This window comes from Bradyrhizobium sp. USDA 4341 (assembly GCF_054063755.1).
In genome coordinates this window covers 6184058-6299400 of record NZ_JBSSGO010000002.1, presented here as the reverse complement: position 1 = coordinate 6299400, position 115343 = coordinate 6184058, and the positions used below count along the sequence as shown (strand labels likewise).

Here is a 115343-nt window from a genome sequence, read left to right as displayed (position 1 = left end):
CCCGGCTCGGTGACCGGCTTCATCAGCGAGGCGATGAAGTCGCCGTCCGCGGTCGACGGCAGCCAGTCGTTCTTGCGCTTCGCCCAGGTGGCATCGTCGATCAGGAGGCCATCGGGCGTCGCATGGATGTCCTTGAACTCGCCGATCTGGCGGTGGAAGGCGGTGTTAGGCACCGCGAGCTTAAAGTCGATGCCGGCGGTGGAGATCACCTTGTTCCAGCGCAGCATGCCCTTGACGCAATCCTGCGTGTAGTCGTCGCGCAGCCGCATGTTGAGCGCGGTCAGCGCCGGCTCGTCGACCATCTTGATCTGGCCGTCCACCATCTTCATGACCGGATAGGTCGAGCTCTTGAGCTGGTGATCGTCCTCGATCGTGGTCTCCTTGTAGCGGCCCTTGATGCCGGCGTTGAAGGCATTGGCCGCATTGGTCGACACTTCGGAGCCGAACAAATCGAGCGACAGCGAATAATGCAGGTTCAGCTTCTTCTGGATGGTCGGAAGATCGATGACGCCGAGCGCGCGGATCCTGGCGATGTCGTTCGGATCGGTGATGCCGGCTTCCGTCATCGCATCGCAGGTGCGCTGCACGACGCGGGTGATGCCGGTCTCGCCGACGAACATGTGATGGGCTTCCTCGGTCAGCATGAAGCGGCAGGTGCGCGACAGCGGATCGAAGCCCGACTGCGCCAGCGAGTGCAGCTGCATCTTGCCGTCGCGGTCGGTGAAGTAGGTGAACATGAAGAACGACAGCCAGTCCGGCGTCGCCTCGTTGAAGGCCCCTAACATGCGTGGGCTATCCGCATCGCCCGAGCGGCGGCGCAACAAATCGTCGGCTTCCTCGCGGCCGTCGCGGCCGAAATACTTCTGCAAGAGGTAGACCATCGCCCAGAGATGGCGGCCTTCCTCGACATTGACCTGGAACAGATTGCGCATGTCGTAGAGCGAGGGCGCGGTCTTGCCGAGATGGCGCTGCTGCTCGACCGAGGCCGGCTCGGTGTCGCCCTGGATCACGATTAGGCGGCGCAGCATCGCGCGATGCTCGCCGGGGACCTCCTGCCAGGCCGGCTTGCCGTAGTCCTCTCCGAACGGAATGACGCGATTCTCCTCCTGTGGAGCAAGGAGAATGCCCCAGCGATATTCGGGCATCCGTACGTAGTCGAACTTGGCCCAGCCGCGCGGATCGACCGAGTAGGCGGTGCGCAGATAGACCAGCGATTCCTGGAATCCTTCCGGACCCATGTCGCTCCACCAGTCCATGTAGCCGGGGTGCCAGCCCTCCAGCGCCTTCAGCACCTGGCGGTCTTCGGCGAGATTCACATTGTTCGGAATCTTGGTCGAGTAATCGACGTTCATGATGTTCATGGCCGTGCTCCCTTAAACTCGCGTCATGTCGAATTGCGCCTTCTGGCCGGTGCCGTAGCGGCGCAGTGCGCCCTCTTCGCCGACCGCATTCGGCCGCTGGAAGATCCAGTTCTGCCACGCCGTGAGGCGCGAGAAGATCTTCGATTCCATGGTCTCGGGACCGACGAAGCGCAGATTGGCTTCCATGCCGGTGAGACCGTCGGGCGAGAACGAGGTGCGCTCCTCGAAGAACACGCGGACCTCGTCGTCCCAGTCGATGTCGTCGAGCGCGAAGGTGACGAGACCCAGTTCCTCGGCCTCCTCCGCGTCGAGCGCCTTGCCGATCGAGCCTTGTGCCCGCTCCAGATCCATTGGATCGGCCTGGAAGCGCGATTGCAGCCGGGTCAGGCCATGGCTCATCGGATAGGGCCCGAAATTCATCGCCGTCAGCTCGATCGCCGGCGGCGGCCGGTTGTCGCCCTGCTTCTGGCCGATCAGCATGTAGGAGCGGTCGGCGGCGAACACGAGCTCGGCCAGGGTGCCGACGAAGCAGGAGCCGGGCTCGACCAGCGTCACCAGCGTGCGCGAGGTGACGTCGATGCGCTTGAGCACGCGCTTCCAGTAATGCCTGACCTCGTTGACCAGCCAGTGCGCCTTGTTGGCCTCCAGGAACGCGTCATAGGACACGACATTGGCGCGGTCGCCGTGGCTCTTGAACACCAGCATCGCGGTCTCGAGTTCGTTGATCCGCAGATGCAGGATCGCATCGTCGAGCTCGCGGGCGACCTGCAGCGGCCAGAACGAAGCGCCCTGCGCGATCATGCCGTCGATGTCGGCGGGCGCCGCAGTTTCCGGCGCCTTGATCGAGATGGTGGCGATGCGCGCGGCGCGATCGATGTCGACGCTGACGAAGCCGTAGCGGATCGCGCTGTCGTCGATGGTCCGCGTCAGCGGCGCCAGTGCGATGCCTTTGCCTGCGCCGTTGCGCTTCGACCTGGCGGCGAATTCCTTGACGCGCTCGGCAAGCTTGCCCTCGAGCTTGGAGTTCGGCGCGATCTCGTCGACCAGCCGCCACTGCAACGCGCGCTTGCCCTTGATGCCTTCCTCGATGGTGCAGAAGAAGTCTGCGTGGTCGCGGCGCACCTTGCGCTTGTCGACGACGCGGGTCAGGCCGCCGGTGCCCGGCAGCACCGCGAGCAGCGGCACTTCCGGCAGCGCGACGGCGGCGGCGCCGTCATCAGCCATCATGATGTGGTCGGTCGCGAGCGCCAGCTCGTAGCCGCCGCCGGCCGCGGTGCCGTTGACGACGGTGATGAAGCTCTGGCCGGAATTCTCGCTGGAATCCTCCAGGCCGTTGCGAGTCTCGTTGGTGAACTTGCAGAAGTTGACCTTGTGGGCGTGGGTCGAGCCCGCCAGCATCCGGATATTGGCGCCGGCGCAGAACACCCGGTTCTTGCCCGAGCGTATCACCACGACCTTCACCTCGGGATGCTCGAAGCGCAGCCGCTGCACGGCGTCGGCGAGCTCGATGTCGACGCCGAGGTCGTAGGAGTTCAGCTTGAGCTGATAGCCCTCGAACAGGCCGGCGTTCTCGTCGACGTCCATAATCAGAGTCGCGACGTCGCCCGCCACGTCGAGCTTCCAGTGCCGGTAGCGCGACGGGTTGGTCTGGAAGTCGATGTACTTCGCCCCGCCTGCAAGGACGCGATCGTCACCAGCCATGGGCCACCCTTATCTGTTGTTCGTTTGAAGGTTCGTCGTCGAAGTCTTCATGCACAATAATGCATGTTTTTGGTCTCGTCTAGTTCAAAACTCAAAAACATGCATTTTGTTTCATGTTCGGGAAATTCGCCCGCTCAGCCAATGGCCTGGCACCGGCACCAAAAGTCAGGCCACCAGTGCCGGGTCGTCGCGCAGCGCTGCCCTGGCGAATTCGGTGACCGCTTCGAGCGTGACAGAGGGCGCCTCGCGATGCGGCGAGTGGCCGGCGCCTGCGATCGCGGCGACATCGACCGGGCAGTAACACTCGTCCTGGGCGATCTCGACCTGGCGCATCGTGCCATATTGATCATCGGCACCCTGCACGATCAGCAAGGGCACGCGGATATAGGCGAGATACTCGGAGATATCCCAGTCGCGGAAAGCCGGGTCGAGCCAGGCGTCGTTCCAGCCACGGAAGGTGTTGTCGACGTCCTTGTGCCAGCGCGCGAGCTTCTCCTTCAGATTGGTGGTCTCATACGCCGTCTTGATCTCGGCGATCGACTTCACCGAGATGTCCTCGACGACGAAGTGCGGCGCGATCAGCGCAAGACCCTGCAGACGATGATCCTGATGCGCGCCGGCATAGATCGCCGCGATCGAAGCGCCGTCGGAGTGGCCGACCAGCAGGCCGCGGCGGAAGCCGATCCGGTCGAGCAGCTTCGGCAGCACGTCGAGCGCCTCGCGATGCATGTAGTCGACCGGGCGCGGCAGCTTCGCCGGCGACGACGCGCCATAGCCCGCACGCGAATAGGCGAACACGCCGGCGCCGGTCGCCGCCTGCAACTTGTCGGGGAAATCGCCCCACAGCCCGACGCAGCCGAGACCTTCATGCAGCATCACGAGGGTCGGCGCCGTCTCGGGTGACGGGCCGATCATCCGGTATTCGAGATCGGCGCCGTCGATGGTGAGGAAGCCTGTGGGGTTCAAGTTCGTCATGATCGTCGTCCCGGCGAAAGCCGGGACCCATACGCCGCGGCCGCTGTTTTGAGAAATGGTGTCCGACGGCTTTTGCGCAACAACTAAAGCCTGTGGTTATGGGTCCCGGCTTTCGCCGGGACGACGTGGGGAGTTAGTGCTCGTGTTCCCGCAACTTGAATCGCTGTATTTTCCCGGTCGCCGTCTTCGGCAGATTGTCGACCACATCGATCCAGCGCGGATATTTCCACGACCCGATCTTCTGCTTGACGTGTTCCTTCAGTGCCTCGTGCAGGCCTTCGGCCGAACTCTCGGGCCGCAGCACCACATAGGCCTTCGGCTTCAGCAGCCCTTCCGGATCGGCCTCCGGCACGACCGCCGCCTCCAGCACCGCGGGATGGGTGATCAGCGCGCTCTCGACCTCGAACGGCGAGACCCAGATGCCGGAAACCTTGAACATGTCGTCGGCGCGGCCGCAGAAGGTGTAACGGCCGTCGGCATCGCGCGTATATTTGTCGCCGGTGCGGGTCCACGCGCCTTCGAAGGTGGCGCGGCTCTTGGCGCGCTGATTCCAGTAGCTCTCGCCGGCCGAGGGCGCATCGACCAGGAGCTCGCCGACCTCGCCGTCAGCGACATCGGCCCCCAGCTCGTTGACCAGCCGCACCTTGTAGCCGGGCACCGGACGCCCCGAGGAGCCGTATTTGATGTCGCCGGGCGCGTTCGACAGGAAGATGTGCAAGAGCTCGGTCGAGCCGACGCCGTCGAGGATGTCGACGCCGAACCGCGCGCGCCACGCATTGCCGACCGATTCCGGCAATGCCTCGCCGGCCGAGGTGCAGACCCGCAGGCGATTGCCCGCGGCTTGCGCCTTGGTCGCCTCGTCGTTCAGCATCGCCGCGAACAGGGTCGGCACGCCGAAGAAGATGCTGGGATGATAGTTGTTCAGCAGTGCGAACATCACCGCCGGCGTCGGACGCTCCGAGTTGAGCACCGTGGTGGCGCCGACCGACATCGGGAAGGTCAGCGCATTGCCGAGCCCATAGGCGAAGAACAGCTTTGCCGCCGACAGCCCGACATCATCCTCGCGGATGCCAAGCACCTGTTTCGCATAGGTCTCCGCCGTCGCCGCAAGATTGGAATGCAGATGCCGCACGCCCTTCGGCATGCCGGTCGAGCCGGACGAATAGAGCCAGAACGCCGGCTCGTCGGCATGCGTCGGCGCGGTCGCGAACACGTCGCTCTCGCGCGCGATCTCGTCCGACAGTTTCTTGTGGCCGTGCGCGTCCTTGCCGGAGACCACGACATGCTCGAGGTCGGGCATGCGCGCGATGATGTCCTTCACGACCGGCAGCAGCGCCTCGGAGACGAACAGCACGCGCGCGCGGCAATCGCCGAGGATGTAGGCGTATTGCTCCGCGGTCAGCAGCGTGTTGAGCGGCACCGGCACCACGCCGGCGCGGATCGCGCCGAGGAACACGATCGGGAAATCGACCGTATCCAGCATGATCATGGCGACCCGCTCCTCGCGGCGGACGCCGAGCCGGCGCAGCATGTTGCCGAGGCGGCGGCTCTGCTGCTGCAACTCGCCATAGGTGATTTGCGACACCGTATCGTCGAACACGACCTTGTCGCCGCGGCCCTCATCGACATTGCGGTCGAGCAGCCAGGAGACTGCGTTGTAGGTCATGGCCCGCTCCTCAGGCACAGGCGCACTGCGCCTGCCCTCTCCCGTCAAGATTTAAGAATTATAATTCATACAAAGCCACCACATTGGCTTGCTGTCAATCCTCGTCGGCATTATGTTTCCTAGACCATTGGACCTGATTCAGTCAGGACCGCGCGTCGCACGGGGATCATGACCGAAGCCAACGATCCGGAAACCGACTTCCTCGAACAGCTCGGCCAGCGGGTGCGCACCATGCGCGCGCTCCGCGGCATGTCGCGCAAGGTGCTCGCCAAGGTCTCCGGCATTTCCGAACGCTACATCGCCCAGCTCGAAAGCGGCAAAGGCAATGTCTCGATCGTGCTGCTGCGCCGTGTCGCAGGCGCGATGGGCGCCCATCTCGAGGACCTGATCCCCTCGAGCGAGCCGGTTCCGGACTGGGCCGTGATCCGCGATCTGCTGCGCAAGGCTTCGCCGAACCAGATCGCGCAGGCCAAGGACATGCTCGCCGGCAGCAGCCCGCTGGCGCCGCGCGGCGCCTCGTTCTCCGGCATCGCGCTGATCGGCCTGCGCGGCGCCGGCAAGACCACGCTCGGGCGGATGCTGGCGAAGAAGATCGGCTGGAGCTTCGTCGAGCTCAACAAGGAGATCGAGGCGCAGAACGGCCTGTCGGTTGCCGAGATCATCGCGCTGTACGGCCAGGAAGGCTTTCGCCGCATGGAGCAGGCCGCGCTGACGCAGCTGCTCGCGCGCAAGGAATTGATGGTGCTGGCGACCGGCGGCGGCATCGTCTCCGAGGCGCTGACCTTCGACCTGATCCTGTCGTCGTTCTACACGATCTGGCTGAAGGCCGAGCCAGAAGAGCACATGGCCCGCGTCCGCCGCCAGGGTGATCTGCGGCCGATGGCCGACGATCGCTCGGCGATGGCCGAATTGCGCAACATTTTGGTCAGCCGCGAACCGCTTTACGCCCGCGCATCGGCGGTGGTCGACACCGCAGGCCTCTCGGTCGATGCCGCCGCGGCGCGGCTGATCGATTCCGTGCGGCCGGTGCTGCAGAACGAAGCGCGCTCGTTCGGGCTACGCAGCGCGGCGCTGTAGCTTTCGGCCTTACCCCGTCATTGCGAGCGAAGCGAAGCAATCCATCCTTCCGCGTATGGTCGGAGCATGGATTGCTTCGTCGCTTCAGCGCAAAATTGCTTCGCAATTTTGTCGCGAGCTCCTCGTAGTGACGAAAATCGTCAGCGAAGTTGGACTACCTTAAAGCAACCGGCTCTTCACATCATCCGCGCCGTCGCGCAGCAGCGGCAGGAAACGGTCGATCAATTCCTTGGCCGGAACACGATCGACATGCGCGCCCATGTTGATGGCGGCAACGATCGTGCCGTCGTAGCGGCGCACCGGCACCGAGATCGAACGGAAATGCGGCTCGGCTTCGCGATCGACCAGTGAGTAGCCCTGCGCACGATCGGCGATGATGGTGGCGAGCAGCTTTTTCGGATCGGTCGTGGTCTGCGGCGTCACGGGATCGCGGCGCATCGCCTTGAGGCGTGCCGCAAGCTCGGCATCGCCGAGCCGGCCGAGCATGGCGCGGCCCACTGACGTGCAGAACGCCGGCAGCCGATAGCCGATATCGAGACCGGCGGAGAACACCCGCGTCGGGCTCGAACGCGCGACGAACACGACGTCGTCGCCGTCGAGCAGCGCGAGCGAGGCGATCTCCTGCGCTGCGGTGGCGATGCGATCGAGCACCGGCTGCAGCACCGTCACCACCTGGTTGGATTGCAGGAACGAGCCCGCCAGCGTCAGCACATGCGGCGTCAATGTGAACAGCTTGCCGTCGGTCGAAACGAAGCCGCCATGCGCGAGCGTGAACAGGATGCGGCGCGCGGTGGCGCGCGGCAAATCGGCGGCACGCGCCAGATCGCTCAAGGTCGCAGGACCCGAGACGGTGCCGAACACCTGCAACAGACGCAGGCCACGATCGAGCGCCTCGACGAAGTCGGTGGCGCGCTCGTCCTGATCGGTCCGCTTCAGCTTGGGCATGGGGGCTCGCGGATTTGAACGGTTCAAAAATTGCGCTTGCTGTCCAAAACAGACATGGCATAATTCGCACATTAGTTCAATAGACGAACAAATCCAAATTCGGGAGACGCCGCCATGATGAGCCAGGAAGCGAACGATCTGATCACCCGCACGAGGGCTAAGGACCCCTGCGGAAAGCTGATGCGGATGTACTGGCAGCCGGCGGCGCTGGTCGACGAGCTGGAAGGGCCGCGCCCGGTTCGGGCGGTGCGGCTGCTCGGCGAAAACCTGGTGCTGTTCCGCGGCGAGGACGGAAGCTACGGGCTGATCGATCGCCACTGCGCGCATCGCGGCGCCGACCTCGCCTTCGGCCGGCTAGAGCATGGCGGGCTGCGCTGCGCCTTCCACGGCTGGCTGTTCGACACCAGTGGCCAATGCATCGAGACGCCGGCCGAGCCGGTTGGATCGCAGCTCTGCAAAGGCATCAAGCAGCGCTCGTATCCGGTGGTGGAGAAGAGCGGCATCCTGTGGGCCTGGCTCGGCGAAGGCACCCCGCCGGCATTTCCGGAGCTCGACTGCTTCGTCGCGCCCGACAGCCATACGTTCGCGTTCAAGGGCCACATGAACTGCAACTGGCTGCAGGCGCTCGAGGTCGGCATCGACCCGGCGCACGCCTCCTTTCTGCATCGCTTCTTCGAGGACGAGGACACCTCGGCCGCCTACGGCAAGCAATTCCGCGGCGCCTCCGCCGGCAGCGACATGCCGATGACGAAAATCCTGCGCGAATATGATCGGCCGATCATCAATGTCGAGCACACCGAATACGGCCTGCGCCTGATCGCGCTGCGCGAGCTCGACAGCGAGCGCACCCATGTGCGCGTCACCAATCAGCTATTCCCGCACGGCTTCGTCATCCCGATGTCGACCGAGATGACGATCACGCAGTGGCACGTGCCGGTCGATGACGAAAACTGCTACTGGTATGCGATCTTCACCAGCTACGCGGCGCCGGTCGACAAGCAGAAGATGCGCGACCAGCGGCTCGAGCTCTATACGCTGCCCGACTACAAGTCGCGCAAGAACCGCAGCAACGATTACGGCTTCGATCCGCACGAGCAGGCGACCGAGACCTATACCGGCATGGGCACCGACATCAACGTCCACGACCAATGGGCGGTGGAATCGATGGGCGCGATCCAGGATCGCACCAACGAGCATCTCGGCCAGAGCGACAAGGCGATCGTGCAGTACCGCCGCCTGCTGCGGCAGGAGATCGAGAAGGTCTGCGGCGGCGAGAAGCCGATGCTGTTCCTCGACGACGCCTCCGCGCGCAGCATCCAGGGCCCGGCCACGATGGACGGCATCGGGCCGACCCAGGGCTGGGAGCTCTACTGGATGGAGGTCGACGTCAAGCGCCGCCGCGGCGCGCCGTGGGCCGCTCCCGTGCCGCGCGAGATCGCCGGCAAGGTGCATCACCTGACGGCGGCGGAGTGAAGATGGTTTCGATGGCGCAGCACGGTATCCTTCACCTCGTCCCGCTTGCGGGGAGAGGTCGGATTGCATCGCCAGATGCAATCCGGGTGAGGGGGTACAGGTCTATCGATAAATCGAATCGGCGGAGAGAGCCCCTCACCCCGACCCTCTCCCCGCGTAGAGCGGGGCGAGGGAATAGTGAAGGAGTGACGCGGTGAGCTTCGTGGAGCGTCACGGCCTGTGGTCGGATGAGCAGAAGGAGGCCGCGAACCGCCTCCGCCGCGTCGTCGAGGAGAAGAACCTCGAAGTCATCCGCCTGTCATTCCCGGACCAGCACGGCATCCTCCGCGGCAAGACGCTGATCGCCAGCGAAGCGATGCGCTCGCTGGAGGGCGGCTGCTCCATCACCACGACGATGCTCGCCAAGGACACCTCGCACAAGACGGTGTTTCCGGTGTTCACATCAGGCGGCGGCTTCGGCATGAAGGAGATGGAGGGCGCGGCCGACGTGCTGATGGTCGCCGACCCCACCACGTTCCGCGTGCTGCCCTGGGCGGAGAACACCGGCTGGCTGCTGTGCGACCTCTATTTCAGCGACGGACGGCCGGTGCCGTTCGCGACCCGCAACCTCTATCGCAAGGTGCTCGATCAGCTCGCAAGCCGCGGCTACGATTTCGTCGCCGGCCTCGAGGTCGAATTCCATCTGTTCAAGCTCGACGACGCCCACATGGCGCCGGAGGACGCCGGCCAGCCCGGCCGGCCGCCGTCGGTCAGCCTGCTGTCGCACGGCTATCAGTATCTCACCGAGCAGCGCTACGATCAGATGGAGCCGGCGCTCGAGATCATCCGCCGCGACATCATCGCGCTCGACCTGCCCTTGCGCACGGTCGAGGTCGAATTCGGCCCGAGCCAGTGCGAATTCACCTTCGCGCCCACTGTGGGTCTTGCGCCCGCCGACATCATGGTGCTGTTTCGTTCTGCGGTGAAGCAGATCGCGCGCCGCCACGGCTATCACGCGACCTTCATGTGCCGGCCGAAGCTGCCGAACGTGTTCGCGAGCGGCTGGCACCTGCACCAGTCGCTGGTGTCGCGCGCCAATGGCGAGAACGTCTTCATGGCGAAGGAGACCGGCGAGCCGTTGAGCCCGCTCGGCCGCGCCTGGCTCGCCGGCCTGATCGAGCACGCACGGGCCTCGACCGTGTTCACGACGCCGACCATCAACGGCTACAAGCGCTACCGTTCCTATTCGCTGGCGCCTGACCGCGCGATATGGGGCCGCGACAACCGCGGCGTGATGATCCGCGTGCTCGGCGGCACGAATGATCCGGCAACGCGGCTGGAGAACCGGATCGGCGAGCCGGCCGCCAATCCCTATCTCTACATGGCCTCGCAAATCCTCTCCGGCCTCGACGGCGTCGACCGCAAGCTCGATCCCGGCCCGTCCGCCGACACGCCCTACGAGACCAAGGCCGCGCTCTTGCCGAAATCGCTGCGCGAAGCCGTGTTCGCGCTTCAAGACGATCCGTTCTTCCGCCAGGCGCTGGGGCCTGAGTTCGTCGACTATTACGTCTTCATCAAGAACGCGGAGATCGAGCGTTTCCAGGCCGAGGTGTCGGACTGGGAGCAGCGCGAATATTTCGAGATGTTTTGAGGCCCGCTTTTCTCGTCGTCCCGGCGAAGGCCGGGACCCATAACCACCTCTGATCATTAGCTTGCACAGCGGCTTCCCTCGGAGCCAAATGAAGGGCCGCGGCGTATGGGTCCCGGCCTTCGCCGGGACGACGTCGAGTATGGTGCCAGAGCGGGGTCTCCTAAAATCAGATCCCCAGATACTTGTGCTGCAGCTCCGGCTCGGCGATCAGCTGCTCGCTCGTCCCACTCCACACCGTCTTGCCGCGCTCGATGATGTAATGGCGGTCGGCGATGCGGGTGAGGTTTCCGACGTTCTTGTCGATCACCAGCACCGATTGCCCGCGTCCCTTCAGCATCGACAGGCAGCTCCAGATCTCGTCGCGGATCAGCGGCGCAAGGCCTTCGGTGGCCTCATCGAGGATCAGGAGCTTCGGATTGGTCATCAGCGCGCGGCCGATCGCGAGCATCTGCTGCTCGCCGCCGGACAGCGTCACGCCCATATTGCTGGTGCGTTCGGCGAGCCGCGGGAACAGCGCATGGATCTTGTCGATCGTCCAGGGATCGGAGGCGTTGAGGCGATTGCCCGATGCCGCGACGAGATTTTCGCGCACCGTCAGGTTCGGAAAGATCTGGCGGCCCTCGGGCACCAAGCCGATCCCGAGCTTTGCGATCTTGTACGACGGCAAGCCGCGCACCGCCTCGCCGGCGAAACGGATGGCGCCTGATCGCGCGGGCGTCAGGCCCATGATGGAACGGATGGTCGTGGTCTTGCCCATGCCGTTGCGGCCCATCAGCGCGACCATCTCTCCCGCTTTGATCTGGAGCGACAGGCCGTACAGCACCTGGCTCAACCCGTAGCAGGTCTCGATCGCGTCGACTTCGAGCAGTGGTTCAGCGGTTTTGGTGTCAACCATGGCGCGTCACCGCATGCTGATCGCCGAGATAGGCGCGCTTGACCTCTTCGTCCTTGCGGATCGCATCCGGCACGCCGCAGGCGATGACGCGGCCATAGACCAAGACCGTGATGCGGTCGGCCAGCGCGAACACCGCCTCCATGTCGTGCTCGACCAGCACGATGGTCACTTCCTTTCGCAGCTCCTTCAGCAGCGCGACCATCCGCGCGGATTCGGTGACGCCGAGCCCGGCCATCGGCTCGTCGAGCAGCAGAAGCTGCGGCTTGGTGGCGAGCGCGACCGCAAGCTCGAGCTCGCGCTGCTCGCCATGGCTCAATTGCGAGACCACGATATCGGCGCGCTTGCCGAGGCCGACGCGCTCCAGCGCCGCGCGCGCGGTGGCGCGCAGGTACCGCTCCTTGCGCGCATTGCCCCAGAAGCGGAACGAATGGCCGTCATGTGCTTGCGCGGCGAGCGCGACATTGTCGATCGCGGAGAAATCCTTCAGCAACGAGGTGATCTGGAACGAGCGCGCGAGCCCAAGCCGGCTGCGCTTGTAGGATGGCAGGTGCGTGACATCGCGGCCTGCGAAGTAGATGGTGCCGGAATTCGGCATCACCTGCCCGGTGAGCTGGCTGATCAGCGTGGTTTTGCCGGCGCCGTTGGGACCGATGATGGCGTGCAGTTCGCCCGGAATAACCTCCATCGAAAGGTTGTCGGTCGCGGTGATGCCGCCATAGCGGCGCACCAGATTGTCGACGCGGAGCAAGGGATCTGGCAAGGAATCAGCCACGGCTCATCCTCCCGAGCAGGCCCATGATGCCGCCGCGCGCGAACAGCACGATCAACAGCAGCACCGGGCCCAGGATCAGTCCCGAATATTCGGTGAACTGCGACAGCACCTCCTCGAGCAGCAGATAGACGATCGCGCCGACGACAGGGCCGAACAGCGAGCCCATGCCGCCGAGGATCACCATCACCATCAGGTCGCCGGAGCGGGTCCAGTACATCACGGCGGGGCTGACGAAATCGGTGTTGTTGGCGAGCAGCGCGCCGGCCAGGCCGCAGATAGTGCCGGCAATCACGAAACAGACCAGGCGGTAGCGGTTGGCATGGAAGCCGATCGCCTGCATGCGCTGCTCGTTGGAGCGGACGCCCTGTACCACCAGGCCAAAGCGCGAATTGACGATGCGCCAGATCAGATAGAGGCCGCCGAACAGGCAGGCGAGGCAGAGGTAGTAGAACTGGTTGCGGTCGGACAGATTGATCAGGCCGGCGAAATCGCTGCGCTTGTAGACGGTGAGCCCGTCATCGCCGCCGTAGCGCGACAGGGCCGAGGCGACGTAATAGGCCATCTGCGCGAAGGCCAGCGTGATCATGATGAAATAGACGCCGCGGGTGCGCAAGCTGAGCGCGCCGATCAGCAGCGCAAACAGCGCCGAGACCGCGAGCGCCACCGGCCACTGAATGAAGCCGGAGCCAATGCCCTCGGCGGCGAGGATGCCGACGGCATAGCCCCCGATGCCGAGATAGGCGGCATGGCCAAAGCTCATCATGCCGCCATAGCCCATGATCAGATTGAGGCTCGCAGCCGCCAGCGCATAGATCGCGATGCGGGTGAACAGCGTGAGGATGAAGATATTGCCGGTGACAGCCGAATAGACCGGCAGCAGGACCAGCGCGGCGCACAGCAGCGCCGCAACCGCATTGGAGACGTTGAGCTTGGGCATCATCGTTTGGCCGCCGGGAACAGCCCCTCGGGCCGCAGCACAAGGATGATCGCCATCAGGAGATAGATCAGCATCGAGGACAGTGCCGGCGCCGCGGTCGAGGCCGCCGCCCCGCTCAACACCTTGCGCAGCAGGTCGGGCAGGAACGCGCGGCCCATCGTGTCGATGATGCCGACGAAGACCGCGGCCATGAAGGCGCCGCGGATCGAGCCGATGCCGCCGATCACGATGATGACGAAGGCGAGGATCAGGATGTTCTCGCCCATCCCGATCTGCACGGTGAGGATCGGCGCCTGCATCAGCCCGGCGAGACCGGCGAGCGCGGCGCCAAGGCCAAACACCAGCGTGAACAGCAGCTTGATGTTGATGCCGAGCGCCCCGATCATCTCGCGGTTGGAGGCGCCGGCGCGGATCAGCATGCCGACGCGGGTGCGCATCACGACAAGATAGAGCATCGCGGCGACCGCCAGCGCGACCACGATGATCATCAGCCGGTAGGCCGGGTAATACACACCGGGAATGATCTGCACCGGCACGGTGAGCCAGGCCGGCAGCGGCAGCGCGAGGCCGGCCGGGCCCCAGATCAGCCGGACGGCGTCGTTAAAGAACAGGATCAGGCCGAACGTCGCCAGCACCTGGTCGAGATGGTCGCGGCCGTAGAGATGCCGGAGCGCGACATATTCGAGCACGATACCGAGCAAGAGCGTGGCGCCCAGCGCCATCAGCGCGCCGAGAACAAAACTGCCGGTCCAGGCCACGAAGGTCGCCGCGAAATAGGCGCCCATCATGTAGAGCGAGCCGTGCGCCAGGTTGACGAAATCCATGATGCCGAACACCAGCGTCAGTCCGGCCGCCAGCAGGAACAGCAGCAGGCCGAATTGCAGGCCGTTCAGCAGTTGTTCGACGACGAGATACATGGATCCTTCAATGGGCTGAAACAAAACAGCGGCAGCGCGCGCAGTCGCGTTGCACGCTGCGCGTTCTCCCTCGCCCCGCTCTTGCGGGGAGAGGGTTGGGGTGAGGGGCTGCCTCCGCAGACCGGACTCGTGGAGAGTCCCCCTCACCCGATTGCTTCGCGCATAGCCGAAGCTGCGCTTCGGCGTCCTTCTTCAAGAACGGCCGCCGGAGGCGGCCTATGCTCTCCCCGCAAGAGCGGGGCGAGGTGAAGAAAGCAAGCCGCGCGCCAAAAGGCGCCCGCCCCTCACTTCATCGCGCACTTGTCGTGGAATTTATCCTGGTCGTCCTTGACGATGGTCGCGACCGTCTTCAGCGAGAGCTGGCCGTCGGCATCCTTGACCACGTCCTGCAGGTAGAAGTTCTGGATCGGGATGTGGTTGTTGCCATACTTGAACGGGCCGCGCAGCGACTTGAAGTTGGCCTTCTCCATCTCCGCCTTCATGGCGTCCTTCTTGGTGAGGTCGCCCTTCACCGCGACCACGGCGCTGTTGATCAGCTGGGCGGCGTCATAGGCCTGGGCGCCGTAATAGGTCGGACGCAGGCCGGGATACTTCTTGCGATAGTCCTCGACGAACTTCTTGTTCTCGGCGTTCGGCAGGTCGTTGACCCATTCCTGCGCGCCGGGAATGCCGATCGCGTTGTCCTTCTGCAGCGGCAGAGACAATTCGTCGACGGTGAAGGCGGTATAGAGCGGAATCTGCGCCTTGATGCCGGCCTGGGCGTACTGGTTCAGGAACTGGACGCCGGCCGCACCCGGATAGAACACGAAGATCGACTCGGCCTTGGAGTTGCGCGCCTTGGTCAACTCGGCGGAGAAGTCGAGCTGGCTCGGCCACACCGTGTATTCCTCGCCGACCACCTCGCCCTTGAAGGTGCTCTTCACGCCCGCGAGCATGTCCTTGCCGGCGGCATAGTTCGGGCCAATCAGGAACACCGACTTGACGCCCTTCTGGTTCATGTAGAGGCCCATCGCGGCGGGCGTCTGGTCGTTCTGCCAGGAGGTCGAGAACACGTAAGGCGAGCACAATTCGCCGGCGAGCTGCGACGGACCGGCATTGGCCGAGATCAGGAAGGTCTTCGAATCGACCGCGGTCTTCAGCGACGCCAGCAGCACGTTCGACCAGATGTAGCCGACGATGAAGTCGACCTTGTCGGACTGCACCAGCTTCTCGGTCTTCTGCTTGCCGACGTCAGGCTTCTGCTGGTCGTCCTCGTAGATCACTTCGACCGGCTTGCCGTCGATCTTGCGGCCAAGGTGGTCGAGTGCGAGCTCGAACGAATTGCGCATGTCGTTGCCGATCACGGCGGTCGGACCGCTGAAAGTCGAGACAAAGCCGATCTTCACGCTGTCAGCCGCCGTCGCGGGCTGCGCGAGCGCCAGAGCCATGGCGCCTGCCAGCCAAAATGCTTTTTTCATATTCACTCCCCTCCTCAACCAAAGATCCCGCCAGGCTTGATCACGAGGGCCCGGGGGTCACGCTTTGCGCGCGCCGTTCTGTGACGTGTTTTGTGCGCGATATCGCAAGTGTGCAGCAAGCATGAACCGACGGCACTCGATTAGAACCTTCGGCGCATACTCCAGCACCTTGCATCATAATTCGTCCAAATCGGCGATGGCAAGAACTATAATGCCGGTTGCGTGGGCAACGATTGTCGCAGAGCCCGGCCTTGAGGAGGTCGCAACGCAGCAGGCTTTAACGATCCGGTAAAGCAGGCGGAAACCACAGGCCGGCACGCGCTCGCAGGCTTCATGGTCCGGAAAGCATCACTGGGCGACGCTGCCGCCAAAGGGGTGCGTCACATGCTGAATTACATCTTCGGCTTCAATGCCCGGATGGGCCGGCTGGCCTTCTTCTTCTGCAGCTTCGTGACCGGCATCGGCTTCTTGATGCTGGTCTACGGCATCACCGGCAACGCACCGGCGAGCGGCAGGATGGACGTGCTGCTGGCGCAGGCTGCGAACAGCCCTGCCTTGATCTTTTCCTTCTATGGCATGCTCGTCGTCTGCTTCATGCTGCAGTCGATGCGCGTGCGTGACATCGGATGGGATCCGGTCTGCGTGATGGCGGCATGGATCGCCCTCATGGTGCTCGACCGGGCCATTGCCGGACGATTTCCCGAATATGCGTTGACCTATCAGCACAGTGCAACGGTGGTCGGCACGGCCGTCAATGGCGTGATGAACCTGGTCCTGACGTTCTGGCCGGGCAGCGGCCATGTCGATGAAGCCTCGTCCTTGCCGCGCGAGGGCGGCGGCGATGGCATGTTTGAACGAAACAGCGCACCGACCGCCGGCGGCAGCCGCGTGGCGCGGATCGCGAGCGGCGAATTCGGCGGCAAGACGCGGTAGCGGCCTCATCGTCGTCCTTGCGAAAGCAGGGACCCATAACCACAGGGTTAGATTGTTGAAGCGGGCTGGGGCCCCAGCATCGCAAACCAATTGCCATTCGTGGTTATGGGTCCCGGCTCGGAGGCCGGGACGACACTGAGTTTGTGGCGCGGTCACTGCGTTACGGAGGCTGAGCCGCTACCCCTGATCCACCGCCCATTCGGCGCCGTCGATCGCATAGGGCGCGTGGCGGAAATCCCGGATCGTCGCGACCTTGTCGGCCGACCAGTCGAGCAGCATGAACGATCGCGGCGGCCCACCCTGTGCGTTCGGATCGAACACCAGGATCGCGGGACGTCCCTCAACTTGTCCGGTCACCAGGTGCCAGTCGTCGATCTTCGAATAATTGCCGAAGTAGCGTGACACCTCGGCCTTGCCGTTCAGACGTGTCTTGTTGACGAGCTCGAGCCTGATGTCGTCGGCGATCATGGCGCGGATGGCATCGAAGTCGCGGTCATTGAAGCGGCCGACATAGGCGTTCAGCCTGAGACGATCAGCCGGCGCCAGGCCAGGCCGCGGCGCGTCGTCGGGCTCGCGGGAGAACGCGCGCAGTTGCGTGCGTCCGCGGTGCAGCGCGGCCTTCACCGCGGGCAGGCTGAAATCCATGATGCCGCAGACTTCCTGCAACGAGCAGCCGAGCACATCCATCAGGATCACGCTGGAGCGCTGCGCCACCGGCAGCCGCATGAAGGTGCGCAGGCTGCTTGCCGCGATCTCGCGGCGGCTGACGTCGTCAAGCTCTCCGGCCATCATGTCCACCTCCTCCGGCGCGTGGAGCGCTTCCTGGCGGTTGCGCCGCCTGAGGAAATCGAGCGCGGTGTTGTGCGCGATCCGGAACAGCCAGGCTTCCGGGTGCTGGATCGGGGCTGCGGGCGCGAAGGCTTCCATCGCCTTGATCAGCGCGTCCTGCAGCACATCCTCGCCGTCGATGACCGATCCGACCATGCGGGCGCAATAGCGATGCAGCCTTGGCCGCATCGCCGCCAGCAGCGCCTCGACATCGGTCGCGGCTGGCGCTTGGGGTGGTGGCGTCATGATGGCTCCGGCAGATCGCTTCAAGGCAAGTCGGTTCAAGGCCCGTCGGTTCACGGCGCATCCAGCATACGATAGTTTCCGACAATCACAGCACTGCGAACCAGCGGCGGCTCGGCGCAACGATCGCGGATGCCGTCCTGGAAGGTCTGGAAGGCCGCCAGCTTCGGGATCGGGCTCGAGCCGTCATCGGCCGCGGTCTCGACCATATGGATGAAGGTGTCGTCCTCCAGCCGCAGGGTCAAATAGCGCACGCCATCCGGGTTTGCCGCCTTCAGCTCGGCGAACACGGCCGCAACCAGCGCCGCATTCTTCTCCGCCATTTCCGGCTTGGTCTTGTACCTGATCAGGGTCCGTCTCATCGCAGCCTCCTTGGCCTGGTTCTGCGGCTCGAACAGGCCGCGTCATACCCAAGGACGTTTGCCGGCGGTCAAAGGATGCGGTCCGGCAAAAATAATTCGAAAATAATTCTTTGCCGCATCCTTTGCCCATCCCGGATCGTCTTGTCGACGAGCGCGCCGCGACCCAGCGGCACGCCAACGGAGAACGACCATGCAGACCCCTCGAGAGCGCAACGAGCAGCGCTGGGTGCTCGGCCTCACCGCGCTGGCATCCTTCATGATGGCGCTGGACGCCATGATCATGACCACTGCCTTCGCCACCATCCGCGCCGATTTCGGCAGCGCCGTGGAGACGCTGCAATGGACCGTGAACGCCTTCAACCTGACCTTCGCGGTGCTGCTCTTGACCGGCGCGGCGCTCGGCGACCGTTTTGGTCGGCGCAGGATGTTTGCAGCCGGGATCGGCCTGTTCGTCGTGGCCTCCGCGGCCTGCGCGCTGGCCGGCGATGCCGCAGCATTGATCGCCGCGCGCGCTTTGCAGGGCGCAGGTGCGGCGCTGGTGATGCCGCTGGCGATGGCGATCCTGAGCGGCGCGTTCGGCCGCGAGGAGCGCGCCCGCGCGCTCGGCATTTTCAGCGGCATCACCGGATGCGCGCTGATCATCGGACCCGCGATCGGCGGCTTCATCACCGAACATCTCGGCTGGCGCTGGATCTTCTGGATCAACCTGCCGATCGGCCTCGTCGCAATTGCCCTCGTGCTGGCACGCCTGCGCGAAAGTTTTGGTCCGGCTGCGCCGCTCGACATCACCGGACTGTCGCTGGTCGCGCTCGCGGCGCTGGCGCTGGTCTGGGGCCTGTTGCGCGGCAACAGCGCCGGATGGGCGAGCGCGGAAGTGACGGGCGCGCTGATCGCCGGCGCCGCGCTGGCAGCGATGTTCGTGCTGTGGGAGCTGCGTGCGGCCAGCCCGATGGTGCCGATGCGGCTGTTCGCGGCCAGACCGTTCGCGGCCGGCATCGCCGCAAGCGTGCTGTTCTACGCCGCGATGTATGGCGTGCTGTTCCTGCTGCCGCAGTTCCTGCAGATCGCGCTCGGCTTCGACGCCTTCGGTGCCGGGCTGCGGCTGTTGCCGTGGACGGCGACGCTGTTCGTCACGGCACCGATCGCCGGCGCCGTGGTCAACCGGCTCGGCGAACGCACGCTCGTGGTGACCGGACTTCTGATGCAGGCGATCGGGCTCGGCTGGATCAGCGAGATCGTCACCCCGTCGATGCCCTACTCCGCGCTGGTCGCACCACTGATGCTCGCCGGCGTCGGCGTATCGATGGCGATGCCGGCTGCGCAGAACGCGGTCTTGAGCGCGGTCGCGGTCAGCGAGATGGGCAAGGCGTCGGGCGTGTTCAACATGGGCCGTTTCCTCGGCGGGATGTTCGGCATCGCGGCGCTGGTCGCGAGCCTCGTAGCCAATGGCACGGCCGATTCGTCCGGACATTTCACCAATGGATTTGCTGCAGCGATGAGCCTCGCGGCAACGCTGTCATTCGCGGGAGCCGTCGCGGGGCTGTTCCTGCCGATGCGGCGACGAGTTGTCGCCACGGCCGCGCGGCAGGATGCGTGAGGCTTGCCGCGATTGGGTTTCGCTATCGGGCGATCGGGCATTTCGTGTTGGAATGAGGCCGCGAATGACTACATAATCAAGCGACGAAGCCGTTCGGAACCGAGGGCGACATCAGATGACGCAAGCGCCGGCCAAACCTCATCGCGTGGTGATCGTCGGCGCCGGCTTCGGCGGGCTGGAAGCCGCCTTCGGTCTCGCAGGCGCGCCGGTCGAGATCACGCTGATCGACCGCCGCAATCACCATCTGTTCCAGCCGCTGCTCTACCAGGTCGCGACCGCATCGCTTGCGACCAGCGAGATCGCCTGGCCGATCCGTTATCTCCTGCGCGACCGGCCCGAAGTGACGACGCTGTTCGCCAATGTCTGCGGCGTCGACGCGGCAGCAAAGCAGGTGCAGCTCGATGACGGCGGCAGCATCCCCTATGACACACTGATCCTCGCCACCGGGGCGCGCCACGCCTATTTCGGCCATGACGAATGGGAGCCGTTCGCGCCAGGCCTGAAGACGCTGGAGGACGCCACCACGCTGCGGCGGCGTATCCTGGTCGCCTTCGAGCGCGCCGAGCGCGAGACCGATCCGGATGCACGCGCGGCGCTGCTCACCTTCGTCGTCATCGGCGCCGGCCCAACCGGCGTCGAGATGGCCGGCACCATCGCCGACCTCGCAAGGGACACGTTGCCGCGCGACTTCCGCCACATCGACACGCGAATGGCGCGCGTGGTGCTGATCGAGGCCGGCTCGCGCGTGCTCGCGGGCTTCCCCGACGATCTCTCGGCCTACGCGCAGCGCGCGCTGGAGAGCCTCGGCGTCGAGGTGGTGCTTGGCGAGCCCGTCACCGAATGCACCGCAGACGGCGTCGTCTATGGCGGCAAGGCACTCGCGGCGCGCACCATCGTGTGGGCGGCCGGCGTGCGCGCCTCGCGCGCCGCCGAATGGCTTGGGGCGCCGGCGGACCGCGCGCAGCGGCTGCAGGTGGAGCCTGACCTGACGGTGCCCGGCCATCCCGACATTTTCGCCGTCGGCGACACCGTCACCATCAAGGGGCCGGACGGCAATCCGGTGCCCGGCATCGCGCCGGCCGCCAAGCAGGAAGGACGCTATGCCGCCGCGCTGATCAAGGCGCGGCTGAACGGCGAAACGTTACCGCCATTCCGCTACAAGCATGCCGGCAACCTCGCCCAGATCGGCAAGCGGCTCGCCGTGATCGATTTCGGCAAGGTCAAGCTGCGCGGCGCTCTCGCGTGGTGGATCTGGGGCATCGCCCACATCTATTTCCTGATCGGCCTGCGCAACCGCATCAGCGTCGCGCTGAGCTGGCTGTGGGTCCACGCCCGCAATCAACGCGCCGCGCGGCTGATCACGCAGGGCAGCAGCAAGGTCGCGCAGTAGGCGCTGCCCCCGCACCTCAAGCAGAACCGTCACCCTGAGGTGGCCGCTTCTTCGGCGGCCCTCGAAGGGTCGACGGCCGACTGTGGCCGATTCATCCTTCGAGGCTCGCTCCGCTCGCACGTCAGGATGACGGAACTCTTGCTGGCACACGCGGCCATTCACTCATTGTGCACCGACCCCTCGCGTGAAATACTTGCCATAGCAACAATATTTGCATGGGGGAGGAAACAAATGCAGATCGATGCGCGCGCATGGGCGCTTGCGGCTTCGCTTGTCGCGTTGATGTCGTGCGCTTCGGCCGCGTTCGCGACGGAGATGACCGGTGATCCCGCGGCAACCTGCGGCGGACTGGCCGGTCTCGCCGACGGCGCTGTCAGGATCGATACGGCGACGCTGCAAACGCCGACGCCGCTCTCGGTCGCCGAGAAGGCGCCGACGCCCGCAGCACGGATCATCCCGGCCAATCCCGCCTTCTGCAAGGTGCTCGGACAGATCACGTCGACCGATCCTGCCGCGCCGCCGATCAAGTTCGAGGTCAACTTGCCGGTCGAGTGGAACGGCCGTTCGCTGCAATATGGCGGCGGCGGCTTCAACGGCGTGCTGATATCAGGCCTCGGCCTGCCGCCGGCCTATCCATTCGACAAGGCCTCGCCGCTGGCGCTCGGCTTCGCGACCGTCGGCACCGATTCCGGCCACGAGCAGAAGCCCGGCGAGCCGCCGCAACTGTTCGCGCTCAACGACGAGGCGTTCGAGAATTTCTCGCACAAGGCCTACAAGAAGGTGCGCGACGCCGCGCGGGCGCTGACGGTCCGCGCCTACGGCAAGCCGCCGGCGAAGATGTATTTCATGGGATCGTCCGAAGGCGGCCGTGAGGCGCTGACCATGGCGCAGCGCTACCCCGACGATTTCGACGGCATTTTCGCGCGCGTACCCGTGATCAACTGGGTCGGGTTGCAGCATGCCGGCACCCGCTCCGGCCTCGTGACAATGGGCGACGGCTGGATCAGGCCGGCGCAGGTCAAGCTCGTGGCCGACGCCGTGCTGAAGGCCTGCGACACGCAGGACGGCTCCGACGACGCACTGGTGCAGGATCCCGTCGGCTGCAAGGCCGTGTTCAAGCCGGCCACGCTGGCATGCGCCGCGGGCCACAGCGGCGACGACTGCCTGACCGACAAGCAGATCGCCGCGATCGAAACGCTGCATGCGCCGTATAAATTCTCATTCCCGCTCGCCAACGGCCTCGACGACTATCCGGGCTGGGGCGTGTCGGGCGAGGATACGCCGGCGTTCGGCCCGACCGGCGGCTGGAAGGCCTGGTGGCTCGGCACCACGGCGCCGGCGCAGCCACCGGCTCCGACCAACGGCATCGCCTGGATCTACGGCGCCGGGGGCATTCAATATGTCTTCGCCCGCGATCCGAAACTCGACGTCACGACCTACAAGCCCGAGGACCACAAGGCGCGCGTGCTGCAAGTCTCCGCGCTGATGGATTCCACCGATCCCGACCTCGCGCGCTTCCACGCCCACGGCGGCAAGCTCGTGATCCTCGAACACATGTCCGACTACGCGCAAAGCCCCTATGCCGGCATCCGCTATTTCGAGAACGTCGAGAAGACGCTCGGCAAGGACAAGGTCGCGGAGTTCGCCCGGCTCTACACTGCGCCCGGTGTCGACCATGTCGGCTCCGGCGCGCCCGCCAACGTCGACATGCTGGCCGTGCTGGTCGACTGGGTCGAGAACGGCAGGGCGCCCGGCGATCTCAAGGTGCGCGAGCAGAAGACCGAGGCGCCGGCCTTCGACACCCTCCGCGCGCTGCCATTGTGCCGCTGGCCGACATGGCCGCATTACAAGGCAGGGCCGCTCACCGCGGCGGCGAGTTTCTTCTGCGCGCCGTGAGGTAAGCTTCATCACAACTTCGGATCGTCGCTCTGCTTGCGCGGAGCGAGTGCAGCAGCGCGTGCGGCGATCGTGGAGCCCCGCGGCTCCGTCAACGGGACTACCCCCTCTTAGCCAGCGGCATTGCCGTATCGCGGCGCGTGGGCAGCTCTCATCGATGGTTGATGTGCTACACCATCGCGGTCCCGGCCGGCCGAGACAGATCCTCAACAACGATTTTAAGGAGGGAATGCAATGCGAATTTCTTCCGCCTTATATCTGTTCATTGCGTTGCTCGCGATGCCTGCGACCGCGACCGCCGGCGACGAAAGTCTGAAGCAACAGTTCGAGAAGGTCGCGGCGGTCTACGCCGACAGCTTCAACAAGCAGAATGGCGCGGGGATCGCTGCGCTCTATGCGCCCGGCGGGATGGTCGTCAATGCGACCGGGTCGCACACCGATATCGCCCAGACCTATGAGGGCATCTTCAAGGCCGGGTTCAACCACAATGAAATAACGGTGGACGAGGCCCTGCCGTTGGGAACCGATACGGCTATCGCGACTGGCGAATATCACATCACCGGCAAGAACCAGAATGGCGAGCCGCTTGATGTGGTTGGCCGCTGGACCGGGGCGTATGTCAACCAGGGCGGAAATTGGAAGATCCGGATGGTGTCGGCCTTCCCGAAGGCGCCTCCGGCGAAATAAGTGTCTTCAGTGATCCACGCGGCAAAGGGTGCTGCCGATCTCGGTTCGCCTCTCGCCTTGTGCGCAAGGCGGGCCGCATGAAGCGGGGCGGAACGCGAACCGGTCGACGGGTTGCGATCGCTCCGTGCCGCCGCGCAGCCGCACTGGTGGATACAGCGTCAGCCCATCACCTGATGCGGCGAGCGGCCGAACGCAACCTTGAAGGCGCGGCTGAAATGCGAGACGTCGCTGAAGCCGAAGCTGAGCGCCGCATCGGTGACATGCGTGAAGCGCCGTTCGGCCAGCGCCTGATAAGCGCCGGCGAGGCGCTGCTGCCAGAGCCAGCGGATCGGCGTCGTGCCTTCGCGCGCGAACAGGCGATTGAGCGTGCGCGGCGCCATGTTCTGCGCCGTGGCGATTGTATCAAGATCGAGCTCGGGATCGTCGAGCTTAGCCAGGATATAGGTCTTGACCCGCGCCAGCCGTTCGTCGCCGCGCTGCGGCACATCGTCCGTCAGCTCGGTCTGGAGCGTCGTCGCGAAAATATCGAGCACTGAGGCGCCAAGCCTTATCGCAGCAGGCCCGGCCCCGTCACCGGGGCGCGTCAGTTGGCGGATCAACGATCCCGCCAGCGCACCCACTTTCGACGCGTTGCCGACCCGCCGTGCCGTCAGCCGCTGCGCATCCGGCAGGCGCGCGAGCAGCAGCGGCCGCGGGATCGACACCATGATCGAACGCGCGCTCGGGGCGAATTCGAGCGTGAACGGCTGCGCCTGGTCGTGGAGCATGAGATCGCCGCGGCGCGTGCGCACCTCGCGTCCGCCCTGTGCGAAGCTGACCTCGCCGCGCAGCGTCAGCCACAGCATGAAATAGTCGCGCGGGTCCCGGCGGACGTCGCTCGCGCTGCGCATCACCCAGATGCGGTCGGCAGCCGGGGTCGACGACCAGATGTCGTTGATGGCAAGCGGGCCGAAACGGCGGATCGAGATTGCTGCCTGAAACGCCTCGTCGGCAACGTGGCGACATTCGGTCAGCGAGAATTCGCGGCAGGTGACGTGATGCCAGCGGTCGAAACTGTCACCCGGCGCGACCAGTGTCTGCGCGACGACTGTGTGATCTGGGGTCTGCATCGGACCTTGCTCCTGCCCAACCCGGCAGGGGGATATTCTGCGTCCATCCCTGCATTCTGGCAAGCAGAGTCCAGTGACTGGCCAGCGCAACCGAGAACGGCTGCAGCGGCGGATGTAGAAAATGTCTTCCACAGGAGAGGAGACCCCACATGGGCTACCAATGCGAAATCATCGATCCCGCGAGCACCGTCATGATCGTGGTCGACATGCAGAACGATTTCGTGGCCGAGGGCGCCAAGCTGCGGTCGGCGCAGGCCGCCGCCATGGTGCCGCGGCTGGCGCAGACCCTGAAGGCCTGCCGCGACAAGGGCATCCGCGTCATCTACACCGCCCATGTGCATCGCCGCGACGGCAGCGATATGGGGCTCTATGACGATCTCTACGCGCCGATCGCCGACCGCTCGTCGCTGGTCGACGGCACCGCGGGCGTCGAGATCTTCAATGACCTCGCGCCGGCACCGGGCGAGCACGTCATCAAGAAGCACCGCTACAGCGCGTTCTTCGCCACCGACCTCGACCTCATCCTGCGCGAATGGGGCATCACGACGGTAATCATTTCGGGAACGACCACCGAGAATTGCTGCCACGCCACCGCGCGGGACGCCATGTTCCACAATTACAAGGTCGTCTTCCTGTCGGATGCGACGGGCACGTTCGACTATCCGGATGTCGGCCAGGGCGCCCTGTCCGCCGAAGAGGTGCACCGCGCCACGCTGACGATCCTCGCGTTCTCGACGGCGCATGTGATGACGGCGGCCGAGATGCTGGGGCGGGTGAAGGTGGCTGATGGGGCGGCGAGCCCGAAAGCAGCGTAACGACAAGAACGATTCTCGTGCGGCATATACGCTCCGCCTCTCCCCTTGTGGGAGAGGCCGGATTGCATGAAGCGAAAATGCGATCCGGGGTGGGGTGATCTCTCAACGCGGGCACTGTTCGGCTGGAGGAACCTTCACCCCACCTCGGTTCGCATTCTCATGCGAACCGATCCCAGAGCGAGCTTCGCTCGTCTCGACCCCTCCAGGGGAGGATGTGGTCGTGTCCGCGGCAGCAACCTCACTTCACCAGCGAGCACCCGCCATCGGCCAGCGGCCGGAACGCCTGCTCGGCCGGGATGGTCGCGATCAGTTTGTAATAGTCGTAGGGATATTTCGACTCATCCGGCTTCTTCACCTCGAACAGGTACATCGGGTGGATGACGCGGCCGTCCTGGCGGATCGCGGTCTCGCCGAACAGTTTGTCCTTGCCCTTGAAGGTCTTCATCTGCGGCACCACGACCTTGGCGTCGTCGCTGCCGGTCGCGGCGACGGCGTTGAGATAGGCGAGCGTCGAGGCGTAGACGCCGGCCTGGTTGCCGCTCGGCATCTTGCCGTTCATGCCGGGCCGCGCGGCGAAGCGCTTTGCGAACGCGCGGGTGTGGTCGTTCATGTCCCAGTAGAAGGCCTCGAGCAGCTGCAGGCCCTGCGCGACCTTCAGGCCCATGCCGTGGACATCGTTCACGAACAGCAGGAACGCGACCATGGTCTGGCCGCCCTCCTGGATGCCGAACTCGGCGGCCTGCTTCACCGCGTTGATGGTGTCGCCGCCGGCATTGGCGAGCCCGATCACCTTTGCTTTCGAGTTCTGCGCCTGCAGCAGGAAGGAGGCGAAGTCCGACGTGCCGAGCGGATGCTTGCTCGATCCCAGCACCTTGCCGCCGTGCTTCTCGATGTAGTTCGTCGCTTCAGCTTCAATGCCTTTGCCGAGTGCGTAGTCGACGGTCACAAAATACCAGTCCTTGCCGCCACGCTGCATCATCGCGGCCGCCGTGGTGTTGCCGGTTGCCCAGGCGTCGTTGACCCACTGAATGGTGTTGGGCGAGCAGGCCTTGCCGGTGAGGTCGGAGCTCGCGGTCGACGAAGCCAGGAACGTCATCCGGCTATCGCGCAGCACGGTGTTGATGGCGAGGCCGACCGCCGAGTTCGGCACGTCGACGATGGCGTCGACGCCTTCAACATCGAGCCATTTGCGCGCGATCGCGGATCCCACGTCGGCCTTGTTCTGGTGATCGGCATAGACGATCTCGACCTTGATGCCCTTGCCGCCGCCGTTGAAATCCTCCGCCGCCATCCGCGCGGCTTCCACCGAGCCCATGCCGTTGGTGTCCTGGAAGATGCCGGAGATATCGTTGAGCACGCCGACACGCACGACATCGCCGGATATCTCCGCGCGTGCGCTGCCCGCGGCGCAGGCCAATGCCAGTGCAAGTCCAACCCTAAATCGCCCAACCGCAAAGCCCCTCATCGTCTCCCCTCCCATGTTTCCTCAACCAACCCTCTGCCGGTATTGAGCTACTCGTCAGGCCGGCGTGATCTCGACCGGCAGGCTGCTCAGCCCGCGCAGCGTGTTGTTGAAAAGCCGCTTTGGCTCGCCTGATATTTCGATCCTGGCGACACGACGCGCCAGCGCCGCCATCATCACTTCGCCTTCGAGGCGGGCGACGAGCTGACCGACACACATATGGATGCCCGAACCGTAGCCGACATGGCCCGAGGTCCGACGCGTGATGTCGTAGCTATCGGGCGCTTCCCAGCGCCGCGGATCACGATTGGCCGCAGCCAGGAACATCAGCACTTTCTCGCCTTCGGGGATGCTGGCCCCACCGAGCTCGACGTCGCGGGTCGTGGTGCGGAAGAAGGTCTGGACCGGACTTTCGAACCGCACGGCTTCCTCGAAGGCGTTGCGCGCCAGCGTCGGATCGCCGCGGAGTTTCTGGAACTGGTCGGGGAAGCGGGCAAGGCAGTAGACGGCGGCGCCGATGCCGTTGACGGTCGTGTCGAGACCGGCCGATAGCAGCGAGCGCACCAGGAGCGGCGCTTCGGTCGCGGTAATGGCACCGCTATCGACATGGGCGTGGATGCAGGCGCCGATGCCGCCCGGGGTGAGATTGTCGCGTTGGCACTGTTCGGCGATATAGGCCTGGTGCGGCGCGGAGCGCTCGATCGCCTGCTTGCGCAGCTCGTTCGGCGGTCCGAAGGCGTTGAACACCAGGCTTGCGTAAGGCAGCAGATGCTCGCGGCCCTCCGGCCGCAAGCCCAGCGCATCCGGGAAGATCGACAGCGGATAGGCCTCCGCCAGATCCTCGATCGCGTCGAAACTGCGCTTCTCCAGCAGCGCGTCGACCCGGGCCTCCGCGGCGGCGGCAAATCGCCCGCGCAGCTGCTTCATCACGGTCGCGGACAGCACCGTGCTCAACACCGTGCGGGTGCGGGTGTGCGCCGGCGGGTCGGCCTCCAGGATCAGGCTCGGCGGCCGCCACGGCTTCTCCTTGGAGAAGTCGCTGAGACCGACGCCGCGGCTGGAGCAGAACGTCTCGGGATCGTTCAGCACTGCATGGACCTCGGCGTAGCGCGCCACGCCATACACATTCCACTTGTCGAGATAGACCACCGGCCCGGCCTCGCGCAGCCGCTCATGGGTCGGGAATGGATCGGCGAAGAATTCGAGCGCGAACGGATCGACGTCGAGATGCGGGACGGACGCACCTTCTGTTGCAGTCATCGGGACCTCCCGAGGTTTGAACTTGTCAACACGGGCCGCATGTCACTTGCTCCCGAACAGTTTCGCAGCGATGATTTGGGAAATGAGCAGCCAGCCCCTCCCCCGAAAGCCCCGCCGGCCGAGACCGGCCGATCCCGCAGATGCCACCGATGGCCCGCTGCTGGACCTCAATCGCTATGTGCCGGCGTTCATCACCTTCATCGGCAACAAGCTGTCAAACAGCGCCACCGCATTTTACCAGAAGAATTTTGGCGTCAACGTCACCGAGTGGCGAATCATCTCGCAACTGGCGATCGAGCCGGGCATTCCCGCCTCCCGGATCTGCCAGGTGATCGGCTTCGACAAGGGGCCGGTCAGCCGCAACCTCGCGGCGCTGCAGAAGCGCGGCCTGCTGACCATCCGCACCGCCCCGGATGACGGCCGTACCCATTCGATCACCCTGACCGCGCGCGGCCGCGCCATCCACGACAAGGTCATCGTCGCGGCGCTGGAGCGCGAGCGGCGGCTGCTGTCGTGCCTGAAAAAGGACGAGCGCGAGGTGCTGATCGACCTGTTGCGCCGGCTGCACGAGAATCTCGGCGCCGTGACCGGGCCAAGCACGAGCTGACCGTGCGGCGGCGCCGCAGGCGGAGTCCTGCGCCACCGCGATATTTGCCCGGTTGTCCATGCGTGCCGTTCGCGCGCTGCTGCGCAACATTGTCCTCCCAAATACATGGCCGTTGACCGGCCCTGTCCCTATGGGTGCGGAAACTCGCACAGCTTAGTTGCCATAGCAACTAAAAATACGAACCCGCGCGGAGCAAGGCCCCAAGGAACCGGAAGAGACGGCTCAAGCGAATGGCCCGCCAAAGGTGCCACAAACTCGGTGTCGTCCCGGGCTCCGAGCCGGGACCCATAACCACCAATGCCGATTATTGCACACCAGCGGAATGACGACTTTTGTACACAACGCCGGCCGCGGAATATGGGTCCCTGCTTTCGAAGGACGCCGGCGGTGTGCGTGGCGCCCTCCCAACACCGCGCCGGTACAAATCACGTCACGACCCCGCGCAGGCGACCGGCTCGGACGACGCGTCGTCCTCCAGCACCGCCACCGCTGCGGTGCGGCGCGTCAGCACGGCGCGCTGGTTGATATAGCCCTTGTCGGTGATCTCCCCGCCGTCGACCGAGGCGGGCTCGGCGAGCAGCAGCGCACGGGTGGCATGGCCGGAAGAATGGCCGCCCTGCGCCTTCAGCCGTGCCAGCCCTTGCCCGATCGCGGAGCGGACCGCCGGATGGCCGATCGCCTCCTGCGCACCGGCGCTCTCGGGCAGTCCCGCAAGCGAACGGCAGGCGGCGAGGTTCGGGAACACCAGGAAGCGGACCTCGTCGCGGCCGTGGCCCGCGACGACGATATCCTGCGCAAGCGGCGCCAGCGCCGCGATGCCGGCGACGCGCAGGGTACCGACGCTGACCCAGGTGCCGGAATTGAGCTTGAAATCCTCGGCCACGCGGCCGTCGAAGAACAGGCCGAGATCGGGCCGGTCGGGATCGGCCAAGGTGACGGCGTCGCCGATCTTGTAGAAGCCCTCGTCATCGAAGGCCTCTCGGGTGAGTTGTGGCGCCTTCCAGTAACCCGGCGTGACGTTAGGCCCGCGCACGCGCACCTCGAGCTTGTCACCCGAGGGCACGAGCTTGAGCTCGGTGCCGGGGATCGGCACGCCGATATTGCCGGAGCGTTTTGCCAGGAAGTGGCAGTCGGTCGCCAGCGGCGAGGTCTCGGTCGATCCCCAGGCCGACACCATCGGCAGGCGTCGTCCCACGGTTTGCAGCGACAATTCCTCCAGCGCGTCCCACAAATTCTGCGGCAGCGCCGCGCCGGCATAGAAGGCGAATTTGGTGCCCTCGAAGAACTTGCGGCGCAGTTCGTCATCGGTGCGCAGTGCCGCAATCAGCATGTCGAAGCCGCGCGGCACGTTGAAATAGACCGTCGGCACCACGCTGCGCAGATTGGTGAGCGAGGTTGCGAACAGGCCGGGCGCCGGCTTGCCGCCGTCGATATAGAGCGTGCCGCCATTGCGCAGCACCAGATTGAAATTGTGATTGGCGCCGAAGGTGTGGCTCCAGGGCAGCCAGTCCAGGATGATCAGCTCCTCGCCGGCCTGCTCCAGGAACGTCCAGGTCTGCGATTTGGCCTGCTGGCTCGACGTCAGCATGCGCTGGGTGTTGATCACGGCTTTCGGTGTGCCCGTTGATCCCGAGGTGAACAGGAACTTTGCGATCGTGTCCGGCGTCACCGCGGCAAAGGCCGTGGCGACCTCCGGCGATTCAGGCGTCGCCGCAACAGTGCGGAACGCCAGCGCCCCGGCATCATCGGGATTGCCGCTGACGATGGTCGCCCGATGCAGCGGCGCGATCGCGGCAAGCGCGGCCGCGAACGGCGTTGTGCCTGTGACATAGATCGCGCCGGGATCAAGCAGCGCGATCATGCTCTTCAGCTTGTCGAAATCCTTCGACATCAAGGAATAGGCCGGCGAGATCGCGGCCGAGGGCACGCCGACATGCTGGGCGGCGAGCGCGAACAGCGCGTGATCGATGCTGTTGTCGGCGAGGATGACGAGCGGCCGCTCGGTGCTCAGCCCTTGCGCCAGGATCCATGATGCGGCCCTGCGCACGATTCCGAGCGCGTCGCGATAGCTGACGGTGCTCCAGGGCGCCTCGGCGCCGGCGCGCTCGCCAAGGAAGGTGCGGTCCGGCGCCTGCCGCGCCCAATGCTCCAGCCAGTCGCCGACGCAGCGGGCGCTGTCTTGCAACGGCGTGGTGGAGCGGACGAGGATGCTGCCGTCGTCGCGGCTGACGGCAACGATCGCGGGCGTGGCGAACAGGCGGTGCGGATCGTCTCCGCTGGCGGCGGCCGTCGTCATGGTTTCCTCCTCGCCCGTGTCTTGCGGGATCGCGCCGCAACATGGTGCGGCGCCGCGGTCCCGGCCGGGCTCTTTGGTCATAATGTTGCGGACATCAATTGTTGTCGTCAACAACAATCTTTCCCTCCCGTCTCGGGCGCGCTAGCCTTGGGCATGGCGAGCAAGCAGCAGACGTCGCGCAAGGCGACAGGAACGAGAGCGGCAATCCGCCGCCCCCAGGCGCGCACGGCGAACGGCCGGGCGCTGGGCGACGACGCCAATGACGACATCGGCCTCGACGCGCTGGTCGGCCACGCCGGCTACGCGGTGCGGCGCTTCCAGCTCTGGATCTTCCAGGACTTCATCAAGACGCTGGCGACGGTCGATATCCGTCCAACCCAATATTCGGTCATGACCGTGATCGGGGCCAATCCGGGCCTCAGCCAGATGGCAGTCGCAAAGCGGCTCGGGATCGAGCGCGCCCGGCTGGTGCATCTGCTCGACAGCCTGGAAGAACGCGCCCTCGTCAGCCGGATTCAATCCGCCACCGACCGCCGCTCCCACGCGCTGCATTTGACCGGGCGCGGCAAGACCGCGCTGGCCCAGTTCAAGCGGCTCGCCGCCGAGCACGAGCGGCATGTCGCCGAGAAGATCGGCAAGGAAAACCGCGAGCAACTGCTGCAGATCCTCGCCTGCTTCACCTGATCGACCGATCGGATTTCGGCTTGGTCACGCTTGCCTTAAAATCGAGCAGACACGCTCTCAGGCGAGTCCGCTTCAGCTCCCAGCGACCATTTCAAGCAACTGATATTGTGCAATAATCCGTCGCGCCGCAGGCGCAGGCAAATTGTACACAATGGCACATTGCTTGCTTCGATCAGGCTGCAATTCCCTCGCGGCGGGCTTGCGATGCCTTGCCGCGCCAGAGACGAGGCCAACCACGTGACTGAAACTGTCGCCGCGATCGTTGCCGCACACCGCGCCGGGACCATGACGCCGACGCAAACGGTGGCGCGCAGCTACCAGCGCATCCGCGAGCACAACGATCCCGCCATCTTCATCAGCCTGCGCGACGAGAAGGACGCGCTCGCCGAGGCCGCGCGGCTCGCAGACCCGACGCTGCCGCTCTACGGCGTGCCGGTCGCGGTAAAGGACAATATCGACGTCGCGGGGCTGCCGACCACCGCCGCCTGCCCGGCGTTCTCCTACATGCCGGCGCACGACGCTACGGCAGTCGCCAGACTTCGCGCAGCCGGCGCCATCATCATCGGCAAGACCAATCTCGACCAGTTCGCCACCGGCCTCGTTGGCGTGCGCTCGCCCTACGGCATTCCCAAAAATCCGGTGCGCGGCGATCTGGTGCCGGGTGGATCGAGTTCGGGCTCCGCGGTCGCGGTATCAGCGGGCCTCGTGCCGCTGTCGCTCGGCACCGACACCGCGGGCAGCGGCCGCGTGCCGGCGATGCTCAACAACATCGTCGGGCTCAAGCCGAGCCTCGGGCTGATCTCCAACGCGGGGCTGGTGCCGGCCTGCCGCACGCTCGACTGCATCTCGGTGTTCTCGCTCACCGTCGACGATGCGCTGGCGGCGCTTGCGGTGATGGCCGGGCCGGATGACGCCGATCCGTTCTCGCGCGACCGGCCGCTGGCGCCGCTCGCGGCCTTTCCTGCCAAGCTTAAGCTCGGCATTCCCAAGCGCGGCCAGCTGATCTTCTTCGGCGATCGCGAGGCCGAGAAAGCCTATGGCGAAGCCTGCAAGCGCTGGCAGGCGCTCGGCGCCGAACTCGTCGAGTTCGATCTCGAGCCGTTCTACGAGACGGCACGGCTGCTCTATGAAGGCCCCTGGGTCGCCGAGCGCTATCTCGTGATCCGCGACCTCCTGGCGTCGTCGCCGGACGCGATCCACCCGGTGACACGCGAGATCACGATCGGCGGCGCGCGGCCCACCGCGGCAGATACCTTCTCCGCGCTCTATCGACTCCAGGCGCTGCGTCGCGTTGCCGCGCGCACCTTCGCGCAGTGCGATGCGATCGTGCTGCCGACGGCGCCGACGGTCTATTCCACCGCTGAAGTGCTGGCCGACCCGATCGAGCTCAACTCGCGGCTCGGCACCTACACCAATTTCGTCAATCTGCTCGATCTGTGCGGCCTGGCGCTGCCGGCAGCGATGCGGCCTGACGGCGCGCCGTTCGGCATCACGCTGCTCGCTCCGGCCGGCCACGACGCCGAGCTTGCCAGCATCGGCCGCGTATTCCACGCCGACACCGGGCTTGCCGTCGGCGCCAAGGCGGTGCCGCAGCCGCCGCTGGCCGCAGTACCTGCGCGCGCCGGCGCCGACGAAATCGCGATCGCGGTGGTCGGCGCGCATCTCTCCGGCATGGCGCTGAATCACGAACTGACCACGCTCGATGCGCGCCTGCTGGAAGAGACGGTCACCGCAGCGGACTACAAGCTCTACGCGCTCGACACCACGCCACCAAAACCCGGCATGCTGCGCATCGAGGCGGGTGCGGGTCATGCGATCAAGCTCGAACTGTGGGCGATGTCGCCGGCCGCGTTCGGAAAATTCGTCGCCGCGATCCCGCCGCCGATGGCGATCGGCACGCTCCGGCTCGCCGACGGACGGCAGGCCAAGGGCTTCATCGTCGAGCCCGCCGCGATCGCCGGCGCGAAGGATATTTCCGCCTATGGCGGCTGGCGGGCGTTCATGGCGGAGAAGAAGGCCTAGCAGAGCTTTCCCTGCCGTCATTCCGGGGCGCGCGCAGCGCGAACCCGGAATCCATTTCACTGCGGTGACGGTCGCAGGAAGAGCCCGTAATCAGTCATCTACGTCAAACGCGGATAAATGGATTCCGGGCTCGCCGCTTTGCGGCGCCCTCAGGTGCGCAATTGCGCACCGGGGAATGACGAGCTTGAGAACCATGCGCCCTACACCGACACCGCGTAGGTCTCGTATTCCCCGCGCACCTGCTCGATATGGGCGCGCATCGCAGCCGCAGCGCCTGGCTTGTCGCCGCGCAGGATGGCGACGACGACGCGGTCGTGCTCGGCGTGGGATTTTGCCAGCCGCCCGAGGTTGCGGAACTGGGCGCGGCGGAACGGCTGCACCCGCACCCGCGTCGCCAGGGTGATCTCGGCGATATAGGCGTTCTGCGATCCGGCATAGATGGCGTTGTGAAAGCGCTCATTGACCTCGTGGAAGCGCTCGGGATTGCCGGTGTAGCTCAATACCCGCAGCTCCTCATGGACCGCCTCCAGCGCGTGACGCTCCGCCGCTGTCATCCGCTCGGCAGCGAGGCCGGCGCACATCGCCTCGAGCTCGGCCATCGCCTCGAACATGCCGGTGAGCCGCTCGAGCGAGGGCCGCGCCACCACGGCACCACGATGCGCGCGCGCGTCGATCAGCCCGCTGGCGGCCAGCTGCCGCAGCGCCTCGCGCACCGGCGTGCGCGAGACCTTGAAGCGGCGCGCCAGATCGGTTTCATCGAGCCCGGCGCCCGGCGGCAGCGTGCCGCGCACGATCTCGTCGGCGAGCTGCAGCCGGAGTTCCTCGGCGCGGGTGGTCTTGTCGACCAGCGACGACGCGCGATCGACACGCCGCACCAGCGGCTCCGGCTCGGTGCCCTGCGGCTGCGGCGCGCGGGTCGGAAGATCGTCCAGGCTCATGGCTGAAACGCCCTTTCAATCACCCTGATCAAGCCCCCTTGTTCAAACACCTTTGGGTTCATCAATGACGCTGACATGGGCGGCGACGATTCTCCAGCCCTCGGCGAAGCGAATCCATGTCTGCATCTGCCGCCCCACCCGCCCCGGTGCGCTGTCCCGATAGAACAGCGTCGAGGCGATCGCGGTGTCGCGGCCATAGGTCGTGATCACGGTGCGGTCGATCTTGCGCATCAGCCCGGCTGCCGGCCGCCCCGCGCGAAACGCTGCGATCTCGGCGTAGCCATAAAGATTCTCGCCGATGCCATAGCGCAGCGTCCGGCTGTCGTTGCGGAAGAGCTCGTCGAGCACGCCGACATCGTTCGAGACCAGCGCCTGCTCGTAGCGCTCGAACTGCGCGGTCACCTCGGCGAGCACGTCGGGAAGATCGATTTCCATTTTAGATTCCTCTTGGCGCGGGAGCCGCGACGACACCCATCTGTTCCAGCGCGTAGGCGACCCGCAGCGCGATGTCCTCGCGCCAGGGCGCGGCAATGATCTGCACGCCGATCGGCATCGGTTCAAGCGGCACCGGCACGGCGGCCACCGGCAGGCCGATGAACGAGATCGGCTGGGTGTGGATGCCGATATTGGGACGCACCGGAAGCTCGACCCCGTCGAGCGTAAAGGTGGCCTGACCGATCTTCGGCGCCGTGCACGGCGTTGCCGGCGCCAGGATCACGTCGACCGACTGGAACAGCTCCAGCATCCTGGCGCGGTACCAGCGGCGGAATTTCTGCGCCTTGTCGACATAGACCGCCGGGATCATCGCGCCCGCAAACAAGCGGTCGCGCACCGGCGGATCAAAGTCGTTGGGCCGCTTGCGCAGCCGATCGAGATGCAGCGCGGCGCCTTCGGTGGTGGTCATGATGAAGGCGGCCGCGCGGGCGCGAGCCGCTTCCGGCAGCTCCACGGTCTGCGTGGCGCCGAGCGCCTTGGCCACGCGCGCGACCGCTTCGACGGCCTCCGGTAACAAATTCTGCCGGAAGTAGCCGCCGGCGATCGCAACGCGCAGCCGGCCGACATCATTGGCAAGCAGCGGCACGGTCGGCTCGACCGACTGCACAATGCAGGCCGGATCGTCGGCATCAGGCCCCTGCATGACGTCATAGGCGAGCGCGAGATCTTTCACGCTGCGCGCAAACGGACCGAGATGATCGAGGCTTGCGACGAACGGAAAGGATCGCGCGCGCGATAGCCGGCCATAGGTCGGCTTCAGGCCGAACGTGCCGCAGAACGACGACGGCACCCGGATCGAGCCGTTGGTATCGGAGCCGAGCGCGATCGGCACCAGCGCGCCGCCGACGGCGCTGCCGGAGCCGCCCGAGGAGCCGCCGGCCATCCGCGTCGGATCATGTGGATTGCGCGACGGGCCGTCATGCGCGTTCTCGCCGGTGAAGTCGTAGGCGTATTCGCCCATGTTGAGCGCGCCGACCAGCACGGCGCCGGCCGCTTCCATCCGCTCGATCAACGTGGCATCGCGCGGCGACGGCGGCAGGTCGCGATTGATCTTCGAGCCGGCGCGGGTCGAGAGGCCCTGCACGTCGAACAGGTTCTTCACCGCGAACGGCACGCCGGCGAGCGGGCCGGCCGGCTGGCCCGCCGCGATCGCGGCGTCGACCGCCCCCGCCCTGGCACGCGCGCGATCGGCGGTGACATCGGTGAAGGCATTGAGGACCTTGTCGTGCGCCGCGATGCGCGCGAGCGCAGCCTCGGTGGCGGCGAGCGCCGTGATCTTGCGGCTCGATACGGCCTGCGCGATTTCGGCGGCCGACATGGCGGTGGGAGTCTCTGACATCGCGATCTCAGGTCGAATAGACGGCGGCCGACGCGAGGTCGTCAGGCAGCGGGAAGTCGTCGACCAGCCGCGCCAGCCGCAGCGCGACCTCGAGATTTGCGCGCACCGCCGGACGCCAGGCATCTTCCAGCGGCAACGCCATCGTCCGGGCGACGGCGCTCATGTAATCGTCGAGATGATCGTGCATTTCGCTCCCAATAAGTTTTTTCAGGCCACCGGCAACGGCGGATGCGGGATCGCCGTGAGCAGCTCCCTTGTATAGGCATCCTGCGGATTGCCCAAGACGTGTTCGGATGTGCCCTGCTCGACGATGCGGCCGCTGCGCATCACGATGACGCGATCACACAGCAGACGCACCACGTTGAGATCGTGCGACACGAACAAATAGCTCATGCCCATCGACTGCTTGAGGTCCTGCAGCAAATTGAGCACCACCGCCTGCACCGAGACGTCGAGTGCCGCGGTCGGCTCGTCGAGGATGACGAGCTTCGGGTGCAGCGCAATCGCGCGTGCGATACCGACACGGGCCTTCTGGCCGCCTGAAAGCTGGTGCGGAAAGCGATCCAGGAGATTGACCGGCAGGCCGACCAGCCTTGCGAGCTCCTCGCAGCGGTCGCGGAGCGCATCCCGCCCCCTGATGTCGCCGAGTTGCATGATCGGGTCCACGATCGCGCGCGCCGCGGTGAAGCGCGGATTGAGGCTGTCGGTCGGATCCTGGAACACCATCTGGATCTGGCTGCGCCGCGGCAGCCGCGCGAAGGATTGCGGCATGATGCCGCCGATGTCCTCGCCATCGAACATGATGCGGCCGGAGGTCTGGTCCAAGAGCCGCATCACCATCATCGACGTCGTCGACTTGCCGCAGCCGGATTCGCCGACCAGCCCGACGCTCTCGCCAGGGTCGATCGAGAAGCTGATGCCGTCGACCGCGCGGAAGATCTCCTCCTCGACCGGCGGCTTGCGGCCGAACAGTTTTGCGAGCACCGAGCCCGCGCCCTGGCGGGGGTATTCCTTGATGAGCTTTTCGACGAGGAGGAGGGGTTGCGCTCTCTCGTCACCCCCGGGCTTGACCCGGGGGTCCATCGAGGAAGAGGCATCTTGCGAAGATTGATGGATGGCCGGGTCAAGCCCGGCCATGACGGAGATAGGCTGCGGAGGCTTCGCCTCCTCCTCCGGCAGCAGATCCCTGAGCGACACCCCGATCCGCGGCGTCGCGCGCATCAGCTTCTTCGTATAGTCGTGCTGGGGCGCGGCGAAGATGTCGGCGGACTTCGCGGTTTCGACCACGCGGCCCTTCTCCATCACCACGACGCGGTCGCAATAGGCGGCGGCGAGGCCGAGATCGTGCGTGATCAGGATCGTCGACATCGATCGGCGCCGGGTCAGCTCCACGATCAGGTCCATCACCGCTTTCTGGGTGGTGACGTCGAGGCCGGTGGTCGGCTCGTCCGCGATCAGAAGCTGCGGGTTGCAGGCCAGCGCCAGCGCGATGACGACGCGCTGGCACATGCCGCCGGACAGCTCGAACGGATAGGCGTGATAGCGCTCGCGCGGACGCGCGATCTTGACCTGCTCAAGCGCCTCGATCGCCGTCTCGCCGCGATCGGTGACCTGTGCCTGCTGGACGTGCTGGCGCAGCACGTCCTCGATCTGATGCCCGACCTTGCGGATCGGATTGAGGGCGGCGCGCGGATTCTGGAAGATCATCGAGACTTCGCGGCCGCGCAGATCACGCATCTGGCTTTCGGTTGCCGCCTTGACGTCGATGCCGGAGAACAGCACCGAACCCTCGGCGATCCGGCCGGCGCGATCCAGGATCCGCATCACGGCATAGGACGTCACCGACTTGCCGGAGCCGGACTCGCCGACGATGCCGACGGTCTCACCCTTGCCGACCGATATGTTCACGTGCTGCACCGCCTTGACGATGCCGCGACGCGTCGTGAACTCGACCGTGAGGTCGCTGACGTCGAGCAGCGGCTGGGCGGTCATGCGCGGCTCTCCTCATGCGATGCGTCATCCAAAAATCCGCAAAACAACCCCATGCAAAGTAGCGCAGCGGTGGCATGGCACCGTACAGAGACAGCCATCACGTCCTCCGCTGCGGGTCGACGATGTCGCGCAGGCCGTCGCCGAGCAAATTGAAGCAGAACACCGCGATCATCAGTGCAAGGCCCGGGAACAGCGCGATCCACCATTCGCCGGACACCATGAAGCCGGCGCCCTCGGCAACCATGATGCCCCACTCCGCGGTCGGCGGCCGGACGCCAAGGCCGATGAACGAGAGACCCGCGGCGTTGAGGATCGCATAGCCCATGGTCAGCGACATCTGCACGATCATGATCGGCATGATGTTCGGCAGGATGTGCCCGAGCAGGATGCGGTATTCGCCGTTGCCGGAGAGCCGCGCCGCCTGCACGAAGCCGGCATTGCGGCGGACGTTTGCTTCAGCGCGTGCGACGCGGGCGTAGAGCGGAAAGTTCACGATCGCGGTCGCGATGATGATGTTCTGCACGGTGTTGCCCAGCGCCGCGACGATGCCCATCGCCAGCACGAACAGCGGAAACGCCATGATGGTGTCGGCGATGCGGCCGACGATGCGATCGGTCCAGCCGCCGAAATAGCCGGCGGCGATGCCGGCCAGCCCGCCCATCAGGAACACCAGCACGACGGAAGCGACCGCGATGAAGGTGTCGAGCCTGGTTGCAACGATGACGCGGCTGAAGATGTCGCGGCCGAGCTGGTCGGTGCCGAACCAGTGCGCGGCGGACGGCGGCTTCAATGCAGCCGCGGTGTCCGAAGCGAGCGGATCATAAGGCACCACATAGGGCCCGAACAGCGCCGCAAACATGATCACGACCAGCAGCGCGAAGGCGAAGCCGGTGACCTTGTTCTCGCCCAGCACGTAGCGGGTCTGCTCGAAGACTGCGGCAAGCCCGGAGGTGCGGGCGGGACCTGCGGGTTCGACGGTCGGTGCAACGCTGCTCATACGCCCCTCCCTAGCCTTCCAGCCTGACGCGCGGATCGATCACGCCATAGAGGATGTCGATCAGAAGATTGAGCAGCACGTACATGACCGCCATGGTCAGCACGAAGCCCTGTACGGGTGCGAAGTCCGACGCGATCAGCGCCTCGACCGCGTAGGAGCCGATGCCGGGCCAGGCGAACACCTTCTCCACCAGCACATTGGCCCCGAGCAGGAAGGAGAACACCATGCTGAGCGTGGTGATGACCGGCAGCATCGCGTTGCGGAAGGCGTAGGTCACGATCACCTTGCCGGGCGACAGGCCGCTGGCGCGCGCGGTGCGGACGAAGTCGGACGCCAGCACCGCCAGCATCGAGGCGCGCGTCATGCGCGCGATCGGCGCCAGCGAGAAGATCGCGAGCGTCACCGCCGGCAGGATCAATTGGCTGAACGCCGAACGGAACGCCTCGAAGTCCCGCGCGATCAACGCATCGATGAGGTAGAAGCCCGTGACGGTCGGCGGTGCGCTATAGAACACGTCGAGCCGGCCGAGCGGCGCCGGCGACCAGCCGAGCCGGAAATAGAACACGTAGACCAGCACGAGGCCGGTGAAGAACACCGGCAGCGACACGCCCGCCGTCGTGGTGACGCGGCAGAGATGATCGATCCAGGAGCCCGGCCGCGTCGCCGCCAGCACCCCAAGCGGGATCGCGATCACGATTGAGACGACGAGGCCGAGCAGAGTGAGCTCGGCCGACGCCGGCAGGCGGTTGCGCAGCTCGGCGGCCACCGGCTGTCCTGTGGTGAGCGAGGTGCCGAGATCGCCATGGGCGAGATCATTGGTGTAGCGGACGAACTGCTCGATCAGCGGCTTGTCGAAGCCGAGCTTCTTCCTGATCTGGTCGACCGCCTCCTTGGTCGCCGCAGGCCCCGCAAAATACGCCGCGGGATCGCCCGGCAGCGCGCGCGTCAGCAGGAACGTCACGATCACGACCCCGATCAGCGACGGGATCGCGAACAGCAGCCGCTTGCCGATGAGGGTCAGCATGCGCGCCTCGCTGTTTGCGACTGCAATGCCACGACGGGATTAGCAGGGCTCCCTCCCCCACGCACCCGGGGTCTACCCCGGGTGCGCATCAATGATCTGCGCAAGTCGGGCAGGCCCGACTTGCGACGGGGGAGGGTCGGGGAGAGGGGTGCCGCTTGCTCGGTTGCCGGATGGAATCGCACTCCCGCTGAGTCGTTCGTGATGCGGCGAAACGATTTGGCACGATCTCGGTCGATGTCGTTCTTACGAGAATGCGGCGTACCCCTCTCCCCGACCCTCCCCCGCAAGGGGGGAGGGAGCCAGAGAGACGTGCTCACCTCACCCGCATACGCCGGTACAGTGCCGATCATCTCCATCACCGCCTCACCCCTTCGCCATCGCGCGATAGTCGAGGCGGCGGTGGAACCAGTATTGGTAGCCCGAGATGTTCTTCTGCATCGCGACGTTGACGAAGGGCTGATAGAGCGGGATGCGCGGAATGTCGGCGAAGGCGAGATCGACAAAACCCTTGACGTCGGCGTCGTAGGCCGCGGTGTCGCCGTTGGCGGCAGCGATGCGCGCGCCGTCGATGAGCTTGTCCATCTCCGGCGACTTGTAGCTCATCGTGTTGAAGATCGAATTGTCGCCGTGATAGCACCAGTAGAAGAAGTACTCGGGGTAATCGAGCCAGCCCGAGAACACGTTGGTGAACAGCGGCATTTCCTTCTTGGTGAGCTCGGTGCGCCAGTTCGCGCCGGGCACCTTGTTGATGGTGGTCTTGATGCCGAGCTGCGCGAGGCTCTCCTGCACCAGCACGCAGAGCGGCTCGTTGACGCCTGCGAAGTTCAGGTCGAACGAGATCGTGGTCTCGAAGCCGTTGGCGTAGCCGGCTTCAGTGAGCAACGCCTTGGCCTTTTCCATGTCGGTGACATACTTGGTCGGCTGCGGCCAGGCGACCTCGGTCGGCTTGTCCTTTGGCGCGCCGAACATCGGGTTGGCGAGGCCGAACAGCACCGCATCCATGATCTTCTGATACGGCATCGCGTAGGCCATCGCCTGCCGCACCTTGGGATTGTCGAACGGCGGCTTGGTCACGTTCATGCCGATGTACTGGATGCCGTTGGAGAACGGCAGCGACACCACGTTGAGCTTGCCGTTCGTCTTCATCTCCTGAAAATCCTTGAACGGCAGTTCGTAGGAGATATCGGCATCGCCGCGTTCGAGCAGCGCACGGCGGTTGCCGGCCTGCGGCACCATGCGCCAGATCACGCGCTTGATCTTCGGCATTGGACCGCAGACCCAGTCGTCGTTGCGCTCCATGATGACTTCGGTGCCCGCGGTCCATTTGGTCACCTTGTAGGCGCCGGAGCCCGCGGTCTGCTGCTTGGTGAATTCGAGACCCCACGGATCCTTCTCGCTGGCGTTCTTCTTCACCAGCTCGGAGTTCACGACGCAGGGCACGATGACAGCGAGATCGGGGATCGTCAGCCTGTCCTTCTTGAGGAAATCGACGCGCACGGTGCTGTCGTCGACGACGACGAACTGCTCGGGCTTGGTCAGCGAGCCCGCGCTCATCTGGAAAGTCGGGAAGCCGCCGACGCTGACGGCGCGGTCGAGCGACCATTTGACGTCCTTCGCCATCACCGGCGTGCCGTCGTGGAATTTGGCGTTCTTGCGCAGCTTGAAGGTGACCGACATGTCGCCGATGTTGAAATCCTCGGCGAGCTCGGGCTTGAACTTGTCGCGGTCGTAATAGGGCACGCCGCCCGGACCGCTCTTCATCTCGTGGCTGATCAGCCGGTCGTAGCAATTCCACGACACTTCATAGCCGGGCACGTTGGTGCCGACGCCGTGGATATCGAGATTGTTGGGACCGCCTTCGGAGACGATCAGCAGCGTCTCGGAGCGCGCGTCGGCCTTGGCCGGCGACCAGATCGCGGGCGCGGTCGGCGCCAGCGCCCCCGCTGCGAGCCCGGACACCGATTTGAGGAAATCGCGACGCTTCATGTGATGCTCCAACGCCCTTGAGAACGGCCTTGGAACTCAGATCGCAAGGATTGTGCCAACCCTTAACGAAATCTTATGAGGCGCTAACACGCTGATGCTGTAGGAGAAATCGTCGAAGGTATCTTGTTCTGAGGCCGGTCAGCGCGGCATGGATTGCATACAAAGGAAGGCCGTCTGCTTAATAGATAAGCAAAACTTGGACGCTGCTCGCTTTCTTGCCGATGATCGATATCGCCGTCCAAACACCTAGTCGGGCCAGACCAACTCCTGCAACTGCACGAGATCCTCGACTCGATCCGGCCAGCCCGCGATGCAGATATGGCGCAGCGGATCGCTGGCCGAGTGCAACATCATCAGCGCCATCAGCCGCCGCTTCAGCGTGAACGTCACCTCGGCGCGCGGGATGCCGTAGCCGTCGAACAGGCTGCGCACCCGGCGCGGATGCCCGGCGGCCATGAAGGCGCTGGGGCCGAGCAGGTCGTACTCGCCCCATCCGGTCCGGACGTCGCCGAAGTCGAACAGGCCGGCGACATGCCAGCCATCGGCCCGGCGGCCCAGCAGGAAATTCTCCGGGATGTACTCGCCGGTCAGGATCACCGGCGGCGTGTGCATCGGGATCAATTCGGCGGCGTCACGCAGGAGATCATCGAGCGAGGTGAAGAATTTCGCCGGCAGGCCGAGCCGCTCATGCCGCGCCCGGCACTGCGCGATCTGCCCACGCATGAAAGCCTCCCAGCGCGGCTCGATCGCAAGCAGGCTGCCGGGCGGCACGCGTTGCACCTCGGCAATCACGGCGCCGATCTCGCCGAGCACGCGCTCGCGTTCGGCTTCCGACAGCGATGGCCACACCTCCGAGCCGACGGTGCCGGACAGGCCGGTGATGACGAGATAGGGCCAGCCGTCGCGCTCGCCCTCGGCGACAAGGTCGGGGATCGGAATGCCGAGCCGTCCGCGCAGTTGTGCGAGCGCGCCGCGTTCGGACACGAATTGCGGGCGCAGAAACGGCGGGAACAGCTTCAGGATCAGCTCACCGTCGAGCCCGACGACGAGGTTGGTGCCGGTCGAGAACACGTGCGGCGCGCCACAGGACAGCTCGTGGCGATCGGCAATGTTGCGCGCGACCGGCAGCCAGCGCGACGCGTCGCCGCGCCAGGCGCGGTAGCTGTCGTAGTCGGTGATGGGTGGAAGCGAAGCGATCATGTGTCAACCGTCATTGCGAGCCACCCGGTCGGCGCGAAGCGCCGCCGGATGACAGGCTCCGCGAAGCAATCCATGGCGCCGCTTGTAGCGCGAATGGATTGCTTCGTCGCTTCGCTCCTCGCAATGACGGGAAGTTCATCCGGGCTACGAACTCTTCTCCTTCCCCCTGAAAGGGGGAAGGTCGGGATGGGGGTCTGCCGCAGGCGACACTGCAAGCGGATAAACCAGATCCCCACCCGCTTTAAAGGCAACGCATAACCGGCACCGTATTTCGCTTCGCCTCATCCGGGCCGCGAACTCTTCTCCTTCTCCCTGAAAGGGGGAAGGTCGGGATGGGGGTCTGCCGCAGGCGACACTGCAAGCGGATAAACCAGATCCCCACCCGCTTTGCTCTGGCGAGCAAAGCGACCTCCCCTTTTCAAGGGGAGGTTACGACAACGCACAGCCCTTCACCGGTCCGGATTGGCGCGCTCGAACTGGCGCAGCAGGCGGTTGCCGCGTTCGACGGCGTTGTCCATCGCGGCCTGCGCCGAACGCTTGCCGGTGAACACCTGCTCGAGCTCCTCCTCGATCACGTCGCGGATCAGGACGAACGAGCCGAGCCGGATGCCCCTGGAATTGTCGGTCGGCGGCTTCAGCGTGACCTCCTCGATCGAGATCGAGGCGCCGGGATTGCGCTCGTAGAATCCCTGCGTGCGACTGAGATCGAACGCGGCGCGGGTGATCGGCAAATAGCCGGTGTTCTGATGCCAGGCGGCCTGCACCTCGGGCCGCGACAGATAGGCGAAGAATTTTGCCACCCCGGCATATTCGGCGCGCGGCCGGTTACGCAGCACCCACAGCGTAGCACCGCCGATGATCGAGTTCTGCGGCGCGCCTTGCACGTCGGGATCATGCGGCATCATGCCGTAGCCGACCTCGAATTTCGAATTGGCCTTGATGTCGGCGCGCGTGCCCGACGAGCCGATGAAGATGCCGCACTCGCCCTTCTGAAAGCGCGGCTCGGCGGTCTGGCCGCGGCCGCTATAGTCGAAGGTCTTGTCGGCCTGCCACTGCGCGAGCTGCGCAATGTGGCGCACCACCAGCGGGTTGTTGAAGATCAGCTGCGCGTCGAGCCCGGAAAAGCCGTTGGCCTTGGTCGCGATCGGCAGGTTGTGAAAGGCCGAGAAGTTCTCGACATTGATCCAGGAGGGCCATGACGTGGTCACGCCGCACATCGCACCCGCGGCACGCAGCCGCTTAGCCACGACGCCGAGCTCCGGCCAGGTCTTCGGAGGCTCGCTCGGATCGAGCCCGGCAGATCGGAACATATCCTTGTTGTAGTAGAGGATCGGCGTCGAGGCGTTGAACGGGAACGACAGCATGTTGCCGTCGACATCGGCATAGTAGCCTGCCACCGCGGGCAGATAGGCCTGTGGCGCGAACGCCTCCGATTGATCGCGCATCAGCTCGAACACCGGATAGATCGCGCCGCGCGCCGCCATCATGGTTGCGGTGGCGATCTCGTTGACCTGAACGATCGCCGGCTGGCTGCGCGAACGGAAGGCGAAGATCGCCGCGGTGACGGTCTCGGTGTAGTTGCCCTTGTAGGCGGGCACGATGCGGTAGTCGGATTGCGAGGCGTTGAAGTCAGCGGCGAGCTTCTCGAGCTGCTTGCCGAGCTCGCCCGACATCGCGTGCCACCACATGATCTCGGTCGCCGCTCGTGCCGGTGCCACAAGCAGAAGGGCCGCGACGACAAGGTGCGGGAGCTTCAAGGCGAGCTTCAAGGCGAACTTCACGACCAGCCGTTCCCGGATGCCAACACGCGGTCATACGGTGCTACAACCGCAAATTCAATCGACACCGCAGGTTGCAGCGCGGTTTTAACGTTTGGCAGATGGGCGAACCACCGCCATTCTGCTAAAAGCGTTGAACCTTTTCCTCCCGCCCCGGACTCAAATCACAAGGGGAATTGTAGCCTGTGTATCGCCGCGCCGGCCTTTCGCGGACAATAACGCTTGCCGTCGCGCTGCTATGGACAGCGGTCTCGGCGAGTGCCTTTGCGCGCGAATTCCGCACCGCCGATACCCAGAATGAAGACTATCCGACGGTCCAGGCGCTGAATTACATGGACCGCCTGATCGCCGAACGCACCGGCGGCCGGCACCGCATCGTGGTCTTCCATTCCCGCCAGCTCGGCGAGGAAAAGGAGACGCTGGAGCAGACCCGGGCCGGCGCCATCGATCTGAACCGGACCAATGTCGCGCTGATCGGAACCATGGTGCCTTCCGTGAACGTGCTGGCGATGCCGTTCCTGTTTCGATCCCTTGAGCACCTGCAGCATGTGCTGGATGGGCCGATCGGCAACGAGATCCTGAACAGTCTCGGGGCCCATGGCTTCGTCGGGCTGACCTTCTACGATTCCGGCGCCCGCTCGATCTATAACAGCGTCCGCCCGGTGCGTTCGCTCGACGACCTCAAGGGGCTGCGGCTGCGTGTGCAGCAATCCGCACAGATGTCGGACATGATCCGCGCGCTCGGCGCCGAGCCAATCCAGATGGCCTACGGCCAGGTGCTGACCGGGCTCGCCAACCGGCTGATCGATGGCGCGGAGAACAACTGGCCGTCCTTCGTCACCACCGGCCACTACAATACGCCGGCTACTACACCTTGACCCAGCACACCGTCAGCCCCGAAGTGCTGGTGATGTCGCGCAAGGCCTGGGCCAGCCTCACGCCGGATGAGCAGATCATCTTCCGCGAAGCCGCGCAGCGCTCCAGCCTCTACATGCGCGAGAAGTGGCGGGAGCTCGAGGAGCACTCGCGCAAGCAGGCGGAGCAGGCCGGCGTCAAGGTCGTGACCGATTTCGACCGCAAGCCGTTCGAGGCGGCGATGGCCGGCATCTATGCCAAGGCGGAGCGCGATCCGGCGATAGCTGCGCTGATCGAACGCATCCGCAACATGGAGTGACCGGATCTTGGACGCGCCCAAACAGGACGGGACGATGCGACGGCGGGCGGCCTTTGGGCCGCAGGGCCGCTTCCGCATCGTCCAGTTGCTGCGTGCGGTGCCGATCCGCTGGCGCATTCTTTCGATCGCGCTGCTCAACTCCGCCGTCGTGATCGTGCTCGCGGTGCTGATCTGGAACGGCTCGAAGGTGCTCGGCTCGGCCTGGGAGGATGTCCGCCAGGTGCGGGAATCCGACAAGATCCTGGCCAAGCTCGAAAGCGAGACCAGCCGTCTGCAGAACCTGATCCATCGCTACATCAACCAGCCAAGCCCGGACCTGTTCGCGGAAATCCTGCTGCTGCGCGAGGCCGTGCTCGGCACGCTGACCAACCGGGCCTCGACCGACCCGATGCTGTCGGGCTCGGTCGAGCAGCTGGAGCGCGTCACCAGCCGTTTCCTCGACGGCTTCGGTGAATTGCGCACCGTGCAGACCACGATCTCCAAGACCTATGACGAAGAGGTGCTGACGCCGACCAGGGACATGGCTGGGCTCTATTCGATCATCGAGGGCGCCACCGGCCATCGCGACGCACTGATCTGGCCCGCGCTCGGCAAGTCGCGCGAAGCCTTCACCTCGCTGCTGGTCGCCGCCAACGCCTACTACCTCTCGCTTGCCTCCTCGTCGGCCGAGGAAGCCCGCCGCAACATCGATACGATCGAGAAGACGATTCCCGTCATGACCGATCTGGCCGAGAACGATCTGCAGCGCATGGCGCTGGCGCGGCTCAAGATCAAGACCGCCGAGCTGCGCGACGGGCTCGGCAAGCTCAGCGAACAGCTCACCAGTCGCACCGATCTGTTGCGCAACTCGATCGATGCCAGCCAGGCCGACGCGATCGGCGCGATCGACGAGCTCTCTGTGAAGATGCGCCAGCGCGAGCAGAAGGCGCAGGAGACCTTCGACAAGACGCTGACATCGATCTCGCGCCGGGTGCTGTCGATCGCCGTGATCTTCCTTGGCGTCATCATGTCGGCCGGCGTCATGATCGCACTGTCGATCCGGCTGCCGCTGGCGCAGATCATGGCCGCGATGCGCACCATCACCTCGGGCGACCTCGACCGGCCGGTGCAGGGCACCTCGGCCAAGGACGAGGTCGGCGCCATGGCGCGTGCGGTCGAGGTGTTCCGCGAGAACGCGATCGCCAAGCGCAAGACCGAGGACGAGCTGCGCAGCGCCAAGGAGAAGGCCGAGAGCGCGCTGCTCGAGCTCAACGCCGCCCAGCAGAACCTGATCGATGCCGAGCGCCTCGCCGCGCTCGGCGGGCTCGTTGCGGGCGTCGCCCACGAGGTCAACAATCCGATCGGCATCAGCCTCACAGTAGCCTCGAGCTTTGCCCGCCGCAGCGAGATGTTCGAGAACGACCTGAAGACCGAGCCGCTGCGCCGCTCCAAGCTCGACGAATTCGTGCGCGCCTCGCGTGACGCATCGCAGCAACTGGTCTCGAACCTGCAACGCGCCGGCGAACTGATCCAGTCCTTCAAGCAGGTCGCCGTCGATCGCTCGCATGCCGAACGCCGCCAGTTTGCCTTGAGCGAATCGACCGACCAGATCGTGGCGAGCCTGCGGCCGGTGCTGAAGAAGGCCCAGATCGCGCTGTCCGTCGATGTGCCCGACGGGCTCCTGATCGACGGCTATCCCGGCGCCTATGGCCAGATCTTAACCAATCTTTTCCTCAACGCCGTCAATCATGCCTTCGCCAACGGCCGCTCCGGCAACATCACGATCTCGGCGCGCGGCCGTGGCGCTGATGATGTCGAGATCATCTTCGCAGACGACGGAGCTGGCATGACGCCGGACGTGCAGCGACAGGCGTTCGACCCGTTCTTTACGACGCGACGCAACGAAGGTGGTACGGGCCTCGGCCTCCATATCGTCTATAACCTCGTCACCCAGCAGCTCGGCGGACGCATGATGCTGGAGTCAAGGGTAGGACAAGGCACCACTTTTCGCATTATCATGCCCAGGATCGCCAAAGGGGCTGCCATGGGCGAGCCCACGATCACTGACGCAGCAGCCGACGGAACCAGTCAATGGCCGAACAGGACGATGTCCTCCAACTGATCGACGACACCGAGAGCCCCCCGGAGGACTCGCCGGTACGGAAATGGAAGATCGCCGTGATCGACGACGATCACGCCGTCCACGAAGGCACCCGTTTTGCGCTCAGCGACTACAATCTGAACGGCGCGACGCTGGAGATCCTGTCGGCCTACTCTGCGGCCGAAGGCCGCACGGTGATGCGGGACAATCCCGACATCGCAGCCGTGCTGCTCGACGTCATCATGGAGACCGACGTCGCCGGCCTCGAGCTCGTCGAATACATCCGCAACGAGATCAAGAACGAGACCGTCCGCATCATCCTGCGCACCGGCCAGCCCGGCCAGGCGCCGGAGCGGCGTGTCATCGTGCAATACGACATCAACGACTACAAGGCGAAGACCGAGCTCACCGCCGACAAGCTGTTCACCTCGCTGACGGCCGCGCTGCGCAGCTACCAGCAGCTCGAGCGCATGGTGCAGACCAGGCGCGGCCTCGAGATCATCATCGACGCGGCCTCGACGCTGTACGACTTCAAGTCGATGCAGCGGCTGGCCGAGGGCGTGCTGACGCAACTCGCCTCGCTGCTCAATGTCGACTGCGCCGGCATCCTGGTGCTGCGCGACGACGGTAATTCGGCCGCCGCCGATTTCTCGGTGCTGGCCTGCTCGGGCTGCTACAGCCGCTTCATCGGCACCACGTCCTCGAAGGCGCTCGATCCCGACCTGCGGCACATGGTGGAGGAAGCCTTCCAGCGCCGCAAGAACGAGTTCGCCGACCACCGCAGCGTGCTCTATTCGCGCACCGGCAGCGGTCGCGAGGTCGTGGTGCTGCTGCAGGCCGAGCGCCAGCTCTCCGACACCGACCGTGCGCTGGTCGAGATCTTCTCGAGCCGGCTGTCGATCGCGTTCGACAACGTGATCCTCTACCAGCAGCTTCACGAGGCCAACACCCAGCTCGAGGACCGCGTCACGCAGCGCACCCGCGCGCTGATGCAGGCGAACCGGCGGCTGTCGGCGCAATGGCTGCGGCTGCAGCGCGCCAACGGCTTCAAGAACGAGATCCTCGGCACCGTCGCCCACGATTTGAAGAATCCGCTCGGCGTGATCCTCGGCCGCACCGAGATGCTGACCGAATTGATCGGCGCCGGCTCGCCGAAGGAAAACGTCACCGCCCAGGTCGAGCACATCAGGGACGCCACCAAGCGGCTGACCTCGATGGTCGACCACCTGATCTCGGATGCGATGGCCGACGCCTTCGACATCACCATCCGCCGCGAGCCGGTCGACGTCGCGGCCCTCGTCAACGAGGTCACCGAGACCAATTTGCCCTCGGCGGTCAACAAGCAGCAGAGCATTTCGGTCTCGGGGCTGCAGCACTTCGTCACGATGTGCGACGCCGACCGGATCCGCGAGGCGATCGACAACCTCGTCAGCAACGCCATCAAGTACTCGCCGATCGGCGGCAAGATCACGGTCGCGGTCAGCCACGAGGGTGACGACACCGTGATCCGGATCGCCGACCAGGGCCCCGGCCTCAGCCCCGAGGATCTCGGCCGGCTGTTCGGCCGGTTCCAGCGGCTGTCGGCCAAGCCGACCGCGGGCGAAAGCTCGACCGGCCTCGGCCTTTCCATCGTCAAGCGCATTATCGACATGCATGGCGGCCATGTGACCGCACAGAGCCCGGGCCCCGGACAGGGGTCGACCTTTACGGTTACACTGCCGGCGACAGAGACATCATGAACCAGAACCCGCATATCTTCATCGTCGACGATGAGGCGCCGGCCCGCGAGATGGTCGGCGATTACCTCAAGATGCACGGCTTCGGCGTGACGCTGTGCGATGGCGGCAAGAGCCTGCGCAAGGAGATCGAGAGCAGCACCCCCGATCTCGTGGTGCTGGACCTCAACATGCCCGAGGAGGATGGTCTGTCGATCATTCGCGACCTCAAGAGCAAGATCAACGTGCCCGTCATCATGCTGACAGCTACTGCCAGCCCGATCGATCGGGTGGTCGGGCTCGAGCTCGGCGCCGACGATTACGTGGCCAAGCCCTGCGAACTGCGCGAGCTGATGGCGCGCATCCGCTCGGTGCTGCGGCGGAGTGGGCCTGCGAAGACCGCCGCGCCGCAGCCGGCGAACGCGAAGGCCGAAAAGGAGCAGCTGGTGCGGTTCGGCACCAAATGGCTCGATCTCGAGGCCCAGGCGCTGCGCGACGACGAGGGCAATGAGCATCCGCTGACGGCCTCGGAATTCGGCCTGCTGAAGGTGTTCGCGGCCAATCCGAAGCGCGTGCTGTCGCGCGAGCGGCTGCTGGAACTCGCCAATGCGCGCGACGCGGAAGCCTTCGACCGCGCCGTCGACCTGCGCATCATGCGCATCCGCCGCAAGATCGAATTCGATCCGACCAAGCCGTCGGTGATCCGGACCATCCGCGGCGGCGGCTATCTGTTCTCGCCGACCGGCGACAAGGCTTAGCGTCGCGAACGCTGTCCCACCTCTTCATGTCGTCCTGGCGAAAGCCAGGACCCATAACCACGAGTGTCTCAGTTGGGTGAAGCTGGGGCCCCAGCGGATCCAGCAACAGATATTTGGGGTGATGGGTCCTGGCTTTCGCCAGGACGACAAATCGTTGTGTGGCACGGGCGGATTCAGCGACACTAAGGCTGTCAATCCGCGCAAAAATCCCTAAGTTTCGGCCATGCCGAAAACAGCCTCCCAAGACCCCGCAAAGCCCGCCCCAAACACCGCAGCCAAGCCCGTCGCCGCCAAGCCGGTTGCGAGCAAGCCCACGGCCAAGGGCGACCACGTCTTCCTGGTCGACGGTTCGGGCTACATCTTCCGCGCCTATCACGCGCTGCCGCCGCTGAACCGCAAGTCCGACGGGCTGCAGGTCAATGCCGTGCTCGGCTTCTGCAACATGCTGTGGAAGCTGTTGCGCGACATGCCGGAGGACAACCGGCCGACCCATCTGGCGATCGTGTTCGACAAATCAGAGATCACGTTCCGCAACAAGCTCTATCCCGACTACAAGGCGCACCGGCCGCCGGCGCCCGACGATCTGATCCCGCAATTCGCCCTGATCCGCGAGGCGGTGCGCGCCTTCGAGCTACCCTGCCTCGAGCAGGCCGGCTTCGAGGCCGACGATCTGATCGCGACCTATGCGCGGCTCGCCACCGAGCGCGGCGCGACCACGACGATCGTGTCATCCGACAAGGATCTGATGCAGCTCGTCAACGACAAGGTCGTGATGTACGACACGATGAAGGATCGCCGCATCGGCCGCGACGAGGTGATCGAGAAATTCGGCGTGCCGCCCGAGAAGGTGGTCGAGGTGCAGGCGCTGGCCGGCGATTCCACCGACAACGTGCCCGGCGTGCCGGGCATCGGCATCAAGACCGCCGCCCAGCTGATCATCGAGTATGGCGATCTCGATCAGCTGCTGTTCCGCGCCGGCGAGATCAAGCAGCCGAAGCGGCGCGAGGCGCTGCTCGAGAACGCCGAGAAGGCGCGCATCTCGCGCCAGCTCGTGCTGCTCGACGACAAGGTCGATCTCGAGGTCCCGCTCGACGACCTAGCGGTGCACGAGCCCGACTCGCGCCGGCTGATCGCCTTCCTCAAGGCGATGGAGTTCTCCACCCTCACCCGCCGCGTCGCCGACTATGCGCAGATCGACCCCGCCAATGTCGATGCCGACCCCGGCAACAAGAGCGGCGCCAGCGTGTTCTCGCCGCTGCCGCCGTCGGATGTGACGCCCGCGCCGGGCGACGCACCGTCAGCCGCCGCGCCGGCGGGCTCGCCAACGAAGGAGCGCGCCAAGCCGACCGGCGCGCGCGACGACAAGAACTCCAGCCTGAAGGGCACGCCGGCAACACTGGCCGAGGCCCGCGGCGAAGCGATCCGCAAGGCCGGCTTCGATCGCAAGGCCTACCAGGCGATCGGCAGTCTCGATCAGCTCAACGCCGTTGTCGCGCGCGCGCACGACACTGGCTACATCGCGATCGAGGCGATGTCGGAATCGATCAACCCGATGCAGGCCGAGCTGTCGGGACTGGCGCTCGCCGTGGCGCCGAACGACGCCTGCTACATCCCGCTCAGCCACCGGCAGGCCGGTGGCGGCGCCGGGCTGTTCGATGCCGGCCTCGCGCCCGGCCAGATCAAGACCGCCGACGCGCTGAAGGCGCTGAAGCCGCTGCTGGAGTCCGCCGGCATCCAGAAGGTCGGCTTCAACGTCAAGTTCACCTCGGTGACCTTGGCGCAGCACGGCGTCACGCTGCGCAATATCGATGACGCGCAGCTGATGTCCTACGCGCTCGATGCCGGCCGCGGATCGCATGCGCTGGAGGCGCTCGCCGAGCGCTGGTTCGGGCATGCCGTCGTCAGCTATGGCGGCCTCGTCGGCAGCGGCAAGGGCAAGCTGACCTTCGATCAGGTCACGATCGACAAGGCCACCGAATATGCGGCCGAAAGCGCCGACCTGATCCTGCGGCTATGGCGCGTGCTGAAGCCGCGCCTTGTCGCCGAGCGGATGACGACGGTCTACGAGACGCTGGAGCGGCCGCTGGTGTCGGTGCTGGCGCGGATGGAGCGGCGCGGCATCTCGATCGATCGCCAGGTGCTGTCGCGGCTGTCGGGCGATTTCGCCCAGACCGCGGCGCGCGTCGAGGCCGAGATCCAGGAGATCGCCGGCGAGCCGGTCAACGTCGGCAGCCCGAAGCAGATCGGCGACATCATCTTCGGCAAGATGGGATTGCCCGGCGGCACCAAGACCAAGACCGGCGCCTGGTCGACCACCGCGCAGGTGCTCGACGATCTCGCCGAGCAGGGCCACGACTTCCCGAAGAAGATTCTGGAGTGGCGCCAGGTCTCGAAGCTGAAATCGACCTACACCGACGCGCTGCCGACCTACGTCAACCCGCAGACCCATCGCGTGCACACGACCTACGCGCTGGCTGCGACCACCACGGGCCGGCTGTCGTCGAACGAGCCGAATTTGCAGAACATCCCTGTTCGTACCGAGGACGGCCGCAAGATTCGCCGCGCCTTCATCGCGACACCGGGCCACAAGCTGGTGTCGGCCGATTACTCCCAGATCGAACTGCGGCTGCTCGCGGAGATCGCCGACGTGCCGGTGCTGCGCCAGGCGTTCCGCGACGGGCTCGACATTCACGCCATGACCGCTTCCGAAATGTTCGGCGTGCCGATCAAGGACATGCCGAGCGAGGTGCGGCGCCGCGCCAAGGCGATCAATTTCGGCATCATCTACGGCATCTCGGCGTTCGGCCTCGCCAACCAGCTCGGCATCGCGCGCGAGGAAGCCTCCGCCTACATCAAGAAGTATTTCGAGCGCTTTCCCGGCATCCGCGCCTACATGGACGAGACCAAGGACTTCTGCCGCCGCAACGGCTATGTGACGACGCTGTTCGGCCGCAAGTGCTACTACCCCGACATCAAGGCGTCCAACGCCTCGGTGCGCGCCTTCAACGAACGCGCCTCGATCAACGCGCGCTTGCAGGGCACCGCGGCCGACATCATCCGCCGCGCGATGATCCGGGTCGAGGACGCACTCGCCGAGAAGAAGCTCTCGGCGCAGATGCTGCTGCAGGTGCACGACGAACTGATCTTCGAGGTGCCCGACAACGAGGTCGCTGCAACGCTGCCGGTGGTGCAGAAGGTGATGCAGGACGCGCCGTTCCCGGCGGTGATCCTGTCGCTGCCGCTGCAGGTCGACGCTCGCGCCGCCAATAACTGGGACGAGGCGCATTAGCTTTCTTCGCCTCTCCCGCTTGCGGGGGAGGCCGACGCGCTCAAAGAGCGCGGCGGGTGGGGGCTCTCTCCGCTCAAAGATTCTGCGCGGAGACACCCCCACCCCGCCCTCCCCCGCAAGCGGGAGAGGGAGCCCTCGCATCTCGCTTGCCGAACCGCATTGCTCCGAGAGCAATTCCAACATGGCCGCGCGGCGGATGACACGCTAGAAGTGTGCGTATCCCTCGCGAGACCCATCATGCCCCACACATCCGCGTTGCTCGGCTTTGCGCTCGTCTGCCTCGGCATGGTGCTGACACCCGGGCCGAACATGATGTATCTGATCTCGCGCTCGATCACGCAGGGTCCGGCGGCCGGCATCGTCTCGCTCGGCGGCGTCGCGCTCGGCTTCGTGTTCTACATGCTGTGCGCAGCGTTCGGCATCACCGCGCTGCTGTTTGCAATCCCCTACGCTTATGACGCGCTGCGTTTCGCCGGCGCCGCCTATCTGCTCTGGCTGGCGTGGCAGGCACTGAAGCCGGGCGGCCGCTCGCCGTTCCAGGTCAAGGCGCTGAAGGTCGACGGCCCGCGCAAACTGTTCGCGATGGGCTTCATCACCAACCTGCTCAACCCGAAGATCGCGATGCTTTATCTCGCGCTGCTGCCGCAATTCATCGATCCCGCCGGCGGCAGCGTGCTGACGCAGTCGCTCGCGCTCGGCTCGATCCAGATCGTGATCAGCGTCAGCGTCAATGCGATGATCGCGCTCGCCGCCGGCTCGATCGCGGTGTTCCTCGGCACCCGCCCAACCTGGCTCTTGGTGCAGCGCTGGCTGATGGGCACGGTGCTCGCGGGGCTCGCGATGAAGATGGCGCTCGAGGCAAGAAGGGCGTGAGCCCAACTCGTCATGCGCGGGCTTGCCGCCTTCGCTAAAGGTTCGGCGCGCCTCAGACCGTTAGCCTCGTCGAAGCCTTGGCGTAGACGGGACCCGCGCATCCATCGCCCGCCCAAGCGGGCGGCAACTAAAGCGTATTTGCGAAGAGGATGGATTGCCGGGTCAAGCCCGGCAATGACACCGCCCTCAATCCAGCTTCGCCTCCATGCCCCGCTTCGTCGCCGGGCGGGCCATCAGCGCATCGTACCAGTGCTTGACGTTGGGGAAGTCGGCCAGGTCGACCTTGTGGCGCGGATGGCGCCAGGCCCAGCCGAGGATGGCGAAATCGGCCACCGACAGATCGCCGGCGACGAATTCGCGGCCTTCCAGCCGACGGTCCAGCACGCCGTAGAGCCGCCGCGTCTCGGCCATGTAGCGCTTCAGGCCATAGGCGCGGTCCTGCTCGTTCTCCAGCGCGATGAAATGGTGCACCTGGCCCGGCATCGGGCCGAAACCGCCCATCTGCCACATCAGCCACTCATAGACCGGGATCCGCTCCGCCAGCGGCTTCGGCAGGAACTTGCCGGTCTTCTCGCCGAGATAGAGCAGGATCGCGCCGGACTCGAAGATGCTGACCGGCTTGCCGCCGGGACCATCGGGATCGACGATCGCCGGGATCTTGTTGTTCGGGCTGATCGCGAGGAACGCGGGCGCCATCTGCTCGCCCTTGCCGATATTCACCGGGATCACCTTGTAGGGCAGCCCCATCTCCTCCAGCGCCACCGAGATCTTGCGGCCGTTGGGGGTGTTCCAGGTGTGCAGCTCGATGGTCATTTCCGCTTCCCGTGCAAGTGTTTGGCCGAGTCTTTGGCGCCTGCTTACGGGGATTGCAACGACCGCACAACCGCGCTTTCCGCACACGGCTGCGCTGAAAATGGCGGCGCGGGCACTGTTGACGGCGGGATTTACCCGCTGGAATGTGCGGGAGACCGCCGATAGATTGCCGGCCGCTTCAGAAGCCTCAAAGAACTCCCAAGGGAAAAGCCTTTGTCCAAATCAGCCTCCCGTGCCCGCCTCGCCGAGATCATCCGCAAGCGCTCGTTCGGCCGCGGCGAGATCACCTTGGCGTCGGGCCGCAAGAGCGATTTCTATTTCAACCTGAAGCCGACGATGCTCGATCCCGAAGGCGCGGCGCTGCTCGCCGAGCTCACCTATGAGGCGCTGAAGGACGACAGGCTCGATTTCGTCGGCGGGCTCGAGATGGGCGCGGTGCCGCTCGCCGGCGCCATCGCGCAACTGTCATGGCTGAAGGGTCATCCGATCGCTGCGTTCTTTGTGCGCAAGAAGCCGAAGGAGCACGGCGCGCGGCTCGCCGTCGAAGGGCTCGCCAAGGGCGAGAGCCTGGCGGGCAAGCGCATCGTGATCGTCGAGGACGTCACCACGACCGGCGGCTCCGCGCTGAAGGCAGTGGAAGCCGTGCGCGAAGCCGGCGGCGAGATCGCACTGGTCTTCACCATGGTCGACCGCGAGGAAGGCGCGACCGAGACATTCGCCGAGGCCGGCTTGCCGTTCCGCGCGCTGTACAAGGCCGGCGAGTTCCTGAAGGACTGAGGCTCTTTCCTCTCCCTCGCCCCGCTCTTGCGGGGAGAGGGTTGGGGTGAGGGGCTGCCCCCACGAGCCGTGAACGCGGTGAGACCTGTACCCCCTCACCCGGATCGCATTCCGCTCCGCTCATGCGACATAGCCGAAGCCTTGCTTCGGCGTTCTTGAGGACGGCCGCCGGAGGCGGCCTATGCTCTCCCCGCAAGCGGGGCGAGGTGAAGAGGAGTCCGCCCAACCTCACCTTCCTGTGACGCCGTCACCCCTGATCAATCGCTCGTTTACCATCCGGCACTATGGTGAATCCGCCGGGGCACCTTGCCGCCGCGGCGAGGCGCGTCGGGTGGAGTTGGCGTTGCGTACAGAGTTGAGTGATCGGCGCATGCGGCGCCGCGTGATGCTTGCCGCCGCTGCGTTTGCGGGTTCCGTCCTGGTCGTGCCCGCTCCCGTCTCGGCCGAAGGGCTGTTCGACTTCTTCTTCGGCGGTTCCCAGAAGCAGCAGGGCCGGCAGGCCCCGCCGCAAGCCAATTTCTTCGCCGATCCGTTCGGTCTCAACCAGCAGCCGGAACGGCAGACGTCCGCGCCGGTCTCGGCGCCGCGTGTGGCCGGTTCCGGGCCGGCCTATTGCGTGCGCAGCTGCGACGGCAAGTATTTTCCGCTGACGATGCGCGGCAACGCAACGCCGGCGCAGCTCTGCCAGGCGTTCTGTCCAGCGAGCGCGACCAAGGTCTATTACGGCAGCCATATCGACAGCTCGGCATCGACCACCGGTGAGCGCTACGCCGACACTGAGAACGCCTTCGCCTATCGCAAGGCGCTGCGCGCCGACTGCACCTGCAACGGCCGCGACCCGGCCGGGCTCGCGCCGGTCGACCTCGCGCTCGATGCCTCGTTGCGTGCCGGCGACGTGATCGCGACCACCGACGGCCTCGTCGCCTACACCGGCGTCCGCGTCGGCAACGAGCAGTCGTTCGACTTCACGCCGATCGCCTCCTATCCCGGGTTGACCGCGGCGGTGCGCGCGCGGCTCGGCGAAATGAAGGTCGCTCCCGTCAGCGCCGAGATCGCCGGCGACGCACCGCTGCCGGAGACGAGCCGCGATGTCGCGCCGTCGGCGCCGACGTCTGTTGTGCCGAAGGGCAATGCCGCAAAGCCCGCCAAGCGGGCCGAAGCGAACTGACGGCTTCGAGCTGCGCCACTCAGCGCGCCACGATCACGCCGATCACATTCGGCGCGGCCATGTACTTCTCCTCGATCGCGGCGCGCGCGGCGGCGCGGTTCTCCGGGTTGAGCAGGCCGCGCTTCTCGGCGAGGATCATCCAGCAATAGCCCCACCAGTCCATCAGCATGCCGTGATCGTCGACGAGGTCGTAACCCTGCTCGCCGGCGAAGATGCGCGCATGCGCCTCGTCGAGCGAGTCGAGCCAGGCGTGATCCTCGTTCGAGAACAGCTCGTCGCTGAAATCATCCGTGGTGTAGCCCCAGATCGACATGCAGACCGCATTGAACTCGCGGTCGAGTTGGTCGTCGTCGATCGGCTGGCGCCGCGAGGCCTGATGCAGCCGCGACAGCGACCGCGCGAAATCGGCAATCCGGGTCAGAGCGAATTGATCAAAGGCGATGGTGGACATGTAGTCCTCGCGGAGACTGAGAGACCATAGATATTGTGTCGGCGCAGGCGCCGAATCACAATGATATATCAAAGACTTGCTAAAGTGTTCTTAATTCGTTCTGATTGGTTGATGGATCGTCCCTCAGACGTCGTCCTGGCGAAAGCCAGGACCCATTACCCCGGCTGGTCGCCGTCTCGCGAGCTTGGGCCAAACCATGAGCGCTGCAAGCAGCTACTACGTCTACGTCCTCGCGAGCCGCCATCACGGAACGCTCTACATCGGCGTTACCAACGACATTCGCACCCGGCTCGAACTGCATCGTTCAGGCCGCGGATCCAAGTTTGTCTACAAATATCAGACGTTCCGTCTCGTCCATCTCGAGGAATTCGCCACACCGCAGGAAGCGATCGCCCGCGAGAAGCAACTGAAGTTCTGGAAGCGGGATTGGAAGATCAAGCTGATCGAAGCTGAAAACCCGGATTGGAACGACCTGTCGGGCCTCATCTGACTATTGGGGTAATGGGTCCTGGCTTTCGCCAGGACGACGACGGAGGCGGCAGCGAGCATCATCGCTCTGTCACGCAGATGTCTGCCCACAAAGCAATCGGGCCGCTGACTAAGTCAGCGGCCCGTTGAAAATTGCTTCGGAATGAAATGCGTCGGAGCTGGAAAAATGTGCCCGCCCCACGAGCGACAGCTGTGTTTGTAAAGAACTTGTTAAGGCTTGGAAATCCGTATCACCACGGTGTTTCCGATTGCGCGTGAAGGCGCGTTGTACGGCGACCTAATTCGCTGCGGACAGCAGCTTGTCACCGCAGGCATTCGCGTAGAACTTGCCGCCGCATTGCCGCTTGATGGCGGCGCAGCGCGCGGCCGGCGAGGCGTTCGGGGTCACGCTGAAGCTGCAGCTCAGGCCGTCGGCACTGCGGCCCGGTTTGCCCGCCGCATAGGCTGCGCTGGTCGCCGTGATACACACCATGAGCAACGCCGCGGCCGCGATCTCGATCAGGAGTCTCATCACGCATCCTCCGCCAAATCGTCGCAAAATCCCGGCTCTCACGGCCGATCGTAGCACCGGCAATGACGGTTCCGAAGGCCCCTGAATCGGCCCGGTCCTTGCATAAAATGTCGGCAGCGCTAGGCACGGCAACGCTTCGGGCGGTTTCGATTGCCATGCAACGCGCGTATCATCGACTTGGGGCATGATCCGGACAATATGATCGCATCATGATCCGGAAGTCTGAACGGCAGGGATTGAGCGCTTTGCACGAACAAACAAACTACCCGGCATTGAACCAGCCGATCGACGAGCTGGCGCTGACCGAGATCAAGGGCGCGATCCTCGCCAAGCTGCGGCTTGCCATCGGCAAGGACGCCGGCATGGCGACCAGGCGTGACTGGTACAAGGCGGCGGCGCTGGCGCTGCGCGACCGCATCGTGCACCACTGGCTGACGGCCGAGAAGCAGACCTACGACGCCGGCTCCAAGCGCGTCTATTATCTCTCGCTCGAATTCCTGATCGGCCGCCTGTTCACCGACGCGCTGAACAATATGGGACTGTTGCCGCTGTTCGAGGCCGCGCTCGGCGACCTCGGCGTCGATCTCTCGGACCTGCGCAAATGCGAGCCGGACGCGGCGCTCGGCAATGGCGGTCTCGGCCGGCTCGCGGCCTGCTTCATGGAGAGCATGGCGACGCTGGCGATCCCCGCGACCGGCTACGGCATCCGCTACGATTTCGGCCTGTTCCGCCAGATCATGAACCAGGGCTGGCAGCAGGAATATCCCGACGAGTGGCTCGCCTTCGGCAACCCCTGGGAATTCCAGCGGCCGGAGGTGGTCTACAACGTCCACTTCGGCGGCCATGTCGAGCATGTCGACGAGCGCGGCCGCGACCGCGCCACCTGGCATCCGGCGGAAACCGTTGAAGCGATGGCCTACGACACGCCGATCGTCGGCTGGCGCGGCAAGCACGTCAACGCGCTTCGCCTCTGGTCCGCGCACGCCCCCGACCCGCTCCAGCTCGATGTCTTCAACACCGGCGACTACGTCTCGGCCAGCGCCGAGCAGGCGCGCGCGGAGGCGATCTGCAAATTCCTCTATCCGAACGACGAGAGCGCGGCGGGCCGCGAGCTCCGGTTGCGCCAGGAATATTTCTTCGTCTCGGCCTCGTTGCAGGATCTCGTGAAGCGGCATCTCGCCTCCGACGGCGGCCTGCGCAACCTCGCGCAGAAGGCGGCCGTGCAGCTCAACGACACCCATCCGAGCCTTGCAGTCACCGAGCTGATGCGCATCCTGGTCGACCTGCACAATTTCCGCTGGGACGAGGCCTGGAAGATCACGGTCGCGACGCTGTCCTACACCAATCACACGCTGCTGCCGGAAGCGCTCGAGACCTGGCCGGTCGAACTGTTCGAGCGGCTCTTGCCGCGGCATCTCGAAATCATCTACCGCATCAACGTGGCCCATCTGGCGCTCGCCGAGGAGCGCTTCCCCGGCGACATCGAATACCGCGCCTCGGTCTCGCTGATCGACGAGCGCAGCGGCCGCCGCGTGCGGATGGGCCAGCTCGCCTTCGTCGGCTCGCATCGCATCAACGGCGTCTCCGCGATGCATTCCGACCTGATGAAGGAGACCGTGTTCCACGACCTCCATCATCTCTATCCGTCGCGCATCACCAACAAGACCAACGGCATCACCTTCCGCCGCTGGCTGATGCTGGCCAACCCGCGGCTGACCGCGCTGCTGCGCGAGACCTGCGGCGAGGCCGTGCTCGACGACTTCTCGCTGCTCGAGCGGCTCGAGCCCCACTCGAGCGATCTGGAATTCCAGAAGCGCTTCCGCGACGTCAAGCATCACAACAAGCTGGCGCTGGCGCGGCTGATCGGCGAGCGCAACCACATCAAGGTCGACCCGTCGGCGCTGTTCGACGTGCAGATCAAGCGCATCCACGAATACAAGCGGCAGCTGCTCAACATCCTGGAGACGATCGCGCTGTATCACGCGATGAAGGATGATCCGGCGGCGAACTGGGTGCCGCGCGTAAAAATCTTCGCGGGCAAGGCGGCGGCGAGCTACCGCTACGCCAAGCTGATCATCAAGCTGATCAGCGACGTCGCCGAAATCGTCAACAATGACGCCTCGCTCGGCGGCAGGCTGAAGGTCGCCTTCCTCGCCGACTACAATGTCAGCCTCGCCGAGGTGATCATCCCCGCCGCCGATCTCTCCGAGCAGATCTCGACCGCCGGCATGGAGGCCTCGGGCACCGGCAACATGAAGCTCGCGCTGAACGGCGCGCTGACCATCGGCACGCTCGACGGCGCCAATATCGAAATCCGCGACAATGTCGGCGAGGAGAACATCGCGATCTTCGGCCTCGAGGCCGGCGACGTCATGGTCCGCCGCAAGCAGGGGCTCGATGCCAGCGACGTGATCGGCAAATCGCCGCGGCTCGAGCGCGCGATCCGCGCCATCGAGAGTGGCGAGTTCTCGCCGGGCGATGCCGCGCGCTTCGCCTCGATCGGGCACGCGCTGCGCTACCTCGACCACTACATGGTCTCGGCCGATTTCGATTCCTACTACGACGCGCAGCGCGGCATCGACGCGCGCTGGCAGGTGCCTCCGGCCTGGACCCGCGCCTCGATCCTCAACGTGGCGCGCATGGCATGGTTCTCCTCCGACCGCACCATCCGCGAATATGCCGAGGACATCTGGCATGTGCCGGTGCACCCGAGCGCCTCGCCGCAGCTCGACAACCAGCGCGAGGCGAAGGGGTAATCCCGGGACGCGGAAATCGATGACGTCCGACATCATTGAATCCGGCACGATAGCCCGCGATATTGCCAGTGAACCTCACGCCATCATTGCGAGCGAAGCGAAGCAATCCATCGCGCCGCCGATGCGGATGGATGGATTGCTTCGTCGCTTCGCTCCTCGCAATGACAGCCAAATAGATTTGCAACCAGGGATTTGCATGCTCACCAAGGCTCCGCACCTTTTCGATGAAGCCACCGCTGTGACCGCCGGCGACAGCCGCTGGCAGGGACGGACCAGCCCGGACTACTGGGCATTCGTCGGCCCGTTCGGCGGCTGCACGGCCGCGACGATCCTGCGCGCCCTGATGCAGCATCCGCAGCGCGCGGGCGATCCGCTGGCGCTGACGGTCAATTACTGCGCACCGGTCGCCGAGGGCGTGTTCGATCTCGACGTCCGCCTGGTCCGGGCCAACCGCTCGAGCCAGCACTGGTCGATCGAGATGACGCAAGGCGGCGGCGAGGTCACGACGCTGGCGACCGCGGTGTTCGCCGAGCGCCGCCCGTCGTGGTCGCACCAGCCCGCCGAGTTTCCCGGCGCTGTGCCGTTCGAAGAGCTGCGGCCCTATCCGAAGCTCGCGATGACCTGGGCCAACCAATATGATTTCCGCTTCGCCGAGGGCGAACCGAAACTCGGCGGCGGCGCCGCGAAGCAGCCGTCGAGCCCCTACTCAAAACTCTGGATCGCCGACCGCGTGCCGCGCAAGCTCGATGCGCTGTCGCTGATGTCGATGTCGGACGCGTTCTTCGGCCGCGTGTTCCACGCGCGGCATGAGCTGGTGCCGTTCGGCACGGTGTCGCTGACGACCTATTTCCACGTCGATGCCGCCGACATGGATGCGGAGGACACCACCCGCGTGCTCGCCACAGCCGACGCCAAGACCTTCCACAAGAGCTACGGCGACCAGCACGGCGAATTGTGGTCGCCGTCCGGCCGCCTGCTCGCCACCACCACGCAGATCGCCTATTTCAAGGCCTAGCGCGTTTTCGAGCGAAGTGGGCACCGGTTCGCGGTGAAGAAAACGCGTCAAATCTGGACGCACAACTCAACTATCCACATGGCCGGATTGGACCGGGTTGCCTATTTCAAGGGTTGGGGGAACATTGGCGCGTCGCTTCTGTTCCACGCCTTTGGGAGCCTTGCCGCATGTCCGAAGCCGACAATTCCAGACCCTCGCGCATCGCCTTGCTTGGCGTTCCCATCGAGATCGGCGCGTCGCAGCCCGGTCCGCTGATGGGCCCGGACGCGCTGCGCACCGCGGGCATCGCGCGCCTGCTCGAGCAGCTCGACTTCCGGGTTGACGACCACGGCAACCTTGCGATCCCGGCCGTGGTCGCCGACGGCCCCGCGCCGGCAAATACCAAGTTCTACGACGAGGTGAAGACCTGGACCCGCGCCCTCTCCGAGCGCGCCTATTGGCTGGCGCATTCCGGCGCGATCCCGATCTTCATGGGCGGCGATCACTCACTGTCGATGGGATCGATCAACGGCGTCGCACGCTACTGGCAGGAGAAGGGCCGCCCGCTGTTTGCGCTGTGGGTCGACGCGCATGCCGACTACAACACGCCGGCCACCACCATCACCGGCAACATGCACGGCATGTCGGCGGCCTTCCTGTGCGGCGAGCCCGGCCTCGACGACCTGCTCGGCGGGCTGCCGCGCGCCTCGATCCCGCCGGATCAGCTCGACCTGATCGGCACGCGCTCGGTCGATCCGCTGGAGCGCAAGCTGCTGCGGCAGCGCAACGTCTCGATATCCGACATGCGCCAGATCGACGAGTTCGGCGTCGCCGTGCTCACCCGCCGCGTCATCGAGCGCGTCAAGGCGAAGAACGGCGTGCTGCATGTCTCGTTCGACGTCGACTTCCTCGATCCGGAAGTCGCACCCGGCGTCGGCACCACGGTGCCGGGCGGCGCGACCTATCGGGAAGCCCATCTCATCATGGAGCTGCTGCACGATTCCGGACTGGTGCGCTCGCTCGACATCGTCGAGCTCAATCCGTTCCTCGACGAGCGCGGCCGCACCGCGCGCGTCGCGGTCGAATTGATCGGCAGCCTGTTCGGCCTGCAGATCACGGATCGGCAGACACCGAGCAACGCGGTGCTGCCGGAGATGGGGGAGTAGTCCGCGGAGGAGTCCAATCCCGTCATCCTGAGGAGCGCCGCAGGCGCGTCTCGAAGGATGCACGGCCCGGCTGGTGGCCGTCGACCCTTCGAGACGGCCGCTTCGCGGCCTCCTCAGGGTGACGGATCGAAAAGGTGCGCGCTTCGCTGACTACCTCAAAAACAAAAAGGCGGCCACGCGGGCCGCCTTTTCAAATCGCGTATCGCTTGCGCGAACTACTCCGCCGCGAGCTTCACTTCCGGCGCGGCGGCGCGGACTTCGGCGTCGACCTGTGCTTCGAACTTGGCAAAGTTCTTCTGGAACATGCCGACCAGCGCACGCGCGGTCTTGTCGAACTCGGCCTTGTCGGCCCAGGTCTTGATCGGATCGAGGATGTGCGGCTCGACGCCCGGCAGCGAGGTCGGCACCGCGAAGCCGAAATACTTGTCGGTGCGGAAGTCGGCATTGCGGAGCGAACCGTTCAGCGCCGCGGTGAGCAGCGCGCGGGTCACCTTGATCGGCATGCGGCGGCCGGTGCCGTACTTGCCGCCGGTCCAGCCGGTGTTGACCAGCCAGCAATCGACATTGTGCTTGGCGATCAGTTCGCGCAGCAGATTGCCGTAGACCGACGGATCGCGCGGCAGGAACGGCGAGCCGAAGCAGGTCGAGAATTCCGGCTGCGGCTCGTTGCCGAGACCGCGCTCGGTGCCGGCAACCTTCGCGGTGTAGCCGGACAGGAAATGATACATCGCCTGCGCAGGCGTCAGCTTGGCGATCGGCGGCATCACGCCGAAGGCGTCGGCGGCGAGCATCACCACGTTCTTCGGATGCGGCGCGCAGCCGGTGCGCGAGGCGTTCGGAATGAAGTCGAGCGGATAGGCCGAGCGGGTGTTCTCGGTCTTCGAGCCGTCGTCGAAATCGGGCACGCGATCGTTGGCACCGAGCACGACGTTCTCCAGCACCGCGCCGAAGCGCTTGCTGGCGGCATAGATTTCCGGCTCGGCTTCGCCGGACAGCTTGATGCACTTGGCATAGCAGCCGCCTTCGAAGTTGAAGACGCCGTCCTCGCTCCAGCCATGCTCGTCGTCGCCGATCAGCGTGCGCTTGGGATCGGCCGAGAGCGTGGTCTTGCCGGTGCCGGACAGGCCGAAGAAGATCGCGGTGTCGCCATCGGGGCCGACATTGGCCGAGCAATGCATCGGCATCACGCCCTTCTCGGGCAGATAGAAGTTCAGCGTGGTGAACACGCTCTTCTTCATTTCGCCGGCATAATAAGACCCGCCGATCAGGACGATCTTGCGGGCGAAATCGATCGCGACGACGTTCTCCGACTTGCAGCCGTGACGTTTCGGATCGGCACGGAAGCTCGGCAGATCGATGATCGTGAGTTCGGGCACGAAGCTCGCGAGCTCCGACGTCTCGGGGCGAATGAGCAGCGTGCGGATGAACAGCGAGTGCCAAGCGAGCTCGGTGAAGACGCGCGTCTTGATGCGATGCTTCGGATCGGCGCCGCCATAGAGATCCTGCGCGAACAGCGTCATGCCTTCGGCATGCTTGAGGAAGTCGGCGTGGAGCGTCGCGAACTGCTCCGAGGTGATCGACTGGTTGCCAGCCCACCACATGCTCTTGTCGGTCAGACCGTCGCGGACCGTGAACTTGTCCTTCGGGCTGCGGCCGGTGAATTCACCGGTATCCGCGCAAAGCGCGCCATCGGCCGAGAGCACCGCTTCGCCTGATCGCAACGAGTGCTCGTAGAGCTGCGGCGCGCCATAGTTCCAATGCACGCCCTTGAGATTTTTTAAGCCGAATTTGTCGGCGCCGAAGGCACCGTTATGCACGCCCGTCTCTTGCACGAAGAACCTCCTCGAACCCGCGTATCCTTGTTCGCGCGAACATCGCTAGTCGCGCTCCGCCGCGGTGACCGTCATCAGAATAATATAGCCTCTCGGCCCCGGTCCGGCGACCTAATAGTGGGGATCGCCGGGCTTGCCAAGCCAGTCGAATGGCTTTTGGTTTATTCCAAGGCGGGCACATCATCGGGCGCAAATACCGCAGCGCGAAACGCTTTCGCTTTGCTTTCGCTTTCTCGTTGTTTTCGCGGCGATCGGGCGACGTTTCGTCGCCTTTCCCGCTGCGAGCAGGACGTTGCGATGCACAAAGAGTGCCAGCGACTGGCGTGTATCCGCGCCGAGCAACGCAGCAGGCACGGAGAATGCCGGGTATGCGTTTCGCGCTGAGGCTGTGTCGTTGCGATGGACCGCCGCGAGTTGACGCTGCGCTGCAGTGCCCGGCATGTCGTCCACGATCGTGTTGCACGCGGATAGCACCACTGGGTCGGCATTGAGCTGCCTTCGATCGAGCTCAATACGCCATCGTCGAAGCTGGATGACTACAATGCCCGGCAGCAGCGAATGTTCCGCGACGCGGGCTGCGTTCGGCGGCAACAGGATCACTGATCGTAGCGATCGATGGTAACGCAATCACCGCGTTGCACGTGCGCGTCAGCGGTTGAAGCTCGCGATCCGAGCGATTCTCCGGAGCCGCAGCGCCGGGAATTTTCGCAACCCGCATCACGCCCATCGGCTATGATATCAGCGCCGGCACGAAATGATCGCGCTGTCAGAGACGCAGCACCCGGCCTCGGCAATCGCACGCGGAGCCGCACCGTGCGACACCATGCCTCGTCGCGCAGCACCGCCCGTTCGGAGCGAGCCGATGTGCTCCCTATCCCTCCCTCTATCCCTTGGCGCGCGCCTCGCCGGCGAGCCGCACCAGCATCTTGCGCAGCTCGGTGCCGTTGCTAACCCGCTCGGGGAAATCGAGCCGCAGCGTGTCGCGGCCGGCCTGCATGTCCATGCCGTCGGGGTCGCAGCCGGTGCACAGCCAGTCGGCACTTGGCCCGCCGAGCAGCCGCGTGGCGTAGAGGTTCATGGCCTCGCGGTGATCCTCGTTCATATGCGCCACCGCGCCCGGCTCGGCCTCCAGCAGCGCTTCGGCTCCCCCGAGGTCGGTCAGAAACTGCGCAGGCTTGAGGTCGACGATCCGGCCGAACCCGGCCACCAGATGGGCGCCGCTCGACCGGATCACGAAAAATGAGAAATCCCTAAATTCTACAAAGGCTTCTGCCGATGGATGAGCGCCAAGGTAGCGCCGGCGAACGAGTTCCCGCTCGGCCTCCGCGACCTCCTCCGCTCGGCCGGCCAGCATGATCCGGGCGCCCTCCAGCGGATCGCCCTCGGCGCGCTCGTCCAGCATCAGCGACACCCGGTTGTCGGCCAGGATATTCCTGGTGTGCAGCGCCAGCCGGGAAATCAGCAGGATCGGCGAGCCGTCGGGGTGGCTGACCAGATTGACCAGCGAGCAGTAGGGATCGCCGGAGCCGGCCATCAGCGTGGCGAGCGCGCCCTGGCGGCTGCGGCGGAGCAGCGAGCGGGCGAGGTGGGCAGGGTCGAAGTCGGCAGTCGGTTGCATGGGCCTATCGGGTCATTTTGGGGGCGAATCGGGCCGGTTCCCTTTGAAGAAAGAGCCTTTTCTCACGGTCTCAGGGTGCTATATGGGGGTCCAACGCGTGGGTCGCAGAGCGTTTTTGCGGAACTCGGTCACACTTCAGCCCAGCTTGCATTGCTCGTTGACCGCGTTCGAAGCCCATATTCTACGGCGAGTCGCCAGAGTGCCCGCCGTCTAAGCCACTCTCATTGTGAAAGCAGCTCATGCCCACAATCGCCTTGGTCGACGACGACCGCAACATTCTCACGTCGGTCTCGATCGCGCTCGAAGCCGAAGGCTATCGCATCATGACCTACACGGACGGTGCGTCGGCGCTGGATGGGTTTCGCACGTCGCCGCCCGATCTTGCGATCCTCGATATCAAGATGCCGCGCATGGACGGCATGGAAACGCTGCGCCGGCTGCGCCAGAAGTCCGACCTGCCGGTGATCTTCCTCACCTCGAAGGATGAGGAGATCGACGAATTGTTCGGCCTGAAGATGGGCGCCGACGATTTTATCCGCAAGCCGTTCTCCCAGCGCCTGCTGGTGGAACGGGTCAAGGCCGTGCTCCGCCGCGGCCAGCCGAAGGATCCGACCGCGGCACCGAAGGAGCCGGATGCCCGCGCGCTCGACCGCGGCCTGCTGCGGATGGATCCGGAGCGCCACACCTGCACCTGGAAGAACGAGCCGGTGACGCTCACCGTGACCGAATTCCTGATCCTGCAGGCGCTCGCCACCCGCCCCGGCGTCGTGAAGAGCCGCAATGCGCTGATGGACGCGGCCTATGACGACCAGGTCTATGTCGACGACCGCACCATCGACAGCCACATCAAGCGGCTGCGCAAGAAGTTCAAGGTGGTCGACGACGATTTCGAGATGATCGAGACGCTGTACGGCGTCGGCTATCGCTTCAAGGAAGCCTGATCTGCGCTTCCGGAGCGGCTTGTTAACTGACAGGCTCCGCACGGCTGGGGTAAGCTCGGGCGACTGTCTGCTTCGCGGGACGACATCCATACCAACCGGCAGCTTTGCCAGTGCTTGATCGAACGCAGCTCGAGCAGGGACTGAACACCGAGGACGCGTCACAGCTCCTCGATCAAGAGGCCGTGGCCGACGATCTGGCGCGCGACAAAGGCTGGCGCCGCCCGCTCGGCTGGGTGCGCCGCGCCGGTCAGTTCTTCTTCGCGCTGTCGTTCTCGAGCCTGACGCGCCGCATCGTCTCGCTCAACCTGGCCGGCCTCGTCGCGCTGGTCGCCAGCATCCTCTATCTCTCGCAATTCCGCGCCGGCCTGATCGAGGCGCGCACGCAGAGCTTGCTGGTCTATGCCGAGATCATCTCGGAGGCGATCGCCGCCTCCGCGACCGTCGAAGGCAACACCGTCACCATCGATCCCGACCGGCTGCTCGACCTCAAGCCCGGCGAGAGCTTCGGTCAGCCGGATGAATCGGCGGATTTCCCGATCAATCCCGAGCGCGTCGCGCCGACCCTGCGCCGCCTGATCGCGCCGACCAAGACGCGGGCCCGCATCTTCGATCGCGATGGCGGCCTGATCCTCGACAGCCGCAATCTGTTCGCGCGCGGCGACGTGCTTCGCATGGAGCTGCCGCCGCCGTCGGAGAAGACGTCGCTGTACGAGAAGACCAAGGCCACGATCAAGACCTGGCTCAACCGCGGCGACCTGCCGATCTACCGCGAGCTCGGCCCCGAAGGCGGCAAGGGCTATTCCGAGGTCGCGCAATCCCTCGAGGGCATGAAGGGCAGCGCGGTGCGCGTCACCGATCGCGGCGCGATCATCGTCTCGGTTGCCGTTCCGGTGCAGCATTTCCGCGCCGTGCGCGGCGCATTGATGCTGACCACGCAGGGCGACGACATCGACCAGCTGGTGATGTCCGAGCGCCTCGCCATCCTCAAGATCGGCGGGGTCGCCTCCGCCGTCATGATCATGCTGTCGCTGTTGCTGGCGAGTACGATCGCCGGCCCGGTGCGGCGGCTCGCCGACGGCGCCGAGCGCGTTCGTCACCGCATCCAGACCCGCGTCGAGATTCCCGACTTCACCGGACGCCGCGACGAGATCGGGCATCTCTCGGGCGCGCTGCGCGACATGACCAACGCGCTCTACAGCCGCATTGAGGCGATCGAGATGTTCGCTGCCGATGTCGCCCATGAGCTGAAGAATCCGCTGACCTCGCTGCGCTCCGCGGTCGAGACGCTGCCTTTGGCGCGCAACGAGAACAGCCGCGCGCGGCTGCTCGCCGTGATCGAGCACGACGTCAAGCGGCTCGACCGCCTGATCTCCGACATCTCCGACGCGAGCCGGCTCGACGCCGAATTGCAGCGCCAGGACATGGCGCCCGTCGATCTGCGCCGGCTGCTGACCACGCTGACCAGCGTCGCCAACGAGACCCGGCTCGGCCACGACGTCGCCGTCGAAGTCCGCTTCGAGGGCCGTGGACCGACCGACACGCTCTCGGTGCCCGGTCATGATTCCCGGCTCGGCCAGGTGATCTCGAACCTGCTGTCGAACGCACAATCGTTCTCCAAGCCGGGCGACAAGGTGCGCATCATCTGCCGCCGCACCCGCGGCGAGGTCGAGACCGTGGTCGACGATGACGGGCCCGGCATCGGCGAGGACGCGCTGGAGCGGATCTTCGAGCGCTTCTACACCGACCGGCCACACCAGGGCTTTGGTCAGAACTCCGGCCTCGGACTCTCGATCTCCAAGCAGATCATCGAGGCGCATGGCGGACGCATCTGGGCCGAGAACCGTCCGGGCCCAGCGGGCGAAGACGGCAAGCCCACGGTCGCCGGCGCCCGTTTCGTGGTCAGGCTGCCGACACTATGAGCGACAATTCAAGCGTGCACGCATCCGCCGTTCTGGTCGGCGAGCGTGCGGTGCTGATCCGCGGCCCGTCGGGCGCCGGCAAGTCGCGCCTGGCCTTCGACCTGATTCTCGCCGGGCGCACTGGAGCGCTCCCGCCGGCCATTTTAGTCGGGGATGACCGTGTCCATCTCGACACAGCCGGCGAACAATTGTGGGTTCGCCCGGCACAGCAATTGGCCGGTCTGATCGAGATCCGAGGCCTCGGAATCCGCCATTGTCCGTTCGCAGGCGAGGCCGTGGTCGGCCTGATCGTCGACCTGGCCGCCGACGACGCCGAGCGGCTGCCGCCGCTCGAGGCGCTCAAGATCCGCCTAAATGGTGTTTCAATACCGCGAATTCCCGTGCCGGCCGGCTTCCAACCCCTGCCGCTGGTTGTCGCTGCGCTGACGACAACCTGAAAGTTCATGTTCCCGTAATCTTGCGGCCAATTGTGGGAAGGGAATTGGTAACCATATCACATCCACTATCGCGTCGGATTTTGCCGGCGCAGCCTCCCCTCTCTACCGCCAGGAACCGGGAGACTAGCCAAGATGCCCTCTTGCGCAGGGCCTCTGGATGGTCAAAGTGGCGCGTTCGTGCGGTGCACCAAAGGGCGCCCGCGAGGAGTTTCCGATGATTGGTCTAGTGCTGGTGACCCATGGGCGCCTTGCCGACGAGTTCCGAGCCGCGCTCGAACACGTCATGGGTCCGCAGAAACAAATTGAAGCGATTACGATCGGGGCCGAGGACGATTCCGACCTCTGTCGAAGCGACATCATCGAGGCGGTGAATCGCGTCGATAGCGGCGACGGCGTTGCGATCCTCACCGACATGTTCGGCGGCACGCCGTCGAACCTGGCGATCTCCTGCATGAGCCGCCCGAAGGTGGAAGTGCTGGCGGGCATCAATCTTCCCATGCTGGTCAAGCTTGCCAAGGTTCGCGAGGAGCGCTCGCTGCCCGACGCGATCGCGATGGCGCAGGAAGCCGGCCGCAAATACGTCACCATCGCCAGCCGCGTTCTCGCAGGCAAATGAGCGGCGAGGCCCCGGGCGAAAACCATGTCGGCCCGGGCGTGCCAGCGGGCGCCATCTCGCGCGAACTCCTGATCGTCAACAAGCGTGGCCTGCATGCGCGGGCATCGGCCAAGTTCGTCCAGCTGGTCGAGCGCTTCAACGCCGAGATCTGGGTGACGCGCGGCAGCGAAACCGTGGGCGGCACCTCGATCATGGGCTTGATGATGCTGGCCGCAGGGCCCGGCACCACGGTCGTGGTCTCCGCGAAAGGCGACGAGGCGCAGCAGGCGCTGGACGCGATCGCCGAGCTCGTCGCCAGCAAGTTCAACGAAGAAGGCACGTAAGCGCCGCCTCGCTCTCAAGCCGCGGAAGCGGTCCACTCCCTCGCCCCGCTCTTGCGGGGAGAGGGTTGGGGTGAGGGGCTCTAACCGCCATGGCGGTCTACCGATAGACCTGTACCCCCTCACCCGAAATTCGAGCGCGCCCGAATTTCGACCTCTCCCCAAAAGCGGGGCGAGGTAAGAGGAGGCTACTTCGCCGGCGGCACCAGATAGACCTTCCACACCGTCGACGGACCGGGATGGCCGTTGAAGAAGCGCATGGTGTTCATCACCAGAGGCTCGGCATCCTTGGCATGCATGCTCCGCCATCCATGCCTCGCATGGCTGCAGGAACACCGGATCGGTGGTGTCGCAGACGCCGATGAAGCCGAGGCGCTTGGCTTCGTCGAGCGACGTCAGCCCCGACGACCACGCTTCGCCCGGCACCAGCGAGGCCGGATGATCCGGACTGTAGAACGTCATCGGCTCGCCGATGTCGGAGCGTGCGACGACCACGGCCCAGCGCGAATGGAATCTGTCCTGCCAGGTCTGGGTGAGCTCGCGCGCCAATTCGGAGCGCGCGGCGTAGGTCGAGCCACCGACGCGGTTGGACGCGATCTCCTGCGTGGCGATGCTGGGCGCGGCGATCAGCGTGGCGATCGTGGCCACGAACCACACCGCCGTGATCGAGAACAGCGCCATGCGGGGGAAACGCAGCGAAGGGATCGCAACCAGCGCAAGCGGCACCAGGAAGAACAGCGGGATGCCCCAATCGGTCTTGATGTAGACGGTGAACACCAGCGCGCCGAGCGGCGGCCCGATCGCGACGATCGACTGGATGATCCAGATGTTGAGCGCCTGCGGAAGATTGACGGCCGGATTGGGTCCGCGCGACCAGATCCGTGTCAGCACGTCCGACGGCCGCCACGGCACCGACCCCAGCAGCAGCGCTATAAGGCCCAGCACGATCGGAATCGCGAGCAGACCGAGATTGTGCACGATGTAGCCGATCACGAGCTGGACGTTGAGCTCGCGGCTCGACAGCGCGTAGACGTCGCCGGCATAGGTGAACGGCACGAAGTTCACCTCCTCCAGCCATACCAGATGCGGGATCATCGTCACGATCATCGTGCCGATCGCAACCCATGGCGCCGGTGAGCGCAGGAATTGCATCCGCTGCGGATGGATCAGCGCGGCAAGCCCGACGGCGCCGATCATCGTCACCACCCAGTACTTGGTCATCAGCGCCAGCATGCCGGCAAAGCCGAGCCAGAGCCCCGATTTGAAGCTGCGCTTCTCGAATGCGTTCAGATAGGCCAGCACCAACAGCGGCAACGGCACCAGCTGCGCGAGGTCGGCGTTGTATTTGAAGCCCTTGAAATTGAAGATCGGGTAGAGCGCGAGCATCACCACCATGAAGAACGCGCGGCGGCGATCGACGACGCGCAGCGCGATCAGCCAGCACACCACCAACGCGAAGCTGACGGTTGCCATCGCGAGCGCGTAGGTCGACCAGTTGGTGACGGGAAAGATCCTGAACCAGACCCCTGCGATCCAGCCCGACAGCGGCGGATGCTTGCCATAGCCGAGCAGGAAGCGCTGGCCCCAGGCATAGGCCTCCGCGACGTCCATATGGACGTCCTGCGCGGCCTTGAGCTTGACCAGGATCAGCGTCCACAGCACCGCGTGAACCAATGCGAAGCCGATCACCAGCCACAGGCTGGTCTTGGGATCGGTGGCGCGCGAGGCAATCCAGGCGGCGATCCGCCGGATCGTCAGTCTGCGGGTCGTGCGCCTTGCGGCAGGGAGGGTGGTGGCGGTCGACATGGCCTGTGCCTGAGGCATGACCCGGAAACGTGGAAAGCGGTTTCCCGGAAGGATCATGCCGAATGGAAGCGGAAGGGGCGATGAGTGATTGCTCACCAGCATTTCATCGCGCTTTAGCGCGTTTTTGTGGCCAGTGTAATCAGCTTGGCGTGAGAACGCCTCCAACCGGCCTGCTCACTTTTCGAGAAGCTCCGGCCGGTACTCGAAATGCATGGTATCGTAGTGGTACCACTTGCCGCCCCAGATGAAGCCGTGGCGCTCGAAGATGTCGACGATCTCGCGCGGCATCCGGTTTTTATAGGGGATGGTCTTACCCTTGCCCGCCCACAGCCAGTAATCCGAGACCTTCAGGTTGAGGTCGATCGCGGCCGCATAGCCATGCATGCTCATCCGCCCGGTATCGGCGACGGCGCGACAAGATAGCACACCCGCGATCGGAAAGGCCGCGGCGCGCAGCGCCGGATCGAGCGCATCGATCTCGGCGGAGACCTGCTTCAGACGCTCGGCGACGCCATTGACCCGCGTGACCTGAACCGGCTTGCCCCAGGATCGCGGTAGCCAGGTGATCGTCACCAGGTTCCGCCTGACCTCCGCCGTGTTGCAGTCGCCATACATCTTCTTGAAGAAGGCCTCGTTGCGGAAACGGCCGGGATCGACGTTCGGGGCCGGCGGCGCCGATGGCCCGGAAAGATACGGCTGCCGCATCTGGTCGAGGATCGAGGCATTGCGCAGCATCTGATCGAACGGCTTGCCGGAGACGCCGTCGTCGACCGGCATCACCGTGCCGTCGCGCCAGGTGATCGTGGTGTCGTCATGGCCGGACAGCGCCTCGGGATAGGCGCGCACCAGACGGTCGAGCAGTTCGCTTCTGCTCTGAGCGTGCGCAAACGGCGGCAGCAGCGCCAGCAAAGCAACAATGCAGGCCGTGCCGCGCGCGGCCATTCAGCGTTTCCCGGCCTGATCGATCAGCGCGACATTGGCCTCCTCGATCGCGTTCAGCTTCGGATTCCAGCTGTTCGGCGCATACCATGGGAAGCGCGCGAAATACGCCTTGAGATCGGCGGAATCGAAATAGCGTCCCCTGCGGGCGAAGATCTCGTTGCGCGCGATCCGCAGCTCGTCCCGCGACAGCCGCCGCAGATCGGCCGGCGTCAGCAGACGCCGGTCGGAATCCGGAAAGATGAATCCGCTCAGCGCGGCGCCGCCACCGGATTCGAAGCGATCGATCAGCGCGACATTCGCGCTCTCGATCGCATTGAGCGGCGGATCCCATGAGCGGGGCACGTACCACGCGAACCTGCTGAATCGCGCGGTCAGGTCCGGCGCGTTGAAGTAGCGCCCGCGCCGCGCGAAGATTTCATTGCGGGCGATCCGCAGATCGTCCTTGCTGAGCAGCCTGAGATCGCTCTCCGACAGCAGGCGGCTGTCGGAATCCGCAATGATGAAGTCCGATTGCGTGCGCACCGCCGGCGGCGCCGATGGCGGCACGTTTTGCGGCGGCAGGCTTTGCTGCGGCGGGATCACCGTCGCCGGCGGATCGGCGGTCGCGACCTGAGCCGGTGTGTTGCCGGCAAAATAGAACGAGCCGTCGATCGGCGAGGTAGAGACCCAGGGCTGCTGCGCGCTGCCGGTCGCGCGTTTGACGACGAGGCCGACCTGATTGAACGCCTGCAGCACGTCGAGCCCGGGCTTCTGCATGGTGTCGACGAGGGCACGCGTGTAGGGGCTGTGGCCGTCATCGCCATCGAGCGCGACGTTGCCCGGCTGGGTCGCGTAGGACAACAGCGTGCCCTCCGGCGCGCGGATCTGGGCGAGGCCACCGTCGGCGGCCCGCAAGCCGCGCCCGCCGAACGGATTGTTCCGGCAGGCGTCCAGGATCACGATGTTGAGCCGCGTGCCCGCGCCTTCCATCTGCCGCAGCACCAGGCCGACATCGACCATCTGGAAATCGACATCGGCCTCGCGCACAGGATTCGCCGAGACCGGCACCAGATAATTCGTTCCGCGAACCTGGATGCCGTGGCCGGCGTAATAGAACAGCGCCACGTCGGCGCCCATCAGCTGGCTGCCGAAGCGCTGGATCGCGGCATCGAAGCCGGCCTTGTCCAGATCGACCTGGGCGTGCCCGCCGACCAGCGCAAAGCCGAGCCGCTGCAGCGTGTCGGCCACGAGCTGCGCATCGTCCTTCGGATTCTGCAGCCGCGACACGTTCTGATAGGTCGAATTGCCGACCACCAGCGCGACGCGCTTGTCCGCGGCCGCCGGCGCTGCGAACAACACGGCGAGCAATCCGGCGGCGAGAAGGGTCCAGCGCATCGTCAGGTCCATGGTTTTGGGCCGAAAGACCTAGCAGAAACGTGCCCGAAAATCGATCACGGCAGATCTGACTGAAACGTGGCCGTGATTCGCCGTAACACCCCTGCAAAATACCGCAATATGGTTGCCCGCGCGGGGGTGCGGATGCTATCCCGCGCCCCATGACAACTGCCCCGATTTCGAACATCCGCAACTTCTCCATCGTCGCCCATATCGACCATGGCAAATCGACCCTTGCCGACCGCCTGATCCAGATGACGGGCGGCCTGTCGGATCGCGAAATGGCGGGCAAGGAGCAGGTGCTCGATTCGATGGATATCGAGCGCGAGCGCGGCATCACCATCAAAGCGCAGACCGTCCGGCTGAACTACCGTGCCAAGGACGGCAAGGATTACATCTTCAATTTGATGGACACGCCCGGCCATGTCGACTTCGCCTACGAGGTCTCGCGGTCGCTGGCGGCCTGCGAGGGTTCCCTGCTCGTGGTCGACGCCAGCCAGGGCGTCGAGGCGCAGACGCTCGCCAACGTCTACCATGCGCTCGACGCTGGTCACGAGATCGTGCCGGTCCTGAACAAGGTCGACCTGCCTGCGGCCGAGCCCGAGAAGGTCAAGCAGCAGATCGAGGACGTGATCGGCATCGACGCCTCCGACGCCGTGATGATCTCGGCCAAGACCGGCCTCGGCGTGCCCGACGTGCTGGAGGCCGTCGTCACCCGCCTGCCGCCGCCGAAGGGCGACCGCGACGCGACCTTGAAGGCGCTGCTGGTCGACAGCTGGTACGACGTCTATCTCGGCGTGGTCGTCCTGATCCGCGTCGTCGACGGCGTGATGAAGAAGGGCAGCCGCATCCGCATGATGGGCACCGGCGCGGCCTACGACATCGAGCGCGTCGGCTTCTTCACGCCGAAGATGCAGCAGGTCGACGAGCTCGGCCCCGGCGAGATCGGCTTCATCACCGCGGCGATCAAGGAAGTCGCCGATACGAGAGTGGGCGACACCATCACCGACGACAGGAAGCCGGTCACCGACATGCTGCCGGGCTTCAAACCGGCGATCCCGGTGGTGTTCTGCGGCCTGTTCCCGGTCGATGCCGACGATTTCGAGACGCTGCGCGCGGCGATGGGCAAGCTCAGGCTGAACGACGCCAGCTTCTCCTTCGAGATGGAAACCTCCGCTGCGCTCGGCTTCGGCTTCCGCTGCGGCTTCCTCGGGCTGTTGCATCTGGAGATCATCCAGGAGCGGCTGTCGCGCGAGTTCGACCTCAATCTGATCGCGACCGCGCCGAGCGTCATCTACAAGATGAAGCTGACCGACGGCACCGAGCTCGAGATCCACAACCCGGTCGACATGCCCGACGTGGTCAAGATCGCCGAGATCGAGGAGCCGTGGATCGAGGCCACCATCCTGACTCCAGATGAATATCTCGGCAGCGTGCTGAAGCTGTGCCAGGACCGCCGCGGCGCGCAGAAGGAGCTCACCTATGTCGGCTCCCGCGCGATGGTGAAATACGACCTGCCGCTCAACGAGGTGGTGTTCGATTTCTACGATCGCCTGAAGTCGGTGTCCAAGGGCTACGCCTCGTTCGACTATCATCTGACCGACTACAAGCCGGCCGACCTGGTCAAGATGCAGATCCTGGTCAACGCCGAGCCGGTCGACGCGCTGTCGATGCTGGTGCATCGGACCCGCGCCGAGGGCCGCGGCCGCGCCATGGTCGAGAAGATGAAGGAGCTGATCCCGCCGCACATGTTCCAGATCCCGATCCAGGCGGCGATCGGCGGCAAGGTGATCGCACGCGAAACCGTGCGCGCGCTGCGCAAGGACGTCACCGCGAAGTGCTACGGCGGCGACATCACGCGCAAGCGCAAGCTTCTGGAGAAGCAGAAGGAAGGCAAGAAGAAGATGCGGCAGTTCGGCAAGGTCGACATCCCGCAGGAAGCCTTCATTGCCGCGCTCAAGGTGGACAGCTGAGGCGCCCTCACGAACCGTCGCCGGCTTGACGACAACCGCGCCAGTCCGGTTCTAACCGAAAATCTCGAAAACAACCCCATGCAAAGCAGCCCGATAGCTGACACGCTGTCGCTGGCCCACTTGTTGCCATTCTTGTCCCAGCAACAAAACGCACCATGATTTGAATCGCCACGACGCGGCGGCGCGACTAAGCTTCGATCATGTTGCGCATCCTGTCATTCTCGATCGTCATCCTCGCACTGCTGCAGCCGGACCTGAGCGCGGCCGCCTCCTCGAAGAAGCGGCAGACCGCCCGCTGGCACGGCTATGGCTTCCTGCCCGGCTACCGGCAGCCGCCCAACGAAACCATTCCGGTGCTCGGTCCGCGCGGCGCCGCCCGCGGCTACCCGGACTATTCGCCGGAATATTGGTATGGCGGGGATTGGCACTATTTCGGCCGGCCCGGCTTCCATGGCGGCGGGCGCTACAATGGCGGCAGCTACGGCCCGTGCTGGAGCTGGACGCCGATCGGGCGGGCCTGGAATTGCGGCTAGCCGCGCGTCGCTGCGACATCTTGCGCATGCAACGCACGATCCGCTGATCCCGGAATGAGAGGCATGTTGCCCGTCATATTGCCCCCGGACCTCGGATAGGCCACGATCCTCCCTGCGCGCACCACAACAAACAACAGCGCCGGGGAAACGCATGAGCAAGGACGCTCGGTTCGACTATGGCTGGGTCGTCGTCGGCGCGGGCGCGCTGATGACCTGCGTCGGCTTCGGCACCATGCTGTCGCTCGCGGTGTTCCTGCAGCCGATCTCGGATGCGATGGGCTGGTCGCGTGCCGGCGTATCGGCGGCGGCGACGCTGGATTTCCTCTGCATGGGTCTTGCGGCGTTCGCCTGGGGCGCGCTGTCCGACCGCTTCGGCACCCGCTTCGTGGTGCTGGCGGGCGGCCTGCTGCTCGGGCTGGGCCTCGTGACGGCAAGCCGGGCGCAGAGCCTGTGGCAATTCCAGCTCTGCTTCGGCGTGCTGATCGGGATCGCCGCCGGCAGCTTCTATGCGCCGATGATGGCGCTTGCGAGCGCCTGGATCGACAAGCATCGCAGCCTCGCCGTCGCACTGGTGTCGGCCGGCATGGGCGTATCACCGGTGACGGTCGCGCCGTCCGCCAGCTGGCTGATCACGGCCTATGACTGGCGCTTCGCGATGCTCGTCATCGGCATCGCCGCATGGGCGCTGCTGATCCCCGCATCGTTCCTGGTGCGCCCGGCGCCGCAGGGAACGACCGTCGTGATCCCAACGGCTGGCAATGCGCCGCAAGCGGAATGGAGCGTGGCGCAAGCGCTGCGCACGCCGCAATTCATCACGCTCGCACTGGCCCATTTCGCCTGCTGCGCAGCGCATTCGGGCCCGATCTTCCACATGGTGTCCTACGCCATGGTGTGCGGCATCGCGCCGCTCACCGCAGTCACGGTCTACAGCCTCGCCGGCTTCTCCGGGCTCGGCGGACGGTTGCTGCTCGGGGTGCTGGCCGACCGGCTCGGCGCCAAGCCGGTTTTGGTCGGCGGCCTCTTGGTGCAGGCGCTGTCGATCGCGACATATCTTGCGGTGGCGCAGCTCGGCGAATTCTACGCGCTGTCGGTGGTGTTCGGGCTCGCCTATGGCGGCGTGATGCCGCTCTATGCCGTGCTGGTGCGCGAGTTCTTCGGCGCGCGCATCATGGGCACGGTGTTCGGCGCCGTGTCGGCTTTCGCGAGCCTCGGCATGGCGCTCGGGCCGTGGGCCGGCGGCTACGTGTTCGACACGTTCCATGGCTACACGTGGCTGCACGCCGGTTCCTTCGCGATCGGCCTTGCCGCGGTCGCGGTGGCGTTGAGTTTCTCCACCAAGCGCCAGCCGACGCTCGATCTCGGCCGCGCCGCCGCCTGAGCGCGATGCATGCGCCGATCGCGCGCGGCAGCGATAGATAGCTGATCTGCATCGGCGCCGCCCCGCCTTGCCCTCTCCTGCCGGATGGGCCACCATCGCCTGCCCCGCCCAACAACAACGTCAGAAGGGGCGCCGAGGACACGCATGAACAAGCCGCAGGGAGTAGACCTTGTCGAGCGGGCGCGCGCGCTGGCGCCGCTGATCATGAGCGAGGCCGACGAGATCGAACGGACGCGGCGACTGACGCGTTCCGTCACCGCGGCGCTGGTCGAGAACGGGCTCTATCGCGCGCTGCTGCCGAAGCGTTTCGGCGGCGCCGAGGCGACGCTGGACGCGTTCATGCAGATGCAGGAGGAGATCGCCAAGGCCGATGCATCGACCGCCTGGTGCCTCGGCCAGTGCAGCGTCTGCGCCATGACCGCGGCCTATCTCGAGCCCGACGCGGCCAACGAAATCTTCAACACCCCGCCCGGCATTCTGGCCTGGGGCGCGATCGCCCATGAGGTGCGCGCCGAGCCCGGCGGCTACCGCGCCAGTGCGCGCTGGGATTTCGCCTCGGGCTCGCGGCAGGCGAGCTGGCTCGGCGCCCATGTCCGCGTCGTCGAGGCGGACGGCTCACCACGCAAGAAGGCCGACGGCTCGCCGGAGATCCGCACCATCCTGTTTCCGATGTCGCAGGCTGTGATGTACGACGTCTGGGATGTGATCGGCTTGAAGGGCACCGGCACCGATTCCTATTCGGTCGACAACCTCTTCATCCCGGAAAAGTTCGCCGCGCTGCGCGACGACCCCGCCGCGTGCCGCGAGCCGGGACCGCTGTACAAGCTCTCCACCAACATGGTGTTCAGCATGGGCTTTGCCGCTACCTCGCTCGGCGTCGCGCGCGCCATGCTGGATGCGGCGACCGAGCTTGCGCGGGCTAAGACCCCGCAAGGCCTCAAGGCGATGCGCGACAACAACGCCGTGCAGGGCCAGATCGGCCGCACCGAGGCAAGCCTGCGCGCCGCGCGCGCCTATCTGTATGCGACGGCGCACGACGTCTGGAGCGATCTCGCCCGCGGCGATCCGATCAGCGAGGCGCATCGCATCGCGATCCGCATCGCTTCGACCTGGACCATCCACCAGTCGGCCGCCGTGGTCGACATCGCCTATCACATGTCGGGGGCAACGGCGGTGTTTGCGAAGAATCCGTTCGAGCGCCGGTTTCGCGACATGCATGCGATCGCCCAGCAGATCCAGGCCCGCGACACCCAGTATGAGGACGCCGGCAAGGCGATCCTGGCGGGCAATCTCTCCGCGCCCCCGACGACGCGCTAAAGCGCGATGACGTCAGGTTGAACCAGGGCGTGCACTCATCAATCCGCCATGCCGACTCTACCCTCTAAAACCTGATATCGCCGGGTGACCCACGGCATGTCGGTTTTGAGTCGATTGCGGAAGTTGCGCAGGTAAACGACGATGTTGGCGACTGCCATGACTGTCATTGAAGAATAAGTTCGATGCCATCCGCTTCTTCGTTGCCGCCAGGGCAATGGCGCCGGATTATCTCGACAATCCAGTCAAAGACCGTAGGTCCTTCGTGTTTCAACGCCTCAGCAAGGTAGTTCTCGACTGAAGCTGTGTTGGAAGGGTGACATCGCTCTAACCTTTTCCGCAGTTGGCGAGCAGTCTCGTCATATCCAAGAGTTCGCTTCGAGATTTCGTGGTTATCCCAGCAGAAAATGAAGCCTTCTTCCGGCGTCCCAAAACCTCCCCGCAAAATGTCGTTAAAGGCGTCGAGATTTCTACCCCACTCGGCACCTGGGATGATGCGAAGGCCAACTTGATCGTAGAATCCTTCCAATGTTGAAAATTCATAACCGTCAATATGCAGCTTTAGCTTCGAGGCCATCATGGATGTATCTCTGATCCTTGGACTCGACGGGCTTAGGCGGCAACCCGTGTACTGCTGCTTGGACCGGCGACAGATGTATCATCTCTGATACCTGATGTCCGCATTGGGTCCAACGGAGACATCATATCGCCGCCACCGCGTCCGCCGAGGACTTCTGGTCTAGCCCGGAGAACGGACCTTCTGAGGCCTCCTCCTCATATCTCAAACGGGCCAGCCGCTGACTTTGTGGCAAACAAGCTCTGATCGACGGCAACCTCGTTGTCTTGCCTTTCGGTAGCTGTGCATGGCGTCGCCGCAGCTGCTGCACCTGATCAGGGAGGAGAGGCGCGCTTGGACCTTAGCGAAGGCAGTGCCCATCGTCATGATGCTCGCGTTACGGGACTCGCCATGGGGTCAGCCGTGGAACCCAGCGCGGGACGTTGGCCCGAAAGTCCTCGTACTGCGCGCCAAATGTCTGCTTGAGCGTTGGTTCTTCGTACACCAAGACGAAGACGTGGAAAAAGAGCCAGAGCAGCGCGGCATACCAGAGGAGGCGCCAATCGCCGAATAAAAGTGCTTGACCAAAAATGACGGCAGCGACTCCGACGTAAATCGGATTCCGTACGTGGCGATAGAGACCAGTGATCACCAGCTTCTGTGTCGGCGCGATCGGGGCTGGCGTTCCCAGCCCCTGCAGTGCAAACCGCGCGAACGAATCTACAACTCCGGGCACTCCGGCAATGATCAACATAGGTCCGATGGCGCGGGTCAGTTCAAAGCTGAAGAAAGCCGGCCGGAACTCCCAATGTGTGATCCACCATGGGACGAACCCCGCCAGCACCAAGGGCGCGACGACGAAGAATAGAGCAGAGCCCAAGATGGCAATCGCCTTCGACACGCGTAGCCCTGGTACCAATGTTGCAATCCACACTACTCCAACCAAGCGCGAACCGGAAGACGGGCCAAAAAGCTCCTTCCATCTAAGACCCCATGTCGGAAGCGCCATGTCGGCCTGGGGTCAATCGCGTCGTTTTTGCAGTCGGCCAGCTACGTTCGGTCTTCCCTCAACTTTTGCGATGTCGCTGCACTGCGCCAACTGACGCGGTGGGCCATACGCGGTCCTAGCGGTCGCGCGTCGGTTCGAGGATCATTCGCAAATGACGGGGGATTGCTCGCGGACCATCAACGTCCAGGGGCCTTGATCGTACATCTCGGACTCGGGCTCATCGCTCTTACCGTAGTGCAGTCGCGAGCCTGCTTCTAGCCGAGCGCAAATCCGCACCACGAGTGGCTCTTGAGGCTCGACGCCATGGACGGCAAGGGCCGCTCGCAGTTGCGGCCACCGTTTCCCGGTGAAGACGCCGGTGTGGCAATTGGGTTCGCAGCAGCAATACGCTCGGCCTGCGCGAAACGTAATGTGCAGCTCGAACTCCTCTCCCTGGCCTCGGACGTTCTCGACGCTCAGCGCATAATATTGGTCGGGACGTTCTTCAGCGCCTCGGTTTCGTCGGAGCAAGTCAATCCAAGCAGCATAGATGCGTGCTCGTAGGGTCGCGTGTTCATCCATGAGAGTGGCGCTGACGGCGCGTTCATTCGGATCAAGAACCTAGCAGCCAAGTGAGGCAGGCTCAGCCCATCGGCCTGTGAACCAAGAAACAGGAAGTCTCGCTTTGTACTGGCCAGGGCGTTGCACTCATCAATCCGCCATGCAGCCCTACTGCAGTTGTGTTTGTGCACAGCGTGCCAGGTTGGCCCTGACCACGAGGTGATGAAAAGGCCTGATCGCGTTGAGATAGGTGAAGCCCAGGGCATTGTGGGTATGCACAACGGTTGTCGCGATGAGCAGCGTGCCTGTTGGAGAATGGCGTCGGAGCAGCGATAGTCGGAAGTCCAGGTGTCGGTCATCCGTACCGAGCACAATTTCGTCCTTGCCCTCCCAGTGCACCGGGAAGAAGTCCACCCGTTCATGGCTGTCGGGGGACGTCCTGACCGTATCGGAGGTCTTGATGCCAAAGGGCGTAACCATGGCGTCGCGCAGCGCGATCAACCCCTTTTGCCACGCGGGTGGATTGACGAGTGTCCGCGTCGCCAGCTCGCGCATGCTCGGCTGTTCCGATGCACTCAAGTCGATGCTGTAGCTATCGAGTAAACTGGCGTTCTCGTACCAGCTCGCAACGACACTTTCCGACGGCGGCGTCGTCCGGCGTACCTGCGGTTTGCGGTCTAACCCCATGCTCATGACGATGTCACCTATGCGAGCGGCCAATAGGAAGAGCTATTCTCAATTCTAGGCGCGGTGATTTCCCTACGCTGAGCTCGCAACTCGTCACCGGTTTGCAGGTCTTCAACTCTACGGTGATCGGCGCGGGGTCTCAAGACCGATCTACGCGTCAAAGACTTGATCCCACGAACGATAGAGGGATCAATGTTCGAGGCTTATTCACGCTCAAACCGCGAGGGACTGATTGCGGCTAGCCGCATTGAGAAGGAAGCCCGCTTTGGATCAAAAGCCGTCGATCGCGACCGAACCCAGGGACTTCCGGTTCACTTCGGAGAGCCGACGTTCTCGAAGGTCATTCAGACCGTCCTATGGGCCAGCGGCTGACGTAGTAGCTTTGACCGATGAGAGGTTGTAAGCTTTCCAATTAAGCAACTTGTGCGAGATGTAATCCTAGGCAACTTCCTTCGGATCATCAATGAATGTAGATCGCAGGTTCGCCGTAAATCGCTTCTGGCCGACTGTTTACCTGCTAGGCCTTTTGATCGTCATTCTGCTATTTGCCGTCATGTTCTTGGGATTTGGCGGGGTTTCGTTGTTGGGCGTCGCCACGGACTTCCCGCGCCACATAGGCGAATCCGTCATGTCGTTTTTTGTGGCCGTCATCTGTGGCGCGGTCCTTCTTTACCTTTGCGCGTTCTTTGGAAGCCTCTTCAGAACGCTTAGACTTGGTGGTCCTGCTCTGACAGTTTCGTCTGAAGGGTTCACATATCTCTTCGCTTCCGACGACTTGATACCTTGGACCGCGATCAAGGACATTCAAATTGACTGGCACTGGGGAATAGACGTGCAAATCCGCTTCCAAATTGACTCTGGCTTCGCCGACACTTTGCGCTGGCGGAGTAGGATCGCGAATTCGTTCAAGCCAGAGTACATCACAGTGATATTCCGATTCATCAAAGCTTCAGCGGCAGAGGTTGAGGAAGCGCTACTCAGGCCACTGCAATCGAAGTCCGTGCAAGCATCGACCGACGTGCTCACTAAGGCCAACGAACTGGTCGCGCGGGACTACGGTGCCCTAGCTGCATATCGTCGGCGGAACGTGTAAGGCTCGCTGGTCCGTTCCGGGTCAGTTGCGTCGGCTTGACCGCTCCCCGACAGCCTCTGGTTTACCTCCGTTATCGGACATAATCAGCATCGGGCGTTACTTTGCAAAAGGGCCCAAGCGGACATGGCCTCGATGCCAGGGCAAGTCGCGTCTGTTCAATTGGGTATCGCCGCGAATCCCATCGTGGAGAGAGCCCCACCCGCCGCGCTCCGCGCGTCGACGCCCCCGCAAGCGGCAGAGGCGAAGCGAGTCTGCGGTCCGACTGCTTCAACCCAGTCTCATCGCGCTTTAGCGAACAGTACGAAAGTAGCACCGGCGACAACGATCGCGGTTCGAATACCGGCGGCAACAACATCCGGTTGTTAAGCTTTTTCTGAGACTTTGCGGCCGGCGCTAATGCCTGGAGTTCCACTGGCCCCATGTTCAAGCTTCGATCGATTGCCGCCCGCCTGATCCTGGCGATTTCGCTGACCGTTGCAGTCGCCTGCGCCATCCTCGGCAGCTTCTGCATCAGCCAGCAGCGCACGCTGACGCGGCTCGCGCTCGATCAGCAGCTCAAGCTGCAATATGACAGCGTGATTGCAGCGATCGAATACGAAGGTCGCGCCGCGCTCGCGGTCTCGGCCGTGATCGCCGCTCTGCCGCCGGTCGAAGACGCCATCGCCAAAGGCGACCGCGACGGCCTCGGCAAGCTGCTCAGTGCCCCGTGGGCGTCGATGAAGGCGCAAGGCATCCCGCTGATCTCGTTCTGGCAGGCTCCGGCGACCAGCTTCTACCGGGTCCATGCGCCAAAACTTTTCGGCGACGACGCCTCCACGCGTCGCACGACGGTGGTGGAATCGATCAAGGCCGGCAAGCCGATCGTCGGCGTCGAGCCCGGCCGCGAGGCGCTTTCGATCTTCGGCATGACCCCGGTCATGCATGACGGCAAGACGCTGGCCAATGTCGACGTCGGCGCCGCCTTCGGCAAGGAATTCGTCGACCGTGCCAAGAAGCGCTTCGGCATCGACCTCGCCGTGCATTCCTTCGACGGCCAGACCTTCAAGCGGCTGTCCTCGACCTTCGGCGACACCGTGGTCGCGACCCCGGACGAGCTCAAGAGCGTGATGAACGGTGCAGCCCTGCTGCGCGACGCGAAGCTCGATGGCCATGCGGTGGAGCTCTATCTCGGGCAGATCAGAAACTATGCCGGCGAACCGGTCGCCGTGCTCGAGATCATCAAGGACACCAGCGACTACGAAGCCGCCGCGGCAAGCGCGCAGCGCAATCTGATCCTCGGCACCGTCGCGATCCTGGCCGCAGCCGTGTTGCTCGCGTTCCTGCTCGGCCGCGGCCTGTCACGGCCGCTCACCGCGATCACCGCGGTCATGAACCGGCTGTCCAGCGGCGACACCAGCGTCACGATTCCCGGCAGCGAACGGCGCGACGAGCTCGGCACGATGGCCAAGGCGGTCGACGTGTTCCGCCGCGGCATGCTCGAAACCTCCTCGCTGCGCGATGCACAGGAGGCCGACAAGGTGAAGGCTGCGGCCGACAAGCAGGCGCTGCAGCGGCAGATGGCCGACCGCTTCGAAGCCGACGTCAAGGGCATGGTCGCCGCCGTCGCGCAGTCGTCGAGCGCCATGCAGCGCGTCGCGGGCGAGATCACCACCAGCGTCAACGGCACCTCCGAACGGACCGCAGCGGCAGCCGCCGCGTCCGAGGAGGCGTCGGCCAGCGTCAATGCGGTCGCAGCCGCAACCGAAGAGCTGGCGTCCTCGATCACCGAGATCGGCCGCCAGGTCACCCATTCCAGCCGCGTCGCCGACAATGCCGTGGCCAAGGCGACGGAGACCACCGAGATGGTGACGAGCCTCGCCGCTTCCGCGGAGAAGATCGGCGACGTGCTGCGCCTGATCAGCGCGATCGCGAGCCAGACCAATCTGCTGGCGCTCAACGCCACCATCGAGGCCGCACGCGCCGGCGAGGCCGGCCGCGGCTTTGCCGTGGTCGCCGCAGAAGTGAAGGAACTGGCGAGCCAGACCGCGAAGGCGACCGACGAGATCGCCGGCCAGGTCGGCGCGATCCAGTCCGCCACCGGCAATTGCGTCAGCGCGATCGGCGACATCAGCGGCACCATCCGTGAGATCTCGGGCATCGCCACCGCGATCGCGGCCGCCGTCGAGCAGCAGGACTCGGCGACGCGGGAGATCGCTCGCAGCGTGCAGCAGGCATCCTCCGGGACCGTCGAGGTCTCCGCCAATATCGCGGGCGCGAGCGAAGCCGCCGGCCAATCGCGCGCCCTCACCGGCAACGTGCTGGATACGTCCAGCCAGCTCGGCGATCACGCCTCCGCGCTGTCGCACAGCGTCGACACGTTCCTCGCCGGCCTGCGCAACGCGGCCTGACCGGCGGGCTATGTGACGTTCAAGGCGCTATGGTAGATTGACGCGATACGTCGTCCTCGCGGAGCCCTCCATGCGCAAGCCGGCAACATCGACCAGCAAGGCTGTACGCCCCCCGCAAGCGAAAGCGGCAGATGCGCTGTTCGACGCTTACCCTGCCCCGGTCAAGGCCAAGCTACTGGCGCTGCGGCGCCTGATCTTCGACACCGCGAAGGCCACGAGGGGCGTCGGCGCGCTGGAAGAGACGCTGAAATGGGGGCAGCCGAGCTACCTCACGCCGGAGACCGGCAGCGGCAGCACGGTCCGGATCGATCAGGTGAAGCCCGCCGCCGACCAGGTCGCGGTCTACTTCCATTGCCAGACCAATCTGGTCGAGACCTTCCGCGAGCTCTATCCCGAGCTCAGCTACAGCGGCAACCGCGCGATCCTGCTCGATGTCGCGGCCAAGCTTCCGGAGCCCGCGCTGCGCCACTGCGTGGCGCTGGCGCTGACCTATCATTTGAAGAAGCGGACGACAGATAGCGGAGCCTAGCTCCACGTCATTGCGAGGAGCGAAGCGACGAAGCAATCCATCTAGCCGCGCGTGAGGCTAGGGCGTGTATTCATTCCGGGATGTCCGCTTTCGAGGGGTACGCGGACACGCGGTCTCGACCGCGGGGATGTCGCCTTGTGGCCCAAAGCCGACCTTGTGCAGTGCACATCCCCATTGATATGCTCGATCCATTCAGTCAGCGGGGAGTCCCGAGCGATGTCCGATATCTCGCGTCGAGCCGTGACACTTGGCGCAGCCGGTGCTTATGCCGCGTTTGGACTCGACAAGCCGATCACGTTTGTCGACGCGGCTCACGCTCAACAGTCCGTCACTCAACCTTTCCGCAAATACAAGGTCGGCGACATTGAAATCTTCTCTCTGATCGATGGCATGCGTGACGTTCCGCTGCGGGAGGGCATGGTCAGGAATGTCAGCGTCGAACAGGTCAAGACCGTGTTGCGTGGTGCCGGTTTTCCCGACAATCAGGCGCCCCTGCGGTTTATCGTCATGGCGCTCAAGCTGCGCGATCAAGTGGTCCTGATCGACTCGGGTACGGGCGGTCATCCGATTTATGGTGAGGGGAACGGCCGGTTATTCGAGAGCATGGCGGCGGCGGGCCTTGACCCCAAGGCAGTCAAGACGATCCTCATCTCCCATCTCCACGGCGACCACATTTATGGCCTCATGAACAATGAGAGCGATGCGCAGGTCTTCCCGGATGCCGACATCGTGGTGCCCGCCGCGGAATTGAAATGGTGGACGCACCCGGGGGTCGAGTCGATCGATCTCGGACCGACGCGCAAAGGCCTCGCCCAGCGAATTCAGGCCACGGTGGCGACTTGGAAAAACGTCAGGACCTTTGAGGGAGAACCAGAACTCCTGCCCGGTGTGCACGCCGTTCAGGCGCCCGGCCATAGCCCGGGAATGGTCGCGCATCTGGTCACCTCCGGCGGCGAACAGTTCCTGATCAGCGCTGACGTGGTCAATCTTGCGCCACACATTTCAACAAATCCCGAGTGGCAGCTCGCTATCGACCAGGATCCGCAAATGGCTGTCGAAACGCGAAGGAAGATCTTCGATCGCGCGGTCGCCGACAAGCTCACCATTTCGGGTACTCACTGGTTGATGCCGAACGTCGGCACGCTGGCCAAGGATGGCAGCAGGTACGTATTCGTAGCCGAGGGGTAATATTCCCGCGACACTATCTGGTAATTGGAACACGACTGCTGCTCGTAGCGGAGAACCGGTCGGATCTGAGTCAGCTTTTGGCGGACATTCACGTAGGCATCGTCGATGTCTGCTTTTGAGGGCAACCAGGACCTCGCTATTCTCGCGCACGCGCGTACCGGCTTTGTGAGTACACGCCCTGGATGGATTGCTTCGCGGAGCCTGTCATCCGGCGGCGCTTCGCGCCGACCGGGTGGCTCGCAATGACGCGGTGAAGGCGGCTTCGCTACGCCGCCGTGGCGACGCGCTGCGCCTTCAGCAGGCTGATGACCTCGGCGTTCGGCCGGGCACGGCTGAACAGAAAACCCTGGCCCTCGTGGCAGCCCTCGGCGCGCAGGCAGCTCAACTCCGCCTCGGTCTCGACGCCCTCCGCGGTGATGGTGACGCCGAGCCCCACGCCGAGGCTGACGATCGAACGCACGATCGCCTGCGCGTCCGGGTTCGCGCCGAGGTCGCGCACGAACGACTGGTCGATCTTGATCTTGTCGAACGGAAAGCTGCGCAGATAGCTGAGGCTCGAATAGCCGGTGCCGAAATCGTCCATCGACATCCGCACCCCGAGCGCGCGCAGCGCATGCAGCGTCGCCAGCACCTGGCTGCTCTTCTCGAGCAGCAGCGTCTCGGTGATTTCGAGCTCGAGCCGTCGCGCCGGCAGGCCGGATTGCCGCAGCGCGTCGGTGATCAGCGCCAGCAGATTGCCGGTGCGGAATTGCAGCGGCGACAGATTGACCGCGACGCGGACGTCGTCGGGCCATTGCGCCGCGTCCATGCAGGCGCGACGCAGCATCAGCGCGCCAAGCGGATTGATCAGGCCGGTCTCCTCGGCCACCGGGATGAACTCGCCGGGCGAGATCATGCCGCGCTCCGGATGCGGCCAGCGCACCAATGCCTCGAAGCCGGTGATGCGTCCGCTGGTGAGATCGACCAGCGGCTGGTAATAGGGCCGCAGGCCTTCATTCTGGATCGCATCGCGCAGATCGATCTCGATCTTGCGGCGGCTCTGCGCGCGCGCATCCATCTCGGCTTCGAAGAAGGAGAAGGTGCCGCGGAATTCACTCTTGGCGCGCGACAGCGCCATGTCGGCGCTCTTCAGGAGCTTTTCGGAATCCTCGCCGTCGCCGGGCGACATCGCGATCCCGATGCTGGCGCCGACCACCACCGAATGGCCATCGAGCAGATAGGGCTCGCCGATCGCATCCAGAATCCGCCGCGCCAGCAGCACCGCGTCCTCGGGCCGCATCACGCCGCCCTGCACGATGGTGAATTCATCGGAGTTGAGCCGGGCCAGCGCGTCTTCCTCGCGCAGCGTCGAGCGCAGGCGCTTGGCTACCCCGCGCAACAGCTTGTCGCCGATGCCGTGGCCGAGCGTGTCGTTGACCGCCTTGAAATTGTCGAGCCCGAGCATCAGCACCGCGACCTTGTCGGTCGAGCGGCGGGTGTGCTGCAGCATATCCTCCATCTGCTGGCGCAGCAGATTGCGGTTCGGCAGGCCGGTCAGGCTGTCGTGCTGGGCCATGAAGGCCAGCCGCGCCTCGGCGCGCTTGCGTTCGGTGATGTCCATCAGCGCGAGCAGCATCGCCGGCTGGTCGCCATGCATCAGCTGGCGCGAATAGATCGCAAGGTCGATCAGCGTGCCGTCCGCACGTACATGCTTCCAGGTCCGCGCCGCCTGCTCGTCGCTGCTGCGGCCGGCGGCCCAGGGCAGATCGGCATCGAACGCCTGCAGGCTCTTGATCGTCATCTTCTCGAATTCGGCACGAACATAACCATAGTGCGCGATCGCGGCGTCGTTGACCGCGAGGATCTTTTCGCCGTCGAGCGCGCACAGGATCATCGGCACCGGATTGCCGTCGAACAGCAGGCGGAACGACGCCTCGCGCTGTTTCAGTTCGGTGATGTCGACGCGCAGGCCGACGATGCCGCCGTCCGCGGTCAGCCGCTCCTCGATCAGCACCACGCGGCCATCGGCCAGGACCTGCTCGTGCCGCTCACCCGGCTGGTACATCTTCTCGAGCCGCTCGGCGATCCACTCTTCCTCGCGCCCGGCGGCCTCGGGATAGTCGCCGCGCGCGACGCCGACGCGGATGGTGTCTTCCAGGCGCGCGCCTTGCTCGAACAGGTCGGAACTGCGCTTGTAGATTTCCGAGTATTTCTTGTTCCAGAGGGTGTAGCGGCCTTCGGGGTCCAGGAACACGATGCCTTGCGGCAGGATGTCGATCGCCTCACGTAGCCGCGCATTGGACTTGCGGGCCTCGGCGATCGCGGCATCGGCCTGCGCGCGCTGGCGCACCAGTTCGCCGATCTCGACGGCGGTCCGGCGCGAACTACCGGACATCTTCGGCATCGGCCTCACCCTGCGGCCCCGAGGACCGGACAGTTTGGCCTGCTTCGGTTTCTTGTTCTTTTTCGGCCGCATCATCGGTACCGCACGCCCCACGCGCATTCCAGTTCGGCGACATTCCTGCGATAAGTGTCTGAAAAATTGGTATCTCTCGGCGAATAGCTGCGCTGCCCGAGAAAGCCGTACCTGCCCGCTTTGCAGGCGAGCTCACGCCTGATGCGAGTAGCTCGCGGTGCGCACGCGGCGAACAGCGCAGATTTGCGGCGTGGACCCGCCGGAGCATGGTGAAGAAAGCGTAAATCGGCGCGCAACTGCACAATCAACGCGCCGGATGCGGCTCAAGCGCACGAATGTTTGTCAGCATGTGACAGGGTTATCGCAAGGTTAAGGCACAGCCCGTTTGCGCGCGGGCGGCGGGCTAGAGCTTCGGTTCTGATTGAATCGGAACCGAAGCTCTGGATTCTTGTTTGACGGGTTTTCCTCACGCGAACCGGTGTCCACTTCGCTCGAAAACGCTTAGTTGGTGATCTCGATCCGCGTGCCGCCGCGGCCATTGCGCTCGACCAGCCCATAGAGCTGTGCGGCGTGCGAGGGGTTCAGGCGCACGCAACCATGCGAGGCCGGTCCGCCGAGACGCGTGAGTTCGTAGGTGCCGTGGATGGCGAAGCCGCCGTGGAAGAAGATCGAGTACGGCATCGGCGAGTTGTAGTATTTCCGCGAGTACCAGCGGCGCGCCATCATCTGCGGACGGAACACGCCGTTCGGCGTGCCGTAACCGCGGCGCCCGGTCGACACCGGCCAGTTATAGCGCGTTGCGCCGTCGACGCTCACCGCCATGCGCTGCGATGATTTGTCGATGTGAACGACGATGTCGGCTTTCGCCGGAGAGAGTGCCAATGTCGACGCGGCAATCACGGCGGCAAACACCGGCCGTACGCAACATACGCTCGTCATCATAACGCCTGCCTGAAATGATTGCGCGCATGATGTCGCCTGCAACGCGCGCTTGTAAAGTGGCGTGGATCACATGCGAGCCGGCAAGCCGCGGGTAATCTTGATCCGCCTTGTGGGCGATCAAGCAAATGGGATGAAAGCGCGGTTGGCCTGCTTCGAATCCATGTTAGCCTTGCGCAGACAGAGTGATCCGAATGACACCCCGCCTGCGTCTGATCCCGCTCCTGATCTCGACCCTCCTCGCCTGCAGCATCTCCGCGCGTGCGCAGGACAAGGGCTCGCTCAATCCGCAGCCACTACCGCCGCTCGCTAACCCCAGCGATCCAACGATCGGGGCGAAGCAGCTGTTCGCGCGCAAGGTGTTGCCGGCGGCGCTGCCGACCCAATCGATCGGCGGCTACACCAAGGGCTGTCTCGCCGGCGCCGCGCAGATGCCGCTGAACGGCGACACCTGGCAGGTGATGCGCCTGTCGCGCAACCGCTATTGGGGTCATCCCGCCATGATCGCGCTCCTGAAGCGGCTGGCGGCCAACACGCACAAGGACGCCGGCTGGCCCGGCATCCTGGTCGGCGATATCGGCCAGCCGCGCGGCGGTCCCGCGCTCTCCGGTCACGCCAGCCACCAGATCGGCCTCGACGCCGACATCTGGCTGACGCCGATGCCGGATCGCAAATTGTCGCGCGAGGATCGCGAGGAGATGTCGGCGGTGATGATGGTGCGCGACGACCGGCTCGATATCGATCCGCGCGTCTTCACGCCGGCCCATGTGCTGGTCCTCCGCGACGCGGCGCGCGAGCCTGCCGTGCAGCGCATCTTCGTCAATCCCGCGATCAAGAAAGCGCTGTGCCGCGAGGCCAAGGGCGACCGCGGCTGGTTGTCAAAGATCCGGCCGTGGTGGGGCCACGACTACCACTTCCACATCCGCATGCGGTGTCCGTCCGGCAGCCCCGCATGCGAGGGGCAGAAGCCGCAATCGGAGGGCGAAGGCTGCAAGCCTTCCGATCTCGCCTATTGGTTCAAGGACTCGGTGCTGCATCCGAAGCCTCCGCCGAAGCCGCCGAAACCGCGCCCGCCGATGACGCTGGCGCAGATGCCGGCGGCCTGCAAGACGGTGCTGAACGCAGCCGACGCCAGGCAGTAAGCATGATCCGGAAAAGTGCGAAGCGGTTTTCCGAAAAGATCATGCTAAGACAAGAGGCCAAAGCAATAACATCTTTGTCAGGCGGCTTTTCCGGCCGGCTCGAACTGCGTTATGATTGCACGTCGTCGCGCCGTAAGCGCGTTTGAGCGATGGATCGGGGCCGCTGATCTCTTTCATCCGTCACAATTGCATTGGACCAGACATGCGCAAATCGCTCCTCGCCGCATCGCTCCTGCTTGCCTCAGTTCCCGCCTTCGCGGCGGAAGAGCCGAGCGGCTGCGACAAGTTCAAATGGTCGATCGACCGCGCACGCGCCGCGCTCACCGCGCCCGATCGCGCCAAGCTTGCCTCGGGCAGCGAACAGGCCGCACTGCCGCCGACCGCCATCACGCTGGCGCTGGTTGCGCCCGGCGAGGCCAAACTGCCGACGCCGCCGGAGCGCGCGCCGAAGGACGGCACCTTCGCCGGCTTCACCAGCTTCAAGGCCGCACCGAAGGCCGGGCTCTATACCGTCAGCCTGTCGGCCGGCGCCTGGGTCGACCTGGTGCAGGACGGGCATTTCCTGAAGCCGAAGGCCTTCAGCGGCGCGACCGATTGCGACGGCGTCCGCAAGACCATGAAATATGACCTCACTGCCAGCCCCTTCGTGCTGCAGGTCAGCGGCTCAAAAGAGAACTCGCTGTCGATCGCGATCCAGCCGTCGGATGAATAGCACGACCGGTTAGACAAACGGTCGCCTTTACCGTAAGTCCCAGCCTGCTATGTTTGCAGTGCGATATCCCCGAGGACCGTAAGTCCTTCGGGGACCAGCGGAACAGCGCTTCCGTCCGTCGCGCCCAGAACCCACCCAACGCCTGGTTTGCGCGCGCTTGTTCGTGCGTGAGCTCGCACGGAGCGCTTTCCATGTCACGACTTGCCGGACTTTTCACTGCCTTCGTCATCCTGCTCGGTGCGATCCATTCGCCCGCGCGCGCCGAGGACAAGACGCTCACCGTCTTTGCCGCCGCCTCGATGAAGAATGCGCTCGACGAGATCGATGCGGCCTATACCGCCAAGACCGGCGTCAAGATCAGCGCCAGCTACGCCGCGAGCTCGGCATTGGCAAAGCAGATCGAACAGGGCGCCCCGGCCGACGTGTTCGTCTCCGCCGACACCGACTGGATGGACTATGCGATCAAGCAGAAGAACATCAATGAGCCGACCCGGGTGAACCTGCTCGGCAACTCGATCGTGCTGATCGCGCCGAAGGATTCCATGATCGGCAATGTCAGCATCGGGCCTGGCTTCGATCTCGCCAAGCTCGCCGGCGACGGCAAGATCGCCACCGGCGACGTCAAGGCGGTGCCGGTGGGCAAATACGCCAAGGCCGCGCTCGAGAAGCTCGGCGCCTGGCAGGCCGCGGAGCCGAAATTCGCGATGGCGGAAAGCGTGCGCGCGGCACTGACGCTGGTGGCGCGCGGCGAAGCCGTGCTCGGCATCGTCTATTCGACCGACGCCAAGGTCGAGCCGGGCGTCAAGATCATCGGCACCTTCCCGGCCGACACCCATCCCGCGATCATCTATCCGGTCGCGGCGACCACGACCGCCAGGCCCGAGACCGCCGAGTATCTCGCCTTCCTGCGTTCTTCCGCGGCGAAGACGATCCTCGAGAAGTACGGCTTCAAGTTCCTGATCAGCCCGACGACCTGAGCCCAGCGCCGCCGATTTGACGTTCCTCCAGTGATTGCCGCGCGCACCGTGCGGAACGTCAAATCGACCAGCGGCACTGGCCTATTGACTCTTACGAGTGTCTGTTCCCGAAGTCCGTAACTGAGGAGCCGCACTTGCATACGAACTTCGGGAATAGACACTAGTGTTCGAGATCTCGCCGACCGAATGGACGGCGATCCTGCTGTCGCTGCGGGTCGCCGTCATCGCAACGCTGGTGGCGACCCCGTTCGGGGTAGCGCTCGCCTGGCTGCTGGCGCGGCGCGATTTCTGGGGCAAGTCGCTGCTTGATGCCGCCGTGCATCTGCCGCTGGTGCTGCCGCCCGTCGTCACCGGCTATCTGCTGCTGCTGACCTTCGGCAAACGCGGCCTGGTCGGCGGCTGGCTGGCCGATCATCTCGGCATCGTCTTCGCGTTCCGCTGGACCGGCGCTGCGCTCGCCTGCGGCGTAATGTCGTTTCCGCTTCTGGTGCGCCCGATCCGGCTTTCGATCGAAGCGGTCGACCGCCGCCTCGAGCAGGCCGCCGAGACGCTCGGCGCCGCGCCCTGGCGGGTGTTCGCAACGGTGACGCTGCCGCTCGCGCTGCCGGGCGTGCTGGCCGGCATGGTGCTCGGCTTTGCCAAGGCGATCGGCGAGTTCGGCGCGACCATCACCTTCGTCTCCAACATCCCCGGCGAGACCCAGACCATTTCATCGGCGATCTATTCGCTGATCCAGACGCCTGATGGCGACACGGCCGCAGCGCGGCTCGTGATCATCTCGATCGTGCTCGCGGTTGGCGCACTGGTCGCCGCCGAAGTGTTTGCGCGCCGCGCCACCGCGCGCCTGCACGGACAATAGCGATGCTGCGCGTCGACATCACCAAGCAGCTCGGCGAGTTCTCGCTGGCGGCATCGTTCACCAGCGAGGGCCGCGTCACCGGCCTGTTCGGCGCGTCCGGCTCCGGCAAGACGTCGCTGATCAACACCATCGCCGGGCTGGTTCGTCCTGATCGCGGCACCATCGTGATCGACGGCGAGACGGTCGACGATACTGCAGCCGGCATCCATGTCCCGACCTACCGGCGGCGCATTGGCTACGTCTTCCAGGACGCCCGGCTGTTTCCGCATCTCGATATCAGGCAGAACCTCGATTACGGCCGCCGCATGAACGGCCTCACCGAGGATCCTGCGCAACACAAACGCGTCGTCGATCTGCTCGACATCGGCGCCCTGCTCGACCGACGCCCCGGAAAGCTCTCCGGCGGCGAGCGGCAGCGCGTCGCGCTCGGCCGGGCATTGCTGTCCAAGCCGCGGCTATTGCTGCTGGACGAGCCGCTAGGCGCGCTCGACGAGAGCCGCAAGCTCGAGATCCTGCCCTATCTGGTACGGCTGCGCGACGAGGCCGGCGTCCCGATGGTCTATGTCAGCCACGACGCGGCCGAGCTTCGCCAGCTCGCCACCCAGATCGTGATGCTGCGCCGCGGCCAGGTCACCGCGTTCGGCGGTGTTAAGGTGTTGACGGGCGGCGCCTAGCTGGCCGTTTTTCCGAAAGTCGGCATAAGATAGCCCATCTTGTCTGCTAGGCCCGGATCGGGACATCCGATCGGGCATGGGGAAAGGTGCACTTTGCGACTGACTGGCTGGGTATTGCTGCTGATCGGCGGGCTGCTGTGCGCCACGATTTCGTGGGCCGCGCTCGGCTTCCTGCTGATGGGCATCGGCCTGATCTCGCTGCAGGTCGCCGAGCGCCGCCGACGCCTCGGTGATGATGCCGCGCCGGCCGGGGCTGGGGGATTTACCCCGCCGCGCCTCAGTCCCGGGCTACAGCCGCCGACCCTCGACCCGGTCTCTGGCCAAGACACCGGCCAAGACACTGACCAGGACACCGGACCGCAGCGCCAGCCGCGCCGGGTGGCCTGGCCCGACAAGAAGGCGGACGCGCCCTATGACCGGCAGGCCTGGCGCCGGCTGGTCGAGAGCGATCCCGATCTCGCCCAGCTTGCCAAGGTGCTGGCCGATTACGGCCCGCAATATGTCGATGAGCTCGCGGCCAGCTATCTCGCCGCGCCCGACAAGAGCCGCCTGGGCGCGATCGTCGATGGCATCATCGCGCGCGCCCGGGACGGCCAGCCGGCCCCGCCGCCCGCACCGGCCGAAGGATCGCGGCCACCGCCGCTACCGCCCCGGCCTGAGCCAAAGCAGATCGCCGCCCCTGCCGCCAAGCCGGCGGCTTCGCCGAGCAATCCCGCCGATGCGCTGGAAGCGTCCCTGCTCGCCACGGTCGAGGAGGCTTCCGCCAGGGTCGCCGCCGAACGCGCGGGTCTCTTCAAGCCTGCCAAGGACCCTGGCAAGGCCACCGACAGCCGGCCGTCGACGGCGAGCCAGCGGGAGCCGCTGTTCGGTCGCGCACCCCGGGACGCGAAGCCCGCCGAGCCGCCGCCGATGCCGGCGGCGACGCCCGCCGACCTCGAAGCATCGTTGATCACGGCCATCAGCGAGGCCGCCGCCAGGCGGGCGGACACGTTCAAGCCGGAGCCGGTGTCGGAGCTGCCGAAGCTGCCACCAGCGAAGGCCGAGATCGGCGCCAATCCGCCAAAGCCCGTTCCGCCTCCGCCCGCCACCACGCCGCCCGCGAAGACGGCGCCTACAAAAACAGCGGCCGACAATCTGGACGAGACGCTGCTCGCAGCGCTGGCTGAGATTTCCGGCCAGAAGCTCAAGGACGGGCCCAAGGCGGACGCTACGTCCAAGGACCCTCCGGCGGACGATGGCCTGTCCGACATGATCAAGAAATTCGCCCCGGATTCGAGCTTCCTGCGCAAGCAGTGACGGCGCGGCTCAGACGCCGGCGACCGACGCCCAGATATCGGCGAGCTTGCGCCGGACGGTCTGCATCCGCGTCTGCGGCACGACCTTCTCGTCTTCCTCCGGTAGGCGCAGGCCGACGACATTGACGCGGCCGCCGCTGATGCTGCGCGCCACCAGCACGATCTCGTCGAGCGCGAGCTCGGCACCTTCCTTCGGCGCGCGGTCGAGATTGACGTCGAAATAATCCGCGAGCGTCAGCTTGGCCTGGTGCTCGTCGACCTTGACGCCGTAGATCTCGGCGAGCTCACCGAGCGTATGCTCGCCCGACACCATGAAGTCGCCGAGCAGATGCGGATCGGGCGCGCTCGACGGCGCCATGTCGACGAAGAAGCGGTCGAGCGCCTCGGCGCGCTCCGGCGGCGCCAGTAGGTAGATGTAGTCGCCGGGCGCGACCGGATCGGCCTCGACAGGCGTCAGGATCCGCTGGTCGCGGATCACCAGCGTCGGCTTCGACCACGACGGGATCAGCCCGCGGCGGAAATACAGGCTCTTCGGCCGCACCGGATAACCGACCAGCTGCTGCTCGAGCTGCCCGGGCAGGTCCAGTTCGACACGGCGCGGGCCGCGTTCGGCGCGCGGCAGCGCGACGTGCAGCCGCCGCGCCGCCGGCGCCAGCGTCCAGCCCTGCAGCAGCAGCGAGATGATGACGACGACGAAGGCGACGTCGAAGTAGAGATAGGCCTTCGAGAGGCCGACCAGCATCGGGATCGAGGCCAGGAAGATCGCAACCGCGCCGCGCAAGCCGGTCCAGGCGATGAAGACCTTCTCCCGCCAGTTGAACTTGAACGGCGCGAGACAGATCAAAACCGCCAGCGGCCGCGCCACCAGCATCAGCGCGAATGCCACCAGCACCGCGCCGCCGGCGCTGGAGAGCAGGCGATGCGGCGACACCAGGAGGCCGAGCAGCACGAACATCACGATCTGGGCCAGCCAGGTTGCGGCGTCGAGGAACGTCACCACCGAATTATGCGCGCGGGTCGGCCGGTTGCCGATGATGATACCGGCGAGATAGACCGCGAGGAATCCCGAGGCATGCACGATCTGGGAGCCGCCGAAGATCACCAGCGCCGCGGTCGTGACGAACGGCGCATGCAGGCCCTGCGGCAGCGCGACGTGATTCAGCGCGATCACCACCAGCCGGCCGCCGATCACCCCGATGATGGCGCCGAGCACGGCTTCCTGGATGAACTCCATCGCGATGTGCGAGGCCGAGCTCTGGCCGACCGAGATGAACTCGACCAGCATCAAGGTGAGGAAGATCGCGAACGGGTCGTTGGTGCCGGACTCCGCCTCCAGCGTCGCGCCGACCCGCGGCCGCAGGCGCAGGCCCTGGGTGTGCACCAGGAGGAAAACCGCCGCGGCGTCGGTCGAGGCCACGACGGCGCCGACCAGCAATGACTCGGTCCAGTTCAGGTCGAGCACATAGCGGGCGACCGGTGCCGTGATCAGCGCGGTCAGCAGCACGCCGGCGGTCGCCAGCATCATCGAGGGCGCCAGCACCGTGCGGATGCTGGCAAACCGCGTCTTCAGTCCGCCGTCGAACAGGATCAGCGCCAGCGCCACCGAGCCGACCAGATAGGTGGTGCGGACGTCGTCGAACTGCAGCCGGCCGGGGCCGGAATCGCCCGCCAGCATGCCGACCAGCAAGAACACCAGCAGCAACGGGGCGCCGAACCGCAGCGCCAGCAGGCTGGACAGGATGCCGGCCATCACCAGCACTGCGCCGAGCAGGATCGCTATACTGACGGAGTCGAGGGATGCCATGCGCCTTCGGAGGTCTCAAATACTTGCAATTGCATCCTTATCGTCGCCACACTGGGACGCCAACCGAATTCTGAGATAAGCGGCAATGTGCCCGGTCCTTCCTCCCCTAGGTCGCCTCGACACTGTGTTGTATCGATGGTCGCGTGCGCGCCTTTGTGGGAATCTGCGTGGGCATTCGAATCACATTTGCCTGACCCGCGCTTCAAGTTGAGACTTTGCCGATGGACATGAGCTGGAAGGACGTCCTGGAATCGATCCAAATGGCAGCGCGCTCGGTCGGCGCCGAGATCGCCTCGCCCTGGTTCTATCTGCAGTTCGGCATCATCCTCGCGGCCGCGGGCCTCGCCTACGCCGCCGATACCGCCATTCATGCACGGGTCAACATGTCGTCGCTGGCGAGCCGCTGGCCGCTGCCGCTCCGGCACTTTGCCCGCGTGATGGTATCGAGCGCCTCCACCGCCGTGTTCGCGATCCTGATGGTGATCTCGCGCATCGTGATGTGGCACGCGACCTGGCCGAGCCGCAGCTATTTGATCGCGGTCTCCGCCAAGCTGGCGCTGGCCTGGCTCGTGATCCGCCTCGTGACCTCGGTGATCGACAACGCCTTCATCGTCAAACTGGTCTCGGTCGCGGCCTGGGTGGTCGCCGCGCTCAGCATCATCGGCCAGCTCGACTGGGCGGCCGATACGCTGGATTCGTTCGCGGTCGTCGTGGGCGGTCTGCGGCTGAGCCCGCTGCTGCTGATCAAGGCCGGCGCGGTGCTGATCCTGGCGCTGTGGCTGAGCAATATCGCCAGCAATTTCATCGACGGCCAGATCACCCGCTCGACCGACCTGACCCCGTCGATCCAGGTGTTGCTGGTCAAGATCATTCGCATCGGCCTGATGGTGGTCGCGGTCGCCATTGCGTTGAGCGCCGTCGGGATCAACCTGTCGGCGCTGGCGGTGCTGTCCGGCGCCGTCGGCGTCGGCATCGGTTTCGGCCTGCAAAAGATCGTCGCCAATTTCATCTCGGGCATCATCCTGCTGGTCGACAAATCGGTGAAGCCGGGCGACCTCGTCACCATCGGCGACAGCCAGGGCCGCATCAGCGCGATGAAGACCCGCTACATCTCGGTCGCCGCCGGCGACGGCCGCGAGTTCCTGATCCCGAACGAGGACCTGGTGACGCAGAAGGTCACCAACTGGACCTACACCGACAAGAACACGCTGGTGAAGATCGCTTTCGCCGCCAATTACGACGCCGATCCGCGGCTGGTCTGCAAGCTCGCGATCAATACCGCGACGGCCCACGCCCGCGCGCTCAAGGGCAAGCCGCCGAACTGCATCCTGACCGAATTCGCTGAGCTCGGCATGAAGTTCTCGCTGACCTTCTGGATCGCCGACCCCGACGGCATGGACAATGTGAAGAGCGACGTCATGCTGTCGCTGTGGGACGCCTTCAAGCAGGAGGGCATCAAGGTGCCCTACCCGGTGCGGGAACTCCGGATCCGCGGCGGCGCGCTGCCGGTCGAGAGCGCGGTCGAGGTCTCCAGCTAGCGCCTCCGTGCGGCTTTTTCGGACAAGCGGCCGCGGCTGTTCCGGATTTGGCCCGGAAAATCAAGCCGTTTGAGCATTGTCCCCATGCCCAACCTTGGCTTGCGCCGGGCGCGCCGATCATTAAATTAGGGTCTGAAATCAGCCCCTTGCCCGCAGAAACATCCCGACCATGAGCTATATCGACGCCACCGACACCTCGCTTCGCAAGACCGGCCAGATCAAGCTGCACGGACCGAGCGGCTTTGCCGGCATGCGCAAGGCAGGCGCCCTGGTGTCGAAGTGCCTCGACGCGCTCACCGACATCGTCAAGCCGGGCGTCCCGACCTCGGTCATCGACGATTTCGTCCGCAAGTTCGCCTTCGACCACGGCGCCTATCCGGCGACGCTGATGTATCGCGGCTATCGCTACTCGACCTGCACCTCGATCAATCACGTGGTCTGCCACGGCATGCCGGGCGACCGCCCGCTGAAGGAAGGCGACATCGTCAATGTCGACGTCACCTTCATCGTCGACGGCTGGTACGGCGATTCCAGCCGCATGTATGCGATCGGCGCCATCGCGCGGAAGGCCGAGCGGCTGATCGAGGTGACCTATGAGGCGATGATGCGCGGCATTGCCGCCGTCAAGCCCGGCGCCACCACCGGCGATATCGGCCATGCCATCCAGAGCTTCGTCGAACCGCAGGGCATGAGCGTGGTGCGCGACTTCTGCGGCCACGGCCTCGGCCGCCTGTTCCACGACGAGCCGAACATCATCCATATCGGCCGCCCCGGCGAAGGCGCGCCGCTGAAGCCCGGCATGTTCTTCACCATCGAGCCGATGATCAATCTCGGCAAGCCGCATGTGAAGATCCTGTCCGACGGCTGGACCGCGGTGACCCGCGACCGCTCGCTGTCGGCGCAGTTCGAGCACTCGGTCGGCGTCACCGCCGACGGCGTCGAGATCTTCACGCTGTCCGAGCGCCACGGCGAGAAGCCGTGGGTTCAGGTTTAACGCCCTCATTGAGGAGGTCCCGTCCTCGTCGGGGGCCCCGAGCAAACCACCCGAGCTAGAACACGCAGCGGTTGCCTGATACAGAGACTGCGTGTGCCGGGTATGGCTGGCGCGTCGGGGGCTGGTCGGGGCATGTGGTTCAAGGTCGAGCAAAAGCGATCGTCGGTTGGACAGAAATACGTCGTCAGATGTAACTCCGAGATCGCTGGCAAGCCGGTCGTGGAGGAGCGATCCGCCAAGGGCACGACAGAAGCACGCAAGACCGCGGAAATCCTGGCCTCGACGCTGAATGTCACTGCGACGGTCTACGGCACCGATGCCGACGGTGAATTCGTTCACGGCGTTTATGAAGTCTCGGAAGGCGCAGCCGTCGCCACCAGCCCACTAATCAAGCGACTGTTTGCCGAATCGGCGGCGGCCTCGCTGACGCTGAAGGATCAGCTGCTCGCCGATATCCCGGAAGACACGATCAAGGGCTTCGCCACGATGTCCGCCGCGCTGGGCTACATTGTTGCCCAGCATAAGCAGATCAAGCGCGCGGCCACGCCGCAGATCGGTTACTCGACGCTGTTTCGCATTTTCTGCGGCAGTAGCGATGCCAACACGCTCTCTTTGCCGACAAACGACGCCACGATTGCGATTCTGACGCGAAAACTGTCGGATTTGCCAGGATGGATGTGGCTCAGCGAACTTCCGGGCCTTGGCTCCGCAGAGCGGAGCGCCGTCATCCCCGTCTGGCGGGCAAACAAGGTGACACTCACCATCGACGGCGAGTTGCAGGTGATCCGGCCACGGACGGTGTTTCGAGGTACGGTTCCCGAAACCGGCGCGCAGTTCATGCTGGTGGTCCAGATGGGCGAGCGCAGGCTCGGTCAAGCCCCGCTCGACAGCGTCGGATTGGTCTATCGCGAGGAAGACGAAAGTGCTGTCGTCGCGACCGTTCGCCAGTTGCTGCTGGAGTCCAATCCCTTCAAGGACCGGGTTGTGCTGATCAACCGTGACCTGCGGACTGTCCGTTCGAAGATGTCCGACCGCTCCTGGAACGATGTCGTTCCGCACGAACACGTTCGCGCCGAACTCGATTTCATCGCTGCGTCGATCCGCAATCGCGAGATGCTGAAGGCCGAAGGCCTGACCATCAAGCGTGGACTTCTGCTGTCCGGACCGCCCGGTGACGGTAAATCCACGGCGATCGAGTGCTTTGTCAACGATATCGCCGGTGAAGCCACCGTGCTCATCGTGGAGGCGGTCGAACACATTCGGGCGGTATACCACCTCGCTCAAACATTGGCGCCGGCTGTCGTGATCCTCGAAGACCTCGACTTGATGACCAAGAGCCGACAAAATCCCTACTCCTACGCAGCGACAAGCAAGGACGATCTCACTGGCGAACTCCTTCAGGTGCTGTCGGGAGGCTCCGCTTACGACGACATCGTCACCATCGCCACGACAAACCACCCGGAGGCCATCGACGAAGCCCTGGCCAAGCGTGCGGGACGGTTCGATGCGCATATCCGGATGGGTTATCCAAGTGAAGCCGACAAGCAGCGCATTCTCGACCTCTATCTCGATCGGTTCGGGGTGAAGGACGAACTGACGCGACGGCGCCTGCAACAAACCCTGAACCGAGACCTGGGACGCCTCCACCTCGTCCCGGCACACATCGAGGAGTTCGTTAAGGCAGGAATCAAACGTGCTCGATTAGCCCACCGTCCGCCTGAATATCTGGACTTCGAACCAGGGGTCGAAGCCACCAAATCTATTGCAACCCAGAAACCGGCAGCATCCTGATCAATAATCGCTCCGCGTACGCCTCTCAATCTCGTCGGGCGTGTGGTTCTCGCCGATCGACATCGCGCAGATCCGCGACAGATGCAGATAGGATAGCCCGGTCTCCTCCGCCCAGGCGTTGAACTGCGCCTGCACCTTGGCGAGATCGCGCTTCGACTTGACCTCCTCGGCAATATCGAGCCCGGCATCGCGCAGGCAGGCGACGACGTCGCGTGAGGTGACGAAACCGTCCCAGCCGAGAAAGCGCAGCAGCATCTGTCCGGTGTTGCCGCCGAGCCGGCTGCCGCGCTTGGTCAGCAGATCCAGCAACCCGATCTCGTCCGATGACGGCCACGCCGCGAGGAATTTGCCGAAGCTGCCGTGCTCGCGCGCGACCTCCTGCACGAAGCGGCCATTGTCGCGCACCGACATGATCTTGGCGCCGTTGCGCACGATCCTGGTGTCGCTGGTCAGCTTCTCCCAATATTCGTCGGGCATGAAGGCGAGCTTGGCGGGCTGGAAGCCGAGAAAGGCATCCTCGAAGCCCGGCCATTTGGCGTCGATCACGCTCCAGGCGAAGCCCGCGCAGAACACGCGCCTGGTCATCTCGGCCAGCACGCGGTCGTCGCCGAGCTTTGCCAGCGCCTTGGCGCCCGCCGGCGGCCGCAGCAGTTTCTCGAGCGCCTTCGGCCCGCCCTTGCGCTTCTCGGCGCGCGAGCGGATCACCTTGAATGATGTCACGTCGCCCTCCCCCTTTTTATCCTGAACATCACAGGTAACGGTAATTCGCCCGTCGCATCGTGGCAAACCGGGAAGTTGCTTCAGCCCTTGCAAAACGCGGCAGGCACGGCATGGTTGTGACCGATGCCCGCCAAACCCGACGCCAGCAACGACGACACCAGTGAGACGCCGCATTATCACGGCCATCGCGAACGGCTGCGCGAGCGCTTCTACGCCGCCGGGCCGGACGCGCTGACCGATTACGAGCTCTTGGAGATGGCGCTGTTCGCCGCGATCCCGCGCCGCGACACCAAGCCCTTGGCCAAGGCGCTGTTGAAGAAGTTCGGCTCCTTCGCCGAGGTCGTGCATGCGCCCGTGGCGCGGCTGCGCGAGGTCGACGGTGTCAAGGATGCCTCGATCAATCAGCTCAAGCTGCTCGCCGCGGCAGCGGCCCGGATCGCCAAGGGCGAGATCAAGCGCAGCATCGCGCTGTCGTCCTGGAACGACGTCATCGACTATTGCCGCACCAGCATGGCGTTCGCCGACAAGGAGCAGTTCCGCCTGCTGTTCCTCGACAAGCGCAACCAGCTGATCGCCGACGAGGTGCAGCAGACCGGCACCGTCGATCACACCCCGGTCTACCCCCGCGAGGTGATCAAGCGCGCGCTCGAACTGTCCGCGACCGCGCTTATCCTGGTGCACAATCATCCCTCCGGCGACCCGACGCCGTCGCAGGCCGACATCCAGATGACGAAAGCGATCGTCGACATCGCCAAGCCGCTCGGCATCGCCGTGCATGATCACATCATTGTCGGCAAGAACGGGCATACCAGCCTGAAGGGCATGAAATTGATGTAGTCTCGCTGCGTTGAGACGCGTCGCACCACCGCCGGTCCCTGCCCACATCGAGGCGCCTCCACGGAGATGATCATGTCGAATGGTCCCAGCGCGGTTCTCTCTTTCGACGAGATCGACGCGATTGCACGTGACGCCGTTGCAGAAGGACAGGCGGACCGCAAGCAGGCTGCATCGCAGAAGATCCAACCACTACGAAAGGCCCAGCGCCACCAGCCTGAGGCCGCGATGGCGTTGTTATGGATTGTCGACGAACGAAGCCTCGCGAGGGAAGAGGCGGCCGACATTCTTGCGGAGATAGCCGACGCCCACGATGCCGACATCGCTATCCTCTCGAGGCTCGGCCTGTGCCTCGAAGCCGTCCGCGACATCGACGATCTGAATGCGCCTCCGCCGGAACACCCGGTATTTCAGACGATGGTCGCAAAGCTGGGCCGCCTCGCCAGGCGCTACGAGGGGCAGCCTGAACAGGAGCAAGTCCTGCGCGGGCTCGCCACGTCGGCGCGAATGATGGCGCGCCAGCACGATGCGATCGCCGAGGACAGTCTTCGGAGACTGATCGAAATCGATCCGCAAAAGAGCGCACATCATTACAATTTGGGGCTGTTCTACAAGACGCGCGGCAGATTCGCCGAAGGCGTGGCGGCAAACCGCGCCGCTGCAAGTCTGTCGGAGGAGGCTGTCGACAGCACCGAATGGAACCTCGGCATCTGCGCCACGGGCGCAAGCGACGCCGCGACCGCGTTGGGCGTGTGGAAGCGCATGGAGCAGAAAATCGAGCATGGACGCTTTGGGTTGCCGGAGGGTGGATATCCGGCTTGCAAGGTAAGGCTTGCCGCCCGTCCCCTTGCCGAGCGGACGGCAGATCGTGATGACCCAGGCGAGGAGGAGACCGTCTGGATCGAACGATTGAGTCCGTGCCATGGCATTATCCGCAGCGTGCTGTACCGCGATCTCGGCGTCGATTATGGCGACGTCATCCTCATGGACGGCGCCCCGATTACGCATCACACCTATGGCGAGCAGCAGATACCGGTCTTCCCGCATCTTGCAACGCTGCTGCGCCGGAATTACCAGTTCTTCGCTTTCGCGGGCACGCAGCAGACGGCACGGCAATTGGCCGACATCAGCGAAGAGTTGGACGGTGACGCCGTGATCTATTCGCACTCGGAGAGCTTCAAGATCATGTGCGCAAATTGTTGGCGCAACCCCGATATCGATCACGCTGAGCACGAGACAATGGAAAAGCACGTCGTCGCCGGCCGCATTGCCGCGTCTCCCGACATCGCGCCTGCCCAGCTTCTGGACATGATCGACAAGGCGATCGCAGAACGCGGAAGCTGCCAGCTTTATGCACCCGATCTTTGCGCCGCAGCGGGACAATCGGCGCGCGAGCGGATCGACCGACGGCGGTTTGCGCTGCTGACGGGCAACTAGTGCGATCGTCCTGGCACGAACAGGCATGCGAGTTTGAAGGGGGTGCGGTTGATGCAAGCGCCGCCGTCGTCCTGGCGAAAGCCAGGACCCATTACCACCGCATTCGGTGATGAAGCGGATCGTGGTGCCGGCGTCGTGCAACAATTGAGATTTGGGGTAATGGGTCCTGGCTTTCGCCAGGACGCCACCGAGTGTGTCGAACGGCCTGTGGATCAAACATTGGAATTCTCGCGACATGCCGCCCTTGGCCTGCCCTTGCGTCACACGATCCATGACAACTGCCGCTAACCTAGCCAATGCAACGTTTTCCGCGCGGCGGCGTTTGTTGCAGGTTGATTTGCTAGTTCCAGGATGGCTTTGTCGCAAGCCTTGGGGGACCGATGTCCGATTTCGTGATCGAGGAAGGGCTGCCCTATCCGCTGGGCGCCCATTGGAGCGGCCACGGCACCAACTTCGCGGTGTTTTCCGCCAACGCCACCAAGGTCGAGGTCTGCCTGTTCGACGGCGAGCGCGAGACACATCGCTTCGAGCTGCCCGAATATACCGACCAGGTGTTTCACGGCTTCATCAACGGCGTACAGCCCGGCACGTTCTACGGCTATCGCGTCTACGGCCCCTACCAGCCCGATGGCGGCCACAGGTTCAATCCGAACAAGCTGCTGCTCGATCCCTATGCCTGTGCCCATGCCGGCAGCCTCACCTGGAATCCGGCGGTGTTCGGCTACAAGATGGAAACCGGCGACGATTTGACCTTCGACGAGCGCGACAGCGCGCCGTTCATGCCGAAATGCGTGGTGGTCGATCCCAATTTCGACTGGGTCCAGGAGGCGCAGCGGCAGGACGTGCACTGGGACGAGACCGTCGTCTACGAGACCCACGTCAAGGGTTTTACCAAACAGCATCCGGGCATGCCTGAAAACCTGCGCGGCACCTACGCCGGCTTCGGCTCGAACGCGGCAATCGATCATCTCAAGGCGCTCGGCATCACCTCGGTCGAGCTGCTGCCGGTGCACTCCTTCATCAACGACAGCAATCTGCTGGACAAGCACCTCACCAATTACTGGGGCTACAACACGATCGGCTTCTTCGCGCCGGATCCGCGCTATGCGGCCGACGTGCCGAACAGCCTGCGCGAATTCAAGGAGATGGTGTCGCGGCTGCATGGCGCCGGGCTCGAAGTCATTCTGGATGTCGTCTACAACCACACCGCCGAAGGCAATGAGCGCGGCCCGACGCTGTCGTTCAAGGGCATCGACAATGCGAGCTATTACCGGCTGCTGCCGGACAAGCGCCGCTACTACATCAACGACACCGGCACCGGCAACACGGTGAACCTGTCGCACCCGCGCGTGATCCAGATGGTAATGGACAGCCTGCGCTACTGGGCCGGCCACATGCATGTCGACGGCTTCCGCTTCGACCTCGGCACCATCCTGGCGCGCGAGGTCTATGGCTTCGACGAGCAGTCCGGCTTCCTGAAGGCGATGAACCAGGACCCGCTGCTGGCCACCGTCAAGCTGATCGCCGAACCCTGGGACTGCGGTCCCGGCGGCTACCAGGTCGGCGGGTTTCCCGCCGGCTGGGCGGAATGGAACGACAAGTACCGCAACACCGTGCGCGATTTCTGGCGCGGCGAGGCGGCGCCAGGCAGCCTGGCGCCTCGGCTGCTCGGCTCGCACGATGTGTTCAACCGCGAGGGCCGCCGCACCTGGGCCAGCGTCAACTTCATCACCGCGCATGACGGTTTCACGCTGAACGACTGGGCGAGCTACAACAACAAGCACAACGAGGCCAACGGCGAGAACAACAACGACGGCTCGTCCGACAACCACTCCTGGAATTGCGGCGCCGAGGGCCCGACCGACAACCCCGAGATCCGCACGTTGCGCGAACGCCAGAAGCGCAACATGCTGGCGACGCTATTGGCCTCGCAGGGCACACCGATGCTGCTCGGCGGCGACGAGTTCGGCCGCACCCAGCGCGGCAACAACAACGCCTATTGCCAGGACAACGACATCTCCTGGTTCGACTGGAATTTTTCCAACGACGCCAACAAACTGCTCGCCTTCACCAGGCGGATGATCAAGCTGCGGCGCGACTATCCGATCCTGCGCCGCAGCCGCTTCCTTTCCGGCGATCGCGATCAACAGCTCGAGATCCGCGACGTGGTCTGGATCAGCACCTCAGGCGTGGAGATGACGCAGGCCGACTGGACCACCGGCTGGATCAAATGCTTCGGCGTCGTGCTCGACGGCCGCGCCCGCAAGACCGCCATCGCCCGCGCGGGCGAGGACGACACCGTGCTTGTGATCCTCAACAGCTATGAGGGCGAGGTCTACTTCAAGCTGCCGCCGACGTCCGCCGGCCCGCAGTGGTCGCTGCTGCTCGATACCAATGCGCCGGAGCAACCGGCGGGCGCGCAGTTTGCGTTCGACAGCACGTACAAGACGGCCGGGCGTTCGTTCGTGCTGCTCACCGCCGGTGAGGTGAAGTAGCTCCGTAGCCCGGATGAGCGAAGCGACATCCGGGGCCGGCGCGCCGCAAGCTCCCGCATGTCGCTTCGCTCATGCGGGCTACGAAGCCACGCCTTCATCCGGGCTACAAGCCAGCCTTCTCCTTCCCCTGAAAGGGGGAAGGTCGGGATGGGGGTCAGCCACAGGCGACGCTCTATGCGGAGAGAGCAGATCCCCACCCGCTTTGCTCTGCCGAGCAAAGCGACCTCCCCTTTTCAAGGGCAGGTTAGAGCCGTTCGCCTCTACTCACACCGTGCAGCCTGAACGATCTTCGCCAGAACCGCACGCGGAATGGCGGATTACGCTTCGCTAATCCACCCCACGCTCCCCACGTCCACCCAACATCCCCTCCCCGCGACGCCGTCGGCCAATTGACATTCGCCGTCGGGGTGCCAGACTTCGCGGAAAATTAGGGGTGGAGACCTCTGGATGGCCAATCTTTCGGCCTCAAATCACGTCGCCCGTGTTTTATCGGCGGCCAATCAGGTGGCTGGCGTCGACACCGAGGCGCGGATTGCTGCGTCCTGGCGGCGCTGCGTGGTCAATCACAACCTCGATCCGGCCCGGCGCGGACCTCCGCAGACCCTGACCGAAGCCGAGGTCCGGCACATCGCCGAACCGATGGAGGATTTGATCCAGGTCGCGATCCCCGAGCTCGAAGATCTTGCCCGGGTGCTCCACGACTCCGGCTACTGCGTCAACCTCGCCGATCCGAACGCCACGATGCTGGTGAGCCGCCTGCCCGGAGGCGACTACGCGCGGATGTTCCTGGAATGGAAGATCTACACCGGCTCGAACTTCGCCGAGACCTTCGAGGGTACCAACGGGCTCGGCACCGCGCTCGCCGAGCAGCGGCCGATCATCGTGCATGGCGACGAGCATTTCCGCGAGCAGTGGCACATGTTCACCTGCGCGGTGTCGCCGCTGTTCGACCATGCCGGGCGGCTCGCCGGCGCCGTCAACATCTCCTCGTGCCGCAGCGATCTCGGCCGCAGCGCGCATGAACTGGCGCTCGCCGTCACCACGGAGGCGACGCGGCGGATCGAGCAGTCGTTCTTCCGCCGGCGCTACCGCGCCTCATGGATCGCGACACTGCCCGGCGACGGCCACGGCATGCTCGCCTATGACGACGACCGCCGCGTCGTCGGCGCCTGCCGCACCGCGCGCGGCGAGTTTGGGCTGACCGATGCGATGATCGATGACGGCATCGATCTGTCGCGCCTGATTCAGCTGGACGATCGCGCGACGCGGGCCGCGGACGAGCCGGTCACGCTGCGCCGGGCCGACGGCACGCCATGGGGCCGTGGCCGCGTGGCGCCGCCGGCGCGCGCGCGTGTTTCCCGCCCGCTGCCGGCGCCGTCGCGCGCGAAGCGCCGGTCGGACAGTTTTCCGGCCTGCACCGGCTCGCGGGCCGCGATCCCGTGCTGATCAAGGGCGTGAAACGGCTGATGACGGTCGGCAATCTCGATCTGCCGATCCTGCTGCGGGGCGAGACCGGCGCCGGCAAGGACGTGTTCGCGCGCGCCATTCACGCGGCCAGCAACCGCGCCGGCCGCAACTATGTCGCGCTGAACTGCGCGGCGATGCCGGAGAGCCTGATCGACGCCGAGCTGTTCGGCTACGAGGCCGGCGCCTTCACCGGCGCGCGGCGCGAGGGATCGAAAGGGCTGATCGTGCAGGCCAGCGGCGGCACATTGTTCCTCGACGAGATCGGCGACATGCCGCTGTCGCTGCAGACACGTCTGCTCCGCGTGCTGGAAAACCGCGAGGTCTGGCCGCTCGGCGCGCTGAAGCCCGTCGGCGTCGACATCCGCCTGATCAGCGCCACCCATCGCGACCTCGCGCGGATGGCAGAGGACGGCAGCTTCCGCTCCGACCTGTATTACCGGCTGCGCGGCATGGAGATCCGGCTGCCCGCCTTGCGCGAACGCGCCGACCGCAGGGACATCATCGTGCAGATCGCCGACGAGGAAGCGCCGCACTGCCGCATCGCGCCGGATGCGTGGGTGCAGCTGATGGCCTATCCCTTCCCCGGCAACATACGCCAGCTCCGCCACGTGCTGCGGCTCGCCGGTGCCACCGCCGAGGGCGGCGTCATTACCGAGGCCGATCTCGATTTGCCGCCGGTCGGAGCGCGCGGTGCGGAGGCCGATCACACAGCGAGCGAGCGCGCCGCCATCGTCGATGCGCTGCGGACCAATGACGGAAGAGTGACGGACGCTGCCAAGGCGCTCGGGCTCAGCCGCGCGACGTTGTACCGGAAGATCAAGGCGTTAGGGATCGAGCTGGACAGTTAGACCGGAAGCGCACCTCCTGTTCCGGCCGCGCGGGAACGGTGTTATCATACGCTTTTCATTCAACGCCACGGAGCGGGTCCCATGACACGGTTTCCCCTCGCTGTGGTCGTTGGCCTGGTTGCCGCGACCATTTCGCAGCCTGCCGCCTCGGATTCTACTGAACAACGATTGGGCAAAGTCCATTTTGCGACATCCTGCAAACCGGAAGCGCAGGAGGCGTTCGATCGCGCCATGCTGTATCAGCATTCGTTCTGGTACAGCGCATCGCGACGCACCTTCGAGGAGGTGCTCGAGGCCGACCCGCAATGCGCTATCGCCTATTGGGGGATCGCGCTCAGCTATCTCTACAATCCGCACGGGCCGCCGCCGCCGGAGAACCTTCCGCTCGGCCTCGAAGCCGTGAAGAAAGGCCAGGCGCTGGGTGCGAACACCCCGCGCGAGCGGGACTACATCGATGCTATCGCCGCGATGTATGTCGACTACGACAAGGTCGATCACCGCACCCGCGTGCAGAGATTCCTCGCGGCTGAAGAGCAGGTCGCGACGCACTACGCCGACGATGACGAGGCGCAGATCGCCTATGCGATCACGCTCAACGTTGCGGCATCCCCTACCGACAAGACCTATGCCAACCAGCTGAAAGGCGCGGCGCTGCTCGAGCCGATCTTCAAGCGCCAGCCCGAGCACCCCGGCATCGCCCACTATCTGATCCATCTCTACGACTATCCGGCGCTCGCGGAGAAGGGCCTGCCCGCGGCGATGCGCTATGCCAAGATCGCTGAACGCGCGCCGCATGCCCAGCACATGCCGTCGCACATCTTCACGCGCGTCGGCTACTGGAAGGAGTCGATCGCCTCGAACAAGGAATCCGCGCGCATCGCCAAGGAAGACGGCGAACAGCAGGATCAGGCGCACGCAATGGACTACCTGGTCTACGCCTATCTGCAGCTGGGCCAGGACAAGGAGGCGCGCGCGGTGGTCGACGAGCTCGGCAAGCTCGAGTTCAAGCTCGATCGGTTCGCCGGCCCTTACGCAGTCGCGGCAAGCCAGGCCCGGTATGTCTTCGAGCGGGGCGACTGGAAGGGCGCTGCTGCGCTTGCAGTGCATCCGACCAAGTACGCCTACGCGGATGCCATCACCTATTTCGCGCGGGCGGTCGGCGCCGCGCGCTCCGGTGACTCGGCCGCCGCCAAGGCCGATATCGGAAAGCTTGTCGAGCTGCGCGACAAGTTGAAGGACGCCAAGGACGCCTACTGGTCCAACATCGTCGACATCCAGCAGCAGATCGCGAGCGCCTGGGTGCTGCACGCCGAAGGCAAATATGACGAGGCGCTCGGCGCGATGAATGCCGCCGCGGAGGCGGAAGACAAGACCGAGAAGCATCCCGTCACGCCGGGACCGCTCGCGCCGGCGCGCGAGCTCTACGCGGCGATGCTTCTCGATCGCGGCAAGGCCGCCGACGCGCTCGCCGCCTATGAGGCCGTGCTCAGGAAGGAGCCCAACCGGCTGGCGGCCTATGTCGGGATGATCAAGAGCGCCAGGGCGTCCGGCGATCAGGCCAAGACCCAGGAATGCGCTGATCAGATCGCCCGGCTCACTGCGGATGCGGATCTGTCGAGGCCGGAGCTGATCGAATTGCGCCAGACAACCGGAAGCAAGCTGTGATGCCGCTCACGACATGGCGCAACGGCGGTGCGGCGCTGCTCGGCGCCGTTGCGCTGTCACTTTGCGACGTGCCTGACCTCGGCGCGATGGAGATCCTCGGCCAGGCCGGCGTGCTCGGCGAGTGGGAGCTGACCGGGCATCTCACCGAAAGCGCGCCGGGCACGCCCAGGCAATTCTCCGGACCGCTGAAGATGAAGCATGTCGGAATTTGCGCCCAGGATGGACCCGAGGAACGCGCCGGAGAGATCCGGCTGCAATTCACGGGCACGGATTCGCAGGTGACGGCCGAACTGGTGCTGGACGGCGCGCCCTGCACCTACAGCGCCAGCAAGTCGCACAATTACGAGGGCACGCTGTCCTGCGAGGGCCGCGCGCCTGTCCCGCTGCTGGTGTGGCTCAAATAGAAGTTGCCGTTGAGATCTGTCGCGGCTTCAGGAAAACTCGTTCCAGCTGACGCGGCGGGCATCGATGTCGCCAAGCACGACCGGATCATGGATGTTGCGCACGCTTTGGAAGCCAGAGCGCAGATAGATCAGCGGATCGACCGTGGTCACGGCGCGGACATGCTGCACTTCGCCGATGAAGATCGAATGGGTCTTGGTCTCGAGCTCCTGCGCCAGGACGCAATCGAACGCCGCGACGGCATCCTCCAGCACCGGGGCGCCGGTCGCGCCGGTGGTCCAGCGGCCGAAGCCAAAGCGGTCGTCGCCATTGACGCCCTTCTGGCCGGAGAAGGTCAGCGCCAGCAGCGCGTGGTCCTCGTTCAGGAAGTTGATGACGAAATGGCGCTCCGCGCGGATGCGCTCATGCGCGCTGGCATTACGGTTAACGCAGACCAGCACGGAGGGCGGATTGTCCGACAGCGAGCAGGCGGAGGTCACCGTCAGGCCGGTGCGCTGCCCCGGCTCGCGGCCGACCGTCACCAGCGCCACCGCGCCCGCGCAATGCCGCATCGCCTGCTTGAAACTCTGTGCGTCGACCGTCATGCCCTGACCCTGAACCGAA

The 115343-nt window shown here is 65.0% G+C and carries 96 protein-coding genes and 3 pseudogenes (1 of these 99 cut by a window edge); 55 read left to right on the top strand and 44 right to left on the bottom strand.

The genetic code is table 11. The features are described from left to right. The 4 genes from boxB to ACVIGB_RS35840 form a co-directional block, all read right to left on the bottom strand. A protein-coding gene (gene boxB / locus ACVIGB_RS35855; RefSeq protein WP_092126577.1) for a benzoyl-CoA 2,3-epoxidase subunit BoxB crosses the window boundary here: on the bottom strand, positions 1 to 1352 show its 5' portion. 85 nt of this gene lie to the left of the window's left edge; the window shows 1352 of its 1437 coding nt (coding positions 1-1352); its start codon is at positions 1350 to 1352; its stop codon lies beyond the left edge, outside the window. Between the two features lie 21 nt (positions 1353 to 1373). After that, positions 1374 to 3062 carry a 2,3-epoxybenzoyl-CoA dihydrolase gene (boxC, locus tag ACVIGB_RS35850; protein WP_456719122.1) on the bottom strand — a complete coding sequence of 563 codons (1689 nt, stop codon included), beginning with the start codon at positions 3060 to 3062 and terminating at the stop codon, positions 1374 to 1376. Positions 3063 to 3227: 165 nt separating this feature from the next. After that, positions 3228 to 4037 (bottom strand): alpha/beta fold hydrolase, encoded by an 810-nt coding sequence (locus tag ACVIGB_RS35845; RefSeq protein ID WP_456719123.1) that lies wholly within the window; start codon positions 4035 to 4037, stop codon positions 3228 to 3230. 133 nt (positions 4038 to 4170) lie between these two features. Continuing rightward, positions 4171 to 5703: a benzoate-CoA ligase family protein gene (locus ACVIGB_RS35840; protein ID WP_456719124.1), complete on the bottom strand. Its 1533-nt coding sequence runs from the start codon at positions 5701 to 5703 to the stop codon at positions 4171 to 4173. 126 nt (positions 5704 to 5829) lie between these two features. On the opposite strand from ACVIGB_RS35840, the gene ACVIGB_RS35835 reads away from it, so the two are divergent. After that, positions 5830 to 6780 carry a helix-turn-helix transcriptional regulator gene (locus tag ACVIGB_RS35835; protein ID WP_456724992.1) on the top strand — a complete coding sequence of 317 codons (951 nt, stop codon included), beginning with the start codon at positions 5830 to 5832 and terminating at the stop codon, positions 6778 to 6780. Between the two features lie 159 nt (positions 6781 to 6939). Here ACVIGB_RS35835 and ACVIGB_RS35830 read toward each other — a convergent pair whose 3' ends face one another. After that, positions 6940 to 7725, bottom strand: coding sequence for an IclR family transcriptional regulator domain-containing protein (locus tag ACVIGB_RS35830; protein WP_456719125.1), 786 nt, complete (start codon positions 7723 to 7725; stop codon positions 6940 to 6942). A 114-nt stretch (positions 7726 to 7839) separates the two neighbouring features. Between ACVIGB_RS35830 and ACVIGB_RS35825 the strand changes: the two genes are divergently transcribed. Together ACVIGB_RS35825 and ACVIGB_RS35820 are read left to right on the top strand one after the other, a co-directional pair. Then, entirely contained in the window at positions 7840 to 9198 is a 1359-nt protein-coding gene (locus ACVIGB_RS35825) for an aromatic ring-hydroxylating dioxygenase subunit alpha (RefSeq protein ID WP_456719126.1), read from the top strand. 193 nt (positions 9199 to 9391) lie between these two features. Next, entirely contained in the window at positions 9392 to 10828 is a 1437-nt protein-coding gene (locus ACVIGB_RS35820; RefSeq protein ID WP_456719127.1) for a glutamine synthetase family protein, read from the top strand. Positions 10829 to 10994: 166 nt separating this feature from the next. Here the strand turns inward: ACVIGB_RS35820 and ACVIGB_RS35815 are convergent, their stop codons facing one another. The 5 genes from ACVIGB_RS35815 to ACVIGB_RS35795 all read right to left on the bottom strand — a co-directional run bounded on the left by ACVIGB_RS35815 (position 10995) and on the right by ACVIGB_RS35795 (position 15806). Then, the gene (locus tag ACVIGB_RS35815; protein WP_456719128.1) at positions 10995 to 11723 is read right to left on the bottom strand and encodes an ABC transporter ATP-binding protein; all 729 of its coding nucleotides are present in this window, start codon (positions 11721 to 11723) and stop codon (positions 10995 to 10997) included. Continuing rightward, on the bottom strand, positions 11716 to 12483 hold the full coding sequence (locus tag ACVIGB_RS35810) for an ABC transporter ATP-binding protein (protein WP_456724993.1): 768 nt from the start codon (positions 12481 to 12483) through the stop codon (positions 11716 to 11718). The genes ACVIGB_RS35815 and ACVIGB_RS35810 overlap by 8 nt, the downstream gene beginning before the upstream one ends. Positions 12484 to 12487: 4 nt before the next feature. Beyond that, positions 12488 to 13435 carry a branched-chain amino acid ABC transporter permease gene (locus ACVIGB_RS35805; RefSeq protein WP_456719129.1) on the bottom strand — a complete coding sequence of 316 codons (948 nt, stop codon included), beginning with the start codon at positions 13433 to 13435 and terminating at the stop codon, positions 12488 to 12490. Further along, a complete protein-coding gene (locus ACVIGB_RS35800; RefSeq protein WP_229168596.1) occupies positions 13432 to 14349 on the bottom strand; it encodes a branched-chain amino acid ABC transporter permease in 918 nt (305 codons plus the stop codon). The genes ACVIGB_RS35805 and ACVIGB_RS35800 overlap by 4 nt, the downstream gene beginning before the upstream one ends. 284 nt (positions 14350 to 14633) lie before the next feature. Further along, a complete protein-coding gene (locus tag ACVIGB_RS35795) occupies positions 14634 to 15806 on the bottom strand; it encodes an ABC transporter substrate-binding protein (protein ID WP_092122981.1) in 1173 nt (390 codons plus the stop codon). A gap of 384 nt (positions 15807 to 16190) precedes the next feature. On the opposite strand from ACVIGB_RS35795, the gene ACVIGB_RS35790 reads away from it, so the two are divergent. Then, positions 16191 to 16739, top strand: a complete 549-nt coding sequence (locus ACVIGB_RS35790; protein ID WP_176533955.1) for a hypothetical protein — start codon at positions 16191 to 16193, stop codon at positions 16737 to 16739. A 177-nt stretch (positions 16740 to 16916) separates the two neighbouring features. Here the strand turns inward: ACVIGB_RS35790 and ACVIGB_RS35785 are convergent, their stop codons facing one another. Continuing rightward, positions 16917 to 17813 (bottom strand): sigma-70 family RNA polymerase sigma factor, encoded by an 897-nt coding sequence (locus ACVIGB_RS35785; RefSeq protein WP_456719130.1) that lies wholly within the window; start codon positions 17811 to 17813, stop codon positions 16917 to 16919. 50 nt (positions 17814 to 17863) lie between these two features. Next, positions 17864 to 18172: a hypothetical protein gene (locus tag ACVIGB_RS35780; RefSeq protein WP_456667321.1), complete on the bottom strand. Its 309-nt coding sequence runs from the start codon at positions 18170 to 18172 to the stop codon at positions 17864 to 17866. Positions 18173 to 18362: 190 nt separating this feature from the next. Here ACVIGB_RS35780 and ACVIGB_RS35775 point away from each other — a divergent pair, with 190 nt between their 5' ends. From ACVIGB_RS35775 to ACVIGB_RS35760, 4 genes are all read left to right on the top strand, one after another. Next, positions 18363 to 19769 carry a DHA2 family efflux MFS transporter permease subunit gene (locus ACVIGB_RS35775; protein ID WP_456719131.1) on the top strand — a complete coding sequence of 469 codons (1407 nt, stop codon included), beginning with the start codon at positions 18363 to 18365 and terminating at the stop codon, positions 19767 to 19769. Between the two features lie 115 nt (positions 19770 to 19884). Then, on the top strand, positions 19885 to 21159 hold the full coding sequence (locus ACVIGB_RS35770) for an NAD(P)/FAD-dependent oxidoreductase (RefSeq protein WP_456719132.1): 1275 nt from the start codon (positions 19885 to 19887) through the stop codon (positions 21157 to 21159). Positions 21160 to 21441: 282 nt separating this feature from the next. Continuing rightward, positions 21442 to 23055: a tannase/feruloyl esterase family alpha/beta hydrolase gene (locus ACVIGB_RS35765; protein WP_456724994.1), complete on the top strand. Its 1614-nt coding sequence runs from the start codon at positions 21442 to 21444 to the stop codon at positions 23053 to 23055. A gap of 234 nt (positions 23056 to 23289) precedes the next feature. Then, a complete protein-coding gene (locus ACVIGB_RS35760) occupies positions 23290 to 23742 on the top strand; it encodes a YybH family protein (RefSeq protein ID WP_092122959.1) in 453 nt (150 codons plus the stop codon). A 158-nt stretch (positions 23743 to 23900) separates the two neighbouring features. On the opposite strand, the gene ACVIGB_RS35755 is transcribed toward ACVIGB_RS35760, so the two are convergent. After that, entirely contained in the window at positions 23901 to 24851 is a 951-nt protein-coding gene (locus ACVIGB_RS35755) for an AraC-like ligand-binding domain-containing protein (protein WP_456719133.1), read from the bottom strand. A 149-nt stretch (positions 24852 to 25000) separates the two neighbouring features. Between ACVIGB_RS35755 and ACVIGB_RS35750 the strand changes: the two genes are divergently transcribed. Beyond that, a complete protein-coding gene (locus ACVIGB_RS35750) occupies positions 25001 to 25666 on the top strand; it encodes a cysteine hydrolase family protein (RefSeq protein WP_456719134.1) in 666 nt (221 codons plus the stop codon). A gap of 238 nt (positions 25667 to 25904) precedes the next feature. On the opposite strand, the gene ACVIGB_RS35745 is transcribed toward ACVIGB_RS35750, so the two are convergent. Both ACVIGB_RS35745 and ACVIGB_RS35740 read right to left on the bottom strand, forming a co-directional pair. Beyond that, a complete protein-coding gene (locus ACVIGB_RS35745; RefSeq protein ID WP_456719135.1) occupies positions 25905 to 27131 on the bottom strand; it encodes an ABC transporter substrate-binding protein in 1227 nt (408 codons plus the stop codon). A 54-nt stretch (positions 27132 to 27185) separates the two neighbouring features. Next, entirely contained in the window at positions 27186 to 28388 is a 1203-nt protein-coding gene (locus ACVIGB_RS35740; protein ID WP_456719136.1) for a cytochrome P450, read from the bottom strand. A gap of 82 nt (positions 28389 to 28470) precedes the next feature. Here ACVIGB_RS35740 and ACVIGB_RS35735 point away from each other — a divergent pair, with 82 nt between their 5' ends. After that, positions 28471 to 28995, top strand: a complete 525-nt coding sequence (locus tag ACVIGB_RS35735; protein WP_224924678.1) for a MarR family winged helix-turn-helix transcriptional regulator — start codon at positions 28471 to 28473, stop codon at positions 28993 to 28995. Between the two features lie 430 nt (positions 28996 to 29425). Here the strand turns inward: ACVIGB_RS35735 and ACVIGB_RS35730 are convergent, their stop codons facing one another. Next, positions 29426 to 31291, bottom strand: coding sequence for a feruloyl-CoA synthase (locus ACVIGB_RS35730; protein ID WP_456719137.1), 1866 nt, complete (start codon positions 31289 to 31291; stop codon positions 29426 to 29428). 153 nt (positions 31292 to 31444) lie between these two features. Between ACVIGB_RS35730 and ACVIGB_RS35725 the strand changes: the two genes are divergently transcribed. Together ACVIGB_RS35725 and atzF are read left to right on the top strand one after the other, a co-directional pair. Further along, positions 31445 to 31975, top strand: coding sequence for a MarR family winged helix-turn-helix transcriptional regulator (locus tag ACVIGB_RS35725; RefSeq protein WP_456719138.1), 531 nt, complete (start codon positions 31445 to 31447; stop codon positions 31973 to 31975). Positions 31976 to 32212: 237 nt separating this feature from the next. Then, positions 32213 to 33997: an allophanate hydrolase gene (atzF, locus tag ACVIGB_RS35720; protein WP_456749264.1), complete on the top strand. Its 1785-nt coding sequence runs from the start codon at positions 32213 to 32215 to the stop codon at positions 33995 to 33997. A 200-nt stretch (positions 33998 to 34197) separates the two neighbouring features. On the opposite strand, the gene ACVIGB_RS35715 is transcribed toward atzF, so the two are convergent. The 10 genes from ACVIGB_RS35715 to ugpB all read right to left on the bottom strand — a co-directional run bounded on the left by ACVIGB_RS35715 (position 34198) and on the right by ugpB (position 45737). Then, complete coding sequence (locus tag ACVIGB_RS35715; protein WP_456719140.1) at positions 34198 to 34935, bottom strand: GntR family transcriptional regulator; 738 nt, start codon at positions 34933 to 34935, stop codon at positions 34198 to 34200. A gap of 42 nt (positions 34936 to 34977) precedes the next feature. After that, positions 34978 to 35370: an oxalurate catabolism protein HpxZ gene (gene hpxZ, locus ACVIGB_RS35710; protein ID WP_456719141.1), complete on the bottom strand. Its 393-nt coding sequence runs from the start codon at positions 35368 to 35370 to the stop codon at positions 34978 to 34980. Between the two features lies 1 nt (position 35371). After that, positions 35372 to 36769 (bottom strand): AtzE family amidohydrolase, encoded by a 1398-nt coding sequence (locus ACVIGB_RS35705; RefSeq protein ID WP_456719142.1) that lies wholly within the window; start codon positions 36767 to 36769, stop codon positions 35372 to 35374. Between the two features lie 7 nt (positions 36770 to 36776). Beyond that, on the bottom strand, positions 36777 to 36956 hold the full coding sequence (locus ACVIGB_RS35700) for a DUF4089 domain-containing protein (protein ID WP_456719143.1): 180 nt from the start codon (positions 36954 to 36956) through the stop codon (positions 36777 to 36779). Positions 36957 to 36976: 20 nt separating this feature from the next. Then, complete coding sequence (locus tag ACVIGB_RS35695; protein ID WP_456719144.1) at positions 36977 to 38761, bottom strand: dipeptide ABC transporter ATP-binding protein; 1785 nt, start codon at positions 38759 to 38761, stop codon at positions 36977 to 36979. 97 nt (positions 38762 to 38858) lie between these two features. Next, entirely contained in the window at positions 38859 to 39758 is a 900-nt protein-coding gene (locus tag ACVIGB_RS35690) for an ABC transporter permease (protein ID WP_229167812.1), read from the bottom strand. 10 nt (positions 39759 to 39768) lie between these two features. Further along, positions 39769 to 40782: an ABC transporter permease gene (locus tag ACVIGB_RS35685; protein WP_092122920.1), complete on the bottom strand. Its 1014-nt coding sequence runs from the start codon at positions 40780 to 40782 to the stop codon at positions 39769 to 39771. 363 nt (positions 40783 to 41145) lie between these two features. Beyond that, entirely contained in the window at positions 41146 to 42768 is a 1623-nt protein-coding gene (locus ACVIGB_RS35680; RefSeq protein ID WP_456719145.1) for an ABC transporter substrate-binding protein, read from the bottom strand. Positions 42769 to 43014: 246 nt separating this feature from the next. Beyond that, a complete protein-coding gene (locus ACVIGB_RS35675) occupies positions 43015 to 43968 on the bottom strand; it encodes an aminoglycoside phosphotransferase family protein (protein WP_456719146.1) in 954 nt (317 codons plus the stop codon). Positions 43969 to 44417: 449 nt separating this feature from the next. Then, positions 44418 to 45737: a sn-glycerol-3-phosphate ABC transporter substrate-binding protein UgpB gene (gene ugpB, locus ACVIGB_RS35670; RefSeq protein ID WP_456724995.1), complete on the bottom strand. Its 1320-nt coding sequence runs from the start codon at positions 45735 to 45737 to the stop codon at positions 44418 to 44420. A gap of 194 nt (positions 45738 to 45931) precedes the next feature. Between ugpB and ACVIGB_RS35665 the strand changes: the two are divergent. The 6 genes and pseudogenes from ACVIGB_RS35665 (at position 45932) to ACVIGB_RS35640 (ending at position 55635) form a co-directional block, all read left to right on the top strand. Continuing rightward, positions 45932 to 46920, top strand: a pseudogene (locus tag ACVIGB_RS35665) (TRAP transporter substrate-binding protein). 34 nt (positions 46921 to 46954) lie between these two features. After that, entirely contained in the window at positions 46955 to 49021 is a 2067-nt protein-coding gene (locus ACVIGB_RS35660; protein ID WP_456724996.1) for an ATP-binding protein, read from the top strand. Beyond that, entirely contained in the window at positions 48991 to 50739 is a 1749-nt protein-coding gene (locus ACVIGB_RS35655; RefSeq protein WP_456719147.1) for an ATP-binding response regulator, read from the top strand. The genes ACVIGB_RS35660 and ACVIGB_RS35655 overlap by 31 nt, the downstream gene beginning before the upstream one ends. Then, complete coding sequence (locus tag ACVIGB_RS35650) at positions 50736 to 51473, top strand: response regulator (protein ID WP_456719148.1); 738 nt, start codon at positions 50736 to 50738, stop codon at positions 51471 to 51473. The genes ACVIGB_RS35655 and ACVIGB_RS35650 overlap by 4 nt, the downstream gene beginning before the upstream one ends. Before the next feature lie 223 nt (positions 51474 to 51696). Next, positions 51697 to 54762, top strand: coding sequence for a DNA polymerase I (gene polA / locus ACVIGB_RS35645; protein ID WP_456719149.1), 3066 nt, complete (start codon positions 51697 to 51699; stop codon positions 54760 to 54762). Positions 54763 to 54999: 237 nt separating this feature from the next. Continuing rightward, complete coding sequence (locus ACVIGB_RS35640) at positions 55000 to 55635, top strand: LysE family translocator (RefSeq protein ID WP_223974893.1); 636 nt, start codon at positions 55000 to 55002, stop codon at positions 55633 to 55635. Between the two features lie 186 nt (positions 55636 to 55821). On the opposite strand, the gene ACVIGB_RS35635 is transcribed toward ACVIGB_RS35640, so the two are convergent. Then, the gene (locus ACVIGB_RS35635) at positions 55822 to 56448 is read right to left on the bottom strand and encodes a glutathione S-transferase family protein (protein WP_456719150.1); all 627 of its coding nucleotides are present in this window, start codon (positions 56446 to 56448) and stop codon (positions 55822 to 55824) included. A gap of 213 nt (positions 56449 to 56661) precedes the next feature. On the opposite strand from ACVIGB_RS35635, the gene pyrE reads away from it, so the two are divergent. Both pyrE and ACVIGB_RS35625 read left to right on the top strand, forming a co-directional pair. Next, positions 56662 to 57225, top strand: coding sequence for an orotate phosphoribosyltransferase (gene pyrE, locus ACVIGB_RS35630; protein ID WP_092122894.1), 564 nt, complete (start codon positions 56662 to 56664; stop codon positions 57223 to 57225). Positions 57226 to 57595: 370 nt separating this feature from the next. Further along, complete coding sequence (locus ACVIGB_RS35625) at positions 57596 to 58393, top strand: DUF2865 domain-containing protein (RefSeq protein WP_456724997.1); 798 nt, start codon at positions 57596 to 57598, stop codon at positions 58391 to 58393. Positions 58394 to 58412: 19 nt separating this feature from the next. On the opposite strand, the gene ACVIGB_RS35620 is transcribed toward ACVIGB_RS35625, so the two are convergent. After that, positions 58413 to 58844 carry a hypothetical protein gene (locus tag ACVIGB_RS35620; protein WP_456719151.1) on the bottom strand — a complete coding sequence of 144 codons (432 nt, stop codon included), beginning with the start codon at positions 58842 to 58844 and terminating at the stop codon, positions 58413 to 58415. A 196-nt stretch (positions 58845 to 59040) separates the two neighbouring features. Here ACVIGB_RS35620 and ACVIGB_RS35615 point away from each other — a divergent pair, with 196 nt between their 5' ends. After that, a complete protein-coding gene (locus ACVIGB_RS35615) occupies positions 59041 to 59334 on the top strand; it encodes a GIY-YIG nuclease family protein (protein WP_092122885.1) in 294 nt (97 codons plus the stop codon). Positions 59335 to 59610: 276 nt separating this feature from the next. Here ACVIGB_RS35615 and ACVIGB_RS35610 read toward each other — a convergent pair whose 3' ends face one another. Then, positions 59611 to 59844: a hypothetical protein gene (locus ACVIGB_RS35610; RefSeq protein WP_456719152.1), complete on the bottom strand. Its 234-nt coding sequence runs from the start codon at positions 59842 to 59844 to the stop codon at positions 59611 to 59613. 209 nt (positions 59845 to 60053) lie between these two features. Between ACVIGB_RS35610 and ACVIGB_RS35605 the strand changes: the two genes are divergently transcribed. The 3 genes from ACVIGB_RS35605 (at position 60054) to rocF (ending at position 64760) form a co-directional block, all read left to right on the top strand. Next, complete coding sequence (locus ACVIGB_RS35605) at positions 60054 to 62600, top strand: glycogen/starch/alpha-glucan phosphorylase (protein WP_456719153.1); 2547 nt, start codon at positions 60054 to 60056, stop codon at positions 62598 to 62600. Between the two features lie 196 nt (positions 62601 to 62796). Then, complete coding sequence (locus ACVIGB_RS35600) at positions 62797 to 63615, top strand: acyl-CoA thioesterase (protein ID WP_456719154.1); 819 nt, start codon at positions 62797 to 62799, stop codon at positions 63613 to 63615. Between the two features lie 167 nt (positions 63616 to 63782). Next, positions 63783 to 64760: an arginase gene (gene rocF, locus ACVIGB_RS35595; RefSeq protein WP_456719155.1), complete on the top strand. Its 978-nt coding sequence runs from the start codon at positions 63783 to 63785 to the stop codon at positions 64758 to 64760. 215 nt (positions 64761 to 64975) lie between these two features. On the opposite strand, the gene ACVIGB_RS35590 is transcribed toward rocF, so the two are convergent. The 3 genes from ACVIGB_RS35590 to ACVIGB_RS35580 all read right to left on the bottom strand — a co-directional run bounded on the left by ACVIGB_RS35590 (position 64976) and on the right by ACVIGB_RS35580 (position 68210). Then, complete coding sequence (locus ACVIGB_RS35590) at positions 64976 to 66592, bottom strand: phosphoenolpyruvate carboxykinase (RefSeq protein ID WP_092122870.1); 1617 nt, start codon at positions 66590 to 66592, stop codon at positions 64976 to 64978. 180 nt (positions 66593 to 66772) lie between these two features. Next, on the bottom strand, positions 66773 to 67192 hold the full coding sequence (locus tag ACVIGB_RS35585) for a hypothetical protein (protein WP_456719156.1): 420 nt from the start codon (positions 67190 to 67192) through the stop codon (positions 66773 to 66775). Between the two features lie 283 nt (positions 67193 to 67475). Beyond that, a complete protein-coding gene (locus ACVIGB_RS35580; RefSeq protein ID WP_456719157.1) occupies positions 67476 to 68210 on the bottom strand; it encodes a HugZ family pyridoxamine 5'-phosphate oxidase in 735 nt (244 codons plus the stop codon). Positions 68211 to 68449: 239 nt separating this feature from the next. On the opposite strand from ACVIGB_RS35580, the gene ACVIGB_RS35575 reads away from it, so the two are divergent. The 6 genes from ACVIGB_RS35575 to ACVIGB_RS35550 all read left to right on the top strand — a co-directional run bounded on the left by ACVIGB_RS35575 (position 68450) and on the right by ACVIGB_RS35550 (position 73209). After that, positions 68450 to 69151, top strand: a complete 702-nt coding sequence (locus tag ACVIGB_RS35575) for a response regulator transcription factor (protein ID WP_016843287.1) — start codon at positions 68450 to 68452, stop codon at positions 69149 to 69151. Positions 69152 to 69261: 110 nt separating this feature from the next. Beyond that, on the top strand, positions 69262 to 71070 hold the full coding sequence (locus tag ACVIGB_RS35570; RefSeq protein WP_456719158.1) for a stimulus-sensing domain-containing protein: 1809 nt from the start codon (positions 69262 to 69264) through the stop codon (positions 71068 to 71070). After that, on the top strand, positions 71067 to 71507 hold the full coding sequence (locus ACVIGB_RS35565) for an HPr kinase/phosphorylase (protein WP_456719159.1): 441 nt from the start codon (positions 71067 to 71069) through the stop codon (positions 71505 to 71507). The genes ACVIGB_RS35570 and ACVIGB_RS35565 overlap by 4 nt, the downstream gene beginning before the upstream one ends. A 214-nt stretch (positions 71508 to 71721) precedes the next feature. Next, positions 71722 to 72123 carry a PTS sugar transporter subunit IIA gene (locus tag ACVIGB_RS35560; RefSeq protein WP_021076632.1) on the top strand — a complete coding sequence of 134 codons (402 nt, stop codon included), beginning with the start codon at positions 71722 to 71724 and terminating at the stop codon, positions 72121 to 72123. Beyond that, a complete protein-coding gene (locus ACVIGB_RS35555) occupies positions 72120 to 72446 on the top strand; it encodes an HPr family phosphocarrier protein (protein ID WP_229172205.1) in 327 nt (108 codons plus the stop codon). The genes ACVIGB_RS35560 and ACVIGB_RS35555 overlap by 4 nt, the downstream gene beginning before the upstream one ends. Positions 72447 to 73047: 601 nt before the next feature. Beyond that, positions 73048 to 73209, top strand: a complete 162-nt coding sequence (locus tag ACVIGB_RS35550) for a hypothetical protein (RefSeq protein WP_456749263.1) — start codon at positions 73048 to 73050, stop codon at positions 73207 to 73209. A gap of 368 nt (positions 73210 to 73577) precedes the next feature. Here the strand turns inward: ACVIGB_RS35550 and ACVIGB_RS35545 are convergent. The 3 genes and pseudogenes from ACVIGB_RS35545 to ACVIGB_RS35535 all read right to left on the bottom strand — a co-directional run. Continuing rightward, a pseudogene (locus tag ACVIGB_RS35545) lies at positions 73578 to 74054 on the bottom strand (glycosyltransferase family 39 protein); the annotation flags it as partial. 369 nt (positions 74055 to 74423) lie between these two features. Then, on the bottom strand, positions 74424 to 75191 hold the full coding sequence (locus ACVIGB_RS35540) for a M15 family metallopeptidase (protein WP_456719161.1): 768 nt from the start codon (positions 75189 to 75191) through the stop codon (positions 74424 to 74426). Beyond that, positions 75192 to 76565 (bottom strand): YARHG domain-containing protein, encoded by a 1374-nt coding sequence (locus tag ACVIGB_RS35535; protein WP_456719162.1) that lies wholly within the window; start codon positions 76563 to 76565, stop codon positions 75192 to 75194. Positions 76566 to 76726: 161 nt separating this feature from the next. Here ACVIGB_RS35535 and lepA point away from each other — a divergent pair, with 161 nt between their 5' ends. The 4 genes from lepA (at position 76727) to ACVIGB_RS35515 (ending at position 81766) form a co-directional block, all read left to right on the top strand. Then, a complete protein-coding gene (lepA, locus tag ACVIGB_RS35530; RefSeq protein WP_092122853.1) occupies positions 76727 to 78538 on the top strand; it encodes a translation elongation factor 4 in 1812 nt (603 codons plus the stop codon). Between the two features lie 200 nt (positions 78539 to 78738). Beyond that, positions 78739 to 79071 carry a hypothetical protein gene (locus tag ACVIGB_RS35525; RefSeq protein WP_456719163.1) on the top strand — a complete coding sequence of 111 codons (333 nt, stop codon included), beginning with the start codon at positions 78739 to 78741 and terminating at the stop codon, positions 79069 to 79071. 151 nt (positions 79072 to 79222) lie between these two features. Further along, entirely contained in the window at positions 79223 to 80449 is a 1227-nt protein-coding gene (locus tag ACVIGB_RS35520; RefSeq protein ID WP_456719164.1) for an MFS transporter, read from the top strand. 144 nt (positions 80450 to 80593) lie between these two features. Continuing rightward, positions 80594 to 81766: an acyl-CoA dehydrogenase family protein gene (locus tag ACVIGB_RS35515; RefSeq protein WP_456719165.1), complete on the top strand. Its 1173-nt coding sequence runs from the start codon at positions 80594 to 80596 to the stop codon at positions 81764 to 81766. 163 nt (positions 81767 to 81929) lie between these two features. Here ACVIGB_RS35515 and ACVIGB_RS35510 read toward each other — a convergent pair whose 3' ends face one another. After that, positions 81930 to 82343: a barstar family protein gene (locus tag ACVIGB_RS35510; protein ID WP_456719166.1), complete on the bottom strand. Its 414-nt coding sequence runs from the start codon at positions 82341 to 82343 to the stop codon at positions 81930 to 81932. 373 nt (positions 82344 to 82716) lie between these two features. Then, positions 82717 to 83220, bottom strand: coding sequence for a methyltransferase family protein (locus ACVIGB_RS35505; RefSeq protein WP_456719167.1), 504 nt, complete (start codon positions 83218 to 83220; stop codon positions 82717 to 82719). 396 nt (positions 83221 to 83616) lie between these two features. Between ACVIGB_RS35505 and ACVIGB_RS35500 the strand changes: the two genes are divergently transcribed. Then, complete coding sequence (locus tag ACVIGB_RS35500) at positions 83617 to 83871, top strand: hypothetical protein (RefSeq protein ID WP_456719168.1); 255 nt, start codon at positions 83617 to 83619, stop codon at positions 83869 to 83871. 165 nt (positions 83872 to 84036) lie between these two features. Here the strand turns inward: ACVIGB_RS35500 and ACVIGB_RS35495 are convergent, their stop codons facing one another. After that, a complete protein-coding gene (locus ACVIGB_RS35495) occupies positions 84037 to 84561 on the bottom strand; it encodes a DUF2867 domain-containing protein (RefSeq protein ID WP_456719169.1) in 525 nt (174 codons plus the stop codon). Between the two features lie 186 nt (positions 84562 to 84747). Between ACVIGB_RS35495 and ACVIGB_RS35490 the strand changes: the two genes are divergently transcribed. The 5 genes from ACVIGB_RS35490 (at position 84748) to ACVIGB_RS35470 (ending at position 89752) form a co-directional block, all read left to right on the top strand. After that, positions 84748 to 84927: a hypothetical protein gene (locus tag ACVIGB_RS35490; RefSeq protein WP_456719170.1), complete on the top strand. Its 180-nt coding sequence runs from the start codon at positions 84748 to 84750 to the stop codon at positions 84925 to 84927. A 91-nt stretch (positions 84928 to 85018) separates the two neighbouring features. After that, positions 85019 to 85648 (top strand): hypothetical protein, encoded by a 630-nt coding sequence (locus ACVIGB_RS35485; RefSeq protein ID WP_456719171.1) that lies wholly within the window; start codon positions 85019 to 85021, stop codon positions 85646 to 85648. A 419-nt stretch (positions 85649 to 86067) separates the two neighbouring features. Further along, positions 86068 to 88035 carry a methyl-accepting chemotaxis protein gene (locus tag ACVIGB_RS35480; protein WP_456719172.1) on the top strand — a complete coding sequence of 656 codons (1968 nt, stop codon included), beginning with the start codon at positions 86068 to 86070 and terminating at the stop codon, positions 88033 to 88035. Positions 88036 to 88105: 70 nt separating this feature from the next. Beyond that, complete coding sequence (locus ACVIGB_RS35475; RefSeq protein WP_456719173.1) at positions 88106 to 88564, top strand: DUF1801 domain-containing protein; 459 nt, start codon at positions 88106 to 88108, stop codon at positions 88562 to 88564. Between the two features lie 216 nt (positions 88565 to 88780). Continuing rightward, positions 88781 to 89752, top strand: a complete 972-nt coding sequence (locus tag ACVIGB_RS35470) for an MBL fold metallo-hydrolase (protein WP_456719174.1) — start codon at positions 88781 to 88783, stop codon at positions 89750 to 89752. 265 nt (positions 89753 to 90017) lie between these two features. Here the strand turns inward: ACVIGB_RS35470 and ACVIGB_RS35465 are convergent, their stop codons facing one another. Beyond that, positions 90018 to 92126, bottom strand: coding sequence for a putative bifunctional diguanylate cyclase/phosphodiesterase (locus tag ACVIGB_RS35465; protein ID WP_456724998.1), 2109 nt, complete (start codon positions 92124 to 92126; stop codon positions 90018 to 90020). Positions 92127 to 92648: 522 nt separating this feature from the next. Then, positions 92649 to 93086: a L,D-transpeptidase gene (locus ACVIGB_RS35460; RefSeq protein ID WP_456719175.1), complete on the bottom strand. Its 438-nt coding sequence runs from the start codon at positions 93084 to 93086 to the stop codon at positions 92649 to 92651. 194 nt (positions 93087 to 93280) lie between these two features. Between ACVIGB_RS35460 and mepA the strand changes: the two genes are divergently transcribed. The 6 genes from mepA (at position 93281) to ACVIGB_RS35430 (ending at position 98746) form a co-directional block, all read left to right on the top strand. Beyond that, positions 93281 to 94228, top strand: a complete 948-nt coding sequence (gene mepA / locus ACVIGB_RS35455; protein WP_456719176.1) for a penicillin-insensitive murein endopeptidase — start codon at positions 93281 to 93283, stop codon at positions 94226 to 94228. Between the two features lie 202 nt (positions 94229 to 94430). After that, entirely contained in the window at positions 94431 to 94940 is a 510-nt protein-coding gene (locus ACVIGB_RS35450; protein ID WP_456719177.1) for a hypothetical protein, read from the top strand. 191 nt (positions 94941 to 95131) lie between these two features. Continuing rightward, the gene (gene modA, locus ACVIGB_RS35445; RefSeq protein WP_456719178.1) at positions 95132 to 95917 is read left to right on the top strand and encodes a molybdate ABC transporter substrate-binding protein; all 786 of its coding nucleotides are present in this window, start codon (positions 95132 to 95134) and stop codon (positions 95915 to 95917) included. A 163-nt stretch (positions 95918 to 96080) separates the two neighbouring features. Then, positions 96081 to 96776, top strand: coding sequence for a molybdate ABC transporter permease subunit (gene modB / locus ACVIGB_RS35440; protein ID WP_092122814.1), 696 nt, complete (start codon positions 96081 to 96083; stop codon positions 96774 to 96776). A gap of 2 nt (positions 96777 to 96778) precedes the next feature. Next, on the top strand, positions 96779 to 97450 hold the full coding sequence (gene modC, locus ACVIGB_RS35435) for a molybdenum ABC transporter ATP-binding protein (protein WP_456719179.1): 672 nt from the start codon (positions 96779 to 96781) through the stop codon (positions 97448 to 97450). A 93-nt stretch (positions 97451 to 97543) separates the two neighbouring features. Continuing rightward, complete coding sequence (locus ACVIGB_RS35430) at positions 97544 to 98746, top strand: hypothetical protein (protein ID WP_456719180.1); 1203 nt, start codon at positions 97544 to 97546, stop codon at positions 98744 to 98746. A 9-nt stretch (positions 98747 to 98755) separates the two neighbouring features. Here the strand turns inward: ACVIGB_RS35430 and ACVIGB_RS35425 are convergent, their stop codons facing one another. Continuing rightward, positions 98756 to 100549, bottom strand: a complete 1794-nt coding sequence (locus ACVIGB_RS35425) for a potassium/proton antiporter (RefSeq protein ID WP_092122805.1) — start codon at positions 100547 to 100549, stop codon at positions 98756 to 98758. A 221-nt stretch (positions 100550 to 100770) separates the two neighbouring features. On the opposite strand from ACVIGB_RS35425, the gene ACVIGB_RS35420 reads away from it, so the two are divergent. From ACVIGB_RS35420 to ACVIGB_RS35410, 3 genes are all read left to right on the top strand, one after another. Further along, positions 100771 to 102087: a mechanosensitive ion channel family protein gene (locus ACVIGB_RS35420; RefSeq protein ID WP_207833628.1), complete on the top strand. Its 1317-nt coding sequence runs from the start codon at positions 100771 to 100773 to the stop codon at positions 102085 to 102087. 169 nt (positions 102088 to 102256) lie between these two features. After that, positions 102257 to 103081: a type I methionyl aminopeptidase gene (map, locus tag ACVIGB_RS35415; RefSeq protein WP_092122802.1), complete on the top strand. Its 825-nt coding sequence runs from the start codon at positions 102257 to 102259 to the stop codon at positions 103079 to 103081. 132 nt (positions 103082 to 103213) lie between these two features. Next, on the top strand, positions 103214 to 104872 hold the full coding sequence (locus ACVIGB_RS35410) for an AAA family ATPase (protein ID WP_456719181.1): 1659 nt from the start codon (positions 103214 to 103216) through the stop codon (positions 104870 to 104872). Here the strand turns inward: ACVIGB_RS35410 and ACVIGB_RS35405 are convergent, their stop codons facing one another. Further along, complete coding sequence (locus tag ACVIGB_RS35405; protein WP_456719182.1) at positions 104873 to 105592, bottom strand: DNA-3-methyladenine glycosylase I; 720 nt, start codon at positions 105590 to 105592, stop codon at positions 104873 to 104875. It abuts the gene before it with no gap. Positions 105593 to 105715: 123 nt separating this feature from the next. Between ACVIGB_RS35405 and radC the strand changes: the two genes are divergently transcribed. Beyond that, positions 105716 to 106429 (top strand): RadC family protein, encoded by a 714-nt coding sequence (radC, locus tag ACVIGB_RS35400; protein ID WP_456719183.1) that lies wholly within the window; start codon positions 105716 to 105718, stop codon positions 106427 to 106429. A 234-nt stretch (positions 106430 to 106663) separates the two neighbouring features. Here the strand turns inward: radC and ACVIGB_RS35395 are convergent, their stop codons facing one another. Continuing rightward, complete coding sequence (locus ACVIGB_RS35395; RefSeq protein ID WP_456749262.1) at positions 106664 to 107014, bottom strand: hypothetical protein; 351 nt, start codon at positions 107012 to 107014, stop codon at positions 106664 to 106666. 9 nt (positions 107015 to 107023) lie between these two features. Here ACVIGB_RS35395 and ACVIGB_RS35390 point away from each other — a divergent pair, with 9 nt between their 5' ends. The 5 genes and pseudogenes from ACVIGB_RS35390 to ACVIGB_RS35370 all read left to right on the top strand — a co-directional run bounded on the left by ACVIGB_RS35390 (position 107024) and on the right by ACVIGB_RS35370 (position 114742). Next, on the top strand, positions 107024 to 107863 hold the full coding sequence (locus ACVIGB_RS35390) for a hypothetical protein (protein WP_456719185.1): 840 nt from the start codon (positions 107024 to 107026) through the stop codon (positions 107861 to 107863). 380 nt (positions 107864 to 108243) lie between these two features. Continuing rightward, a complete protein-coding gene (gene glgX, locus ACVIGB_RS35385; RefSeq protein WP_456749261.1) occupies positions 108244 to 110358 on the top strand; it encodes a glycogen debranching protein GlgX in 2115 nt (704 codons plus the stop codon). Positions 110359 to 110805: 447 nt separating this feature from the next. Further along, positions 110806 to 112673 (top strand): annotated as a pseudogene (locus ACVIGB_RS35380) (sigma-54-dependent Fis family transcriptional regulator). Positions 112674 to 112754: 81 nt separating this feature from the next. After that, positions 112755 to 114338, top strand: coding sequence for a hypothetical protein (locus ACVIGB_RS35375; RefSeq protein WP_456749260.1), 1584 nt, complete (start codon positions 112755 to 112757; stop codon positions 114336 to 114338). Continuing rightward, the gene (locus ACVIGB_RS35370; protein ID WP_456719189.1) at positions 114338 to 114742 is read left to right on the top strand and encodes a hypothetical protein; all 405 of its coding nucleotides are present in this window, start codon (positions 114338 to 114340) and stop codon (positions 114740 to 114742) included. Before ACVIGB_RS35375 ends, ACVIGB_RS35370 begins: the two co-directional genes overlap by 1 nt. A gap of 27 nt (positions 114743 to 114769) precedes the next feature. On the opposite strand, the gene ACVIGB_RS35365 is transcribed toward ACVIGB_RS35370, so the two are convergent. After that, a complete protein-coding gene (locus ACVIGB_RS35365; RefSeq protein WP_092122778.1) occupies positions 114770 to 115324 on the bottom strand; it encodes a flavin reductase family protein in 555 nt (184 codons plus the stop codon). Positions 115325 to 115343 lie beyond the last annotated feature (19 nt).

What these genes read in the sequence shown, in the direction of transcription:
- boxC (WP_456719122.1), bottom strand. Translation starts at nt 3,062, where the DNA reads ATGGCTGGTGACGATCGCGTCCTTGCAGGCGGGGCGAAGTACATCGAC.
- ACVIGB_RS35845 (WP_456719123.1), bottom strand. Translation starts at nt 4,037, where the DNA reads ATGACGAACTTGAACCCCACAGGCTTCCTCACCATCGACGGCGCCGAT.
- ACVIGB_RS35840 (WP_456719124.1), bottom strand. Translation starts at nt 5,703, where the DNA reads ATGACCTACAACGCAGTCTCCTGGCTGCTCGACCGCAATGTCGATGAG.
- ACVIGB_RS35830 (WP_456719125.1), bottom strand. Translation starts at nt 7,725, where the DNA reads ATGCCCAAGCTGAAGCGGACCGATCAGGACGAGCGCGCCACCGACTTC.
- ACVIGB_RS35825 (WP_456719126.1), top strand. Translation starts at nt 7,840, where the DNA reads ATGATGAGCCAGGAAGCGAACGATCTGATCACCCGCACGAGGGCTAAG.
- ACVIGB_RS35815 (WP_456719128.1), bottom strand. Translation starts at nt 11,723, where the DNA reads ATGGTTGACACCAAAACCGCTGAACCACTGCTCGAAGTCGACGCGATC.
- ACVIGB_RS35805 (WP_456719129.1), bottom strand. Translation starts at nt 13,435, where the DNA reads ATGATGCCCAAGCTCAACGTCTCCAATGCGGTTGCGGCGCTGCTGTGC.
- ACVIGB_RS35800 (WP_229168596.1), bottom strand. Translation starts at nt 14,349, where the DNA reads ATGTATCTCGTCGTCGAACAACTGCTGAACGGCCTGCAATTCGGCCTG.
- ACVIGB_RS35795 (WP_092122981.1), bottom strand. Translation starts at nt 15,806, where the DNA reads ATGAAAAAAGCATTTTGGCTGGCAGGCGCCATGGCTCTGGCGCTCGCG.
- ACVIGB_RS35790 (WP_176533955.1), top strand. Translation starts at nt 16,191, where the DNA reads ATGCTGAATTACATCTTCGGCTTCAATGCCCGGATGGGCCGGCTGGCC.
- ACVIGB_RS35785 (WP_456719130.1), bottom strand. Translation starts at nt 17,813, where the DNA reads ATGACGCCACCACCCCAAGCGCCAGCCGCGACCGATGTCGAGGCGCTG.
- ACVIGB_RS35780 (WP_456667321.1), bottom strand. Translation starts at nt 18,172, where the DNA reads ATGAGACGGACCCTGATCAGGTACAAGACCAAGCCGGAAATGGCGGAG.
- ACVIGB_RS35775 (WP_456719131.1), top strand. Translation starts at nt 18,363, where the DNA reads ATGCAGACCCCTCGAGAGCGCAACGAGCAGCGCTGGGTGCTCGGCCTC.
- ACVIGB_RS35770 (WP_456719132.1), top strand. Translation starts at nt 19,885, where the DNA reads ATGACGCAAGCGCCGGCCAAACCTCATCGCGTGGTGATCGTCGGCGCC.
- ACVIGB_RS35765 (WP_456724994.1), top strand. Translation starts at nt 21,442, where the DNA reads ATGTCGTGCGCTTCGGCCGCGTTCGCGACGGAGATGACCGGTGATCCC.
- ACVIGB_RS35760 (WP_092122959.1), top strand. Translation starts at nt 23,290, where the DNA reads ATGCGAATTTCTTCCGCCTTATATCTGTTCATTGCGTTGCTCGCGATG.
- ACVIGB_RS35755 (WP_456719133.1), bottom strand. Translation starts at nt 24,851, where the DNA reads ATGCAGACCCCAGATCACACAGTCGTCGCGCAGACACTGGTCGCGCCG.
- ACVIGB_RS35750 (WP_456719134.1), top strand. Translation starts at nt 25,001, where the DNA reads ATGGGCTACCAATGCGAAATCATCGATCCCGCGAGCACCGTCATGATC.
- ACVIGB_RS35745 (WP_456719135.1), bottom strand. Translation starts at nt 27,131, where the DNA reads ATGAGGGGCTTTGCGGTTGGGCGATTTAGGGTTGGACTTGCACTGGCA.
- ACVIGB_RS35740 (WP_456719136.1), bottom strand. Translation starts at nt 28,388, where the DNA reads ATGACTGCAACAGAAGGTGCGTCCGTCCCGCATCTCGACGTCGATCCG.
- ACVIGB_RS35735 (WP_224924678.1), top strand. Translation starts at nt 28,471, where the DNA reads ATGAGCAGCCAGCCCCTCCCCCGAAAGCCCCGCCGGCCGAGACCGGCC.
- ACVIGB_RS35730 (WP_456719137.1), bottom strand. Translation starts at nt 31,291, where the DNA reads ATGACGACGGCCGCCGCCAGCGGAGACGATCCGCACCGCCTGTTCGCC.
- ACVIGB_RS35725 (WP_456719138.1), top strand. Translation starts at nt 31,445, where the DNA reads ATGGCGAGCAAGCAGCAGACGTCGCGCAAGGCGACAGGAACGAGAGCG.
- ACVIGB_RS35715 (WP_456719140.1), bottom strand. Translation starts at nt 34,935, where the DNA reads ATGAGCCTGGACGATCTTCCGACCCGCGCGCCGCAGCCGCAGGGCACC.
- hpxZ (WP_456719141.1), bottom strand. Translation starts at nt 35,370, where the DNA reads ATGGAAATCGATCTTCCCGACGTGCTCGCCGAGGTGACCGCGCAGTTC.
- ACVIGB_RS35705 (WP_456719142.1), bottom strand. Translation starts at nt 36,769, where the DNA reads ATGTCAGAGACTCCCACCGCCATGTCGGCCGCCGAAATCGCGCAGGCC.
- ACVIGB_RS35700 (WP_456719143.1), bottom strand. Translation starts at nt 36,956, where the DNA reads ATGCACGATCATCTCGACGATTACATGAGCGCCGTCGCCCGGACGATG.
- ACVIGB_RS35695 (WP_456719144.1), bottom strand. Translation starts at nt 38,761, where the DNA reads ATGACCGCCCAGCCGCTGCTCGACGTCAGCGACCTCACGGTCGAGTTC.
- ACVIGB_RS35690 (WP_229167812.1), bottom strand. Translation starts at nt 39,758, where the DNA reads ATGAGCAGCGTTGCACCGACCGTCGAACCCGCAGGTCCCGCCCGCACC.
- ACVIGB_RS35685 (WP_092122920.1), bottom strand. Translation starts at nt 40,782, where the DNA reads ATGCTGACCCTCATCGGCAAGCGGCTGCTGTTCGCGATCCCGTCGCTG.
- ACVIGB_RS35680 (WP_456719145.1), bottom strand. Translation starts at nt 42,768, where the DNA reads ATGAAGCGTCGCGATTTCCTCAAATCGGTGTCCGGGCTCGCAGCGGGG.
- ACVIGB_RS35675 (WP_456719146.1), bottom strand. Translation starts at nt 43,968, where the DNA reads ATGATCGCTTCGCTTCCACCCATCACCGACTACGACAGCTACCGCGCC.
- ACVIGB_RS35660 (WP_456724996.1), top strand. Translation starts at nt 46,955, where the DNA reads ATGCGACGGCGGGCGGCCTTTGGGCCGCAGGGCCGCTTCCGCATCGTC.
- ACVIGB_RS35655 (WP_456719147.1), top strand. Translation starts at nt 48,991, where the DNA reads ATGGCCGAACAGGACGATGTCCTCCAACTGATCGACGACACCGAGAGC.
- ACVIGB_RS35650 (WP_456719148.1), top strand. Translation starts at nt 50,736, where the DNA reads ATGAACCAGAACCCGCATATCTTCATCGTCGACGATGAGGCGCCGGCC.
- polA (WP_456719149.1), top strand. Translation starts at nt 51,697, where the DNA reads ATGCCGAAAACAGCCTCCCAAGACCCCGCAAAGCCCGCCCCAAACACC.
- ACVIGB_RS35640 (WP_223974893.1), top strand. Translation starts at nt 55,000, where the DNA reads ATGCCCCACACATCCGCGTTGCTCGGCTTTGCGCTCGTCTGCCTCGGC.
- ACVIGB_RS35635 (WP_456719150.1), bottom strand. Translation starts at nt 56,448, where the DNA reads ATGACCATCGAGCTGCACACCTGGAACACCCCCAACGGCCGCAAGATC.
- ACVIGB_RS35625 (WP_456724997.1), top strand. Translation starts at nt 57,596, where the DNA reads ATGCGGCGCCGCGTGATGCTTGCCGCCGCTGCGTTTGCGGGTTCCGTC.
- ACVIGB_RS35620 (WP_456719151.1), bottom strand. Translation starts at nt 58,844, where the DNA reads ATGTCCACCATCGCCTTTGATCAATTCGCTCTGACCCGGATTGCCGAT.
- ACVIGB_RS35615 (WP_092122885.1), top strand. Translation starts at nt 59,041, where the DNA reads ATGAGCGCTGCAAGCAGCTACTACGTCTACGTCCTCGCGAGCCGCCAT.
- ACVIGB_RS35610 (WP_456719152.1), bottom strand. Translation starts at nt 59,844, where the DNA reads ATGAGACTCCTGATCGAGATCGCGGCCGCGGCGTTGCTCATGGTGTGT.
- ACVIGB_RS35605 (WP_456719153.1), top strand. Translation starts at nt 60,054, where the DNA reads ATGATCCGGAAGTCTGAACGGCAGGGATTGAGCGCTTTGCACGAACAA.
- ACVIGB_RS35600 (WP_456719154.1), top strand. Translation starts at nt 62,797, where the DNA reads ATGCTCACCAAGGCTCCGCACCTTTTCGATGAAGCCACCGCTGTGACC.
- rocF (WP_456719155.1), top strand. Translation starts at nt 63,783, where the DNA reads ATGTCCGAAGCCGACAATTCCAGACCCTCGCGCATCGCCTTGCTTGGC.
- ACVIGB_RS35580 (WP_456719157.1), bottom strand. Translation starts at nt 68,210, where the DNA reads ATGCAACCGACTGCCGACTTCGACCCTGCCCACCTCGCCCGCTCGCTG.
- ACVIGB_RS35575 (WP_016843287.1), top strand. Translation starts at nt 68,450, where the DNA reads ATGCCCACAATCGCCTTGGTCGACGACGACCGCAACATTCTCACGTCG.
- ACVIGB_RS35565 (WP_456719159.1), top strand. Translation starts at nt 71,067, where the DNA reads ATGAGCGACAATTCAAGCGTGCACGCATCCGCCGTTCTGGTCGGCGAG.
- ACVIGB_RS35560 (WP_021076632.1), top strand. Translation starts at nt 71,722, where the DNA reads ATGATTGGTCTAGTGCTGGTGACCCATGGGCGCCTTGCCGACGAGTTC.
- ACVIGB_RS35555 (WP_229172205.1), top strand. Translation starts at nt 72,120, where the DNA reads ATGAGCGGCGAGGCCCCGGGCGAAAACCATGTCGGCCCGGGCGTGCCA.
- ACVIGB_RS35540 (WP_456719161.1), bottom strand. Translation starts at nt 75,191, where the DNA reads ATGGCCGCGCGCGGCACGGCCTGCATTGTTGCTTTGCTGGCGCTGCTG.
- ACVIGB_RS35535 (WP_456719162.1), bottom strand. Translation starts at nt 76,565, where the DNA reads ATGCGCTGGACCCTTCTCGCCGCCGGATTGCTCGCCGTGTTGTTCGCA.
- lepA (WP_092122853.1), top strand. Translation starts at nt 76,727, where the DNA reads ATGACAACTGCCCCGATTTCGAACATCCGCAACTTCTCCATCGTCGCC.
- ACVIGB_RS35525 (WP_456719163.1), top strand. Translation starts at nt 78,739, where the DNA reads ATGTTGCGCATCCTGTCATTCTCGATCGTCATCCTCGCACTGCTGCAG.
- ACVIGB_RS35520 (WP_456719164.1), top strand. Translation starts at nt 79,223, where the DNA reads ATGAGCAAGGACGCTCGGTTCGACTATGGCTGGGTCGTCGTCGGCGCG.
- ACVIGB_RS35515 (WP_456719165.1), top strand. Translation starts at nt 80,594, where the DNA reads ATGAACAAGCCGCAGGGAGTAGACCTTGTCGAGCGGGCGCGCGCGCTG.
- ACVIGB_RS35510 (WP_456719166.1), bottom strand. Translation starts at nt 82,343, where the DNA reads ATGATGGCCTCGAAGCTAAAGCTGCATATTGACGGTTATGAATTTTCA.
- ACVIGB_RS35495 (WP_456719169.1), bottom strand. Translation starts at nt 84,561, where the DNA reads ATGAGCATGGGGTTAGACCGCAAACCGCAGGTACGCCGGACGACGCCG.
- ACVIGB_RS35490 (WP_456719170.1), top strand. Translation starts at nt 84,748, where the DNA reads ATGTTCGAGGCTTATTCACGCTCAAACCGCGAGGGACTGATTGCGGCT.
- ACVIGB_RS35485 (WP_456719171.1), top strand. Translation starts at nt 85,019, where the DNA reads ATGAATGTAGATCGCAGGTTCGCCGTAAATCGCTTCTGGCCGACTGTT.
- ACVIGB_RS35480 (WP_456719172.1), top strand. Translation starts at nt 86,068, where the DNA reads ATGTTCAAGCTTCGATCGATTGCCGCCCGCCTGATCCTGGCGATTTCG.
- ACVIGB_RS35475 (WP_456719173.1), top strand. Translation starts at nt 88,106, where the DNA reads ATGCGCAAGCCGGCAACATCGACCAGCAAGGCTGTACGCCCCCCGCAA.
- ACVIGB_RS35470 (WP_456719174.1), top strand. Translation starts at nt 88,781, where the DNA reads ATGTCCGATATCTCGCGTCGAGCCGTGACACTTGGCGCAGCCGGTGCT.
- ACVIGB_RS35465 (WP_456724998.1), bottom strand. Translation starts at nt 92,126, where the DNA reads ATGTCCGGTAGTTCGCGCCGGACCGCCGTCGAGATCGGCGAACTGGTG.
- ACVIGB_RS35460 (WP_456719175.1), bottom strand. Translation starts at nt 93,086, where the DNA reads ATGACGAGCGTATGTTGCGTACGGCCGGTGTTTGCCGCCGTGATTGCC.
- mepA (WP_456719176.1), top strand. Translation starts at nt 93,281, where the DNA reads ATGACACCCCGCCTGCGTCTGATCCCGCTCCTGATCTCGACCCTCCTC.
- ACVIGB_RS35450 (WP_456719177.1), top strand. Translation starts at nt 94,431, where the DNA reads ATGCGCAAATCGCTCCTCGCCGCATCGCTCCTGCTTGCCTCAGTTCCC.
- modA (WP_456719178.1), top strand. Translation starts at nt 95,132, where the DNA reads ATGTCACGACTTGCCGGACTTTTCACTGCCTTCGTCATCCTGCTCGGT.
- modC (WP_456719179.1), top strand. Translation starts at nt 96,779, where the DNA reads ATGCTGCGCGTCGACATCACCAAGCAGCTCGGCGAGTTCTCGCTGGCG.
- ACVIGB_RS35425 (WP_092122805.1), bottom strand. Translation starts at nt 100,549, where the DNA reads ATGGCATCCCTCGACTCCGTCAGTATAGCGATCCTGCTCGGCGCAGTG.
- ACVIGB_RS35420 (WP_207833628.1), top strand. Translation starts at nt 100,771, where the DNA reads ATGGACATGAGCTGGAAGGACGTCCTGGAATCGATCCAAATGGCAGCG.
- map (WP_092122802.1), top strand. Translation starts at nt 102,257, where the DNA reads ATGAGCTATATCGACGCCACCGACACCTCGCTTCGCAAGACCGGCCAG.
- ACVIGB_RS35410 (WP_456719181.1), top strand. Translation starts at nt 103,214, where the DNA reads ATGTGGTTCAAGGTCGAGCAAAAGCGATCGTCGGTTGGACAGAAATAC.
- radC (WP_456719183.1), top strand. Translation starts at nt 105,716, where the DNA reads ATGCCCGCCAAACCCGACGCCAGCAACGACGACACCAGTGAGACGCCG.
- ACVIGB_RS35395 (WP_456749262.1), bottom strand. Translation starts at nt 107,014, where the DNA reads ATGTGCGCTCTTTTGCGGATCGATTTCGATCAGTCTCCGAAGACTGTC.
- glgX (WP_456749261.1), top strand. Translation starts at nt 108,244, where the DNA reads ATGTCCGATTTCGTGATCGAGGAAGGGCTGCCCTATCCGCTGGGCGCC.
- ACVIGB_RS35375 (WP_456749260.1), top strand. Translation starts at nt 112,755, where the DNA reads ATGACACGGTTTCCCCTCGCTGTGGTCGTTGGCCTGGTTGCCGCGACC.
- ACVIGB_RS35370 (WP_456719189.1), top strand. Translation starts at nt 114,338, where the DNA reads ATGCCGCTCACGACATGGCGCAACGGCGGTGCGGCGCTGCTCGGCGCC.
- ACVIGB_RS35365 (WP_092122778.1), bottom strand. Translation starts at nt 115,324, where the DNA reads ATGACGGTCGACGCACAGAGTTTCAAGCAGGCGATGCGGCATTGCGCG.